The organism is Georgenia sp. H159, assembly GCF_035607575.1.
GTDB lineage: Bacteria > Actinomycetota > Actinomycetes > Actinomycetales > Actinomycetaceae > Oceanitalea.
In genome coordinates, this window is the sequence record NZ_JAYDZY010000001.1 from 1 (window position 1) to 112,279 (window position 112,279).

A 112,279-nucleotide genomic window follows, 5' to 3' on the forward strand; every position below is an offset into this window, starting at 1 on the left:
AGCCAGAGGCGCCCGCCCCAACCACCGGGGACGGGCGCCTCACCCTGCCTCTTGACAGAGAGCCACTACATATCAGATGGGTGGTGGGCCAGGGCGACGACGCGCGGGTCGGCCGGCAGGGCCCGGACTGGCAATTCCGAGGGGTGGGCCTCGCCCGCCCTTTTCCACGCGCCAGGCGGGACGCCCGGCCCCGACAAGCGACGGGCGCAGCTTCTGTGGGTCCTCTACAACCACAAGTTACGCTTCCGTAGCCTACGCTTGCGTAGGTTCGGGGCCGACCCCCGGCGTGAGGAGGCAGGACCGATGGAGGTGGTCACCACCATGGACACACTGACACCGCGACCTGGGACGAGTAGCTCGGCAGATCCCGATGAGCTCGTCCGGCTCCTCGACCCCGCGGGTCGCCGCCTCGACCACAGCCGTTACGACCGGTGGGCCGCCCGCCTGGGCCCCGCCGAGCTGCGCGAGCTCTACCGCGACATGGTCCTGGCCCGGCGCTTCGACACCGAGGCGACCGCACTGCAGCGGCACGGAGAGCTCGGGCTGTGGCCACCCAGTCTCGGGCAGGAGGCGGCGCAGGTGGGTTCCGGGCGCGCGATGCGCCCGCAGGACTTCGTCTTCCCCTCCTACCGTGAGCACGCGGTGGCCCACACGCGGGGGATGGACATGCGCGAGCTCCTCCGGGTGTTCCGCGGCATCGAGCACGGCGGCTGGGACCCCCTGGCCCACAACTTCCACCTCTACACCTTCGTCATCGGCTCCCACACGCTGCACGCCACCGGCTACGCCATGGGCATCCAGCGTGACGGCGACGTCGCGACCGGGGACGCCGACCGCGACCGCGCGGTCGTCGTCTACTTCGGCGACGGCGCCACCTCGCAGGGCGACGTCCACGAGGCGATGGTCTTCGCCGCCGTGAACAACGCGCCCGTCGTCTTCGTCTGCCAGAACAACCAGTGGGCGATCTCCGTGCCGTCCAGCGGCCAGACCACCGTCCCGCTCGCCCGCCGCGGCGCCGGCGTCGGCATCCCGTCGGTCCGCGTCGACGGCAACGACGTGCTCGCGAGCTACGCGGTGACCGCCGAGGCGCTCGAGCGCGCCCGCAGCGGCGGCGGGCCCACCCTCATCGAGGCCTTCACCTACCGGATGGGTGCCCACACGACGTCCGACGACCCCACGCGCTACCGCACGAGCGCGGAGGAGGACTACTGGCGCGACCGCGACCCGATCGACCGGCTGCGCGCCCACCTCGGTGACCAGGGCCTCGCGGACGACGCCTTCTTCGCCGAGGTCGAGGCCGCCGCCGAGGAGCTCGGCGCCGCCACGCGCGACTACTGCCGGGCGCTGACCCCGGCGGGCCCGGAGCAGATGTTCGACCACGTCTACGGCGCGCCCCACCCCCAGGTGGCCGGCGAGCGGGAGTGGTTCGCCGGCTACCGGGACTCCTTCGAGGACGCGGAGGCCGGCCGATGACCGCGACGACCACGGCGGCACCCACCCCTCTCGCCAAGGCGATCACCGCGGGCCTGCGCGCGGCGATGCGCCGCGACGAGAAGGTGCTCCTCATGGGCGAGGACATCGGCGCCCTCGGCGGCGTCTTCCGGGTGACCGACGGGCTGCAGGAGGAGTTCGGCCGCGATCGCGTCGTCGACACCCCCCTCGCCGAGTCCGGGATCATCGGGACGGCGATCGGCCTCGCCATGGCCGGCTACCGCCCCGTCTGCGAGATCCAGTTCGACGGGTTCATCTTCCCGGGCTTCGACCAGATCACCACCCAGCTGGCCAAGCTGCGCTACCGGTCGGCGGGACGGCTCCAGGTGCCGGTCGTCATCCGCGTGCCCTACGGCGGCGGGATCGGCGCGATCGAGCACCACTCCGAGTCGCCCGAGGCGCTCTTCGCCCACACCCCCGGGCTGCGCGTCGTCACGCCGGCCACCAGCGCCGACGCGTTCACCATGATCCAGCAGGCCATCGCCTCCCCGGACCCGGTGCTGTTCTTCGAGCCCAAGGCGCGGTACTGGGACCGCGCCGAGGTCGACGTCGACGCCCCGGTCGACCTCGGTGAGACCGGCGTGACCGAGGGCCTGCACGGCGCCCGGGTGGTCCGCACCGGCCGGGACGCCACGCTCGTCGGCTACGGGCCGACCGTCAAGACGCTCCTCGCCGCCGCCGAGGCCGCAGCCGCGGAGGGGCACGAGCTGGAGGTCATCGACCTGCGCTCGGTCTCGCCCCTGGACATCCCCTCCGTCGCCGAGTCCGTGCGGCGCACCGGGCGGCTCGTCGTCGCGCACGAGGCGCACACCTTCTTCGGTGCCGGTGCAGAGATCGCCGCCCGCGTCACCGAGGAGTGCTTCTACAGCCTCGAGGCCCCCGTGCTGCGCGTCGGCGGCTTCCACACGCCCTACCCGGCCTCCGCCCACGAGGACGAGTACCTGCCCGGCCTGGACCGGGTGCTCGACGCCGTCGACCGCGCCCTGGCGTACTAGCCGCGGCCCGAAGGAGAACCTGTGCCGAGCTACCAGCAGTTCAAGCTCCCGGACGTCGGTGAGGGCCTCACCGAGGCCGACATCGCCGAGTGGCACGTCGCCGTCGGCGACAGCGTCACGGTCAACCAGAACCTCGTGGAGATCGAGACCGCCAAGTCCCTCGTCGAGCTGCCCGCCCCGTGGGCGGGCGTCGTCACCCAGATCCTCGTCCGCGAGGGTGAGACGGTCCCGGTCGGCGCGCCCATCGTCGTCATCGACGTCGACCCGGACGGGCCCGCACACGACGACGGCGCCCCGGCCGCCGACTCGACGACGAGCGGTGACGTGCTCGTCGGCTACGGGACGAAGGAGGCATCGGGGGCCCGGCGGCGCCGGCGTACCTCACCGGCTTCCCCGGCACCGGCCGCGCAGGATCCCGACCCGCGACCGGCCGAGCCGGCCGCGGAGGCGTCGGGGAGCCGGTCACCCGCCCCGGCAGGTGCGCCGCTCGCCCCGCAGGAGCCCGCCCGCGTGAGCGGAGCGCGCGCAGCCGAGGCCGCTGCCGCGCGCGTCCCGGCACCACCGGCCGCCGTCGGAGCGCCGAGCCCGGGCTCGGTGACAGCGCAGCCGGGAGGCAACGGCACCGCGCGCACCAGCGCCCCCTCGCCCTCGGTGCTCGTCAAGCCCCCGGTGCGCAAGCTCGCCAAGGACCTCGGCGTCGACCTCTCCGCGGTCGCGGCGACCGGTCCCGGCGGGATCATCACCCGGGAGGACGTGCTCGCCCACACCCAGCGGTCCGGGGCCGAGGAGCTCGCCACCTACCCGGGGGACGACAACCCGTGGCTCTCCGACGGCGTCGTGTCCAGCGACGGCCGGCGGACGCGGGTGGCGGTGCGCTCGGTACGTCGCCGGACCGCCGAGGCGATGGTCAACTCGGCGTTCACCGCCCCGCACGTCACCGTCTTCCACACGGTGGACGTCACCCGCTCGATGAAGCTCGTCGAGCGGCTCAAGGGGGACCGTGCGTTCACCGACGTGCGCGTCACCCCGCTCCTGCTGGCCGCCAAGGCCCTCGTCCTGGCGGTGCGCCGCCACCCGCAGATCAACGCCTCGTGGGACGACGACGCGCAGGAGATCGTCTACAAGCACTACATCAACCTCGGCATCGCCGCGGCGACGCCCCGCGGCCTCGTGGTCCCCAACATCAAGGACGCGCACCGGCTCGACCTGCACGAGCTCGCCACCGCCATCGCGGACCTCACCGCGACGGCCCGGGAGGGCAGGACGACGCCGCAGGCGATGTCCGACGGCACCATCACGATCACCAACGTCGGGGTCTTCGGCATCGACACCGGCACGCCGATCCTCAACCCGGGCGAGTCCGCGATCCTCGCCTTCGGTGCCATCCGCAAGCAGCCGTGGGTGCACAAGGACAAGGTCAAGCCGCGGTGGGTCACCCAGCTGGCGCTGTCATTCGACCACCGCCTGGTGGACGGCGAGCTGGGCGCGCGCGTCCTCGCGGACGTCGCCCGCCTGCTCGAGAACCCCGACATGGGCCTCGTCTGGAGCTGAGCGGGAAGAAGCCCCGCGGACACGGTGCGAGCCGGCTCCCGCCGTCACCGTGTGGGGTTCAGGTCCGCTGGAGACCCGAACCCCACACGGTGTCAGCCGACCGGTCGGGGTCGGTCAGCCCAGCGTCGCCGGCAGCTCGCCCGGTCCCTCACCCAGGACGTGCTCCGCGAGGAACGCGAGGTTGACCTCGTACCAGACCTTGGCGTTCTGCGGGGTGAGGATCCAGTGGTTCTCGTCGGGGAAGTAGAGGAACCGGTGCGGGCTGCGTCCCTCGTCGTCGGCCGGGAGCCCGGACCTCGAGAGCAGCTCGTACCAGAGGCGCAGGCCCTCGCCGATCGGCACGCGGTAGTCCTTGTCCCCGTGGATGACGAGCATCGGCGTGCGGATGCTGCCCACGTGCAGGTGCGGGGAGTTGGCCAGGGCCATCTCCGGTGACATCTCCCGGCCCCAGTACCAGGCCGCGTCCGTCGTCGGGCCAAAGGAGTCCAGGGCCCACAGGCTCGCGTGGGTGACGACCGCCCGGAAGCGGTCGGTGTGCCCGGCGACCCAGTTGGCCATGTACCCGCCGAAGGAGCCGCCCATCGCGGCGGTGCGTGAGGCGTCGACGTCCTGGCGCTGCTCGACGGCGTCGGTGACGGCGATGAGGTCGGTGTAGGGGGCGCCTCCCCAGGCGCCCCAGCCGCGCTGGATGAAGTCCTGCCCGTAGCCGGTGGACAGGGCTGGGTCCGGCAGCAGCACCGCGTAGCCGCGGGCGACCATGATCCACGGGTTCCAGCGCCAGGACCACGCGTTCCACGAGCCGAGCGGCCCGCCATGGATCCACAGCAGCAATGGCGCGGGGGCGGCGGCACCGGCGCCCTCGGGCAGCGCGAGCCAGGCGCGGACCCGTGAGCCGTCCTCGGCCGTCGTCTCGACCTCGGTGAGCGTGCCCGGGAGCGCGGGGCGCTGCGCCGGGCCGCGCAGGACGGTGACCTCGGCATCGCCCTCGGACAGCGTGCCCAGGTCGATGCGCACGACCTCCGCGGGGTAGGCGTAGGAGGAGCGCAGGGCGTAGGCGGCGCTCCCGTCCGGTGCGACGACGATGTCGGTGAGCGCACCCTCGCCGGTCAGCCGGGTGACGGTGCCCCCCTCGAGCCCGACGTGGAACAGGCGGGAGCGGCCGTCGTCGTCCGCGACGACGAGCAGCCCCGAGCCGTCCGGCAGCCAGCGGACCTGAGCGGGCCAGCGGTCCCACTCGGCTGCCACGGCACGGGGCTCACCACCGGCGGTGTCGACCACCTCCAGCGACATGCGGGGGGCCCACTCTGCGGTGCTGCGCGTCTCGCGCACGTACGCGACCCGGCGGCCGTCCGGGCTGATCCGCGGTCCGGCGACCTCCGCCTCGGTGTCGTCGACGAGCACGGACTGGGAGCCGTCGGCCAGGTCGGTGCGACGCAGCTGGGTGCGCACCGAGCCGCGCGCCTCGGGGACGTTCCACGTGGAGACGACGAAGCTGCCGTCCGGGGCGAGGTCGACGTCCGCCTCGGTCAGCGCCCCGCCGGCACCCGGGGTGAGGTCGCGCAGCTCGTGGCTGCCACGCGGTGCCGTCGCGTCGTCGTCCGTCCCGACGGCGGTCCGGGCCGCGTCGAAGGACGACGCGGCGTCGTCGTCGGCGGGCTCGGCCGCGTAGATCCGCGGCAGGGCGGGGCCGAGGTCGTGGTCCCAGTACCGCACCGGGTAGCCGGTGTGGAGGATCGCGCTGACCTTCTGCTCGGTGCGGGCCTTGCGCAGCCGGTGGTCCTCGTCCGGGCTGGTCGCGGACGGCAGGCTGTTCGCCACGACGGTGACGACGGCGGCGCGGGCAGCGGCGCTGAGCCCGGAGACCCCACCCGGGTGGGCGGCCAGCAGCGTGGCCTCCCCGCCGGCCGCGGGCAGCGACCACACGGCGGGCTTGGCGTCGTCGTCGGTGCCCCGCTTGGCGACGAAGAGGAGGTCACCGTCGCCCGTGAAGGTCGGCTGCGACTCGCCCGTGGGCCCGTGCGTGAGGCGGCGGGCGGGCCGGTCACCGGCCGGGTCCACCTCCCACAGCGCGGACCGGTACCCGGTGCGATCCTCGTCGAGGGTGCTGACGGTGGTGACCAGCCGCCGCCCGTCGGGGGACAGGGCGAGGCCGCCGAGGCGGGGCAGGGCGACGTAGTCGTCGAGGTCGTGGAAGGGGGTGTGGCTCACCTGCCTGTCCTATCACGCGTCGTGGGTCCTCCCCAGCGCGACGAGCACCTTCCCCGAGGCCTGGGAGTCGCGGGCGAGGGCGAAGGCCTCCACCGCCCGCTCCGCAGGCAGCTCGTGGGTGATGACCCGCTCGATCCTCGGCTCCGCGTCGAGCAGCGACACGGCTGCGTCGATCTCGTCGCGGAAGCGGAAGGACCCGTGGACGGTCAGCTCCTTGGCGATGACCGGTGCGAGGTTGATGCCCCTCGGCTCGTCGGGGACCATCCCCAGCTGGACGTGGACGCCGGCCCGCCTGGCGGCGACGAAGGCGCTGGTGATCGAGGCGGGGACGCCGGAGCACTCGAGGACGACGTCGAAGGACTCCGCGGGCACCTCGTCCCGGGTCACGTCGATCGTGTGGTGCGCCCCCAGGGCGGCCGCCCGCTCGAGGGGCGCGGGCAGGACGTCCGTGGCCGTCACCGTGTCCGCGCCCCGGGCGAGAGCGGCCGCGACGGTGAGCAGCCCGATCGGACCGGCCCCCGTGACGAGCACCCGGCGGCCCTCGACGCCGCCCGCCACCGCGACGCCGTGCAGGCCCACCGCGAGCGGCTCGGCCAGCGCAGCACGCCGCAGCGGGAGCGAGGCGGGCAGCACCCGGACCATCGACCGGTCGACGAGGAGCAGCTCGCTCATCCCGCCCTGCGTGTGCGGCCAGGTCGACGCGCTGCCGAGATACGCGCCGCCGGGCCACAGGTGGGGGCGGTCCTCGACGCCGTGCTGCGCCTGGCCGAAGGTCGCCGGGTGGACCGCCACGGGCGTTCCCGGCGCCAGCTCGCCGTCGGGGTCGAGGTCGACGGTCCCGGAGACCTCGTGACCCGGGACGAGCGGCTCCCGCACGACGAAGGCACCGTTCGCGCCGTCGTAGTAGTAGTGCAGGTCCGACCCGCAGATGCCCGCGTAGGCGACCCGGAGACGCACCTGCCCGGCGGCCGGCACGGGGGTGGGGACCTCGGCGAGCTCGATGTCCTCCTTGCCGTTGATGACGACGGCCCTCATGGCTGCCCTCCCCGCGGGTGGCGTGCGGTCAGACGACCGCCGTCATCCCGCCGTCGACGAAGATGTTCTGGCCCGAGACGAAGCTCGACGCCGCGGAGCTGAGGAAGACCAGGGTGCCGATGAGCTCCTCGAACCTGCCCCAGCGGCCCGCGGGCGTCCGGGCTACGACCCACGCGTTGAACTCCTCGTCCTCGACGAGGGCGCGGTTGAGCTCGGTGGCGAAGTAGCCGGGGGAGATCGCGTTGACCTGAATGTTGAACCGGGCGAGGTCGGCGGCCATGCCCTTCGTGAGCATGACCAGGCCGCCCTTCGTCGCCGAGTAGGGGGCGATGGTCTGCCGCGCCAGCTGGGACTGCACCGAGCCGATGTTGACGACCTTGCCCGACCCTCGCTCGGCCATCCCGCGGGTGACCTGCTGGGAGACGTAGAAGGCGCTGCTGAGGTTGGCGGCCACGATGTCGTCCCAGTCCTGCGGGTCGAAGTCGTTGAAGGGGGCACGCCGCTGGATCCCCGCGTTGTTGACCAGGACGTCGGGCACCCCGTGCTCGGCGACGAGGGCGCCGATACCGCTCCGGACGGCGGCGGGGTCGGTGACGTCGAAGGTGACGGCGACGACCTCTGTGCCGCCACCCGCCGCGGCCACCTGCTCCCGTGCCCGAGCCAGCGCCCCGGTGTCACGGCCGTGCAGCACCACGCGCGCCCCGTGCTCGGCCAGCCCGGTCGCCAGCGCGAGCCCGAGGCCGCGCGAGGAACCGGTGACGAGCGCGAGGCGCCCGGTGAGGTCGAACAGCGACGCGGTCATCAGAAGATCGCGAAGACGGCGAAGGCGAAGACGAAGCCGACGACCGACTGCAGGGTCTGCTGGACGGTCCAGGTCTTGAGGGTGGTCTTGACGTCCATCCCCATGAGCCGGCCGACCAGCCAGAAGCCGGAGTCGTTGACGTGGCTGGCGAAGACCGAGCCGGCCGCCGTCGCAAGTGTGATTGCGACGATCTGCAGCTCACTGAAGTCCCCGGCCGCGACGGCGGGGGCCATCAGACCGGCCGCGGTGACAAGCGCAACGGTCGCCGAACCCTGGGCGACGCGCAGGATGACGGCGATGAGCCAGGCCGCGACGATCACCGGCACGCCGATGTCACCGAGCACGTCGGACAGGGCGTCGCCGATTCCCGAGAGCCGCAGGACGCCGCCGAACATGCCACCCGCCCCGGTGATGAGGATGACCGACGCGACCGGGCCGAGCGAGGAGTCGACGATCTTCTCCAGGGCGGTGCCGTTCTCGCCACGGCGGTGACCGAGGACGAACAGCGCGACGATGACCGAGATGAGTAGCGCGACGGGAGCGGTCCCGATCGCGGCAAGCACCTGGACCCAGGTCTGGGTGTCGTCCACGACCCCCGCGGAGCCGAGGAAGTCGAGCCCGGTGTTGAGGAAGATGAGGAGGAGCGGCAGGAGCAGGATGCCGACGACGGTGGCGACACTGGGTGGGTTGACCTGCGTGTCGTCGTCGACGCTGCCGAACAGGGCGGGGACGGGCAGGATGAACCGCTTTCCGACGAACGTGCCCCACAGGTAACCGGTGAGGTACCAGATGGGGAAGGCGAGGATGATCGCGACGAGCAGCACGAGGCCGATGTTGGCGTCGTAGAGCTCGGAGGCCGCGACAGGCCCCGGGTGCGGCGGCACGAAGACGTGCATGACCGAGAAGGCGGTGGCCGCGGGCAGGCCGTAGAGCAGCACGTTGTTCCCGAGCCGACGCGCGACGGCGAAGATGATCGGGAGCATGACGATGAGCCCGGCGTCGAAGAAGATCGGGAAGCCGAACGCCAGAGAGGCGAGGCCCAGGCCCAGCGGTGCTCGTTTCTCGCCGAAGATGTCGACCATCCTCTCGGACAGCACGCGTGCCCCACCGCTGTGCTCGATGAGCTTGCCGAGCATCGCGCCGAGCGCGATGAGGAGCGCGACCGAGCCGAGGGTCCCGCCGAACGCGGTGATGAGCGAGGGGACGAGCGCGGCGACGGGGATACCCGTGACGAACGCCGTCAGCAGCGAGACGAGGATGAGGGTGAGGAAGGCGTGCAGCTTGAAGACGATGACGAGGACGAGGATGAGCGCGATGGCGCCCGCCGCGATGAGAAGCAGCGGCCCTGCCCCCAGGGTCTGCGTCCACTGGTCCATGATCTCTTGGGCGTCCATGACAGTGCTCCCCCTGGTTGAGGGCTGCGGCAGCGACGCCGCAGCCGACGAAGTTCGCGTGCTCCCCGAGGGTAGTCACGACACCGGCACGACGCGCGGGGTTCTGCTGGCCGGTCCACCGGCCGTGCGACTCGCCCCGCGTGCGCTGCGGCGCAGTGGTGCGGCAGCGCTAGCGTGGAGCGCGTGGGTGCCGACGACGTGACACCGGAGCCGGAGGAGCTGCTCGCCGCGGCCGAGGGCTCCGTCGAGGTCGAGCTGGCGCGCGCCCTCTCGGCGGCGCAGCGACAGATCCACTGGCTGCGCGAGGAGCGGGACCGGTTGCGGGCCGAGCTGCTCGACGAGGGCGCCGAGCTGCCCGACGAGCCGGTCGGGGACGCGTCGCGCAGCCTGGACTCCGTCGTCGAGCGGGCCGTGCCCGAGGCGGCCCGTCGGTTGGCCCTGCGCGAGGCGGCGGGCACGGACACGTGGGAGCGCCTCACCGAGGACGTGCGGCAGATGTACCTCTCCCGCGCCCGGGCGGCCGTCGACGCCGTGGTGCCGCTGTTCGACGCGGCGATCGCCGCCATCCCCGGCCTCGGGGAGGTCCGTCGCGCCCAGCTGCGGCTGGGACTGCCACCGGAGGGTGACCTCGTCGGGCTGCTGGACCACGTGCGCGCCGAGAGCCGCGCCCGGGCCGTGCAGGAGGTGTCCGAGGAGCTGAGCGCCCGGATGAGCGACTACGAGCTCACCCGGCGGGCGGTGCAGGCCGTCGAGCTCGTGGTCGTCGAGGGCGAGCACATGGCCAACCAGCACTCCTCACCCGTCGCGGTCGAGGTGGCGGAGTGGTTCACCCGCCGCCTTCAGCAGGCGCTCGCCGAGCCGGACGTCACGCTCGGTGACGCGCTCCAGGCGGAGCGGGAGCAGGTGCTCCTCGCCGTCGCCGCCGAGCTCGGCCTCACCGGCATGGACGCGCTCGCCTGGTACTCGGAGATGAGCAACCGTCTCGACGCCGCGGACCCCGACCCGGCGCCGTAGCCGCACCGGATGCGCCCAGCCCCGGCGTGGGGTACGAACGGCGCATGCCTACCTCCACACCCGGTGCCGTCCTGCTCGACATCGACGGGACGCTCGCGGAGACCAACTACATCCACACCTTCACCTGGGCGCGCGCCTTCCGGGAGACGGGTCACCCGGTGGACGCGTGGCGCATCCACCGCCGGATCGGGATGGGTGGGGAGCTGCTCCTCGCCGAGCTGCTCGGTGACCGCCTGGAGGAGCTCGGCGCGGCCGTCAAGGAGCGCCACTCGCAGTACTACGCGCAGGCGGCCGAGGAGATCCACCGGTTCGACGGCGTGCCCGAGCTCGTCGACGCGATCAGGACGCGAGGTGCCCGCGTCGTGCTCGCGTCCTCGGCCTCGCCCGACGAGATGGCCATCCTCGAGCGTGTCCTCGGCATCTCGGACGTCGTCGACGCGATCACCTCCGCGCAGGACGTCGAGGACGCCAAGCCGGACCCCGACCTCGTCCAGACCGCCCTCGACACCGTCGACGCCACTCCCGAGCACGCCGTGTTCGTCGGGGACACCGTGTGGGACGTCAAGGCCGCAGCACGCGCGAACGTGCCGTGCGTCGGGGTGCTCACCGGTGGCATCAGCGCCGCCGAGCTCACCGAGGCAGGAGCGGTGGCCGTCTTCGAGTCGGTCGCCGAGCTGCTCAGCGACCTCGACGCCTCGCCCTTGCGCCGAGCCTGGTCCGGCGGCTGACCGGGTCCCTCAGCGCCGTGCCGGCAGCGGGACGCCCGCCGCGACGGCCGTGAGTCGCTACTTGCGGCCGCGGCGGCCGAGCAGGACGGCGACGACACCGACGACGACGACCGCGACGGCGCCCACGACGACCCAGAGGACGTCGACACCGGTGGCCGCGAGGCGGCCGTCCGTTGCCGTCGCGCCGGGTGCGACGAGGCACACGAGGACGAGCGTGCTGAACGGGACGAGCGCGAACCGCGCGCGGTGGGACATCGGGACCTCCGTCGTCGAGCCGTGGCCCGACGGTAGCAGTCAGCCGCCGGCGGCCCGGTAGCACCGGGGTCTCCTCCTCCGCCAGGACCTCGCCGCGGACATCGCCGATCTTCACGTCGCGGTCCAGGACCGCCCGGGCTGCGGTGGCACCGAGGGGGACGAGACAGGAGCCGCGTACCGGAGGGCCGCCAGGTCCCCGTCCGGAGGAACCCACTCCTGGGCGCCCGGTCGATCGGTGGCCGACCGCCCACCCTGGTGCGGCGGGGACCTGCGCGGGCTGGGCCGTACCGTGGTCGCATGCGCCGCGCTGCCACCGTGATCCTCGTCCTCATCGTCGTCCTCGTCGTCGGCGGGGTGGTGCTCGACCGGCTCATGGTCGCGCGCACGGAGGACGAGCTGCTCGCGACGGCGCGTGAGCACGTCGAGCTGGCCGACGACGCGGACGTCGTCATCGACGGCTTCCCCTTCCTCACCCAGGTGCTCGCCGGACGGCTCGCCGAGGTCCGGGGTGAGTCGACGGCACTCGTCACGGAGGGGATGGAGCTGCGTGACGTCCGGGTCACCGCCCGCGGTGTCCAACCGGAGGAGCCGTACCGCGCGGAGACGGTCGAGATCAACGCCGAGGTCCCGGTCGCCACCCTGCGCTCGGCGCTCGCTGACGCCGTCGACCTGCCCGGTGACCCCCTGAGTCTCGACGTCGCCGACGGCGTCATGCAGCTCGGCGTCGACGTCGCGGGGCTCGAGCTCACCGCCCTGGTCGACCCGGTGGTCGTGGGCGGCGCGGTCGCGCTGGAGCTCGGGGAGGTCATGGTCGCGGGAGCGAGCGTCCCGCGGCCCGTCGTCGACGCCCTCGCCGACCAGCTCGGTGACGTGCGGCTGGAGATCCCAGGCCTGCCCGACGGACTCGTGCCCACCCGGCTCGCGGTCGGCGCGGACGGGCTCGAGGTCCGGCTCGCGGGCACCGACGTCGAGCTCGGCGCCTGGATGGGGTGACGGCGCGCAACAACTCCGCTGTCGGCGCACGTCGGGTGGGTGACGTGGCGCAACAACTCCGCTGTCGGCGCAGGGGGCGGGGGGGGGTGCGCTAGCGGGCGCCGTCGTGGTCGGCGAGCTGGGCGAGGCGCGCGTTGTACGCGGCCAGCGCGGCGTCGTCGTCGCGGTCGGCCTGCCGGTCCTCGCGGCGCGCCGTGCGGTCCTCGTCCCGCGCCCACGCGATGGCCACGGCCACCGCGAGCGCGAGGGTCGGCAGCTCGCCGATGCCCCAGGTGACGGCGCCACCGACCTCCTGGTCGGCGAGTGCGTCGACCCACCACGGCAGCCCCAGCCGGCCGAAGTGGTCGGCCGCGAAGAGGGTGGTCGACTGGAGGATGGAGATCCCGAAGAACGCGTGGAAGGCCATCGTCGCGAAGAGCAGGACCAGACGCAGGGGGTAGGACGGGCGCGTGGGCCCCGGGTCGATGCCGATGAGGGCGTTGGCGAAGAGGTACCCGGCGAGGGTGAAGTGCACGACCATGAGGACGTGCCCGATGTGGACGTCCATGTTCAGCGAGAACGCGAACAGCGGTGAGTAGTAGAAGACGACCATCGAGCCGGCGAAGTTGATCGCCGCCACCCCCGGCCTGGCGAAGAACTGCGCCCACCGGGAGTGCACCAGGGCGAGCAGCCACTCGCGCGGCCCGCGCGACCCGTCGCTGCGGGCGGGCAGGGCCCGCATCGCCAGGGTGATCGGCGCCCCGACGACGAAGAACAGTGGGATGACCATGGCGAGCAGCATGTGCTGGACCATGTGCGCGCTGAACAGCACGAGGCCGTACACGGCCGGTCCGCCGGAGGTGACCCAGCCGAAGAGCACGGCGCCGGCCACCCACGACGCGGTCCGAGGCACCGACCAGTGGTCCCCCCGGCGACGCAGGCGCACCACCCAGGAGACGTAGACGGCGACCGCGGCGACCGCGGCGAGCGCGAACAGGATGTCGATCCGCCACTCGGTGAACCAGGTGGCGAACGTGGGCTCCGGGGGCGCCGGGTACCCGGTGACCTCCTGGACCGGCGTCGGCCGGGCCGGTGGCTCCTGAGGGACGGGGGGCGGGCTCGACGCCAGTGCCACCGAGACACCGATGACGGCGGCCATGAGGACCACCTCACCGAGCGCGACGCGCCAGAACAGCCCCGGACGCTCGCCGACCCGGGGGACGGTGCGGCGGCGGTGCAGCCAACCGACGACGGCCAGGGCGGCGAACGCTGCGGCCTTGACGAGCACCAGCTGGCCGTAGGGCGTGGCGAGCCCGGCGAGCGAGCCGACGCGCACCCAGCCGTTGGCCAGGCCCGAGACGCCGACCAGGGCGAAGGCCCAGCCCGCCAGCGTCGAGTAGCGCACGACGGCCGGCACGCGGTCGACACCGAGGCGGCTGCCCACGAGGCACAGCACCCCGAGCCCTCCCACCCACAGGGACATCGAGCCGATGTGGAGCCACAGCGACGAGACGGCCAGCCCGTGGTCGGCGGCGCCGGCCGCGTGGCCGGTGAGCGCGATGGGCACGAGGGAGGCCAGCGCGAGGAGGCAGGCGAGCGCGGCGCCGGTCGGGGTCGCGACCGCGACGCAGACGGTCGCGAGCAGGGCGGTGAGGAGAGCGGCGACGAGGTACGCGCGTCCGAGCGGGATGTCGGTGATGAAGTAGGCCAGCTCGCTGCCGAAGGCCGGCTCGTCGAGCCGACGGCCGGAGGTGCGCGAGTAGCTGAGCACGATGCGAAGGACGCCGGCCAGCGTCCAGACGACCGAGGCGACGGCGGCCGTGCGTGCCGCCAGGCGCCAGGCGGTTCCGTCGACGGCTACCCGGGCGCGCCGCTCGCGGCGGGTCGGCGCCGTGCGGCCCGCGGCCGGCAGCACGACCGCGCACAGCGCGAGCGCCCCGATGGTCACGGCGGCGGCGCCGTCGGCGAGCACCGTCACCACCGGGACGCCCCAGCGCACGAGGGCGCCGGGGTCGAGCACGCCGGTGGGCGCGACGGCACCGGAGAGGACCAGCCCGAGGACGAGCGCTGCTCCCGCGGCTGCCACCGCCAGCGGCACCCCGAGAGCGGGCCGGAGCAGGCGGGAGGGGGAGGTGGTCACCCCACCAGGGTAGATCCGCCGGGAGTCCTGCCGCTGTGTGGCCGGGCACCCGTTGAGGGTGGTCCCAGGCGCGGGTGGCATACTCGCGCGGGTACACGGCGCGACGCGGGTCGGGCTCCGCCGACCTGAGGACAGGGGAACGATGACCATTCCGAGCGGCGCGGGCCTGGCGCCCAGCACGGCGACGATCGAGCACGGCGACCTCCAGCGGTCCGCGGACCTCCTCGGCCGGGTCAACGAGATCTTCGGCCAGCGGGTCGTCGGGCAGGAGGCGCTGCGGACGGCGCTGGTCTCCACCCTGCTGGCCGGTGGGCACATCCTGCTGGAGTCGGTGCCGGGACTGGCCAAGACGACGGCGGCGCAGACCCTGGCGTCGTCGGTGTCGGGCTCCTTCCACCGCATCCAGTGCACGCCCGACCTCATGCCGAACGACATCGTCGGCACGCAGATCTTCAACTACGCGACGGGCCAGTTCTCCACGCAGCTCGGTCCCGTGCACGCCAACCTCGTGCTGCTCGACGAGATCAACCGGTCCAGCGCCAAGACGCAGTCCGCGATGCTCGAGGCGATGCAGGAGAAGCAGACCTCCATCGGTGGCGAGGTCTACCCGCTGCCCAGGCCGTTCATGGTGCTCGCCACGCAGAACCCCATCGAGGAGGAGGGCACCTACGTGTTGCCCGAGGCCCAGATGGACCGGTTCCTCGTCAAGGAGGTGCTCACCTACCCCACGCCCACCGAGGAGATCTCGGTCCTCGACGGGATCAGCAGCGGCGCGTTCGACGCGCCGCTGCGCAGCCGGCCGATCACGCTGGACGACGTCGTGTTCCTCCAGCACCTCTCGGGCCAGGTGTACGTCGACGCCTCGATCAAGCAGTACATCGTCGCGATCGTCAACACCACCCGCGGCGGCGGTCCCCGACCGCTGCCCAAGTTCTCCCAGCACGTGCGCGTCGGTGCGAGCCCCCGCGGCGCCATCGCGCTCATGCGGGTCGCGCAGGCCCACGCACTGCAGCAGGGGCGCACCTACGTCGTTCCCGACGACGTCAAGGCGCTGAGCCACAGCGTGCTGCGGCACCGGCTCGTGCGGACCTACGACGCCCTGGCGAACAACGTCGCCCCCGAGGCCCTGGTCGACGCCGTCTTCGCTGCCGTCCCCGCGCCGTAGGTCACGGATGTCGAGCGCCTCACGGCTGGCCAAAGTCCGGGCACGGCTGGACCTTCCCACGGTCCGGCGTGCCTCGGGCCTGCTCGACGGGCACCACCGCTCGATCTTCACCGGCCACGGTCAGGACTTCGACGACATGGTCGAGTACCACCCCGGCGACGACGTCGGGGACATCGACTGGAAGGCCTCCGCCCGCACCGGTCACCCGGTCATCCGCCGGTTCGTCCACGAGTCGAACCTCGCCATGGTGCTCGCCGTCGACACGGGACGCTCGATGGCCGCGACGGCCCCGAGCGGGGAGCGGAAGTCGGAGATCGCGCTCTTCGCCGCCGACGTCGTCGCCTACCTCGCCCGCGCGCGCGGTGACCTCGTCGGGCTCGTCGCCGGTGACTCCCGGCGCATCACCCAGGTCCCTGCCCGCGGGGGCGCGGGCCACATGGAGATGCTGCTGCGGATCCTCGAGCGTGACCTCACCCGGGAGGCGCCGTCGTCGGACCTGTCCCGGGTGCTCGACCGGATCCTCACCTCGGCCAGCCGGCGCACCCTCGTCGTGCTCATCACCGACGAGGCCCGGCCCGCGCTCACCGACGAGGACGCCCTGCGTCGCCTGCGCACCCGCCACGACATCATGGTCATCTCGGTCGCCGACGCGGTCCCGACGACGCCGGGCCTGGGCCCCGTCGCGGACGTCGAGGGCGGGCTCGTGCTCCCGCCGTTCCTCCAGCGCGACCGCCGGCTCCACGCGGCGGCCACCACCGCCGTCGCGAACCGCAAGAAGCGGGTGCGTGACATGCTGCGGCGCCGTGGCGTCGAGCACGTCGTCGCGACGAGCTCCGACGACGTCGTGGACGCGCTCATCGACCTGTTCCGGAGGCAACGACGTGTCCGGCGTTGAGTCCCTCCTGCCGCCCGAGGCCTACTCCACGTGGGTGCCGGTCGTCGGCGGCCTGCTGCTGCTCGCCGTCGCCGGGTGGTACGCCTTCGTGCTGCTCTCCACCCGTCACCCGGCCCGGCCGCGGGAGCCGGGACCGCTGTCCCGTGACGGGCGGGCGCGGTTCGAGGAGGAGGTCGACGAGGCGATCTCCTCCTACCGGCGCGGGGAGGAGGACCTCCGCGGGCTGCACCTTGAGCTGGCCCGGGTCATGCGTTCCTTCGCCTCCGAGCGGATCGGCCGTGACGTGAGCTCGTGGACGGCCGGCGAGATCGCCGACTTCGACCCGACCACCCGGCTCGGTGACCTGCTGCGCCTGTGGGAGGAGCCGTCCTTCGCGCGGCGCAGCGACGCCGAGGCCGAGACGGCCGCCCAGCGTGCCCGGGAGGTGATCCGCCAGTGGTGATGCTCATGTCCTGGCTCATCCCCGTGGTGCTGGGTCTCGTGCTCGTCGCGGCCGTCGTCGGCTGGTTCCTGCCGCGCTCGCCGCGCGAGACGCGGGAGGTGCGCTGGGTCGCCAACACCTCCTACCTCACCCGGCTGCCCACCTACCGCAGGCGGATGCGGCTCTTCCAGGTGGCACTCGGGGGGCTGGGCGTCTTCGGCCTCGTCGCGGCGCTCGGCACCTCCCTGCTGCTCGCCCGCCCGGCCGACCGGGACGTGCGCGCCGAGGTGCTCGCCACCCGGGACATCGTGCTGTGCCTCGACGTGTCGGGCTCGATGATCGAGTTCGACACCGAGATCGTGCAGACCTTCTCACGGCTCGTGGAGAGCTTCGACGGCGAGCGGATCGCCCTGTCGGTGTGGAACTCCACCTCCCGCACGGTCTTCCCGCTGACCGACGACTACGCGCTCGTCACCGAGGAGCTGGAGTCGGCCGCCCGGGCGCTCGACTTCGACCTCGACGCCCTGTTCCACTCGCCCGAGGCGCTCGACCGGCTCGAGGAGTTCGTCGCCGGCACCATGTCGCTGGACCCGAACTCGTCCTCGCTGGTGGGCGACGGGCTGGCGACCTGTGCCTACGCCTTCGACGACTCCGACACCGAGCGGTCCCGGTCGATCATCCTCGCGACGGACAACCAGGTGCTCGGGGAGCCGATCTACAGCCTCCAGGAGGCCGCCGACCTCGTCGCCGAGCGGGACATCCGCCTCTACGGCTTGTTCGCCGCCTCGGAGGAGTCCTACTCGCCGGCCAACGAGGAGGCCTACCGGCAGGTCGTCACGGGCCACGGCGGGCTCTTCTACAACGCGGACGACCCCGCGGCCGTCGACGCGATCATCGAGGACATCGCCTCCCAGCAGGCCGTCGAGCTCGACGCCGACCCCGAGGTCGTCATCACCGACCGGCCCGAGACCGTGCTGTGGATCGCCGTGGCAGGGGTCGCCGGCATCATCCTCGTGGGCTGGAGGCTGCGCTCATGATCCTGCGTCTCGCCTGGCCGCTGTGGGTCACCGCCGTCGTCCTGCTCCCGCTGCTCGTCATCTGCGTCCTCGCGGCGGTCCGGGCCCGGCGCACCGAGGACGGGTCCTTCGCGGCCTGGCTGCGGCGTGGCGGGATGGTCCTCGCGCTCGCGGTCGTCGCCCTCGCGCCCGCCGTCCCGAGCACGACGACGACGGTCGCGACCAACGTCGAGATGTTCTTCGTCGTCGACCGCACCGGGTCGATGGCCGCGGAGGACTACGACGGCGACCGGCCCCGGCTCGAGGGGGTGCGCCACGACGTCACGGCGCTCGTCGAGGCGATGCCCGGCGCGCGCTACTCCGTCATCACGTTCGACTCCCAGGCGGCGCGTCAGCTCCCCCTGACCACCGACGCGCGAGCGGTCCGGACCTGGGCGGACACCCTGGTCCAGGAGATCACCCACTACTCCGCGGGCTCGGCCATCGACCGGCCGCTGCCGGCGCTGACGGCCGCCCTCGAGGGTGCCGCTGAGCGCAACCCCGAGAACGTGCGCATCGTCTACCTCCTGTCCGACGGCGAGAACACCCGCGGTGACGGAACCGGTGAGACGGAGCCGCAGTCCTTCGCCGAGCTCGCACCCCTCGTCGACGGCGGGGCGGTGCTCGGGTACGGGACGCCGCAGGGCGGCCAGATGCGGGTCTACGACGGGACGGAGGAGACCGGGGCAGGGACCGACGCCCCGTGGATCCTCGACGAGACGCAGCCGGGCTCGCCGCCGGCGGTCTCCCGGCTCGACGAGACGCAGCTGCGTCGCGTCGCCGAGCAGCTCGGCGTCGACTACACGCACCGCACCGAGCCCTCGCCCGTCGACGGTCTGGTCGCAGGCATCGACGCCGAGACGATCGCCGCTGACGGACGCCGCGACGTGTCGGTCTACGAGGACGTGTACTGGCCGGCGGCCGCCCTCCTCGCGGCCCTGCTCGCCTGGGAGGCCTGGTACCAGGCACGGCGGTTCCCGCGCCCGTACGCCACCCGGACACGGACGGCCCGTCCCGAGGGGAGTGGGGGATGACGACCGACGAGACCGCACGCGCCGACCGACCCGAGCTGCCCGAGCACCGGCGCCGCCGCCGGCGGCTGCTGGCGTGGTCCGCGCCGGTGGTGCTGGCCTTCCTGGCCGCCGGGTCGCTCCTCCTCGGGACGTGGCTCGGCAACCTCCTGGGTACCCGCGAGTACGACGCCCTGCGCTTCCCCGACGCCGCGCGGCAGTATGAGGCGCAGCAGCGGTGGACCGGGTTCGCCGAGCAGTGGAAGGCGTGGTTCAACAGCGGGACCGCGCTCTACCGGGCCGAGGAGCACTTCCTGGCCGTCGAGGACCTGCGCGTCGCGCTCGACCGGGTCCCCGAGGCCGGCCCGCTGCCCGACGGGCCGGAGGGCAGCAAGGCGCCGGGGTCGCCCGAGTGCCGCGTGCGCACGAACCTCTCGCTCGCACTCGAGGCGATGGGCGACGTCGCCGCCACCGACGACGAGGACCCGGGTGTCGCCGAGGTCTACTACTCCGAGGCGCAGGAGGTCATCGCCCCGTGCACGACCTCCCAGGCGAACGAGGAGAGCTCGGAGCGGCAGCAGGACAAGGAGGAGGAGGCGCGCCGCGAGCAGCAGCAGCCGGACGACGCCCCGACCGACGAGCCGACGGACCAGCCCACCGACGAGCCGACGGACGAGCCCGGGGACGACCCGACGGACGGACCGACCGAGGGGCCGACCGACGAGCCGACCGACGAGCCCACCGACGAGCCCACCGACGAGCCGACCGACGAGCCCTCGGGCGACCCGCAGCGGGAGGAGCTCGAGGAGCGCAACCGGGAGGCGGAGCGCGAGCGCCAGGAGCAGCAGGAGCGCGGCGGCGGTGGGTTCGGCGGCGGTCAGAACTGGTGACGTCCACCCTGGGCTGCGGGTGACGGGCGCAGGCCACACAATGAGGTGATGCCGACAGCCAGGGAGACGACCGACGTCGTCGTCGTGGGCTCCGGGCCCAACGGCCTCGCCGCCGCGGTGACGATGGCACGCGCCGGCCTGGGTGTGGTCGTCCTCGAGGCGGAGACGACGATCGGGGGCGGCGCCCGGACGCTCGACCTCGGGCTGGCCGACGGCCTGCGGCACGACGTCTGCTCCGCGGTCCACCCCCTCGCAACCGCCAGCCCGTTCCTCGCCGAGTTCGACCTCACCGCCCGCGGTGTCAAGCTCGTCACCCCGGAGCTGTCCTACGCCCACCCGCTCGACGGCGCCCGCGGCGGCCTCGCCTGGCTCGACCTCGACCGCACCGTCGAGGGGCTCGGACCCGACGGCGCGGTGTGGCGCCGCGTCTTCGAGCCCCTGATGCGGGACGTCGACGCCGTCGTCGGGCTCTCGCTCGCGGACATGCGCCGAGTCCCCCCGCAGCTGCGCTCACCGAGCGGGCTCCGCGGCGCCGTCACCTTCGGGTCCCGCGTCCTGATCCAGGGCACGCCGCTGTGGAACCTGCCCTTCCGCGGTGAGGTCGCGCCCGCGATGCTCACCGGCGTCGCCGGTCACGCCATCTCCCCCCTTCCGGCGCTCGCGCCCGCCGGGGTGGCCCTCATGCTCGGGACGCTCGCGCACGTCGTCGGCTGGCGGATCCCCGTGGGCGGCTCACAGGCGATCACCGACGCCCTCGTCGCCGACCTCCGTGCCCACGGCGGGGAGATCCGCACCGGTGTCCGGGTGCGATCCTGGCGCGAGCTGCCGCGGGCGCGCAGCTACCTGCTCGACACCTCGCCGCGCGCGGCCGCCGAGATCTGGGGCGACCGGATGCCGGCACGGCTGGCACGGCGGCTGCGCGACGCGCCTCGGGGTGGTGGCGCGGCGAAGGTCGACTTCGTCCTCGACGGCCCGGTCCCGTGGGCCGTCCCGGAGATCGGCAAGGCGTTCACCGTCCACGTCGGGGGCACGCGCGAGCAGCTGGCGGCGGCGGAGGCGGACGTCGCGCACGGCAGGATGCCCGAGCGGCCGAGCGTCCTGCTCTCCGACCCGTCCGTCGCCGACCCCGGCCGGGAGCACGGCGGCCTGCGGCCGCTGTGGACCTACGCCCACGTGCCCGTGGGCTCGGACGTCGACATGACCGAGGCCGTCACCCGGCAGATCGAGCGCTTCGCACCCGGCTTCCGCGACCGTGTCGTGCACGCGCGGGGCATCCCCGCGTCGCGGATGATCGAGCACAACGCGGCTCTCGAGGGCGGGGACATCGCCGGCGGTGCGGTGACGATGAGGCGCGTCCTCGTCGGGCCCACCGGGCGCTGGGACCCGTACGGCCTCGGCATCCCCGGCGTGTACCTGTGCTCGTCCTCGGCACCGCCGGCACCCGGGGTCCACGGCATGAACGGCTGGCACGCCGCGCGGCGTGCGCTTCGCCGGCGCTTCGGGCTGCCGGTCCCCTCGCTCACGCCCTGAGCGACGGTGCGTCACGCCGCACCCGGTCCGTCCGACGGCCCGGGAAGCGGGCGGTGCGGGCGGGCGCCCCCTCCGGTGGGTAGGGTGCGGCGGGACCAGGAGGTGAGCAGATGAGTGGCGTTGTGCTGCTGCGCGACGTGCCCGTCGGTGAGGGACGCGTGAAGGTCGCGGCCCCGCTGTGCTCGACCGACCCCGCCGGCTTGCTGGAGGAGGCCGACCACCTCGTCGCCGCCGGCGTCGACATCGCCGAGTGGCGGGCGGACCACCTGCTCGGCGTCCACCCGGACGCGCCGGTCGGCGCCCTCCCGGCCGCGCTGCACGCTCGGCTGGGTGGCACGCCGCTGCTGCTCACCGTGCGCAGCGCCGGGGAGGGCGGCCGGGTCGACCTCACCGACGACCAGTACGCGACGGCGGTCACGACCCTCCTCCAGGACGGTGCTGGGGACGCCGTCGACGTCGAGCTCGCCCGCGGCAGCGTGCTGCCCGACCTCCTCGCCGGTGCGCGGGAGCGGGGCGTGCGGGTCCTCGTCTCGAGCCACGACGTCGTGGGGACACCTCCCGCTGCCGAGATCGTCGACCGCCTCGCCGCGATGGCGGCGACCGGCGCCGACATCGTCAAGGTCGCCGTCACGGCCCGCGGCCCGCGTGACGTGCTCGCGCTCCTCGAGGCGACGCTGACCGCGCACGACGACCTCGCCGTCCCGGTGGTCACCATGGCGATGGGACCGGCCGGTCTCGTCAGCCGACTGTGCGGCGAGGTGTTCGGCTCGGCCGTCACCTTCGGTGCCGTCGACCGGCCCTCCGCACCGGGGCAGATCGACGTCGGCAGGCTGCGTGACGTCGTCGGGCTGGTCCACGGGCACATCGCTCCCGTGGAGGGTGCGGGGTGAGCGAGGAGTTCACCGCCTACCAGGCGACGAACCCGGCCACCGCCCCCGACGTCCTCGCCCGGCTGGCCGCCGCGCGTCCCGAGCTGCGTCCGCTCGTGGCCGCGAACCCCGCCGCCCCTCGGCCGGTCGTCGAGTGGCTCGCGACGCTGGGGGACCACGGCGTGGACGCCGCGCTCGCCCGCCGCCGGCCGGCGCCGCCGACTGCCGGGCAGCAGCCGGTCGGCTACCCGCCGCCGGTCGGGTCCCCGGTCGCCCCTGCGGCGTCACCGACGGGCCCCCCGCCGGGCTCGTCCGTGCCACCTGGTCCCGGACCTCGCCCCGACGTCGGGCCGGGCCCGTACGCCGAGCCCGGCCCCCGCTCGTTCACGGCGCCCGGCTCGTACGCGGCGCCCGGCCGTCCCACGCCGGACCCGTACGCGGCGCGCGGCTCCACGCCGGACCCGTATGCCGCCCGGCCGTACGGCTGGGACGCCAACCCCTACGCGGCACCGGGCGCGTACCCGGGGGCGGGTGGCCCGGCGCCGGTGGTGGGGGACCCGCGGGACGCCTACGGCTACCGGCTCCCGGAGCCGGGCCGCCGGACGGGGCTCGTCGTCGCCATCGTCGTCGGTGCGGTGCTGCTCGTCGGCGCCCTCGTCTTCGCGGCGTCGACAATCGTCGGCTCCCTGTCGGTCGGCGGGTCCTACGGTGACGACCCCCGTCTCGACGGCCTGTGGGACGCGTGCGCGGACGGTGACGGTCAGGCCTGCGACACCCTGTACATGGAGTCACCGGCCGGGTCGGAGTACGAGGAGTTCGGCGACACCTGCGGGGGGCGCTACGAGCCTCAGCAGGTCTGGTGCGCCGAGGTCATGTAGTTACGGCTAGGGCCGCAGCCCGAGCGAGGCGATGACCGGCAGGTCCGCGGGCAGCCACGGCAGCCGACCGGCGTCGCCGGCACCGACCCAGCGCAGCTCGTCGTGGTCGAGCAGCGGACGGGGCGTCCCGCTGACGACGACGGCCAGCCACACCCGTAGCCGCAGCGCCGCCGTGATCGGCCAGTGTCCGTCGAGCGGGCCCTCGACCTCCCGGCCGAGGGCGAGCCCCACACCGAGCTCCTCGTGCAGCTCGCGGTGCAGCGCGGCGACGGGACCCTCGCCCGGCTCCACCTTGCCGCCGGGCAGCTCCCACCGGCCCGCGAGCTGGTCGGGGGCGGACCGCCGAGCGGCGAGCAGCCGACGGGGCGCCGTGACGTCGTCGACGACGGCGGCCGCGACGACGAGGCCCCCGCTCACCCGTCCGGCATCCACGGGAGGAACGCTACCCGGCGTCGCTCACTGCGCGGGTCGGGTCGGCAGGGCACGATGACGGGGTGCTGGAGACGGACGGACCGTGGGATGCGATCGTGGACCGGGTACGCCCGGGCGCGCCGCTCCCGGAGCTGGGTGTGCCCGACCTCGCGCTGTGGGCGGCGCTCGGTGCCGGGGTCCTCGTCGTGGCGGTGCCCGCGCTGTGGCGACTCCTGCGCGTGGCTGTGACGGTCGTGCACGAGCTGGGGCACGCCGTCGTCGGCGTGCTCGTCGGCCGCTCGTTCACCGGCCTGGTGCTCCGGGCGGACATGTCCGGCCACGCGGTGACGGTCGGCCGGTCCCGTGGGGCGGGGCGGGTGGCGACCACCTGGGCCGGCTACCCCGCTCCGGCGCTGGTCGGCGCCGGGCTCGTGCTCGCCGCGGCGGCGGGCTGGGCGGCTCCCGTGCTGCTCGTGGTCACCGTGCTGCTCCTCGGCGGACTGCTCCGCGCGCGCTCGGTCTACACGGTGGCGGTCCTCGTCGTCACGGTCGGTGGTGCGGGATGGCTGTGGTGGGCCGGCGCCGCGCGCGTCCAGGGCCTGGTGCTGCTCGCCGTCGGGCTGGTGCTCCTGCTCGGTGCGTGGCGGCACCTCGGGGCGGCGCTCCGGTCGCGGGACCCCGGGTCGGACCCGGCCGTCCTCGCCCGCATCACCCGGGTGCCGCGTGTCGTGTGGGTGGCGACGTTCGTCCTCGTCCTCGCGGGGGCGAGCGGGCTGGCGGTGGAGCGGATCCTGCTGCTGCTCGGCCGTTGACACCGGGGCGACGGGGCCTCATACTTGAACCGTCAACTATGAAAGGTGAGTCCGATGACCGAGCAGGGCCCCCGGTGGCTGACCCCGGTGGAGCGCGAGACGTGGCTGAGCATCTCCGAGCTCGTCACCACTCTCCCCGGTGCGCTCGACACCCGCCTCCAGCAGCACGCGGGCATCACCTTCTACGAGTACATGGTGATGGCCATGCTCTCCGAACAGCAAGACCGCACCCTCCAGCTCAGCGAGCTGGCCGAGCTCACGTCCGGCTCGCTGTCCCGGCTGTCCCACGTGCTCACGCGGCTGGAGCGGCACGGGTGGGTGGTGCGTGAGCGGTCCCCGCGCAACCCCCGTGCCCGGATCGCCACGCTCACCGCCGCCGGCCTGACGAAGGTTCAGGAGACGGCGCCGGCGCACGTCGAGGACGTCCGCGAGCTCATCTTCGACGTCATCGCCGACGACGACGTCCCCGCCCTTGCCCGGATCCTGCGGCCCGCGCTCGAGCGCATCAGGCCGCCCGGCCAGCGCCCACGGGCGGGACGCGGCGTGGGAGCCGACAGCAGCTGAGCGCCGGTTCAGCAGGCGGCGGCGGTCCCGCCGATCTGCCGCCGGTCGTCCAGGCGCCGGCCGAGCCGCAGGGCGTCGGCGGCGGCCCGCACCTGCTCGATCGCCACGTCGTCGAGCGACTGCGCGACCGTGTCGAGGAGCCGGATGCGGATGGCCTCCGACTGGCCGAGCACGGCCTCGCCCCGGGGGGTGAGGTGCACGAGGGTCGGCTTGGCGTGGGCGTTGGTCTCCGCGGGATGGTGGTGCTGGTCGAGCAGGCCCTTGCGCACGAGGCCCTCGACGGTGGCCGCCGCGGCGGCATCCGCCTGCCCGGTGAGCCGGGCGATGGTCCGGTAGTGGTCGGCCCCCTCGGAGACCGCGGTGAGCGACTGCAGCTCACCCAGGCGCAGGCCCGTGAGCTCCTCCACGCCACCGACGATGAGGCGCCGTGTCTGCTCCAGCTGCCCGGGATCGCCGTCGAGCTCCAGGATGGTCGCCATGCCTGATCCTGGTGTCGTGCTGCGAAGCGCCCGGCGGACCCGTTCGACCGTGCCGTGCTCGTCGTCGACGTCCAGGGCCACGGGAGGCATGAGTGGGGGATCGTCCTGCTGAGTGCTCACAAGTGGGTAACGGTACGGGACCGCGGTGTGTTCCACCCTCGGAGAAATCGTGCCGCGCCACGGGGGTCGGCGTCCCCGTGGCGCCCCCGCCGGACACGCCGAGGCGTGTGCCACGCCGCGCCGCGGGCCCGTGGTTTCCACACCCGGGCGGGCGGTGGCTATAGTGGGGCCCGGCAGTTCGCTGCCACGCGGGTGTAGTTCAATGGTAGAACTTCAGCTTCCCAAGCTGACGGCGCGGGTTCGATTCCCGTCACCCGCTCAGACGGCCGGTCCCGACGGGGTCCGGCCGTTCGCCACGTCGTGAGGCACAATCGCAGCGTGCTTCTCTCCGACCGCGACATCCAGGCCCAGATCGACACGGGGCGCGTGCAGCTCGACCCCTACGACCCGGCGATGATCCAGCCGGCGAGCATCGACGTCCGGCTCGACCGCTGGTTCCGCCTCTTCGACAACCACCGGTACGCGGTCATCGACCCGGCGCAGGACCAGTCCGACCTCACCCGGCTCGTCGAGGTGGAGCCCGACGAGCCGTTCGTGCTGCACCCCGGTGAGTTCGCGCTCGGCGCCACGTACGAGCTCGTCACGCTGCCCGACGACGTCGCCGCGCGCCTCGAGGGCAAGTCCTCCCTCGGCCGGCTCGGGCTGCTCACTCACTCGACCGCCGGCTTCATCGACCCCGGCTTCACCGGGCACGTCACGCTCGAGCTGTCGAACACGGCGACGCTCCCGATCACCCTGTGGCCCGGGATGAAGATCGGGCAGCTGTGCTTCTTCCGGCTCTCCAGCCCCGCCGAGCACCCCTACGGCACCGGGGCGCACGGCTCGCGCTACCAGGGCCAGCGCGGCCCGACCGCCTCCCGGTCGCACCTGAACTTCAGTCGTATCCCCCTGCGCTGATGGACACCACGCTGCCCCGCCTGGACCGTGCTCTCGCCGAGCCGCGGCACCTGCTCGTCCTCGCTGCGGAGGTGCTCCCCGAGGAGGTCGAGGCGCTGGCCGTCTCCCACTTCGACGACGCCGGCTGGACCGGTTTGGCCACCTTGCGGGTCACTGGCGAGGCGCAGCTGACCGGGCCCTGGCAGGTGGACGACGCCGTCCGCTCCGGCCTCGACCTCCCGGCGTGGGCGGTCGCCGCCATGCTGCTCCGCTGCCCGGTGCAGCGCTCGGCCCCCGTCCCCCCCGAGCTCCGGGGCATGGGCGGGCTGCTCGACGCGTTCCCCGAGGGGGAGCCGGTCGGACTGGAGCGGGTGGTGCTCGACCATCTGCTCGCCCAGGCCCGCCGCCTGGGTGGAGCCCTCCGAGTGGCCGGCACGGGAACCGTCCTCGTCCCCGACCCGGCCTCCGCCGTCGACCTCACGGTGCACACCACGGTCTGGTTGGAGCCGGAGGCGTGCGGCCGCGTGCTGGCGCCGGTCCTGCCCGGGCTGGCGCCCGTGGACGTGCCGGAGGCGTCGTCCCCCGGGGACCGCGTCGCCGTGGACGTGCACCCCCTGCGGGCGCGGGCGGCCGCGGAGCTGGACGAGGGGGAGCGGGCGTGGCTGCACGCCGAGGCCGACGCGCTCGACGACGCGGTCCTGTCCCGGCCGCAGGTGCTCGACGGGTATGCCCACGTCGCGGCCGTCCCCGGCGGTGCGCTGGAGGTCAGCGTGGCAGGTGACGAGCACACGCCCCGCGTCCTGCGGGCCCTGCCCTGGGCCCGTGGCGGCGTCATCAGCTACGAGGTGCGCTGGCGTCCGGACGACCCCGGCCTCGCCCTGGGCCCGCGGCCGCCGCTGGCGGTGCGGCGGGACCGTGAGGAGGTGCGGGGGATCGTCGAAGGTGTGGCCGCGGCGCTCCATGCGGTGGTGGGTGGCCAGATCGTGGACGACGACGCCTTCCTCGTCGCCGTCGAGAGCCTCACACCCTGACGAGGGTCGGCTACCGGAGGTGGTGCAGCCGCAGGGTGGTGCGCCGAGCCCGGCCGATGCGGGCCGCTCGGCGCGTCCACAGGCCGATGGGCCCCTCCGCGAGTGCGGCGGGGCCCGTCGGTGTGGGTCTGGTCGTCAGCGGGAGTCGCGGACGTTGTCCGCCGAGTCCTTGGCCTGCGACTGGACGTCCTGGGCAGCGCCGGTTCCCTCCTCCCGGACGTGCTGGACGCCCTCGGTGGCGGTCTCCTTGACGTCCTGGACCGCCTGCTGAGCGGGCTCCTTGAGGTGCTCGGCGGACTCCTTGGCCGCGGACTTCACCTCGTCGGTCGCCCTGGCGAGGGCGTCGCTGTTGCGCGCCTCGTCCACCAGCTCGCGCTCCTTGCGCGAGGAGGGGATGAGTCCGGCCGCGAGGAGGCCGGCGCCGAACGCGATGAGGCCGGCGGCGAGCGGGTTGCCCTCGGCCTTGGCCTTCGCGCGGTGCGGAGCGTCCTTGGCCATGTCGGTCGCCCGGTCCGCCTGGCCGCGGACCGACCCCGCGGTGTCGTGCGCCGAGCCGAAGACCTTGTCCTTGGCGCCGGAGACGGCATCGCGGACCTTGTCCTTCTGACGGTCCGCGATCTGGCTCGGGCTCATCTTGTCGCTGAGCGCGTCGACGTTCTCGCTGAGGTCGCTACGGGTGTTCTCGATGTCGCGCCGGATCGCGTCCGGATCGTTGGTGGCCATCAGTGGTCCTGTCCTTTCATTGCGTCCGGGATCTTCTTGACGGTCTGCGTGGTCCGAGGAAGGCCCTCGGCCTCCTTCATCTCCTTGCGGCCGGTGACTGCGAGCACGGCGGCCACGATGCCCCAGATGACGGCGACGATGAGCGCTGACCACCCGAGTGCTGGCTGCGCATCGCCGTCCCCGATAAGCGCGCCGAGCGCCCACCAGAGGGCGAGGGACAGGAAGAGCAGGGTGAAGTACCCGGCCAGTCCTGCGCCGCCGAACATGCCGGCCCCCTTGCCCGCTTTCGAGACGGTCTGGGAGATCTCCGCCTTGGCGAGCTCCATCTCCTGCCGCACGAGCGTGGAGAAGTCCTGGCTGATGTTGCCGATGAGCTCACCGATGCTCGCGTCCTGGGAAGGGCCGGCGTCGGTCCGCGGCGGAGCGGCGTTCGCCGGGACGGGTGGAGGACCGGCGGCCGCAGGCGGCGGACCGCCCGGCGGCGTGGAGGGTGGCACGTGAGACCCGTGTGGGTCGGGAGGTGTGGTCATCGCAGGCCGCCCGGCTGGTCGTAACCGCCCGTGGTGCCGGGGGCGCCGTACGTCCGACCGGGGGGCGGCCCCCCGGGGGCGGTGCCGGCCCCGGTGGTCCCGAGCGGGTCGCCGCCCGCGGTGCCGCCCACGGAGGTGCCGGTACCGGTGGAGGCCTGGCCGGTGCCGTACCCGCTGGCGTAGCCGCGTCCGGCGGCGAGGTCGGAGGTGTCCGGCTCGTCGTTGGCGTCCTTGAGGCTGCGGGCTACGCGCCCGACGGCGAGCCCGAGACCACCGGCGATGAGCATGAAGGTGCCCGGGTTGCGGCGGGCGTAACGCTGCACCTCGTCGAGCACCGAGGAGGGGTCCCGGTTCTCGAGCCAGCGGCCCGCGTCGTCCGCGACCTCGGAGGCCCAGCGGGCGACGTGCGTGGCGATGCCCGGCTCCTCGGTCCCCTCGGCCATCTGGTTCATCTCGGTGGAGAAGGAGCGCAGGCCGCTCGCGAGACGCTGCTGCTGCGTCCCGGCCTGCGAGGAGAGCTCGGACTGGCTCTGGCGGAGGAGGTCCTGCGCCTGGCGCTTGGCCTCACCGACCGCCCGCTGGGTCTCCTCCTTGGCGGTGCCGGCGACCTTGGAGGCCTGCTCCTTCGCGTTGCCGGCCACCTTGGACGCCTCCTCCTTGGCGGCGTCCTTGGCGCCGCCGCCCTCGGTGGGGGCGTTGGACACCGGGGCCGGGGCGCCCGTCGGCGGCGGCGTGACGGGCGGCGGCGGGCTGACCGGCGGTCGGGCGGGGGCCCCCGGTTCCTGGCCGAGCGTGCGGGGGTCTCCCGCGGGGCGGGTGAAGTCCTCAGTCATCTGGTTCAGTCCCTTCGGTGCTGATCCGGGCCCGGCTCGTCGCCGGGTCACTGGACCAGGGTGCTCCTGATCGCTTCAGCGCGCTTCTCAGAAACGTGGCGACCGGTCGGCTTGGTGGGAACCACATCGGCGGTATGCCGCCCAGAAGAGCGGAAACACACCCTTGTCCACAATCGCGTCACAAGCGCGTCGCCCCACGGTGTGAGATGCGTAGCAGTTACGGCCCCGGAGCGAGCAGCGACCCCACTCGTTGGTAGGCTGCGGGTGTCCCGTTCCGGTACGCGTCACTGCGTGCGCGGGGACGCGTCCAGCGCGGGCGGTGTGCCGGCGTGGGCTCACACGACCGTCGACATACTCGGAGCCGCCGGTGCTGCAGCTGCTGATCCTCCACCTGGTGGTGGCTGTGGTCGCGCCTGCATGCATGAAGCTGTGGGGCCGCCGGTTCTTCCTCGCGCTCGCCCTCGTCCCCGCGTCGGCGGCCGCCTGGGCGATCGCCCAGACCTCGGCAGTGCTGGCCGGTGACCACCCGGCGGTCGACGTCTCCTGGGTGCCGGCCCTGGATCTGCACCTGGCGTTCCGCCTCGACACGCTGTCGTGGCTCATGGTGCTGCTCGTCGGCGGCATCGGGTCGCTGGTGCTCGTCTACTGCGCCGCCTACTTCTCGGGGACCGCCCAGGGACTGGGACGCTTCGGCGGGGTGTTCATCGCCTTCGCCGGATCCATGCTCGGGCTGGTGACGACGGACAACACGCTGCTGCTGTACGTCTTCTGGGAGCTGACGACGATCACGTCCTTCCTGCTGATCGGTCACTACTACGACCGGCAGAACTCGCGGCGTGCCGCGATCCAGGCGCTGGTGCTCACCACCTTCGGTGGCCTCGCGATGCTCGCCGGCTTCATCGCCCTCGGCGAGACCGAGGGCGGCAGCTACTCCCTGCGTGAGCTCGTGGCGAACCCGCCGGCCGGCAGCGTGGTCTCCGCCGCGGTGGTCCTCATCCTCCTCGGCGCGGTGACGAAGTCCGCGCTGCTGCCCTTCCACTTCTGGCTCCCCGCGGCGATGGCGGCACCCACCCCGGTGAGCGCCTATCTGCACGCCGCTGCGATGGTCAAGGCCGGTGTCTACCTCGTCGCCCGGCTCGCGCCCGGCTTCGCGGACGTGCCGCTGTGGCGGTGGGCGGTGGTCGTGCTGGGCGGGGGCACGCTGCTGCTCGGTGGCTACCGCTCGCTGCGGCAGCACGACCTCAAGCTGCTCCTCGCCTTCGGTACCGTGAGCCAGCTGGGGTTCATCATCCTGCTCGTCGGGTTCGGCTCCCGGGCGGTCGCGCTCGCCGGTCTGGCGCTGCTCGGTGCGCACGCGCTGTTCAAGGCCTGCCTCTTCCTCGTCGTCGGCACCATCGACTGGTCCGTCGGCACCCGGGACCTGCGCGAGCTCACCGGCATGGCCCGTCGTATGCCACTCACCGCGGTGAGTGCGGGGCTCGCAACGGCGTCCATGGTCGGGCTGCCGGTCACGGTCGGCTACGTGGCCAAGGAGGGTGCAATCGAGGCGTTGCTCCACGTCGAGGACGGGTCCGGGACGGTCGCCCTCGTGATCGTCGTCCTCGGCTCGGTGCTCACCTTCGCCTACGGCCTGCGGTTCATGTGGGGCGCCTTCGCCTCGAAACGGGACGTCGAGCCACCGCCGGCGCAGCGCACCTCCCGGCTCATCGTCACGCCGGCCCTCATCCTCGCCGTCGGGGGCGTCGTCGTCGGCGCGTTCCCCGGCGCCACCGAGCACGTCCTCGCCCCGTACGCCGACACCTATCCCGGCGAGGCGGGCCACCTCACCCTGTGGGGCGGTTTCGGTCCCGCGCTCTACCTCACGCTGCTGGTCATCGCGGTCGGCGTCCTCCTGTTCCTCCAGCGTGAACGGGTCGAGCGCTGGCAGGACGCGCTGTGGGAGCTCGAGGGTGCCGCCGGCGCGTACCGCCGGGTCATCCGCGGCACCGAGCGCCTCGCCGCCGATGTCACGGCCTTCACCCAGCGCGGCTCGCTGCCCGCCTACCTGTCGACGATCCTCGCGGTGGCCGTCGTCCTGGGCGGCGGGTCCGCCATCGCCTACGGGGTGGTCCCGGCCGAGGTACGGCTGTGGGACAGCGGGGTCCAGGCCGCCGTCGTCGTCGTCGTCGCCGTCGCGGCCCTCCTCACGGCGCGTGCCCGTCGCCGGCTCAAGGCGGTGCTGCTCGTCGGCGTCACCGGGTACGGCGTCGCGGTCCTCTACGAGCTGCACGGCGCCCCCGACCTCGCCCTCACGCAGGTGCTCGTCGAGACGATCACGCTCGTCGTGTTCATCCTCGTCCTGCGCCGCCTGCCGGCGTACTTCTCCAACCGGCCGCTGGCCGCGTCCCGGTGGTGGCGGGCCGCCCTCGGTGCGGCCGTCGGCGTCATGGCCGCCGGCCTCGCGATGATCTCGGCCGGCTCGCGCATCCACGAACCGGTCTCCGTCGACTTCGCCGAGGAGGCCTACGAGTACGGGTACGGCCGCAACGTCGTCAACGTCACGCTGGTCGACATCCGCGCGTGGGACACGATGGGCGAGATCTCCGTCGTGCTGGCGGCGGCCACCGGCGTCGCCTCCCTCATCTTCCTCCGGGCCCGCGCCTCGAAGATCGACCGGGCCACGACGATGAGCCCCGCGCAGCAGGCGCGCGTGTGGAGCACCCCGGTCCCGGAGCGCAACGCCAGCCTCTTCCGGCGGCTCACCGAGAGCCAGGAGTCCCAGCCGAACGAGGGCCGCGGCCGCCAGTGGCTCAGTGCCGTCCCCACGCTCGCCCCGCAGCGTCGCTCGGTGATCTTCGAGGTCGGCACCCGGCTCATCTTCCACACCATGGTGGTGCTGTCCCTCTACCTGCTCTTCGCGGGGCACAACCAGCCCGGTGGTGGGTTCGCCGGTGGGCTGATCGCCGGCGTCGCGCTCACCGTCCGCTACCTCGCCGGTGGGCGCTTCGAGCTCGGGGAGGCCGCCCCCGTCCAGGCCGGCTGGCTGCTGGGCTCGGGCCTGTTCCTCTCCGCGGGTGCCGGGGCCATCCCGCTGCTGTTCGGTGGGGACGTCCTCCAGTCCGCGCTCATCGAGGCGGACCTCGGCCCCATGGGCGAGCTCAAGCTGGTGACCACCATCTTCTTCGACATCGGCGTCTACCTCGTCGTCGTCGGGCTGGTCCTCGACATCCTCCGCACGCTGGGCGCCGAGGTCGACCGCCAGGGCGAGCGGGAGGGTGACGTCGCCCCCGACGTGCCCTTCGACTCCCCGGAGGTCACCTCCGACGACGCCGCACCCGAGGCCGCACCGGCCGGCTGGCCGGGCGGTCCACGGCCCACGGACGGAGGCACGCGATGATCGACACCTCACCGAGCCTCGCGCTCGTGCTGCTCGTCGGGTTTCTCGTGGGGGCGGGGGTCTACCTCCTGCTCGAGCGCAGCCTCACGCGCGTGATCATCGGGATCTCGATGATCTCCAACGGCGTCAACGTCATGTTCCTCATCGCCGGTGGACGTGCGGGCGGGCCGCCGCTCGTCGGCTCGACGGCGCCCGAGGAGATGAGCGACCCGCTCCCGCAGGCCATGGTGCTCACCGCGATCGTCATCACGCTCGGCCTCACCGCCTTCCTGCTGTCGCTCGCCTACCGCGCCTGGCAGCTCAACGGGCACGACGAGGTCCAGGACGACCTCGAGGACCGCCGGATCGCCCGGCTGGCCGAGAGCAACGAGGTCCCGGCGCGCAGCACGGACGACGCCGGCACCACCCTCGCCGAGGAGGCGGCCCTCGCCCGTGACGAGACGTTCGTCGTGCCGGGACGCGGGACGCGGGGCCGACGCGGCCCCGGGATGGGCCTGGACGACGAGGAGCTGCGGTGAGCTTCCTCCTGCCGCTGCCCGTCCTCATCCCGCTCATCGGGGCCGGGCTCGCCCTTGCGCTCGCCCGGTACCCGCACGTCCAGCGCATCGTCACCGTCACGGCGCTGTCCGCCGTCCTCGGCATCGCCATCACCCTGCTCGTCCTCGTCAACGACGGCCCCATGGCCGTGGACATCGGCGGCTGGGCGGCGCCGGTGGGCATCGCACTGGTCGCGGACCGGCTCTCCTCGCTGCTCCTCGTCGTGTCGGTCGCCGTGACGCTCGGCGTCCTCCTCTACTCGCTGGCACAGGGCAACGCCGACGGCGACGAGGGCGCACCCGTGGCGATCTACCACCCGACGTACCTGGTCCTGTCCGCCGGCGTGTCCAACGCCTTCCTCACCGGGGACCTGTTCAACCTCTACGTCGGCTTCGAGATGCTCCTCGTCTCCAGCTTCGTGCTCATCACCCTCGGTGGGTCGCGCGAGCGGGTGCGGGCGGGGACCGTCTACGTCGTCGTCTCGATCCTCTCCTCGCTCCTGTTCCTCGCGGCGATCGCACTCGTGTACGCGGCCACCGGCACGGTCAACCTCGCCCAGCTGGCCCAGCGCATGGGTGAGATCGACCCCGGCACACAGCTGGTCCTCCAGCTCATGCTGCTCGTCGCGTTCGGGATCAAGGCCGCCGTGTTCCCCCTCCACGCGTGGCTGCCCGACTCCTACCCGACGGCGCCGGCACCGGTCACCGCGGTGTTCGCCGGCCTCCTCACCAAGGTCGGCGTCTACGGCATCATCCGCACGCAGACGCTGCTGTTCCCCGGCGGGCGGCTCGACGACCTCCTCATGGTCGTCGCGCTCGTCACCATGGTCATCGCGATCCTCGGCGCCGTCGCGCAGCAGGACATCAAGCGGCTGCTGTCCTTCACCCTGGTCAGCCACATCGGCTACATGGTGTGGGGCGTCGCGACGTCCTCGGAGGACGGCCTGTCCGCGGCGATCTTCTACGTCGTCCACCACATCACGGTGCAGACGGCCCTCTTCCTCGTCGCGGGACTCATCGAGCGCCGGGGCGGGACGACGTCCCTCGCGCGGCTCGGGTCGCTGGCGCGCGTCGCACCGCTGCTCGCCTTCCTCTACTTCCTCCCGGCGATGAACCTCGCCGGCATCCCGCCCATGTCCGGGTTCCTCGGCAAGGTGGGCCTCATCGAGGCCGGCGCTGCACGCGGTGGTGCGCTGGACTGGACTCTCATCGCCGCCTCGCTCGTCACCAGCCTCCTCACCCTCTACGCCGTGAGCAAGGCGTGGAACCAGGCGTTCTGGCAGGAGGCCCCCGACCCCCTGCCGGACACCGTGATCCCGCGGTCGATGGTGGGCCCGACGGCGGCCCTCGTGGCCATGTCGCTCGCGTTCACGTTCATCGCCGGCCCCCTGTTCGCCTACACCGACCGTGCCGCCCGCGACCTGCGCGCCCAGACTCCCTACATCAGCACGGTGCTTCCCGACGGGCACCGTGGCTCGGGCCAGTCCCCGGAGGTCACCGGCCCCGGGGGCGAGGACGTCGGGGACGTCGAGGAGCAGGAGACCGGGGAGGAGGTGCCATGAGCCGGGAGGCAGCCGAGCAACGACCGGCCGAGCAGCGTCGGAGGCGACGCCTCCGACCCCGGGCGAACTGGGGCGTGCTCCTGTGGCTCACCGTCGTGTGGGTCTTCCTCTGGGGCCAGCTCACGCTCGCGAACGTCGTCATCGGCGCGCTCGTCGCCGTCGTCACCACGACTGTCCTCGCCCTGCCGGACACGCCCTTCGACGGGCGCTTCCGCCCGTGGGGCGTCATCCTCCTGGTGGTCTACTTCCTCTGGGACGTCGTCAAGGCCTCCGTCGAGGTCGCGGCGATCGCGCTCCGGCGCGAGCCGCCCCGCGGCGCGGTCATCCGGGTCCGGCTGCGCAGCCACAACGACGTCTACCTCACGATGGTCGCGGGGATGACGACGCTCGTCCCCGGCTCCGTGGTCATCGAGGCGCACCGCATCACCGGGACCCTGTACCACCACATCCTCGACGTCGAGATGCACGGCGGCCTCGAGCGGGCCCACGAGGCCGTCCTCGAGCAGGAGGAGCGCATCCTGCGGGCCTTCGGCTCACGGGAGGAGCTGCTCGCCGCCGGGCTCGTACCGGGCAGCTCCCCCCGGGCGGGCAAGCTGCGGAGCGCCTCGGGGGACCGCGTCGAGGCCGACATGGACGCACGTCGGGAGGCCGAGTCATGAGCGTCGTCTACGTCGTCTGCTTCGTCATCCTGCTGGCCGCCGCGCTCCTCGCACTGAGCCGGATCGAGCGGGGACCGAGCATGTTCGACCGCATCATCGGGCTGGACGTCATGACCGCCGTGCTCATCGGGACGGTCACCGTCATCGCCGCCGTCACCAAGCGCAGCGACCTCGTCCCGGTGCTCGTCGCGCTGTCGATCGTCGGCTTCATCGGCTCGACCGCCATCGCCCGGTTCGCCGCCGCCGAGTCCGCCGAGGAAGGTCGCATCCTCACCAAGGAGGAGCTGGCGATGATCCTCGCCGAGCGTCAGGCGCAGGACGACGACGCGCCCGCCGTCCACGACGACGAGAGCGGTCCGGTCATCGTCTCCGTCGACGACGAGGCCGAGGACCGGGGGGAGGGCCGATGACCCTCGCACTCGACATCGTCGCCGGCACGCTGCTCATCGGCGGAGCGCTGCTCGCGTTCATCGCCGGCCTGGGCATCGTCCGGTTCCCCGACCTGCTCTCCCGGATGCACGCCGCCACCAAGCCTCAGGTGCTCGGGCTCATGCTCCTCATGGCCGGGCTGGCGGTCGAGCTGCGCAACCTCACCGTGGGGATCACGCTGGTCCTCGTCGTCGCGTTCCAGCTCGTCACCGGGCCGATCTCGGCGCACATGCTCAGCCGGGCCGGGTACCGGACCGGGAAGGTGCACCCGGAGCTGATGATCGTCGACGAGCTCACCCAGGACCTCGAGCGGGCCGAGAAGCTCGACGAGCTCGACCGGCTGGAGCTGGAGCGGCTGCACCGCGACGCCGTCGAGCGGGAGCAGCGCGAGGGTGGCGCCCCGGACCGCTAGGGTGCCGGGCTCAGCCCTTCTTCTCGACCGGACCGCCGTACCACTTGGCGGCCCCGACCTGGGCGAACTGCCGGATGATCCCGATGACCGCGCCGCTCACGGCCGCGAAGACGACGATCTCGAGCGTGCTGATGCTCGGGTCGTTGGGGTCCTCGTGCGGCGGCTCGTGCCCGGTGACCGCCTTCCACCCGACGTCGAGGACCTTGTTGGCCAGGATGCCGGCGAGGACCGCCGATCCCGTGCTGACGATCTTCCACCCGATGTCCATGTCACTCCGTCCGTAGGCTGGGTCCAACCTAGCGGCGGCCGCCGCGGGGCGCACACCCGTTCGCGGCCGCCCGGTGTGCTCCCGTGGGCGGGCGGCGGGTAGGATCGGGTGCGAACGACAGGGGAGCACCGGACGGTGCTGAGAGTGCGGCAGCGGCCGCAGACCCTCGAACCTGCTCCGGCTAGCACCGGCGAAGGAAGTCGGGACGTCTCTCCCGGGCGTGCGCCCGGGGCCCCTCCTTGCACCTGAGGAGGACCAGCATGACCACCACCCGCCGTGCCCGCGGCACGTCCGTCGCGCTCGCCGCGACACTCGCCCTGGGGGCGTGCAGCGCCACGGGGACCGGCGCGGGGGACGAGGCCGAGGACGACGTCCTGCGCGTCGTCACCCACGACTCCTTCGCCGTGAGCGAGACGCTGCTCGCCGAGTTCGAGGAGCGCACCGGCTACTCCATCGAGCACATCACCCCCGGTGACGCCGGCGCCCTGGTCAACCAGCTCGTCCTCACGCGGGACAACCCGCTGGGCGACGTCGTCTACGGCATCGACAACTCCTTCGCAGCGCGCGCCGCCGAGGAGGGAGTCCTGGACCCCTACCGCTCGCCGGACGCCGTCCAGACCGCCTTCGCGGACACGCTGACCGCGATCGACTTCGGTGACGTCTGCATCAACGTCGACCACGAGTGGTTCGCCGAGCAGGGCGTCCCCGAGCCGCAGACCTTGGAGGACCTCACCGACCCCGCCTACGCCGACCTGCTCGTCGTCACCAACCCCGCGACGTCGTCACCCGGGCTGGCCTTCCTGCTCGCGACGGTCGGCGCGTTCGGGCAGGACGGGTGGGAGGACTACTGGCGCGACCTCACCGCCAACGGCGTACGCGTCGTCGAGGGCTGGTCCGACGCCTACTACGTCGACTTCTCCGGCTCGGAGGGCGAGGGCCCCCGCCCGCTCGTCCTGTCCTACTCCTCCTCGCCGGCCGCCGAGGTCCCCGCGGACGGCTCGGCGCCGCCCACCGCGGCGCTGCTCGACACCTGCTTCCGGCAGACCGAGTACGCCGGCGTACTGACCGGTGCGCAGAACGTCGAGGGCGCGCGCGAGTTCGTCGACTTCCTCCTCTCCCCGGAGGTCCAGGCCGACATCCCCGGCCAGATGTACATGTACCCCGTCCTCGAGGGCATCGCCCTGCCGGAGGCCTGGTCGGAGCACGCGCCGGCGAGCGACGCGCCGCACGAGGTGGACCCGCAGGTGATCACCGACAACCGTGACCGGTGGATCGAGACGTGGACCGAGATCGTGGTCGGGTGAGCGCCGACGGTCCGAGGCGGCGCGGGTCGACGACGACGGCGGCCCTCGCCTGGGTGCTGGCCGCCGGGGTCCCCCTGGTCTTCCTGTCCGTCTTCTTCCTGTGGCCGGTGGCCACGATGGTGGGGCGCGGGTTCCTGCCCGGCGGCGAGGTCGACCTCGGCGGTATCGCCGAGGTCTTCGCCCGACGGCGGACGTGGCGGGTCATCGGCATCACGGTGGGCCAGTCGGTCACCGCCAGCGTCGCCGCCGTGCTGCTCGGCGTCCCCGGGGCCTACGTCCTGTACCGGTGCCGGTTCCGCGGTCGTCGGCTGGTCCGCGGCTTCATCACCGTGCCGTTCGTGCTGCCGACGGTCGTCGTCGGCGTCGCGTTCCGCTCGCTGCTCGTCGAGACGGGGCCGCTGGGCTTCCTGGGGATCGACGGGACCTTCGCCGCGGTCGTCGCCGCCCTCGTGTTCTTCAACTACGCCCTCGTCGTGCGGACCGTCGGCGCGCTGTGGGAGCGCCTGGACCCGCGGGCCGAGGAGGCGGCCCGCAGCCTCGGCGCCTCCCCGTGGCGTGCCTTCCGCACCGTCACCCTTCCTGCGCTCGCGCCGGCGATCGTCTCGGCGGGCGCGGTCGTCTTCCTCTTCTGCGCCACGTCCTTCGGGGTCGTCCTCACCATGGGCGGCCTGCGCTACGGGACCATCGAGACCGAGGTGTGGATCCAGACCACCCAGTTCCTCGACCTGCGTGCGGCGGCGGTGCTGTCGGTGCTCCAGCTCGTCGTCGTGGGTGCCGCGCTGCTGCTCGCCGCGCGTGCGCGGCGCCGGTACGACACCTCCCTGCACCTGCGGGCCGACCGGTCGGCCACCCGCCCGCTGCGGCTGCGCCGCCGCGCCGGACACCCCGGGACGGACCTCCTGCCGGCCGCCGTCACCGCCGTCGTCGTGGTCGGTCTCCTCGTGCTTCCCCTCGCCTACCTCGCCGTCGGCTCGCTGCGGGCCCCCGAGGGGTGGGGCCTGGGCAACTACCGGCGGCTGGCCACGACCGGGGGGACCAACGCGCTCACCGTCACCGTGTGGGACGCGACGCTCAACTCCCTGCGCGCGGCTGTCGACGCGACCGTCATCGCCGTCGTCGTCGGCACCCTCGTCGCGGTCGTCGTCTCCCGCCGGCCGCGGTCACCCGGGGGCCGGCGTGCACTCGGGGTCCTGGACGCCGTCTTCATGCTCCCGCTCGGGGTCTCGGCGGTGACCGTGGGCTTCGGCTTCCTCATCACCCTCGACTCCCCGCCGCTGGACCTGCGCGCGTCACCGGTCATCGTCCCGATCGCCCAGGCAGTGGTCGCGACCCCGATCGTCGTGCGCACCGTGCTGCCGGTCCTGCGGGCCGTCGACCCCCGCCTGCGCGAGGCCGCCGCGGCGCTCGGCGCAGCCCCCGCACGGGTGCTGCTCACCGTCGACGGGCCGTTCCTCGTCCGCGGGCTGGGGCTCGCGGTGGGCTTCGCCTTCGCGGTGTCCCTGGGGGAGTTCGGGGCGACGTCGTTCCTTGCGCGGCCGGACACGCCGACGCTGCCGGTGGTGATCTTCCGGCTCATCGGACGGCCGGGTGCGGAGAACTACGGGATGGCGCTCGCGGCGGCGGTCGTCCTCGCGGCCCTCACCGCGTCCGTGATGATGCTGGCCGAACGGCTCCGAGGCGACAGGATGGGCACGTGGTGAGCACGCGTGGCCTGGAGATCCGCGACCTCGTCGTCACCTACCCGGGGGGCCCGACTGCGGTGGACGGGGTGACGCTGGACGTCCCCACCGGCGAGGTCCTCGCCCTCCTCGGGCCCTCCGGCTGCGGCAAGTCCTCCCTGCTGCGGGCCGTCGCGGGCCTCGAGCCGGTCGCGGCGGGGGCGCTGCGCTGGGACGGCGCGGACGTCTCCGACCTGCCCGTCCACCGCCGCGGCTTCGGTCTGATGTTCCAGGACGGGCAGCTCTTCCCCCACCGGGACGTCACCGGCAACATCGCCTACGGGCTCGCGTCACTCACCCGTGCCGACCGTGAGCGCCGGGTGGCCGAGCTGCTCGAGCTCGTCGGCCTCACCGGGTACGGAACCCGTGCCGTGACGACCCTGTCCGGCGGCGAGCAGCAGCGGGTCGCGCTGGCTCGTTCGCTCGCTCCCCGACCGCGGCTGCTCCTGCTCGACGAGCCGCTGTCCTCGCTCGACCGGTCGCTGCGCGAGCACCTCGCCGGGGAGCTCCGCGACATCGTCCACGCGGCGGGGACCACCGCGATCTACGTGACCCACGACCACGACGAGGCGTTCACCGTCGCCTCCCGCATCGCTGTCATGTCCGGCGGGCGGATCCTCCAGGCGGACACCCCGGAACGGCTGTGGCACGCGCCGGCGAGCGAGCAGGTCGCCCGCTTCCTCGGCTACGGGCCGGTGGTCGACGCCGTCGCCGCGGGGCCCGGCGTGCGGACCCCGCTCGGCGTGGTGGAGCTCCCGGTGGTCGCCGACGGAGCCGTCCGCCTGGCCCTCGGCCCCCGGGCGCTGGTGCCCGACGCCGACGGCACCCGGCTGCCCGTGTGCGGGTGGCGGGTGCGTCGCGGTGAGCGGGAGCTCGACGTCACCCTGCCCGACGGGCAGAGCGCCGTGCTGCGCGTCCCCGGCAGTCCCGACGCCGCCGTCGCCGACACGGTGACGGTCGGCCTCGCACCGGACCAGGTCGCCGTGGTCCCGGGGGAGGCGCGGTGAACGAGGCGGTGATGATGCTGCTGCTCGTCGTCGTCCTCCTCGTGCCCGCCGTGCTGGTGGCGCGGTCGACGAGACGGCTCGGGCGGGGGCCGCGCAGGGTCGAGCGCCTCGAGCTGTGGGCCGCACCGCGCGGCTGGCGGGTGCGCGGGGCCGCTCCGGAGATGGTGGGCCGCTGGCAGGTCCCGCCCTTCACCGCGGGCGAGCGGCGCGTCGAGGACGCCGTCGTCGGTGAGCACCGCGGCCGGGAGGCGACGTCACTGCGACTGGAGACCGCCGAGCCCCGGCACGTCGTCCACATGTTCACCGTCGCCCTGGACGTGACGCTGCCGGTGGTCCAGGTGATGACGGACGGCGAACCGGCGGACGCGCTCGGCGCTCCCGGTGGCGGGTGGCTGCGCGAGCGCGCCCCGGCGGGCCTGTCCCTGCGGGTGGAGCGCGGCGTCCTCGTCGGGTGGCTCCCCGGCGAGCCCCTCCTCACCGAGCTCGACCGCTACCTCGACGTCCTCGTGGACGTCGCGGAGCGCCTGGAGCGGCTCGGCGGCTGACCGGCCCGGTCGCGCACGTGCCCGGCCGCATCGGTCAGGATGGGGCCATGACCGAGCACACGCCGAGCGACGAGATCGACCCCGACGCCTCCGCCGACACCGCGCGGACTCCCGCTGCCGGTGACGTCACGGCGGACTGGAACCCGCGGGGACCGTCCGTGCGTCGCGACCCGCTCGCGGCGTACGACGGGATGCGGTCCTACTGCCCTGTCGCCCGCGGCGTGAGCGGCGCCTGGACGCTGTTCGCGCACGCCGACGTCACCGGCGCGGCACGCGACAGCCAGACCTACTCCAACGCCGTCTCGCGCTACCTGCAGGTGCCCAACGGCCTGGACGGTCCCACCCACACCTCCTACCGCGCCCTCGTGGACCGCTACTTCACCCGCGAGCGGATGACCGCCGTCGAGCCCGTCGTGCAGCGTGTGGCCCGCGAGCTCGTGGCGGAGCTGGACGTCCCCGGGCGCATCGACGCGGTCGCCGTCGGCTCCCGCTTCGCGGTGCGCGCGCAGTGCGCCTGGCTCGGGTGGCCCGCGGACCTCGAGGACGAGCTGCTGCGGTGGATGGCGGACAACCACGCCGCCACCCGGTCCCGTGACCGGGCCCGCACGGCGCAGGTCGCCGAGCGTTTCGACGCGATCATCCGGTCCCTCACCGCGGCGCGTCGCGTGGCCGGTGAGCACGCGCCCGACGACGTCACCACCGAGCTGGTGCGGGACCGGGTGGAGGGGCGGGAGCTCACCGACGAGGAGATCGTCTCCATCCTGCGCAACTGGACCGGTGGGGACCTGGGGTCGATGGCCCTGTGCACGGGTGTGGTCCTCACCTACCTCGCCGACCACCCTGACCTCCAGGACCGGCTGCGCGCAGGCGTGTCCGACCGGGAGCTCGACGCGGTCCTCGACGAGATCCTGCGGATCGACGACCCGTTCGTCGCGAACCGCCGCGTCACCACCGAGCCCGTCAGGGTCGGCGGCCGGCAGCTGGCGGCCGGCGACACGGTCTTCCTCAACTGGACCTCCGCCAACCGGGACCCGAAGGTGTTCGGCGACCCCGACGCGTTCGACCCGGTCGGCAACGCGCCGTACAACCTCGTGTGGGGTGCGGGGAAGCACGTGTGCCCCGGGCGTCCGCTCGCGACGCTCGAGCTGCGGGCGCTGACCCGTGCCGTCCTCGACGCGACGGCCGTGGTCGAGCCCGACCCGGGCCGGCCACGGCAGCGTGGGCTGCCCCCGGTCGGGGGCTTCTCGGCGGCGCCGTTGCGGCTGGGCTGAGCCCGCCCGCCGCAGGACCCGTCACGGAGGAACCGCGGGCTCCTCGGTGCGCCCGCAACGCACGCCGGACCGAACCCTGCCAGGCTGGGGCACGACCGACGAAGGGAGACGTGGTGCTGGGACTACCCGACGGCGTGCGCGTGCTGCTGTTCGATCTCGACGGCGTGCTGACCGAGACAGCGAGCCTCCACACCCGCGCGTGGAAGGAGACCTTCGACGCGTTCCTCCGCGGCCACTCCGAACGCACGGGCGAGCCCTACGTCCCCTTCGACCCGGTGGCGGACTACGCCGCGTACGTCGACGGCAAGCGCCGGATCGACGGTGTGCGGGACTTCCTCGGCAGTCGCGACATCACCCTGCCGTACGGCAGCCACACCGACAGCCCGGAGCGGGAGACCCTCAACGGCATCGGCAACCGGAAGAACGAACGCGTCCTCACGCTGATGACCGACGAGGGGGTCGCGGTCTTCCCCGGATCGCTCCGCTACCTCGAGGCGGCTCGTGCGCAGGGGCTGCCCTGCGCCGTCGTCTCCTCCAGCGCGAACGCTGCACTCGTGCTGGACGTCACCGGCCTCGAGTCGCAGGTCGACGTGCTCGTCGACGGCTCGCTGGCCCACGCCCTCGACCTGCCCGGCAAGCCGGCCCCGGACACGTTCCTCGAGGCCACCCGCAGGCTCGGGGTCAGCCCGCGGGAAGCTGCCGTCTTCGAGGACGCCCTCGCCGGGGTCGCCGCGGGGCGCGCCGGCGGCTTCGGCCACGTCGTCGGGGTCGACCGGCTCGGGCAGGCGGACGCGCTCCGGGAGCACGGTGCCGACGTCGTCGTCGCCGACCTCGAGGACTTGCTGTGACCGGACCGACCCTGCCGGTCGAGCCGTGGTGCCTGCGGGAGCGTGGCCTCGACCTGGCGACGCTCGGGCAGGTGGAGTCGCTGTTCGCGCTGTCCAACGGCCACCTCGGGCTGCGGGGGAACCTCGACGAGGGAGAGCCCGCCGCCCAGCGCGGGAGCTACCTCTCGGGCTTCTTCGAGCACCACCCGCTGCCCTACGCGGAGGGCGGCTACGGCTACCCGGAGTCCGGTCAGACGATCGTCAACGTCACCAACGGCCAGCTCATCCGCCTCCTCGTCGACGACGAGCCCTTCGACATGCGCTACGGCGAGGTGCTCGACCACGAACGGGTGCTCGACCTGCGCGACGGCACGCTGCGGCGACGCACCGAGTGGGTCTCCCCGGCCGGCCGGCAGGTCGTCGTGCGCTCGACGCGGCTGGTGTCCTTCACCCACCGGTCGGTGGCCGCCGTCGAGTACGAGGTCGAGCCGGTGGACGGCCCGATCCGGGTCATCGTCCAGTCCCAGCTCGTTGCCGAGGAGGAGGCCCCCGAGGTCGACGACGACGACCCGCGGGTGGCGGCGGCCTTGGAGGACCCGCTGGTCCCCGTGGGGCAGGACGTCGAGGACGGCGGCGCGATCCTCCTGCACCGGACCCGCATGAGCGGGCTGCTCGTGGGCGCCGGCACCGACCACGACATCGAGTGCCCCAACCAGTACGACGTCGAGCACGAGGCACGCGAGAGCTGGGCGCGCACCACCGTGGTGACGGTCCTGGAGCCGGGGCAGACGCTGCGCATCGTCAAGTACATCGGCTACGGCTGGTCCGCGGCGCGGAGCGTGGACGCCGTGCGCGACCAGGTGGCCGCCGCGCTCACCAGCGCCCGGTACGCCGGCTGGGACAGCCTGTGCCGCGACCAGACGCGGTACCTCGAGAACTTCTGGAGCTCGGCCGACGTCGAGGTCGACGGCGACCCCATCCTCCAGCAGGCGGTGCGCTTCGGGCTGTTCCACGTCCTCCAGGCCGGTGCCCGCGCCGAGCGGCGGGCGATCGGTGCCAAGGGCCTCACCGGTACCGGGTACAACGGGCACACGTTCTGGGACATCGAGGGCTTCGTCGTGCCCGTGCTCGTCATGACGGCGCCGGACGCCGCCGCCGACGCCCTGCGCTGGCGGGCCTCCACCCTCGACCTGGCCAGGGCTCGTGCTCGGACCCTCGGGCTGGCCGGCGCCGCCTTTCCGTGGCGGACGATCAACGGGGAGGAGACGTCGGCCTACTGGCCGGCGGGGACCGCGGCCTTCCACGTCAACGCCGACATCGCCCGGGCATTCGAGTACTACCGGCTGACGACCGGGGACCACACCCTGGAACGTGAGTGCGGTGCCGCGGTGCTCATCGAGACGGCCCGGCTGTGGATGTCGCTCGGGCACCACGACCGCGGCGGGGTCTGGCACGTCCAGGGGGTGACCGGGCCGGACGAGTACACGGCCGTCGTCGACTGCAACGTCTTCACCAACCTCATGGCGGCGCGCAACCTGCGTGCCGCCGACCAGGCGTGCGCCCGCAACCCCGACATCGCCGACTCCTACGGGGTCACGGACGACGAGCGCGCGGCGTGGTGCGCCGCCGGGACCGCCGTCCACGTTCCCTACGACGAGGAGCTGGGCGTCCATCCCCAGTGCGGCGGGTTCACGGTGTACGGCGAGTGGGACTTCGAGCAGAACAGCCAGTACCCGCTCATGCTCCACGCGCCCTACTTCCAGCTCTACCGCAAGCAGGTGGTCAAGCAGGCCGACCTCGTGCTCGCGATGCACTGGTGCAGCGAGGAGTTCACCGCGAAGGAGAAGGCCTGGAACCTCGACTACTACGAGCGGCGCACCGTGCGCGACTCCTCGCTCTCGGCGTGCACCCAGGCGGTGCTGTGCGCGGAGGTCGGGCACCTCGACCTCGCCCACGCCTACCTCCACGAGGCGGCGCTGGTGGACCTGCGCAACCTCCAGGGCAACACCAACCAGGGCGTGCACATGGCCTCGCTCGCCGGGGCGTGGACGGCGCTCGTCGACGGGTTCGGCGGGATGCGGGAGGTCGACGGCCAGCTGCGGATCGCCCCCGCGCTCCCCGGGTCCGTCGACCGGCTGTCGTTCCGGGTGCTGTGGTGGGGGATGGCTCTTCAGGTGGAGGCCACCCACACCGACGTCACGTGCCGGCTGCTCGGCGAGAACGGGGCGGAGCTGGTGCTGCGGCTCTACGACGAGGAGGTCGTGCTGCGGGCCGACGAGCCCGTCACCCGCCCGATGCGCGACCCCGAGCCGCTGCTGCCCGCCCCGCCGCAGCCTCCCGGGCGGGCGCCGCGGCCGCCCGGCCGGGGCCCGCTGACCTTCGCCCCGAGCGCCGAGTGATGCCCGGGGAGGAGGCGGCCGCCGCCGCGATGACCGCGGCCGGCCTGGACCACACGATCACCCGGCACGGGCGGGTCGGCAGCCTCGCGGAGGCGGCCGCGGCCCGCGGCGTGGAGCCGGCGGCGGTCATCAAGACCATCGTCGTGCGCCGGCGCGAGGACGACTACCTCTTCGTCCTCGTCCCGGGCGACCGAGCCATCTCCTGGCCCAAGCTGCGGGCACTGCTCGGGGTGAGCCGGCTGTCCATGCCGGACGCCGCGACGGCGAAGGAGGTCACCGGGTACGAGCGCGGCACCATCACCCCTTTCGGGGCGGTGCGCGCGTGGCCCGTCATCGCCGACACGCGTGTGCAGGGGACGGTCTCCATCGGCGCCGGCGCGCACGGCGTCGCCGCGACCGTCGACGGCGCGCAGCTCGTCCGGGCGCTCGACGCCCAGGTCGCCGACGTCACCGACCCGGCCTGACCGGCTCGTCTCGGCGGATCGCCAGCGCCGTCCCAGCCACCCGGCCACCACCCGGGTCCCGCTCCGGCAGGGCGATAACCCACCCGGCGGGGAAGCAGCGGTGGGATGCTGGAAGCCCGTGATCGGAGGAGCGATGTCGCTCGAGGTCCTGAGCCCACGGGAGTGCCGCCTCCTCCTGGAGGAGGTGCCCGTCGGCTGGCTCGCCCACTGCGCGGACCGTGGCGTGCACATGGTGCCGGTGAACTTCGCCGTGCACGGCTCGGAGATCGTCGTCCGCAGCGCCTACGGGGGCTCGCTCGGCGCCGTCGTCGCCGGACGCCTCATGACGTTCGGAGCGGGCTCCTTCGACCCGGCGACACGGACAGGGTGGTCGGTCACGGTCACCGGCACGGCGCACCTCCTCGGCGACGAGCTGGTGAACCCGGGACTGCCTGCCGCGGACGTGTGGGCCGGTGCCATCCGGACCGTGGCCATCGGCGTGCCGATGACCACGGTGAGCGGCCGCCGGGTGCACGCGCAGACGCCCCCTCGCTGAGGGCGGCGCGCGCTACTGGAGGAGGGTGCGGTCGTCCAGCTCCGCGCCCTTGACCTGCTCGAAGGCCTTGAGGAGGTCCCGGACCGTCGCCCGCTGCTTGCGCTCCCCGGCGACGTCGACGACGACCTTGCCCTCGTGCATCATGATGAGGCGCGAGCCGACCCGCAGGGCCTGCTCCATGTTGTGGGTGACCATGAGCGTCGTGAGGTGGTGCCGCTCGACGGCCTCGGTCGTCAGCCGGGTGATGAGCTCGGCGCGCTGGGGGTCCAGGGCGGCGGTGTGCTCGTCCAGGAGCAAGATCTTGGGCTCGCTGAAGGTCGCCATGAGCAGCGACAGCGCCTGGCGCTGACCACCGGAGAGCAGCCCGACCTTCATCTTCAGCCGGTTCTCCAGGCCCAGCTCGAGCGACGCGAGCTCGGTCCGGAAGAAGTCGCGCTTCGCCTTGGTCACCCCCAGGCGCAGCCCGCGCGGCTTGCCGCGGGAGTAGGCGATCGCGAGGTTCTCCTCGATCGTCATGTCCGGTGCGGTCCCGGCGAGCGGGTCCTGGAACACCCGGCCGACGTGGGCAGCGCGCCGGTGGTCGGGCAGCCGCGTGACGTCCTCGCCGTCGACGACAACCCTGCCGGTGTCCGGCGAGAGCTTGCCGGCGACGACGTTGAGCATCGTCGACTTGCCCGCGCCGTTGGAGCCGATGACGGTGGTGAACTCACCGGGGGCGAGCCGCAGCGAGATCGCCTGCAGGGCGAGCCGCTCGTTGACCGTGCCGGCGAAGAAGGTCTTGCTCACGGAGTCGAGCTCGAGCACCTCACGCACCTCCCGTCGTCGAGGACGTCGCCGCGGTACGCCGCAGCGAGCGCAGCGCGCTGACCCGCCGGAAGACGCCCCACTTCGGCAACACGAGGGCGACGACGACGAGCACGGCCGAGATGAGCTTCATGTCGTTCGGGTCCAGGCCCGCCTGGAGGGCGACCTGGATGGTCACCCGGTAGAGGATCGAGCCGAGCACGACGGCCAGGGTGGAGATGAGGATGACGCGCGAGCCGAACACCGCCTGCCCGAGGATCACCGAGGCGAGGCCGGCGATGATGAGCCCGATCCCCATCGAGATGTCGGCGAAGCCCTGGTACTGCGCGATCAGCGCACCCGCCAGCCCGACGAGCCCGTTGGACAGCGCCAGCCCGAGGATCTTCGTCCGGTCGGTGTTGACGCCGAAGCTGCGGATCATCTCCTCGTTGTCGCCGGTCGCCTGCAGGGCGAGCCCGGTGTCGGTGTGGAGGAACCAGTCCAGCACCACCTTGACGACCAGTGCCAGTGCCCCGAAGATCGCGATCGACACCGCCCCGCCGAGCAGCCCGTTGTCCCGCAGCGGCGTCAGCAGGGTGTCCTCACGCAGCAGCGGCACGTTCGCGCCGCCCATGATCCGCAGGTTGACCGAGTACAGACCGATCTGGGTGAGGATGCCCGCGAGCAGCGGGTTGATCCCTCCCTTGGTGTGGAGCAGCCCGGTGATGACCCCGGCGGCAAGCCCTGCCACGCCACCGGCGAGCGTGGCGAGGGCAGGGTGGGTCCCCGCGGTGATGAGGATCGCGGCCGTCGCGGCGCCGGTCGTGAAGCTGCCGTCGACGGTGAGGTCCGGGAAGTTGAGGATCCGGAAGGTCAGGTAGACCCCCAGCGCCATCACCGCGTAGATGAGGCCGAGCTCGACTGCTCCGATCATGACGGCGGCTGCGTTACTCGATGACCGTGTCGGCGCGGTCCAGCAGCTCGGCGGGGACCTCGACGCCCATCCGCTCGGCGGCGGCCGGGTTGACGATCAGCATGAGCTCGGTCTGCGTCTCGATGGGCATCTCCGCCGGGTCGGCGCCCTCCTCGAGCACCCGCACCGCCATCTCACCGGTCTGGTAGCCGAGCTGCTCGTAGTCGATGCCGTAGGTGGCGATCGCGCCGCGCTCGACCGTGTCGCCCTCGGCGCCGATGACCGGCAGGGACTTGGACTCGGCAACCTGGAGGAGCGACTCGAGGGCCGAGACCACGGTGTTGTCGGTCGGGACGTAGAAGGCGTCGACGTCCAGGGAGTCGGCGGCCTGCTGGACCTCACCGGAGTTCGTCACGGTGGCGACCTCGATGGTGACGCCCAGTGCCTCGGCCGCCTCGCGGGCGAGCTCGACCTGGATCTCGGAGTTCACCTCGCCCGAGGAGTACACGATCCCGACAGTCTCGGCTTCGGGGGCGATCTCCTCGAGGAGGGCGAGCTGCTCCTCCACCGGGTTGAGGTCGCTCGTCCCGGTGAGGTTGCCGCCGGGTGCCTCCCAGCTGTCGACGAGGCCCGCCTCGAGCGGGTCGGTGACGGCGGTGATGAGGATCGGCACGTCGGTGATGGCCTGCGCCGTCGCCTGTGCCGTCGGGGTCGCGATGGCGAGGATGAGGTCGTGGTCGGCCGTGGCGAAGGTGTTCGCGATGGAGGTCGCGGTGGCCTGGTCGCCCTGGGCGTTCTGCTCGTCGTACTCCGCCTCGAGGCCCGCGTCCGCGAGGGCGGCCTTGAAGCCGTCGAGTGCCGCGTCGAGCGAGGGGTGGGAGACGATCTGGGTGACACCGATCGAGTAGCTCTGGGCGTCGTCGCCGGAGCCGGCCGTGGCGTCGTCCGCGCCACCGCCGTCGGTGTCGCCGCACGCCGTGAGGACGAGGGCGGAGGCGGCGAGGGCACCGGCCAGCCGGAGGGATGAGCGCTTCATTGGGGGTCCTTCCTACAGGCGCACGTCGCGAGAGTCCGAGGGTACTGGACTCGTCCGCCAGTCGGGCGCGACATCTCAGCGCCTGGCCGGGCCCCGGCCTCGCACGAGGCGGCCCTCCCCGGCCGGTGACGGTAGGTTTCTCGTCATGGTCGCGTACAGGTACCTCGGCAACAGCGGGCTCAAGATCTCCGAGATCGTCTACGGGAACTGGCTGACGCACGGCTCCCAGGTGGAGAACGACGTCGCGGTGCGGTGCGTCCACGCCGCGCTCGACGCCGGCATCTCCAGCTTCGACACCGCCGACGTCTACGCCAACACCCGGGCGGAGGAGGTGCTGGCCGACGCCCTCACCGGGGTGCCACGCCACGAGCTGGAGATCTTCACCAAGGTCTACTGGCCGATCGGCCGCAAGGGGCCGAACGACTCGGGGCTCTCCCGCAAGCACATCCGCGAGGGCATCGACGGGTCGCTGCGCCGACTGCGCACCGACTACGTCGACCTCTATCAGGCACACCGCTACGACGTGGAGACGCCGCTCGAGGAGACGATGCAGGCCTTCGCCGACATCGTGCGCCAGGGCAAGGCGCTGTACATCGGCGTCTCGGAGTGGCCGGCCGACAAGCTGCGCGAGGGCCACGCGATGGCCCGCGAGCTGGGGTTCCAGCTCGTCTCCAACCAGCCGAAGTACTCGATGCTGTGGCGCGTCATTGAGGGCGAGATCGTGCCCGCCTCCCGGGAGCTCGGCATCGGCCAGATCGTCTTCTCGCCGGTGGCGCAGGGCATCCTCACCGGCAAGTACCTGCCGGGCCAGGCCGTCCCGGAGGGCTCGCGGGCGGCGGACACGAAGGGCGGCGCGCGGATGATCGACCGCGACGTGCACGACGACGCCCTGCTCACCCGTGTCCAGGAGCTGCGGCCCGTGGCCGAGGAGCTCGGGCTGTCGATGGCGCAGCTGGCGGTGGCGTGGGTGCTCCAGAACGACAACGTCTCCGCGGCGATCATCGGGGCCTCCCGCCCCGAGCAGGTCGAGGAGAACGTCGCCGCCTCCGGCGTGGAGCTGCCGGCCGAGGTGCTTTCCCGCATCGACGAGATCCTCGGCGACTCCGTCGTCCGTGACCCGTCGCTGACGAACGTCCCGGCGGGCCGGCCGAGCTAGCCGCGGACTCCCAGGGACGCGGGCCGGCCCGAGGGGCACCGGTCCCGGAGCGCCGGGGCCGGGGTCACTCGACGACGACGTCGGCGCGCTCCAGGAGGTCGGCGGGGATCTCCACGCCCATCCGCTCGGCGGCGGCCGGGTTGACGATGAGCACGAGGTCCGCGAAGGTCTCGATGGGCATCTCGGCCGGGTCGGCGCCGTCCTGGAGGATCCGCAGCGCCATCTGCCCGGTCTGGTAGCCGAGCTTCTCGTAGTCGACGCCGTAGGTCGCGATCGCACCGCGCTCGACGCTCTCACCGTCGGCCGTGACGAGCGGGACCGACCGTTCCTCGGCCACCTGGAGCAGGGACTCGAAGGCCGCGACGACGGTGTTGTCGGTCGGCATGAAGTAGGCGTCGACGTCCAGGGAGGCGGCGGCCTGCTGCACCTCGCTGGAGTTCGTCACCGCGGCGACCTCGATCTCGACGCCGAGGGAGTCCGCGGCCTCACGGGCGAGCTCCACCTGGATCTCCGAGTTCACCTCGCCCGAGCTGTAGACGATGCCGACCGTCTCGATGTCGGGGGCGAGCTCGACGAGGAGGCCGAGCTGGTCCTCCACCGGGTTGAGGTCGCTCGTGCCGGTGAGGTTGCCGCCGGGGGACTCCCAGCTGTCGACGAGCCCCGCCTCCTGCGGCTCCGTCACGGCCGTGATGAGGATCGGGGTGTCGGTGACCGCCTGCGCGGTGGCCTGCGCCGTCGGCGTGGCGATGGCCAGGATGAGATCGTGGCCCGCCCCGGCGAAGGTGGTGGCGATGGAGGTCGCCGTCGCCTGGTCGCCGCTGGCGTTCTGCTCGTCGTAGTCGACGTCGAGGCCCGCGTCGGCCAGGGCTGCCTTGAACCCCTCGCGGGAGGCGTCGAGGGACGGGTGCGCGGCGATCTGCGTGATACCGATCGAGTAGGTCCGCTCCTCGTCGGTGCCCTCACCGGTGGCGCCGTCCCCGTTCCCGCACGCCGCGAGCACGAGGGTGGAGGCAGCCAGGGCGGTTCCGGCGAGCCGGAGGGATGAGCGCGTCATCGGGGTCCTTCCTACAGGCGCACGTCGGATCGTGCCGAGGTTACTAAACCCGCCGGCCCGCCGAGGCCGGTGTCCCACCGGCTCGGCGACCGGCGGGGGGTGGACCCCGTGACCCGTCGTGCGGGACGATCCGGGCATGCCGATCGAGCCGGACACCAAGGACTGGACCTGGGTGCTGCACCGCCCCTGCCCCGAGTGCGGGACGGACGCGACCGCCCACTCACCGGCGACCCTCCCCGACGTCCTGCGCGACGCCGTCGTGCGCTGGGAGGCGGTGCTGCGCCGGCCGGACGCCGCCCGCAGGCCCGACGACTCGACGTGGTCGCCGCTGGAGTACGCGGCACACGTACGCGACGTCTGCGAGGTCTTCCGGGGGCGCCTGGAGCTCATGCTCGCCGAGGACGACCCGACCTTCGCCGACTGGGACCAGGACGCCGCCGCCGTCGCCGGCCGGTACGCCGAGCAGGACGCGGGGAGCGTCGCGGAGGCACTGGCCGCGAACGCCCGCGCCGTGGCGGACGCCTTCGCCGCCGTGCCGCAGGACCGGTGGGAGCGGGGCGGGCTGCGGAGCAACGGCTCGGTGTTCACCGTGCGGACGCTGAGCCAGTACTTCGCCCACGACGTCCTCCACCACCTGCACGACGTCGGAGGCTGAGCTACGCCCGCACGAGCAGCACGACGACGTTGACCACCGCGATGGCCATTGCCGCGTAGAACGGCGTGCGTCCCGGACGGCCGAGGGAGACGACGGCGAGCGCGCCCGCCGCGAGCAGGACGCTCCACGCCCACGGCGGGACGGCACCTCCCGGGCCGAGGACGCCGGTGGCCGTGCCCGCGAGGAGCACGACGACGGCGAGCACCCCGGACGCCCGTGCGCCGAGCCGGTGCGGCAGGCCCCGCACGCCGGTGACGGCGTCCTCCGCCAGGTCCGGGAGCACGTTGACGACGTGCGCGCCGGCCCCGAGCAGCGCACCGACGGCGAGCATCCACCACGGCGGCAGCGCGGGGGGTGAGAGCGCCAGCCACGGGACGGCGGGGAGCGTGCCGAAGGCGACCACGTAGGGCAGCCACGACAGCACCGTCGACTTGGCCCCGAGGTTGTAGGCCCACCCCGCGGCGACGACGACGAGGTGGGCGAGCGCCGCACGCCACCCCAGCGCCAGGGACAGCGCCGCGCAGGCGACCACGGCGCCGGCCAGTGCGGCCGTCACCACCCGGGTGGCCAGCTGCCCGGTGGCCAGCGGCTTGTCCGTGCGTCCCACGGCGCGGTCCCGCCCGGCGTCCAGCAGGTCGTTCGACCACCCGATGGTGAGCTGGCCGCAGAGCACGGCGAGGCCGACCAGGAGAACCCGTGCCGCAGCGAGCCCCGCCTCGACGCCCAGCAGCACCGCCAGCCCGGTGACGACCACGGTCGGTGCCGCGTGGGAGGCCCGCGCGAGGGCGAGGAGGGTGCGCACCCGTGGAGGCTAGCGCGGGCCGGTTCCAGCGCGGCGTGCCGGTGCTGCCCGTAGTCTCGGGAAGATGACCGACCTCCTCGCCGTCGAGCCGGTGCTGCCCGCGCACCGCTACAGCCAGGAGGAGCTCACCGACGCTCTTGTCGACATCATCGGTCTGGACGAGCGCGGGGAGCGTCTCATCCGCCGTATCCACGCGGGCTGCGGTGTCGACACCCGCCACATCGCGCTGCCGCTCGAGCGCTACGCCGCTCTCGTCGACTTCGGGCTGGCGAACGACGCGTTCATCGCCGCCGCGGTCGAGCTCGGTGCGCAGGCCCTCACCGCGGCCCTCGACAACGCCGGGGTGCGGCCGGAGGAGCTGGACCTCGTCGTCTCGACGACCATCACCGGGCTGGCCGTGCCGTCCCTGGAGGCGCGCATCGCCGAACGGGTGGGGCTCCGGTCCGACGTCGTGCGCGTGCCGATGTTCGGGCTCGGCTGCATGGCCGGTGCGGCCGGCACGGCCCGGCTCCACGACCTCCTCGCCGGCCGTCCCGGGGACGTCGGGGCCCTCGTCAGCGTCGAGCTGTGCTCCCTCACCGTGCAGCGGGGTGACTCCTCGGGCGCGAACCTCGTCGCGAGCGGCCTGTTCGGTGACGGTGCCGGCGCCGTGGTCGCCGTGGGCCGCGAGCACCCGCGTGCGTCGTCGGACGACGGCGCGGCCCCGCGCGTCGTCGCGACCACGAGCCGGCTCTACGCCGGCACCGAGGCGGCCATGGGCTGGGACGTGCGGTCCAGCGGTCTGCGCATCGTCCTCGGCGCCGAGGTCCCCGACCTGGTCCGGGACAACGTGGGCACGGACGTCGCGGCCTTCCTCGCGCGGCACGGCCTCACCCTCGCCGACATCGACTGGTGGGTGTGCCACCCCGGTGGCCCCAAGGTCATCGACTCGCTCGCGGGGACGCTCGGCCTGCCCCTCGAGGCGCTCGCGGTCACCACCGAGTCGCTGCGGACCGTCGGGAACCTGTCCTCGGCCTCCGTGCTGCACATCCTGCGCACCGTCCTGGACGCCGGGCCCGCCCCCGGCACCCACGGGCTCATGATGGCCATGGGGCCCGGCTTCAGTCTCGAGCTCGTCCTGCTGGAGGCGTGATGACGTCACAGACCCTGTTCACCGTCCTCGTCGCGGCGGTCGCCCTGGAGCGGCTCGCCGAGCTCGTCGTCGCCCGGCGGAACGCGCGGTGGGCGTTCGCGCGCGGCGGCCGGGAGACGGGCGCGGGCCACTACCCCGTCATGGTCGTGCTCCACACCGGGCTGCTCGTCGGCTGCCTCACCGAGGCGTGGCTGGCCGACCGACCGTTCGTGCCGGCCCTCGGCTGGACGATGCTCGCGCTCGCCCTCGGCTCCCAGGCGCTGCGGTGGTGGTGCATCGCCACGCTCGGCCCGCGGTGGAACACGCGGGTCATCGTCGTCCCCGGCCTGCCGCTTGTCGCCCGTGGCCCCTACCGGTGGTTGAGCCACCCCAACTACGTCGCCGTCGTCGTCGAGGGCTTCGCCCTCCCGCTCGTGCACTCGGCATGGTTGACAGCCCTCGTCTTCACCGTCGCCAACGCGGCCCTGCTCAGCGTGCGGATCCGGACCGAGAACCGGGCGCTCGCGGGTGCCGTGCCGCCGGGGCCCTGACCGTGGACCTCGTCGTCGCAGGGGGCGGGCCGGCCGGGCTCGCGACCGCGCTGCACGCCGTCGCCGCCGGGCTCACGGTGGTCGTCCGGGACCCGCGAGCCGGTGTGGTCGACAAGGCCTGCGGGGAGGGCGTCATGCCCGCCGGCGTCGCGCACCTCGAGGCGCTCGGGGTGCGTCCCGCCGGCCGGGAGCTCGTGGGCATCCGCTACTGCGCCCCCGGCCGTCAGGCGCAGACCTCCTTCCGCGGCCGGCCGGGCCGGGGCGTGCGCCGCACGGAGCTGCACCGCGCGCTGCGGGAGGCCGTCCTGGCGGCGGGCGTGCCCATCGAGGCGCGGCGGGTCGGGGAGGTCGAGCAGCAGCCCGGGGGCGTCGTCGTCGACGGCGTCCCTGCCGGCCACGTCGTCGTCGCCGACGGCCTCCACTCGCCGCTGCGGCGCTCGCTCGGGCTCGACGTCCCGGCCCGCGGACCCGTGCGCTACGGCCTGCGCCGCCACGTCCGGCTGGCTCCGTGGACCGACTACGTGGAGGTCCACTGGGCGCGCCACAGCGAGGCCTACGTGACGCCCGTCGCGGACGACGAGGTCGGCGTCGCGATCCTCACCTCGCGCCGCGGCCCCTACGACGAGCAGCTCGCCGAGTTCCCCGAGCTGCTCGCCCGGCTGGCAGGTGCGGAGCCCGCCTCCGGCGTCCGGGGTGCCGGCCCGCTGCGCCAGCAGTCCCGCCGGCGGGTGGAGGGCCGGGCGGTCCTCGTCGGGGACGCCTCCGGCTACGTCGACGCGCTCACGGGGGAGGGGATCAGCCTGGCCCTCGCGCAGGCGCAGGCCGCGGTCGCCCACATCACTGCCGGCGACCTCGCGGGCTACGAGCGCTCCTGGCGGCAGATCGTGCGCCGCCACCGCCTGCTCACCCGGGCGCTGCTGGCCGTCGGCGGCTCTCCGACGCGGCCGCTGCTCGTCCCGGCGGCGCAGCGCCTGCCGCGGGTCTTCGCGGCCGCCGTCAACGCCGCCGGCGGCTGAGGGTGCGCGGTCACCTTGGCTGCGTCCCCGCTGTCGGTGACGCCGCCTGTGCCGTCGTCGAGGGCGCGGGTGGGGCGGGCTCGTCGTCGCCGCCGACCACCGCCACGAGCACGGCGACCACGGAGGCCAGCACCGCCAGCGTCACCGTGATGACGAGCATCGCGCGGTAGTACGCGCGCTCCTCGTGCTCCTCCACGTCGCTCACCTCCGGGGGTCACAGTAGCCGCGCACCCGGCCTGCCTCAGGGCACCGTCCCCAGTGGCCACCGTTCCCCGGTGGCGCTGTCGATGAGTGCCGCGCGGGAGGCGGTGACGTCGAGGGGCAGGACGGCGTAGGCGACGTCGGTGACCACGGGCAGGTCCGCGAGCCGCACCCGGGGTGCCACGCTGACGTGCGGCACCCACCGGCCGGGCACGTAGTGCCGGTGGAGGTCGGCCCCGCTCGCCGTCACGGCGTCCACGACGTCCCGCTGCCGCCGGACGAGCTCAGCGGAGGGCGCCGGGACCAGCCAGACACGTCCACGCGGGGCGGTGGCCACGGCGGACAGGTGGAGGGGCAGCGGCCCACCGTCCGGCAGCGCGGTGACCGCGGTGCGCACGGCGGTCACGTCGAAGGACCGCAGCACCGCGTAGGAGAGGTGGGGCGCGTGGAGCCCGTGCGTGTGGGACACCATGCTCGGCACGCCGGCGTCCTCCACCCGTCGCCACAGGCCGCGCACTGCGCGCTCGTCCGCGGGCGTGAGGAGGAGGCAGACGGCGAGGGCCATGGTCGCCCCAGTGTGGGTCCGGCGCGGCCGGGACGCATGCCGCGTCCTTGTGCCCCGCGGGCCCGTGCAGTAAGGAGGGGGCATGACCCTCACCACGCGCCGCCTCTTCGGCCCCGGCCCCACCAACGTCTACCCCGAGGCGACCGCCGGGCTGGCGGCGCCGCTGCTCGGCCACCTCGACCCGGCCTTCATCCGGCTCATGGACGAGACGTGCGTCATGCTCCGCGAGGTCTGGCAGACGCAGAACCCCCGCACGCTCCCGCTGTCCGCCACGGGCTCGGCCGGCATGGAGGCGGCCTTCGTCAACACGGTCGAGGAGGGCGACGTCGTCGTCGTGGCGGTCAACGGCCTGTTCGGTGAGCGGATGTGCGAGGTGGCTCGCCGGAACGGGGCCGAGGTCGTCCGGGTGGAGCACGAGTGGGGCGAGCCGGTCGACCCCGAGCGGGTCGCGGCCGCCCACCCGAGCCCCAAGGTCATCGCGGCCGTCCACGCCGAGACCTCCACGGGCGTGCGTTCGGACATCGCCGCGCTCGGGGAGCTCAAGGGCGAGGCCCTGCTGGTCGTCGACGCCGTGACCTCCATCGGCGGCATCGAGCTGCGCGCCGACGAGTGGGGCGTCGACATCGGCTACGCCGGCACACAGAAGTGCCTCGGCGTCCCACCGGGCCTGGCGCCCTTCACGATCAGCGAGCGGGCCTTCGCCCGCCGGGTCGAGACGCCGCGCTCCTGGTACCTCGACCTGGGGCTCCTCGGCGGTTACGTCGGAGGCGCCACCGGCGCGCAGCGCACCTACCACCACACCGCGCCGACGGCGATGGTCGCCAGCCTCCACGCGGGCCTGCGCCGGATCCTCGACGAGGGACTGCCCGCCGTGTGGGAGCGGCACGCGAGGGCCGGCCGCCGGCTGCAGGAGGGCCTGCAGGAGCTGGGGCTGGAGCTCTTCGCGGCGGAGGGGTACCGGCTTCCCGAGCTCACCACCGTTCGCGTCCCCGACGGCGTGGACTCGACGGCCGTGCGCGCCGAGCTGCTCGAGCGGTACGACATCGAGATCGGGGCGGGCGTCGGGCCGTACGCGGGGTCGGTGTGGCGGATCGGGCTCATGGGTCCCAACGCGGACGACTCCTCCGTCACGCTCGTGCTCGGCGCACTCAGGGACGTCCTGGGCCGCTGACTGCGCGTGCGGGACGTCCGGTTCTCGGCTGGAATGGGTGGCGATGAGCACCCCCCTCGAGCAGTACGCCCTCCTGTCCGACCTCCGTACCGGGCCCCTCGTCTCCCGGGACGGGAGCATCGACTGGCTCTGCCTCCCGCGGTTCGACTCCCCGGCGGTGTTCTGTGCCCTGCTCGGTGACGAGGATGACGGTCGCTGGCTCCTGCGGGCCGTCGACGGGGAGGTCGTCGAGCGGCGGTACCTGCCCCAGACCTTCGTGCTGGAGACCACCTGGCAGACCCCGACAGGAAGGGCCCGGGTCACCGACTTCCTTCCGCCGAGCACCAGCCAGGGGGACCTCGTCCGGCGTGTCGAGTGCCTCGACGGGGAGGTGACCGTCGAGCACGACCTGCGCCTGCGTTTCGACTACGCGCGTGCCACGCCGTGGACGCGGCGCATCGAGCGCGAGGACGGCACGACCGCGCTGCTCTCACTGGCAGGCCCGGACGGCATCCTCGTCACCGGGCCGATGCTCCACTGGCCGGACGGGTCGGAAGAAGACGACGACGTCCGGGACCGGTCCCCGGAGGACGCGGACGCCTCCTCCGCGCAGCCCGGCGCCCACCGGGACGGTCAGGGTGAGGGGGGACGTGCACCACGGCTGGCGGGCACCTTCGTGCTCCGCGAGGGCGAGTCCCTCGACTGGGACCTCACCTGGTTCCCGTCCTACGAGGAGCCGCCCGAGCCGCCGGACGCGGACCAGGCGCTGGCCGAGGCGATCGAGTTCTGGTCCGACTGGGCCTCCGCGCTGGAGGTGCACACCGACCACCGACCGGTCGTGCTGCGCTCCCTGCTCGTGCTGCGCGCCCTCACCCACATCGACACCGGAGGAATCGTCGCGGCCCCCACCGCGTCGCTCCCGGAGGACTTCGGCGGGGTGCGCAACTGGGACTACCGCTACACCTGGCTGCGGGACGCGGCCTTCACCATCGAGGTGGCGCTCAGCCACGGCCTCACGAGGGGGGCGTCGCTGTGGCGGGACTGGCTGCTGCGCGCCGTCGCGGGCGACGCCGACGACATCAAGATCATGTACGGCCTCGGTGGCGAGCGTGAGCTCACCGAGCTCGAGCTGGACCACCTCGCCGGCTACGAGGCTTCGCGCCCGGTGCGGATCGGCAACGGCGCAGCCGACCAGTACCAGGCGGACGTCGTCGGTGAGGTGATGATCGCCCTCCACGAGCTCCGGGCGGCCGGCGTCCCGGAGGACGAGTACAGCTGGGGGCTGCAGAAGAGCCTCCTGCAGTACTGCGAGGTCAACCTCGAGCGCAAGGACCACGGCATCTGGGAGATGCGCGGTGACCCGCACTACTTCACCCACGGCCGGGCCATGATGTGGGCGGCGTTCGACCGTGGTGTCCGCGCGGTCGAGGAGCACGGCCACGACGGACCGGTCGAGCGGTGGCGCGAGCTGCGCGCCCAGCTGGAGGAGGAGATCGAGGAGCACGGCTTCGACGCGGAGCTGGGCTCCTACACCCAGACCTACGACACCACGGAGGTCGACGCCTCGCTGCTGCAGCTCCCGCACACGGGGTACCTCGCCTACGACGACCCCCGCATGCTCGGCACCGTGGCGCGCATCGAGCAGGACCTCGTCGACGAGCACGGACTGGTCCACCGCTACCGCACCGAGGCGGGCATGGACGGGCTGGAGGGGGAGGAGTACCCCTTCCTCCTGTGCGCCTTCTGGCTGGTCGAGCAGTACGCGCACAGCAACCGGGTGGAGGAGGCGCAGCAGCTGATGGACCAGCTCGTCGGCTATGCCAGCGACCTCGGACTGCTGGCCGAGGAGTACGACCCGACGGCGGGGAGGCTCGCGGGCAACTTCCCGCAGGCCTTCAGCCACCTCGGCCTCATCCGTGCCGCCGACGCGATCCGGGCCGCGACGGACTAGGGGGCAGGGAACCACTCCGCGACCCAGTGCCGGACCGCGCGGTCGAAGACGTCGTCGTCGTGCCGGGCCCACAGCCAGGCCTGGAGGTCACCACCCGCCGCGCGGTCCATCTCCCGGCGGCATGCGGCGGTGTCGGTGACGGCCCGGTGCAGCATCGCCTCGGCCTCGTCGGCGTCCCGGTAGACGAACGGGTAGCTCGGCGGGACGATCGCCCAGACCCACGGGCGGTCGGGGAACACCCCGACCGCGCCCGCGACGAGCGCCTCGACGTACTCCAGGCCGTAGGACTCCTCCCACGCGGTCGCGAGGAACGCCGTCGTGCGGGAGAGGTGCTCCCAGTAGGTCTGGCGGCTCGCCGTCAGTGGGCCGACCCACGACCAGTCGTGCCGGGACAGCGCCATCGCGCCCTCGCTCACCAGGTGCGCCTCCACCAGCCGGGCCTCGACGCGGATCGGGGTGCGGGCGGCGACCCGCTCCACCACCCGGAGGAAGAGCTCGGGCCGCTTGCGCTCCGCCAGGGAGATCGCCGGGTAGAGGACGACGGGCACCGGCGGCTCCCGGCGCGGCTGCGCGTGCTCGAGCCGCACGCCGAGGTTGACCCACGCGGTGCGGGTCCGCTCGTACAGGTGCGGGGCCGTCCAGGCGGCCACCGTCTCGCGGACCTCCGTGGCCGTGCGCTCGGAGTTGCAGAAGGTGGGGAAGAGCGCGCAGGACAGGGCGAGGGAGGACAGCTCGACGGGGTGGTCGTACATCGAGGGGTGCCACCAGACGAAGTTCATCAACCTCGGCTCGGGGTCGTGCCGGTGCAGCGTGTGCCACAGCGACGGTGAGTCGAGCACGTCCATGTTGACGACGACGGCGCCCCGCACCTCCTCCAGCGGCACGACCGTGAAGCCCTGGCCCTCGCGGGCCTGCTCACCGACGACCTGGCTGCCGGGGAAGACCCGCAGCAGCCGCCGTACGAGGGTGGCGCCCGCGTCGTGACCCCCGACGCGACCGTCGTCGGTGATCTCGGTGCCGCTCAGGCGGACGGCCACGGTCATCACGGCTCACCTGCCCGGGACCGGGACGTCCTCGGTCAGCTCGAGGAGGTCCAGGTCGACGGTGTCCAGGGCCTCGCCGAGCTCGTCCGGCGGGGGCGGGACCTCCTCCAGCGCGGCGCCCTCGTCGGTCAGCGACCGGCCGATCCGCATGCCGTAGAAGGACCGGAGGACGAAGTACGTCGCCGCGGCGAAGAAGACGCCGGCGAGGACGAGGACCAGGGTGCGGTGCCCCTGCGCCGCGAGCGAGACGGCCAGCTCGACGGCGAGCAGCCCGAACAGGGTGGTGAACTTGATGACCGGGTTGAGCGCGACCGAGGACGTGTCCTTGTACGGGTCGCCGACGGTGTCCCCGACGACCGTCGCGTCGTGCAGGGCGGTGCCCTTGGCGTGCAGGTCGACCTCGACGATCTTCTTCGCGTTGTCCCAGGCGCCGCCGGCGTTGGCCATGAAGATCGCCTGGTAGAGCCCGAAGACGGCGATGGAGATGAGGTAGCCGATGAAGAAGTAGGGCTCGAGGAAGGCGAAGGAGAGGGTGGCGAAGAAGACGCCGAGGAACATGGTGAGCATGCCCTTCTGCGCGTACTGGGTGCAGATCTCCACCACCCTGCGGGAGTCCTCGTTGCTGGCGCGGGTGGCACCGGGCTCCAGCCGGATGGTCTGGCGGATGAACTCCAGCGCCCGGTAGGCGCCGGTGGTCACGGCCTGGATCGAGGCCCCGGTGAACCAGAAGATGACGGCCCCGCCCGCGACGAGCCCGAGGAGGAACGGTGGGTGCAGCAGCGAGAGGTTGCCCAGCCCCGTGGTGAGGCCGTCGGTGAGCGCCATGATGATGGAGAAGATCATCGTCGTGGCGCCGATGACGGCGGTGCCGATGAGCACCGGCTTGGCCGTCGCCTTGAAGGTGTTGCCGGCGCCGTCGTTCTCCTCGAGCATCTCCTTGGCCCGTTCCCAGCGGACGACGACGCCGAGGTCGCGCCGGATCTCCTCCTCCACACCGGGCAGGTCCTCGATCATGGACAGCTCGTAGACGCTCTGGGCGTTGTCGGTGACCGGCCCGTAGGAGTCCACGGCGATCGTCACGGGGCCGAGGGACAGGAGGCCGAAGGCGACGAGACCGAAGGCGAACACGGCCGGCGCCACCATGTGGGCGGCCAGGCCCTGCTCCGCCACGAGGTAGGCGCCGCCCATGAGTCCGACCACCGTCATCCCCAGCCAGTATGCGGAGAAGTTCCCGGCCACCAGCCCGGAGAGGATGTTGAGCGAGGCCCCACCCTGCCGCGAGCTCTTGACGACCTCGCGGACGTGGCGGGAGCGGGTCGAGGTGAAGACGCGGACGATGTCGGGGATGAGCGCACCGGCGAAGGTGCCGAGCGAGACGATGAGGGCGAGCTGCCACCACAGCGCACCGGCGCCGAGCGGGGCGAGGACCACCCAGCTGATCGCGAACGTCGCGGTGATGGAGAGCACCGAGGTGAGCCGCACGAGCGAGGTGAGCGGTCGCTCGAAGTCGAACCGGTCCGTGTGGGAGTACCGCGCTCGCACGGCCGCGTCGTTGAGGAGGTAGCTCAGCGCGGAGGTGAGGATCATCGTGATCCGCACCGCGAAGATCCACACGAGGAGGGCGGCCTGCATCCCCGGCTCCGTGACGGCCAGGAGGACGAAGGTGACGAGCGCGACACCGGTGACGCCGTAGGTCTCGAAGCCGTCGGCACTGGGTCCGACGGAGTCGCCGGCGTTGTCGCCGGTGCAGTCCGCGATGACACCGGGGTTGCGGGCGTCGTCCTCCTTGATCCGGAAGGCGATCTTCATGAGGTCGGAGCCGATGTCGGCGATCTTGGTGAAGATGCCACCGGCGATCCGCAGGGCAGCCGCGCCGAGCGACTCACCGATGGCGAAGCCGATGAAGCACGCCCCCGCGATGTCGCGAGGCAGGAGGAGGAGGATGACGAGCATCATCATGAGCTCGAGGCTGATGAGCACCATGCCGATCGACATGCCGGACATCATGGGGATGCGGTGCACCGGCAGCGGGCGCCCGCCGAGCGCGGCGAAGGCGGTGCGGGAGTTCGCCAGGGTGTTGACCCGGATCCCGAACCAGGCCACGGAGTACGAGCCGGCCATCCCGACGAGGCTGAAGGCGACGACGACGGCGACCCTGCCCCACGCCAGGTCCGCCAGCACCCCGAAGTAGACGATGATGACGGTGGCGATGAAGCTCCACAGCAGCAGCAGGAACCTGCCCTGCTGGACGAGGTAGGCCTTGCACGTGTCGTAGATGAGCGCGGCGACCTGCCCCATCGAGGGGTGGTCGGGCAGGCGGCGCAGTTGCAGGTAGACGACCGCGCCGAAGGCCATGCCCATGGCGCAGACGACGAGTCCGACCGCGAGGAGCGTGGTCCCGGCCATCCCACCGAGCACTGTCGTCGACGCGAGCTCCGGCAGGACGAGGTCGATCTCCCCGCGGCTCTCACCGGAGGCGTGGGCCGCCGCCGGGACCAGCACCGTCAGGAGGAGCGCCGCGACCGCGGTCAGGACGGTGGCACGGAGTACTGGGCGTCGGTTCCCGTTCATGGCAGACCTCGTCACCTCGGACCGACGGCGAGGTCGCCACTGCTGTGCGACGACTCTGCCGCTGTCGTCCCACGGTAGATCCGCGCGCGGCGCCCGCTCAGTGACCAAGGGCCCGGGTCGAGGAGTCCGCCGGGATGCGGGTCCGGTGATGGCTTCGCAGACTTGGACGGGCCCCACCACGCAGCAGCGAAGGAGAGACCTGTGGCTTCCGACGACGCCGACACCACCCGGACCGACCAGCTGACGTTCCAGAACCCGGTCACCCGCTACCCGGAGGTCACCCCGCCCGAGCAGACCCAGGAGGAGCCGGGTCTGCAGGCGGAGATCACGCCGCAGCCGGACATCGGGGAGTTCTCCTACCGGGGCACCGGCCGGCTCGAGGGTCGCAGGGCGCTGATCACCGGTGGCGACTCCGGCATCGGGGCAGCGGTCGCCGTCGCCTTCGCCCGGGAGGGGGCCGACGTCGCCATCAACTACCTGCCCGCCGAGGAGGAGGACGCGGCGAAGGTGGCCCGCATCATCACCGAGTCCGGGCGCCGCGCGCTGCAGCTGCCGGGCGACCTCACCGACCCGGCGGTGTGCCGCGAGATCGTCGAGCGCGCCGTCGCGGAGCTGGGCGGGTTGGACATCCTCGTCAACAACGCCGCCAAGCAGATCGCCAACGACAGTCTCGAGGAGACCCCCGACGAGCAGATCGTCGAGACCTTCCACGCGAACGTGCTCGCGATGTTCCGGGTGACCAAGGCCGCCGTCACGCACCTGCCGGCGGGCTCGACGATCATCAACACGACCTCGGTGCAGGCATACCAGCCGTCCCCGCCGCTGCTCGACTACGCCTCCACCAAGGCGGCGATCAACAACTTCTCCAAGGGGCTCGCCCAGGAGCTGGCTCCCCGGGGCATCCGGGTCAACGCCGTCGCGCCGGGCCCGTTCTGGACCCCGCTGCAGCCCTCGCACGGCCAGCCGACGGAGGACCTGCCCGAGTTCGGCAAGGCGACCCCGCTGGGACGCGCCGGCCAGCCCACCGAGTGTGCCCCGGCCTACGTGTTCCTCGCCTCGCCGGAGTCCAGCTACGTCGTCGGGGAGACGCTCGCCGTCACCGGCGGCTCGCCCACCCCGTGACTCCCCGGCGGCCCGCTGCACGGCGATGAGCGCACCCGACCTCGACGTCGCGCCCTGGACGGTGCGGGAGCCCCGCGTCGACCCGGACACGTTCGGTGCCGCGGAGGCGATCTTCAGCGTCTCCAACGGCTACGTCGGCATCCGCGGCACCCTGGACGAGGTCGACCCGCGCGTCGAGCGCGGCACCTTCCTCTCCGGGGTCTTCGAGACGCACCCGCTGGTCTACCCCGAGGGGGGTTACGGGCATCCCCGGGATGGACAGTCGATCGTCGCGGTGCCCGACGGCACGCCGGTGCAGCTGGTCGTCGACGGCGCCCCGCTCGACGTCCGGCAGGTGCGTGCCGAGCTCCACGAGCGGGTGCTCGACCTGCGCACCGGGACACTGGACCGGCTGATGCGGTGGCGGGCGCCCTCGGGGACGATGCTCGAGCTGCGCTCCCGCCGGCTGGTCTCGTTGACCGAGCGGTCGGTGTGCGCGATCAGCTACGAGGTGCGCGCGCTGGACGGGCCCGCCCACGTCGTCGTGCGCTCCGAGCTCGCGCTCGGCGTCCGTCCACCCGAGGTCGAGAGCGACGACCCCCGGGTCGCCGAGGCGCTGGACCGTCCCTTCGCGGTGCTCGCCTGCCACGCCGGGCCGACCGGCGGGACGCTGGCGGTGCGGACCAGACGCAGCGGGATCACGGTGGGCGCCTCCGTGGAGCACGACGTCGACGGCGCGACGGCGGTGGAGACCGAGAGCGAGGAGGACCGGGTGGTCACCACCGCCGTCGCCTCGCTCGACGCGGGCGGGTCCCTCACGCTCACCAAGACCCTCGGCTACACCTGGTCGCTGGACGCCACGGCCGACACGATGGTGGAGCGTGCCGTCGCCGTGGTGCGGTCGGGACGCGACGGCGGCTGGGAGCGGCTCCTCGGCGACCAGCGACGGGTCCTCGAGGAGTTCTGGTCGCGGGCCGACGTCGAGGTCGACGGCGACGACGAGCTGCAGCAGGCACTGCGGTACAACCTCTTCCAGCTCTTCTGCGCGTCCGCACAGATCAGCGGCGCACCGACCGGCGCGAAGGGGCTGACCGGCGCCGGGTACAACGGCCACACCTTCTGGGACATCGAGGGCTTCGTCCTGCCGCTCCTCACGCTGCTCGCTCCCGAGTCCGCCGCGCGGATGCTGCGCTGGCGGGCGTCGACCCTCGACGCGGCACGAGCGCGGGCCGACGTGCTGGGGTGGCTGGGCGCGACCTTCGCCTGGCGCACGATCGACGGTCAGGAGACGTCCGCGTACTGGCCGGCGAGCACCGCGGCCGTGCACGTCAACGCGGACGTCTCACGCGCCTTCTGGCTGTGGTCCAACGTCACCGGGCAGAGCCTGGACACCCTCGGTGGACGGGAGGTGCTCGTCGAGACCGCGCGGCTGTGGATGTCGATCGGGCACGAGGACGCCGACGGCGGTTGGCACCTGTTCGGAGTCACCGGGCCGGACGAGTACACGGGCGTCGTCGACGACAACGTCTTCACCAACCTCATGGCCCGGCGCAACCTCATCCGGGCCGCTGACGCGTGCGACTCCGCCCCCGAGGCCGCCCGCGCCATGGGGGTCACCGACGACGAGCTGGCGGCGTGGCGTGCGGCCGCCGACGCCGTCCACGTCCCGTGGGACGCGCACCGCGGCGTGCACCCCGCGAACGAGAACTTCACGGCGTACCGGGAGTGGCGCTTCGCCGACAAGACCGACTCCTACCCTGTGGAGGAGCACCAGCACTACGCCAAGTTCTACCGCCGCCAGGTCGTCAAGCAGGCCGACCTCGTCCTGGCGCTGTGGTGGTGCCGCGAGGACTTCACAGACGAGGAGGTCGCCGCGGACCTGGAGTACTACGAGGCCCGCACCGTGCGTGACTCCTCCCTGTCGGCAGCGGCGCAGGCAGTCGTCTGCGCGCAGGCTCAGCATCCGGACCTCGCCCTGCGCTACCTGCGGGAGGCCGCGCTCGTGGACCTGCGCGACGTCCAGGACGACACTGCCGAGGGCCTGCACCTCGCCTCCATCGCCGGTTCCTGGCTCGGTCTGGTCGCGGGACTCGGCGGTCTCCGTGAGGACGGCGACCTCCTCGAGCTCGCACCGCTCCTTCCCACCGGGATCACCCGGACGAGCTACCACGTGACCTGGCGGGGTGCGCTACTCCGGGTGGAGACGACGCGCGCGGGCACCGTGCTGACGCTGCTCGACGGCACCGGGCCCGTCGCCGTCGTCGTCGACGGCGCCCGGGTGGACGTCGGCACCGAGGCGGTCCGGGTGCCGCTGCGCGACCCGGCACCGCTGCGCGCCGAGCCCACGCAGCCCGAGGGGTGCGAGCCGCGGACCTGAGCCCGGTCGGCGGCGGGAGATACTGGGCGGGCAATGTCCCCACCGTCCTCACCTCGTCCAGCCCTGCCGCGGGAGATCTGGGTGCTCGCCGGGGCGGCGCTGCTCATCGCCCTCGGGTACGGACTGGTCGCGCCGGTCCTGCCGCAGTTCGCCCGCTCCTTCGACGTCTCCGTCGCCGCCGCCGCGTTCGTCGTCAGCGCGTTCTCGGTGTGCCGCCTGCTGTTCGCCCCCGCCGGCGGCGCGCTCGTCACCCGCCTCGGGGAGCGACGCATCTACCTCGCGGGGCTGCTCGTCGTGGCGGCCTCGAGCGTCGCCACGGCACTCGCGCAGAGCTACGGCCAGCTCATCGTCCTCCGCGGGCTCGGCGGCATCGGCTCCACGATGTTCACCGTCTCGGCCATGGGCCTCATCGTGAGGCTCGCGCCACCGACGGCGCGAGGGCGGGCCTCCTCGCTCTACGCGACGGCCTTCCTCGTCGGCAACATCGGGGGACCGGTCATCGGAGGGCTGCTCGCCGAGCTCGGGCTCCGGGTGCCGTTCTTCGTCTACGCCGGTGCCTTGCTGCTCGCCGCCGGCGTCGTGTGGCGGCTGCTCCCGGACGCGGGCGCGCGACCGGTCCGTGGCCGCGACGACGAGAGTCCCCCGATGCAGCTGGCCGAGGCACTGCGCGACAGCGCCTTCCGTGCGGCGCTCGTCTCCGGCTTCGCCAACGGCTGGTCGAACTTCGGGGTGCGGGTGGCGCTGCTGCCGCTGTTCGCGGCCGCGGCGCTCGACGCGGGGCCCTGGGCAGCGGGAGCCGCGCTCGCCGTCTTCGCCGTCGGGAACGCGCTGGCGCTGAACGTCGCCGGGCGCCAGGCCGACGTCCGCGGTCGGCGGCCCCTCGTCATGGCGGGACTGCTCGTCAACGGCGTCTTCACCGCGGCCCTCGGGCTCTCGGGGAACATCGTGGTGGTGCTCGTCGTCTCGGCCCTCGCCGGCATGGGGGCGGGTCTGCTCAACCCGGCCCAGCAGGCGACGGTCGCGGACGTCGTCGGCAACGACCGCAGCGGGGGCAAGGTGCTCGCCGGCTTCCAAATGGCCCAGGACGCCGGAGCGATCCTCGGCCCGGTCCTCGCCGGCGCGCTCGCGGACACGTTCGGCTTCGGTGTCGCCTTCGGGGTCTCGGGCGTCATCACGCTCCTGGCCGGTGGGGCCTGGCTCGTCGCCCGGGAGACGCTCGCCGACGGCCGTAGCGCGTGACGTCAGACGCTCTCGTGACGTGCCCGGGCCACGGCCTCGGCCACCGAGCGGCGCCCCGTGCACACGAGCAGGATCTGCGCCGCCGGGAGCAGGCACCGCGTCCCGCCCTGCCCGACCGTGACGTCCACGTCGCTGGCCTCGAGCCGGTAACCGGCCAGGTCGACGCCGAACCGGGCGAGCCTGTCGCGTGACTCCTCGACGACGACCGCGACCCGCTCCGGCGGTGACACGGGCGGCAGGCCGAGGGCGTCGGTGATGTCGAGCCCGTGGATGACGTCGTGGGCAAGTGAGCCGACGGGGCCACCCCCGGGCGGTGTCCACGCGTGGTCGATGTTGGCCCACAGGCTCGCGAGGACTCCCTCCCGCCCCAGCTCGGCGAGGTCCTCCCTGGCGATCCGGTCGAGGGCGCGGTCGACCGTGCACCGCGCCCGGAGGAGCTCGCGTCCGAGCCGGGTGGCCGTCACCCGGAACGGCATGGTGAGGTGTGCGGCGACGTGCCCGACGGTCCAGCCGCGGCACAGCGACGGGGACTGCCACTGCGTCTCGGTGAGGTCGGTGAGGAGCTGCGCCATCGCGGTGCGCTGGGCGCGCGTGTGCGCCATGAGCGCCGCAGGTGACTTCACCTGGAGGCCGGGCATGGGTGTCTCCTTCGGGGGCGTCGACCAGCACCCGTACCGACCGGGGACGAGGGCGATTCTCATCGCCCCGCCGCGAAGTCCCTCGGGTGTCGATGACGGTGCCCGCATCAGGTCGAGGCACTGCCCGATGACGGTGCGGCGGATGTGGCACGAGTCGTCCGGTGGGCGACTGCACGGGGTGTCGGGGCCACTGAGGCGGTGCACGTGCCGGAGAACACCCCCGGGTACGTCGAGGCGGCGGAGGACACCGAGCTGGTCAGGCTCTCGGTGCCGGGGCCGTGAGCACCCGGACCTACGGGGCCACGGGGTACTCGCCGACCACCAGGGTGAGGACGGCCAGTCCGTCCACCGTGCCGGTGACCCCCGGGAGGTCGGCGCTGTCGGGGACGTCCTCCCGGTCGAGCGCGACGACGACCCGGAAGGCGTTGTAGTCGTCGGTGCACCCGTCGCCCCCGCGCATGTCCTCCGCCCGCGTGACGTCGACCGTGCCGGCGCCGTCGTGGTCGACGTCCCTCACCCATCCCGGGCAGCTGCCGGACTGGCCCGAGGAGTAGAGGGCCACGACCTGCTCCGCGAAGTCGACGTCTCCGAGCTCGCCGAACACGCCGGCCTCGAGGGGTGTGCCCTCACGCCTCGGGAGGTCCGCGGGGACGTTCTCCTCCCACAGGGCTCGCGCGGTGGCGTCGTCGTAGGCGATCTCGAGGACCGCGAACGCGTCCTCCTCGAGGCCGGGGCGCCACCCCTCGACCTTCGCGAGGGTCTGGACGGACGGGCCGAGCGTCGGCCACGAGCAGCCGGTGAGGAGCAGCAGGCCGGTCAGCAGGATGATCGTCGTGCGGGTCGCTCGCATCGGTGCCTCCTCGCTGTGGGTCGAGCGTACGCGCCCGTGCGCGCACCGTGCTGCGACCCGGAGATCGCTTGCGGCTGACGGCGCGGGACACCCACCGTCGGCTGTGCGCGGCGCGGGACGCGACCGCGGACGACGACTGCTGACGGCTGTGCGCGGCGCGGGCACCGGCGTAGCGTCCTCCTGGTCCCGACCCATGTGACCGAGGAGGCGCCGTGCGCGGAGCTGCCGTCGTCGTCGGAGGCGGCATCGCCGGCCTCGCGGTCGCTCGTGGACTCCTGTCCGCGGGATGGGCGGTGGAGGTGCGCGAGCGCTCGGCCGCCCACCCCACCAGCGGGACCGCCCTGGGCATGTGGCCCGAGGCGATGCTCGCGCTCGACCGGCTCGGGGCCGGCGAGACGGTCCGGGCCGCGTCCGTCGAGCAGCGCGGTGGACGCATCCTGCGCCCCGACGGCCGGGAGATCGCCCGCATCTCCACCCGCCGCGGCGCCCGTCTCGTCTCGCGGCCCCACCTGCTCACGGCCCTTCGCGGGGGCCTGCCACCCGGGACGCTGCGGTGGGACACGCCCGTCCGGGATGCGCGCGAGCTGCGCGGCGTGGACCTCGTCGTCGCTGCCGACGGCGTCCACAGCACGGTCCGCACCGCCCTGTTCGGAGTCGCGCCCCGTCCGCTGGGGACCGTCGCCTTCCGTGGGACGGTGCCGGGTGAGGTCGGCGGTGTCACCGAGACGTGGGGGCGCTCACGCCTCTTCGGGATCACGCCGCAGCACGGCGGCAGGACCAACTGGTTCGCCGCCGTCCGTTCGTCCGTCCTCACCGAGCTCGGCCGGGATGCCGGCGAGGTCGCCGTGCTGCGGGCGCTCTACGGGAGCTGGCACCGCGAGGTCCGGGCCGTGCTCGACGCGCTCGACGGCGAGGCCGTCGACGAGCGCCGCCTCCTCGACCTGCCCCCGCTCACGTCCTACGTGAGCGGCAACGTCGCCCTCGTCGGTGACGCCGCGCACGCCATGGCGCCCAACCTCGGGCGAGGCGCGTGCGAGAGCCTGCTCGACGCCGTCGCCCTGACGGAGGCGGTCGCCGACGCCACCGACCTGCCCGCCGCGCTGCACCGGTACGACGTGCGGCGCCGGCGGTCCGCGAACCGGACCGTCCGCCTCGCTCGCCTCCTCAACCGGATGAGCACCGTCGAACGCCTCGCCCCGGCGCGTGACGTCGTCGTCTCCACGGGCGCCCGGCTCGGCTGACGCGCACCCACAGTGCCCACGGTGGTGGCGTGCCCTGCTGGCACACTGCCGTCATGGCCCTGCCCGCGCCCCTGCGGCCCCTGGCGAGCGCAGCGACGTTGCGCTGTGGGGTCCACCTCGTCGTCGGCGGCGTCGTGGCCGCTGCCTACGGGCTGCTCGCCACGGGCTTCGCGCAGATGTACCGCGACCCGCAGATCTCGGTGCCGGTGGTCACCGCGCTCGTCGTCGTCACGGCCGGGATCGTCCTCCTGCCCCCGTTCCTCCACCCGGTCCGGCTGCTCGAGGCCACCGCGGCCAGGACCCTGCTCGACGTCGACCTCCCGCAGGACCCGGGACGTGGAGTGGGCGCCACCGCACGCGGCGCGGCGTGGTTCGTGCTCCACCTGGCGGCCGGTACCGTCGCGACGCTCGCGCTCCTCGTCGCGATCCCGCTCGCCGTCAGCCTCGTCGCCTGGCACCTGGGCGCGACGCGGCTGGACGGCGCCCTCGGCCCGCTCATCGACGTGCCCGCGGTGCTCGCGGTCGTGCTGGCGGCTCTCCTCGTGCTCGTGCCGCCCTACGTCATGTGGGGACTGCGCGCACTGCTCCGAGCCTGCGCCGCTCCCTTGCTCGGCCCGTCACCCCGGGAGCGGATCGCCCGCCTCGAGGCGGACAAGCGCGAGCTCGCCGCTCGCAACGCCCTCGCCCGCGACCTCCACGACAGCGTGGGCCACGCACTCACCGTGACGACCCTCCAGGCCGCGGCGGCGCAGCGCGCCCTGGACCGCGACCCCGAGTTCGTCCGGTCCGCGCTCGCGGCGATCGCCGCGACCGGCCGGGGCGCCGTCGCCGAGCTCGACAGGGTGCTGGGCGCACTGCGGACGGAAGGACCGCCGCCACCCTCCGCGGCGGCTGCCCGGGACCGCACCCTGGACGACGTCCCCGCACTCGTCGAGGAGGTACGGGCCGCCGGCGTCGAGATCTCCGTGCTCCCCGCGGACGTCCCGGACGCCGTCCCGGGCACCGTGTCGCGCGCGGCGTACGCGATCCTGCGTGAGGGGCTGACCAACGCGCTGCGCCACGGGGCGGGACCCGTCGAGATCGCCGTGGCGCAGGAGGCGGACGGGCTCTCGCTCGGCGTCACCAACGCGCTCGCCGGTGAGACCCGAGGCCGGACGGGCCGGGGCCTGACCGGCATGCGTGAGCGAGCAGAGGTGCTCGGTGGCTCGTTGACGTGGGACGACGAGGACGGGTGGTGGCGCCTTCGTGGTCACCTCCCGCTGGAACCGTCATGACGGTGCGGGTACTCCTCGTCGACGACGAGGCGCTGGTGCGCAGCGGCCTGCGGGTCATCGTCGACGGCGAGCCCGACCTCGAGGTGGTCGGCGAGGTCGCCGACGGTGCGGACGTCCCGCACGCCGTCGCCGCGACCCGGCCCGACGTCGTCCTCATGGACGTCCGCATGCCGGGGCTCGACGGCATCTCGGCCACCCGCGCCCTGCTCACCCGGTCGGACCGGGCGGGCACGCGCCCGCCGCGGGTCCTCGTCGTCACCACCTTCGAGAACGACGACTACGTGCTCGAGGCGCTGCGGGCAGGGGCCGCGGGCTTCGTGCTCAAGCGGTCCCACCCCGACCAGCTGCTCCACGCGATCCGGATCGTCGCCCGTGGTGACGCCCTGCTCTTCCCCGACGCGCTGCGCCGGCTGGTCGCCGCGGCGCCGGGCCGCACCGGTGACGACCGCGTCGGACGGGCCGGGCTCACCGCGCGTGAGGCGGAGGTCCTGCGGCTCATGGCGGCCGGCCGCTCGAACTCCGAGATCGGGGCCGAGCTCTTCCTGGGCCGCGAGACGGTCAAGACCCACGTCGGGAACCTCCTCGCCAAGCTCGGCGTCCGCGACCGCACCCAGGCCGTCGTGCTGGCCTACGAGTCGGGATTCGTCCGGCCCGGGCGGGGCTGAGGCGGCGCTCCCTCGCCCGGGGGAGTGCCGACGGGCGCGTTCCCCCCGGCAGGGGATCCGCGGCTGCTCGACGGCGAGCACCGTGGAGGGATGCGCACCACCATCACAGCCGCCCTGTACTGGACCCTCGTCGCTCTCGGCTCCCTGGCCGTGGTCGTCGCGGGGGTCGACCTCGCCGTTGCCGACCGGCACCCCGTCCCCGAGCACACCCTCGCGGGGGTGCTGCCGCGGTCGGTCTTCCTCGTCGTCGTCGCGGGGCTCGCCCTCGTCCTCGCCGCCACCGCCGCGCTCATGGCGGATGCCGACCGGGAGAGGGCCACAGCCGCACGACGTGTGCTCATCGTCCCCGGTGCCGTCGCCGCGGTTACCGCCGTGCTGCTGACCCTCAGCACGGAGCTCCTCGCGCTCATCGGCTACCTGCCACTCCTCCTCGTCCTCGCGCCGTTCGACGACGAGATCCGGGGGAGTCTGGTCGCCGCGCTCGACGTCGGGGTCCTGGTCGAGGCGCTCGTCGTCCTCGGCGTCCTGCTGTGGGGCGGTGCGGTGCGCCAGTACCTCCGCGGCCGGCCCGTCCGGGTCCCCGCCTGGGCGCGTCCCGAGGCAGCGGCGCGCTGGGGCCGCGCCGCCGTCGTCGTCGCCGTCGTCCCGCCCGTCGCCTACGCCCTCACGCGCTACACCTGGATGGTCCACCCGCTCGGCTTCGACCGCGCCGACTGGGAGGTGGCACGCAGCTCCGGGCAGCTGCTCGCCGGGGTCTGGCTCGGCACCTTCGCGCTGATCGGGGCCGTGCTCACGCTCGGACTGGTTCAGCGGTGGGGCGAGGTCTTCCCGCGGTGGGTGCCCAGGCTGGCCGGTCGGCCGGTCCCGGTGGCCGCAGCGGTGGTCCCTGCGGGGCTCGTCGCGGCCGTGCTCGTCCCCGCCGGTCTCTCGATGATCCGCCAGGTGCTCGGCGAGGCCGCCCAAATCGACGCCATCGCCGACTGGGCCGCCTTCGGACCGACCTTCCTGTGGCCGCTGTGGGGTGTGGCCCTGGCGGTGGCGGCCCTGGGGTACGCGCTGCGCCGTCGAGGCGAGCATGTGGCCACGAGTCCCTCCGAGACGCTCCCCGGCTAGCGGCGCGCCGTTCAGCCGTCCGTCCGGTCACGCAACCACTGCCGGAGCAGCGCGGTGAACCTCTCCGGCTGCTCCAGGCTCGGCAGGTGGGCGACGTCCTCCCACGTCATCGCCGGGGTATCCGGGATCTCGGCGGCGACCCGGGCCGCAGCGTCGGTCGTCGTCTCGAGGTCGTGCCCGCCCACGAGCAGGAGAGTCGGGGCCAGCACCTCGCCGGGCCGTTCCAGGGCCGGCGGGTCGAGCTCGAGCTCCTCGAGGTCGCCGAGCATCTCGGCCACCTCGAACGCACGCCGCTGCATGCGTCTGACGTCCTCGGCGACGCCGGCGTGCAGGAAGAGCACCGCCGGACGCGCGCCCGCGGTCAGGTCGTAGGCGATGCCGGACCTCGTGACGGGCACGGGTGCCCTCCTTCGGCGGTGGTGGGGTGTGCATCGAACCGTCTCCCCGGACCTCCCGGCAAGTGCCGGCCACGCGGCCACCCACGGATAGCCTGCACGCCATGCCAGACACGCCGGCTGCCGAGGTCGACGTCGGTGAGGACCTCGTCCGGCGGCTGCTCGTGGACCAGCACCCCGACCTCGCCCGCCTGCCGCTCCGGCCGAAGAGCAACGGCTGGGACAACACGGTGTGGCGACTCGGTGACCACCTGGCCGTGCGGCTCCCGCGTCGGACCGTCGCGGCGCGGCTCGTCGAGAAGGAGCAGCGGTGGCTCCCGACCCTCGCCGAGCGGGTGGGCGCGGTGTCGGACGTCGTGCTCCCCGTGCCCGTCCGGGTCGGGCGGCCGGCGGCCGGGTACCCGTGGCCGTGGTCCGTCGTCCCCTGGGTCGCCGGCCGGTCCGCCGCGACCGTCGCACCCGCGGCCCGCACCGGACTCGCCGACGCGGTCGCCGTCGTCGTCCGCGCCCTCCACGTGCCCGCCCCGCCCGACGCACCGGACAACCCGGTGCGCTCCATGCCGCTGGCCGGCAGGGACGACGCCGTGCGGGGACGGCTCGCGGCGGCGAGCCTGCCACGCCGGGACGAGGTGGGTGCGCTGTGGGGCGAGCTGTCCACCACCTCCCCCTGGGAAGGACCGGCGACGTGGATCCACGGGGACCTGCACCCGCACAACCTCGTCGTCGACGACGACGGCGCGCTGGCGGCGGTCATCGACTTCGGGGACCTCACCGCCGGTGACCCGGCCACCGACCTCGCCACCGCCTGGATGACGTTCGACGCCGTCGGACGGGCGCGGTTCCGCACCCTGCTCGCGAACCGTTACGACGAGGCGACGTGGCGGCGCGCCAAGGGCTGGGCGTTGAGCATCGCCACCGCCATGGTCGTGATGTCCGACGACGACGAGGTCATCCGCGCCATCGGGCGACACACCCTCGACGAGGTGCTCGGCGACGAGTGAGCCCGGGACTCGACGCCGGGTGTGATCTGCGTCACGATAGGGTCATGGATGACAACGTGTACCGCGTGACGGAGATCGTCGGCACCTCCTCGGAGGGTGTCGACCAGGCGATTCGCAACGGCGTCGAGCGAGCGTCGCAGAGCCTGAGGAACCTCGACTGGTTCGAGGTGACCGAGATCAGGGGACACATCGAGGAGGGTGCGGTCCGGCACGTGCAGGTCGGTCTCAAGGTCGGGTTCCGCCTCGAGGAGTAGCTCGCGGGCAGCGCGGTCGATGATGTTCCGGCGTGGGCGAGGTCCATAGGCGTGCCCATCACCACTGACCGGAAAGGTGCGCACCATGGCACGGATCGTCTCGACGCTGTTCATCTCGGCCGACGGAGTGGCCGAGGTGGATCCCGACTGGCACTTCCCGTACTTCGACGAGCACATGGGGCGTGCGGTCGACGAGGACTACAGCGGCTGCGACGTCCTGCTCCTCGGTCGCGAGACGTACGACAGCTTCGCCGGGGCGTGGCCCGAGCGCGAGACCGCGGGCGAGGAGGACGCGTCGTTCGCCAAGCAGCTCGGTGACACGCGCAAGGTCGTCGTCTCACGTCAGCCCCTCGAGTTCTCCTGGCGGAACTCCGAGCTGCTCGAGGGCGAGCTCGTCCCCGCCGTCACGGCGCTCGGGGCGGACCGGGGCATCTCGAAGGTGCTCATCCCGGGATCGATCTCCGTGGTCCAGCAGCTGCTCCACGCCGGCCTGGTCGACGAGCTGCACCTGCTCGTCCACCCGGTCGCCGCACGCAAGGGCCGCAGGCTGTTCGACGACGGCGCGACGCCCTACCACCTCCAGGTGCTGTCGACCGAGGTGTTCCCGACGGGTGTCATCCGGGTGGTCTACGCGCCGACGAGCGCGCCGGGCACGGTCGGCTACGACGACGCCAAGGACCACCTGCCGGCCGACGTCTAGGGCGGACGAGCGGACGGGGCCGTCGGCCCGACGTCCTCAGGCCTTCCGCAGGCGATGTGCGCGGTCATACCATGGCGTCCGTGGGCCCGTGCCCATCGGAGGGCCGCGGCCACCTCAACTGAGAGGGGAAGCGGCGATGCGCTCCTCGACAGGTCAGACGACCACATCCCATCTCGTAGCCGCCACCGTCGTCGTGCTTCTCGGCGCGGTCGGCATGACGGGCACGGCTCACGCCAAGGGCGGCGAGATCGGCGGCTCGGGTCGCGAGTACTTCCTCAACGACGCCCTGTCCGGCACGGCCAACCACCACCTCTTCTTCGGACGGCCGGGCGACCGCGCGTACTCGGGTGACTGGGACGGCGACGGTGTCGACTCCCTCGCGGTGCGCCGTGGGAACCAGTACTACCTCCACGACTCCCACTCGGGCGGTCCGGCGGATCACACCGTCGCGTACGGGCGCGCGGATGACGAGGTCCTCGTCGGTGACTGGGACGGCGACGGTATGGACACCCTCGCCGTGCGCCGCGGGAACCTCTACCTGGTGAGCAACAGCCTGAGCGGTGGCAGCGCCGACCACACGTTCGCCTACGGCACCGCCAACGACGTCACCCTGGTGGGGGACTGGGACGGCGACGGCATGGACTCCCTCGCCGTGCGGCGCGGCAACCACTACTACGTGTCGAACGCGACCAGCTCCGGACCCGCCGAGCACGTCCTGGCCTACGGGCACGTCTCCGACAGGGTCCTCGTCGGCGACTGGGACGGGGACTCCGACGACTCCCTGGCGGTGCGCCGCGGTGCGCTCTACCTGTTCAAGGACACGCTGGGCGGCGGGCCGGCCGACCGTCAGGCCGTGTTCGGCCGGGAGGGCGATGCGGTCTTCGTCGGGGACTGGGACGGTGACACGGTCGACACCCTCGGTGTGCGGCGTGGCACCTGCCCGGCCCTCGGGACGACCTCGAACCAGGCCTCCGGGAGCAACCCGCTGCGCAACCTCAGCACCGTCACCGGCGACTCGATGAGGGTCGGCAGCGCGGCGTGCTACGAGCGGGTGGTGCTCGAGTTCAACGGTGCGGGCCCGGTCCCCGGCTGGCAGGCGGCCTATGTCGACCTCGTCCGCAACGAGGAGACGGGGGAGGGGGTCCACCCGCCGTTCACCGGAGGGGCCTTCATCCACATCCACTACGCCGCGTGGGAGACGGGGGAGCCCGCGGGGGAGCCGCCGTTTTCCGGGCCGCGGCGCATCGTGCCGGACGGCTTCCGTGCACTCCGCGAGGCCCGCCTGCTCGGCGGGTTCGAGGGGATCAGTGACATCGGCATCGGGCTCGACCAGGTCCGGCCCTACCGCGTGACGTGGCTGCGGGACCCGGTGCGGATGGTGGTGGACATCTACACGGGGTAGCGCGCGGTCCCCTCGCGGGCGCTCGCGCCGTTCGGGCGACGACGCGCTGGTGCCCGCGAGGCCCTCGCCCCGGGCGGCGGGCGTACGCGTCCACGCCTGCCGTACCGTTCCTCGACGTCGCCCGTCGGTGAGAGCATCCGGCGTCACCACATCCCCGATGGAGGAGTCGCCATGGTCAGCTTCCGAACCACGCTCTGGGCGGCCGGAGGCAACAACGTCGGCATCGTCGTGCCCGAGGAGATCGTTCTCGGGTTCGGCCGCGGCAAGCGCGTCCCCGTCGTCGTCACCATCGACGGCGGGTACACCTACCGCACCACGATCGCCTCGATGGGGGGCCGGTTCCTCATCTCGTTCAACGCCCAGACCCGCGCCGCCACCGGTCGCGCCGCCGGTGACGAGGTCGAGGTGACCCTCGAGGTCGACGACGCACCCCGCACCGTCGACCCGCCCGCGGAGCTGGCCGCGGCACTCGACGCGAGCCCGGTGGCGGCTGCTGCCTGGGCGCGCCTGTCCTACAGCAAGCAGCGTGCCCACGCGGAGGCCGTCGACGGGGCCAAGCACGAGGACACGCGGGCGCGCCGCGTGCAGAGCGTGATCGCCAGCCTGTCCGAGACCACGTGAGCGACGGACGAGCGGGTCGTGCCCGACCGCTGGTCGACGTCGCGGGAATAATCCGACGCCTGTGAGGTTGAGCCCAGTAGACTCAACTCTGGCCCCCTCGGTTTGACATCGAGCCGACGGGACGCAGACTTGAGTGCGGACGACTCAAGGGCCGGAAGTTTCCGACCCGCGTACAGGACAGGAGAACCCACATGGCACGAGCGGTCGGAATTGACCTGGGCACCACGAACTCGGTGGTCGCCGTCCTCGAGGGTGGAGAGCCCACCGTCATCGCGAACGCCGAGGGTGCACGCACGACGCCGTCGGTCGTCGCCTTCAGCAAGTCCGGCGAGGTCCTCGTCGGCGAGGTCGCCAAGCGGCAGGCCGTCACCAACGTCGACCGGACGATCACCTCGGTCAAGCGCCACATGGGCACCGACTGGTCGACGCAGATCGACGACAAGTCCTACACCGCGCAGGAGATCTCCGCGCGGGTGCTGGGCAAGCTCAAGCGCGACGCCGAGGAGTACCTCGGCGAGCCGGTGACCGACGCCGTCGTCACCGTCCCCGCCTACTTCAACGACGCCGAGCGTCAGGCCACGAAGGACGCCGGCCAGATCGCCGGTCTCAACGTGCTCCGCATCATCAACGAGCCGACTGCCGCAGCGCTGGCCTACGGCCTCGAGCGCGGCAAGGAGGACGAGCTCATCCTCGTCTTCGACCTCGGCGGTGGGACCTTCGACGTCTCCCTGCTGGAGATCGGCAAGGACGACGACGACTTCTCCACCATTCAGGTGCGCGCCACCAACGGTGACAACCGCCTCGGTGGTGACGACTGGGACCAGAAGATCGTCGACTGGCTGGTCACCCAGGTGAAGAACAAGGACGGCATCGACCTGTCCAAGGACAAGATCGCCCTCCAGCGCCTCCGCGAGGCCGCCGAGCAGGCGAAGAAGGAGCTGTCCTCCACGACGAGCACCAACATCTCGCTGCAGTACCTCTCGATGAGCGAGAACGGCCCCATCCACGTGGACGAGAAGCTCACCCGGGCGCAGTTCCAGGAGATGACCAAGGACCTCCTGGACCGCACCAAGGCGCCGTTCCAGGCCGTCATCAACGACGCCGGGATCAAGGTCGCCGACATCGACCACGTCGTCCTCGTCGGTGGGTCGACCCGCATGCCGGCCGTCACCGAGCTGGTCAAGGAGCTGACCGGTGGCAAGGAGCCGAACAAGGGCGTCAACCCGGACGAGGTCGTCGCCGTCGGCGCCGCCCTGCAGGCTGGCGTCATCCGCGGTGACCGCAAGGACGTCCTGCTCATCGACGTCACCCCGCTGTCCCTCGGCATCGAGACCAAGGGCGGTGTGATGACCAAGCTCATCGAGCGCAACACCGCGATCCCGACCAAGCGGTCCGAGGTCTTCTCCACGGCCGAGGACAACCAGCCCAGCGTGCTCATCCAGGTGTTCCAGGGTGAGCGGGAGTTCGCCCGGGACAACAAGCCGCTGGGGACCTTCGAGCTCACCGGCATCGCACCGGCGCCCCGCGGTATGCCGCAGATCGAGGTCACCTTCGACATCGACGCGAACGGCATCGTCCACGTGTCCGCCAAGGACCGCGGCACGGGCAAGGAGCAGTCGATGACGATCACCGGAGGGTCCGCCCTGCCCAAGGACGAGATCGACCGGATGGTCAAGGAGGCCGAGGCGCACGCCGAGGAGGACAAGAAGCGTCGCGAGGAGGCGGAGACCCGCAACACCGCCGAGCAGCTCGTCTACTCCACGGAGAAGCTGCTCACGGACAACGCGGACAAGCTCCCCGAGGACGTCTCCAGCGAGGTGCGCACCGCCGTCGACGACCTGAAGAAGGCCCTCGAGGGCGACGACATCGCTGAGGTCAGCGCGAAGCAGCAGGCCCTCGTCACCGCCTCCCAGAAGATCGGCGAGGCGCTGTACGCCAACCCGCAGGAGGGCGCCCCGCAGGGCGCGGCCGACGCCGGTGAGACGGCGTCCGGCACGGACGAGGACGTCGTCGACGCCGAGATCGTGGATGAGGACGAGAACAAGTGACCGCTGAGAACACTCCCGACGACAGGGCACAGGCCCCGCCCGAGGGCGCGTACGAGCAGCCGGTGGTCCGGGACAAGCGCCGCATCGACCCCGAGACGGGCAAGGTGCGCGAGGCCGCCGACGACCCGCAGGACACCGAGGCGTCCGGTGACCCGGACGGTGCCGCGGCACCCGGGGCGCTGGCAGCCGCCAAGGCCGAGGCCGCCGAGCTCAGCGACCAGCTGAGCCGGCGCAACGCCGACCTGTACAACCTCCAGCAGGAGTACAACGGCTACGTGCGCCGGTCCAAGGCGGCCGCGGGTGAGCAGCGGGCGGCCGGGCAGGCCGAGGTCGTCGAGGCCCTCCTCGGCATCCTCGACGAGATCGACCTCGCCCGTCAGCACGGTGACCTCAGCGGACCGGTGGGCGCGATCGCCGAGAAGTTCGAGGGGATCCTCGCCCAGCGCTTCGGCGTCGAGCGATTCGGCGAGCCCGGGGAGGCGTTCGACCCCGAGCTCCACGACGCGCTCATGAGCACGCCGGACCCCGAGGCGACGTCGACGACGATCGCCCAGGTGATGCAGCCCGGCTACCGGATGGGTGACAGGGTGCTGCGCGCGGCTCGTGTCGCGGCGACCAACCCGCAGTAGCAGCACGACGCCGGCCGCGGCCCCCGGGGCCGCGGCCGGCGTCAGCACCGGAGCCGCAGCAACGACAACGGATGGAGGTGAGGCGCGGTGACAGGGCAGGACTGGATCGAGAAGGACTTCTACAAGACTCTCGGCGTCTCCAAGGACGCCGACGACGCGACGATCAAGAAGGCGTACCGCAAGCTCGCCCGTGACCTCCACCCGGACCGCAACCCCGGGGACGCCTCCTCCGAGAGCCGCTTCAAGGACGTCGGCGAGGCCTACGCGGTCCTCTCCGACCCCGAGCAGCGCAAGCAGTACGACGCCATCCGGGCGATGGCCGGCGGCGGTGCGCGGTTCTCCGCGGGCAGCGGAGGCCAGCCCGGCGGCGCCGGCTTCGAGGACCTGTTCAACGGGATGTTCGGCGGAGCCGGGCCCCGCACGCGGACCTCGACGGCGGGTGGCGGCGGCTTCGAGGACATCCTCCAGGACATGTTCTCCGGCGGCGGCGGCTTCAGCTCCCGCAGGGCGGGGCAGCGCGGCGGGGACATCGTCACCAGTGCGACGTTGCCCTTCCGCAACGCCGTCGAGGGGTCCACCGTCCAGCTCACGACGAACGGGCGCTCGATGAACGTCCGTATCCCGGCCGGTGTCAGCGACGGACAGAAGATCCGCCTGCGCGGCAAGGGCCAGCCGGGCCGCGGCGGCGGGGAGCCCGGCGACATGGTCGTCACGGTCCACGTCGAGCCGCACCCCGTCTTCACCATGGAGGGCCGCGACCTCCGGCTGACCGTGCCGGTGACCTTCTCCGAGGCGGCCCTCGGCGCGACGATCGACGTGCCGACCCTCTCGGGTGAGACGGTGCGGGTCAAGGTGCCGGCAGGGACGCCGTCGGGACGGACCCTGCGGGTCAAGGGCCGTGGCGTGGTCACCCCGAAGGGCGACGGCGACCTGCTCGTCACCATCCAGGTGGCCGTGCCGTCGCACCTCCCACCGGACGCGAAGAAGGCCGTCGAGGCCTTCGCGGAGGCGACCAAGGGGGAGGACCCGCGCGCGGACCTCAGGGGCCGGGCGAGCCGCTGACGACTGACACACAGGCGAGGAGCGGGCGATGGCGGGACCGATCGACGACGACGCACCCATCTACGTCATCTCCGTGGCGGCGGAGCTCGCGGGGATGCACCCCCAGACGCTGCGCCAGTACGACCGGCTGGGGATCGTCACCCCCCAGCGCGCCCGTGGGCGGGGCCGGCGCTACTCGCGCCGGGACGTCGAGTCGCTCCGCGAGGTGCAGCGGCTCTCCCAGGACGAGGGCATCAACCTCGCCGGGATCCGGCGCATCATCGAGCTGGAGCGCGAGCTCGACCGCGCCCGTGACGAGCTCGGGCGGCTGCGCGCCGTCACGACCGCGCGCGTCTTCGCCGCGAGCGCCTCGGGTGAGGTCAGCGAGCTGCCGCAGGGGCGGCGTGCCCGCCGCTCGGGCGGCGCCCTGGTCATCTGGCGCCCGACGTACCGCGGCTGACGCCGACGGGTCACACTGGGAGCTGTGACCGACGACATCCTGCGTGAGCTCCACGCGGTCGGCGCCGCGCTGGGCCGCGCGCCCGAGCCGGTGCCCGAGGCCGACCCGTGGGAGGAACCGGACCCCCTCGACGTCCGCGCCCCCGTGACCGTCATCTTCCCCGGCCCGCCCAACCTGTGGGTGCGCCTCCACGAGGACGGCGAGGACGCCGTCCACCTCGACACCTCCGTGACCTTCGACGTCCCCCGGGCGCACACGCTGGCCGTCGTGCGTGCCCTGCTGTCGCGGGAGGGTGCCTACCGCCAGGCTCCGAGGGGCCTGTTCGGGCGGATCTCCGCGCGGTTCGGTCTCGAGTTCTTCGAGGAGCTGGCCGTCGTCGTGCCCGGAGCCACCTACACCCAGACCGTCCCGTGGGTGCCGACCAGCCCGCTGAACGGATGGCTGGCCGGGCTGCCCAGGCGTTCCTGACGTCCGGACCTGGCATGCTGGGACCACCGCGCAGCCGAAGCGACAAGGAGCCGACATGAGCACCACCGACGGCGGGACCGGACCCGACGAGCCGCGCTACGGGCGCCGTCTGCCTGACGGCTCACAGCCCAGCGCGTCGACGCCGTCGTCCGGACAGCCCGATCCGTATCAGCAGGGCGGCTACGGGCAGCAGGGCGGCTACGGGCAGCAGGGCGGCTACGGCCAGCAGGGCGGCTACGGCCAGCAGGGTGGCTACGGCCAGCAGGGTGGCTACGGGCAGCAGGGTGGCTATGGCCAGCCTCCGTACGCGCAGCAGGCCGGCTACGGCCAGGGCGGGTACGGCTACGGCGGCGCCCCGAGCGGGCCGCCGCCCAAGCGCACGGGGCCCGTCGTCCTCATCGTGGTCTCCGCGATCCTCATGATCGCCGCCCCGATCATCGGCTTCCTCATCGGCATCGGCTCGGCGGTCGGATCGGTCGAAGGGCTGGCCGACAGCGTGTCGATCTCCAACGGCGGCTCGGCGGACCTCCCGGCCGACTCGGAGCGGGTCGTCTACTTCAACGACTCCTCGGTCGCCGGCAGCTCCGTCGCCTGCAGCGTCACCGGGCCCGGGGGTCAGGAGGTCCAGACGAGCCCCGCGACCTTCGGGCTGGACATTCCCGACGACGTCGCCGTGGGCGTCGCCTTCCAGACCGACGAGGCGGGGTCGTACACCGTCGACTGCGACCTCCCCTCGGGGGCCGGCTCCGGCCTGACAATCGGCCCGCCCTTCGACGCTGCCGACCTCATGGACGCCGGCGTCGCCGTGCTCATCGGCCTGGCCGTGGGCTTCCTCGCCTTCATCGCCCTGATCATCGGGATCGTGTGGCTGGTCCGGGTGAACAAGCGCATCCGCACCGGCCAGTACTGACGCCGCGGACGAGTGAGCCGGCCCCCGCACGCGCAGGGGCCGGCTCGGTCGTCTCCCGGCGGGTCAGGAGGTCCCGAGGCGCTGCCAGAGGAACTCGTAGGCCAGCGCCTGCATGAACGCGGCCTGGGCGTTGGTCGCCGCCCCGCCGTGCCCGCCCTCGATGTTCTCGTAGTACGTGACGTCCTTCCCGGCCTCGGACATCAGCGCCATCATCTTGCGCGCGTGGCCGGGGTGGACGCGGTCGTCCCGCGTGGAGGTCGTGAACAGCACCGGAGGGTGCTCGTCTGCCGCGTCGAAGCGGTGGTAGGCGGAGAAGGTCCTGATGAACTCCCACTGCTCGGGGTCGTCGGGGTCACCGTACTCGGCCATCCAGGACGCCCCGGCCAGCAGGTGGCTGTAGCGCCTCATGTCGAGCAGCGGCACCTGGCACACGATCGCGCCGAAGAGCTCGGGGTAGCCCGTGACCATGTTGCCCATGAGCAGGCCGCCGTTCGAGCCGCCCTGGGCACCCAGGTGCGCCGCATCGGTCACCCCGCGCGCGATGAGGTCACGGGCGACGGCAGCGAAGTCCTCGTAGGCGCGGTGGCGCTTCTCCCTGAGGGCCGCCTGGTGCCAGCGGGGTCCGTACTCACCACCCCCACGGATGTTCGCGAGGACGTAGGCGCCGCCGCGCGCGAGCCAGGCGCGTCCCACGGCCGCCGAGTACGTCGGCAGCCGCGGGATCTCGAAGCCTCCGTAGCCGGAGAGCAGCGTCGGCAGCGGCCGCACCTCCTCGTTGTCGGCAGCGGGCACCGGCGAGACCTGGAAGTACGGGACTCGCGTGCCGTCGTCGGACGTGGCGAAGTGCTGCTCGACGGTCAGGCCCTCGGCGTCGAAGAAGGCGGGCAGCATCTTGAGCGGCTCGAGGTCGACGACCTCCCCTGCGTCGTCCAGGGACAGCCGGGCGAGGGTCGTCGGGATGGTGAAGCCGGTGACGGTGAACCACAGGTCGTCGGACTCGTCGGGATCCACGGCACCGACCGCGATGGTCGTCAGCTCGGGCACCTGCCAGCCGGCCCCACCGGACTGTGCACCGGCGCCGAGCGGCCGGCGCTGCCAGGGCCCGTCCCCCGTGGGCGGGGTGACGGCCTCGAGCCGGTTGGCGACGTCGTCGAGGATGTTGAGGACGAGGTGGTGCCGCGTCCACGACGCCCCGACCAGCGCCGTCGTCTCGGTCGGCGTGTAGAGCACCTCGAAGTCGCGCTGCCCGGCGAGGAAGTCCGCGAACCGGATGGCGATCAGCGCACCGCCCGGCAGGGTGCGGCCGCCGACCACCCAGTCCTCGCGCAGCTCGACGGTCAGCCACTCGCGGTGGACGTCCGGCTCGGCGGAGCGGGGGACGTCGATCCGGGTGAGCTCCCCGCCGTCGAGCAGGTAGGTGTCCGAGTCGTAGAACGCGCGCGCCCGCCACACGAAGTCCCGCTCGAAGCCGGGGGTGAAGTCGTGCCCGGCGCCGATGGACATGTCGGTGTGCTCGCCGGCGAAGACCTCCGGGGCGTCCGCGAGCTCGGTCCCCCGCTCCCAGCGGCGTACGGTGCGTGGGTAGCCGGACGTCGTCATCGACCCCTCGCCGACGTCGGTGTAGGCGTAGACGACGTCACCGGAGGTGTCGGCCCAGCGCAGGGCGCCCTTGGACTCCTCCCGGATGAAGCCGCCCTCGACGAACGTCCTGGTGGTGAGGTCGAACTCGCGGGTGACGTCGGCGTCGGCGCCACCACGTGACAGCGCGACGAGCGCCCTCTCGTAGCGCGGGCGCAGCACCTGCGCGCCGTGCCACACCCAGTTGACGCCCTCCTCGGCGGCGAGCGCGTCGACGTCCAGGAGCACCTCCCACTCCGGGTCCTCGCTGCGGTAGGAGTCCCACGTGGTGCGGCGCCACAGCCCGCGCTCGTGCTCCGCGTCGGTCCAGAAGTTGTAGAGGTGGTCACCGCGCTGGACGACGGCGGGGATCTTCTCGGTGGAGTCGAGGACCTCGAGGATCTCCTCGCGCATCCGGCTGAAACGGTCGGTCTCCAGGGTGGCGACGGCCCGCTCGTTGTGGCCGCGCACCCAGTCCAGCGCCTCGGTGCCCTCGACGTCCTCGAGCCAGGCGTGGGGGTCGGTGGGGGAAGTCGTCATGGGGACATCCCATCACGCGCGGCGGCCGGGCCCCCCGCAGGGGACCCGGCCGCCGGTGAGGTCACTCGTTGCCGATGCGCTTGTCAGCGGCGTCGCGACCCTGGTCGATCTTGTCGGCGTGCTTGCCACCGGTCTTGTCGTCCGCGAAGTCGGACGCGCGGTCGAGGGCGTCGTCGCTGTGCTGCTCGCCCTTCTCGCCACCGAGGGCGTCCTTGGCCTTGTCAGCAATACCCATGGTCCGTCCTTTCGTCTCACCGCCGGTCGCGGCTCGTACGTGAACCTTGCGCCCGCCACGCGCGGCCCGCAACGGGAGTCGGGCACGGGCGCCGGTGGCGGAGCGTCACGCGGCCCTGGCACCCGCGCGGCTCGATAGCCTCGACCGATGACCGAGATCCACGAGCTGAGCGCCCTCGACCTTGCCGCCGCCGTCCGCTCCGGCGAGGTCGGCCCCGACGACGTCGTCGAGCACACCCTGGACCGTGCCGAGCGTCTCGGCCCCGCCGTCGGCGCGTTCGCGCACCTCACCCCGGAGCTCGCCCGGGAGCAGGCGGCGGACGCCACCGGGCGGTTGCGGGAGGGCGGTGAGCTGCCGCCGTTCCTCGGGGTCCCCGTGCCGGTCAAGGACCTCACAATGGTCGCCGGGCAGCCCTTCGAGGCCGGGAGCGCCGCCTTCCGGGGGTACGTCGCACCCGCCGACGACGGCGTCACCATCCGGTTGCGCGAGGCCGGGACCCTCATGGTCGGCAAGACGACGACGCCGGAGCTCGGCCTGCCGCCCTACACCGAGCCCGACGTCGCCCCGCCGGCGCGCACCCCGTGGGACCCGCGCCGGAGCGCCGGCGGCTCATCGGGCGGTGCCGCGGCCGCCGTCGCCGCGGGCATCGTCCCCGCTGCGCACGGCAGTGACGGGGGTGGCTCGATCCGCATCCCGGCCAGCGCGTGCGGGCTGGTGGGGCTCAAGCCGAGCCGGGGGAGGGTCTCCAAGGGGCCGCTCGGGGTCGACGGTGCCGGGCTCACGGTCGACGGGGTGGTCACCCGCACGGTCCGGGACACCGCCGCCTTCCTCGACGTGCTGTCCCGGCCCTGGCCCGGGGACCACTACCGGCTTGCCGGGCCGCGCGACACGTTCCTCGCGGCCTGTGACCGCCCACCGCAGCAGCTACAGGTCGGGGTGCTGACCCAGCCGGTCAACGTCCACGAGGCGCCGATCCACCCGAGCTCGCTGGCTGCCGTCGACCGCGCCGTGCGGCTCCTGGAGGCCATGGGCCACGAGGTGACGACGACGCAGGTTCCCTTTAGCCCCGAGGAGTGGGACAGCTTCGCGCCGCTGTGGTCGGTCGGCGCGCTCTCGGTCCCCATCGCCCCCGACCGGGAGGAGCTCCTCGTGCCGCTCACCCGCGCGATGCGCGAGCGTGGCCGGTCGTTCTCCGGGCTCGACTACGCCACGGCGGTCAGTGCCGTCCAGCAGCTCGCCCGGAAGGCCGCGGCGGTCTGGGCCGACCTCGACGTCGTGCTCACCCCGGCGCTCGCGACCCCGCCGCCCTTCATCGGGCAGATGCGCAACGACGAGGACCCGGTCGCCGACTTCGAAGCGCAGAAGGCGTTCACCCCGTGGACCAGCCCGTGGAACATGCTCGGGGCCCCGGCGATCGCGGTGCCGCTCCACCGCGCCGAGGTCGACGGCGTCGTGCTGCCCGTCGGCGTGCAGCTGGGTGCCACGAGGACGGGTGAGGAGGAGCTGCTCCTCGGCCTCGCGGCCGCCCTCGAGGAGGCCGACCCGTGGCCAACCGCGCCCGTCGAGCCGGCGTGACCTGGGCCCCGTGACGCGACCCCGTCAGTCGGGCGGCTCGGTGGGCGGCGCTGTCGGCGGCTCGGTGGGCGGCCGTCCGGGGGGCTCCGGCTCACGGGGTGGCGCGGACGGTGGCGCCGTCGGCGGCTCTCCCGGGGGCAGGGGCCCTGGCTCGGCGGGTGGCACGGGCGGCCCTCCCGGGCCGGGACCGGGTGGCGGAGGCTGGGTCGACATGGCCATGACTCCTTCGATCGGTGGTCGTGCCGTCGAGCCTGCGCCCGATCGCCGTGGCTCGCATCCCGCGGAGACGAGTGACGCGGTGCGTCGATGGACTTGAGCGGAATAGACTCAACTCTGCGGCGTTGAACTCGGCAGAACCGTGAACTCACCCGGAGGTGTCTTGATGGACAAGCTGACGACCAAGTCGCAGGAGGCGATCGCCTCGGCGATGCGAGCGGCCGCGACGGCCGGCAACCCCCAGCTCGAGCCCGTGCACGTGCTCGTCGCGCTCCTCGAGCAGCCCGGAGGCGTGGCGCCCGCACTGGTCGACGCCGTCGGCGCCGACCGCGCTGCGATCACCCGCCGTGCGCAGGCCGCCGTGGCGGCCCTGCCCGGCGCATCCGGCTCCTCCGTCGCCCAGCCCTCGCCGTCGCGGCCCATGATGACCGTCATCACCCAGGCGGGTGAGGAGGCCGGCGGCCTGGGCGACCAGTTCGTCTCCACCGAGCACCTCCTCATGGCGCTCGCGCGCTCCGAGGGCACCGCCGGCCAGATCCTGCGGGACGTCGGCGCCGACCGGGACGCCCTGCTCACCGCCCTGCCCGCCGTCCGTGGCTCGGGGACGGTGACCAGCCAGGACCCCGAGGGCACCTACAACGCCCTGGAGAAGTACGGTCAGGACCTCACCGCCGCCGCCCGCGAGGGCCGGCTCGACCCCGTCATCGGCCGCGACTCCGAGATCCGGCGCGTCGTCCAGGTGCTGTCCCGGCGGACGAAGAACAACCCCGTGCTCATCGGTGAGCCCGGCGTCGGCAAGACCGCCGTCGTCGAGGGCCTGGCTCAGCGCATCGTCAACGGAGACGTCCCGGAGTCGCTGCGCGACAAGCGCCTCATCGCCCTGGACCTCGCCTCCATGGTGGCCGGCGCGAAGTACCGCGGTGAGTTCGAGGAGCGGCTCAAGGCCGTCCTCCAGGAGATCAAGGACTCCGACGGCGAGGTCGTCACCTTCATCGACGAGCTCCACACCGTCGTCGGTGCGGGCGCGGGCGAGGGCGCGATGGACGCCGGCAACATGCTCAAGCCGATGCTCGCCCGCGGTGAGCTGCGCATGGTCGGCGCGACGACCCTCGACGAGTTCCGCGAGCACATCGAGAAGGACCCGGCGCTGGAGCGCCGCTTCCAGCAGGTCTTCGTCGGTGAGCCGTCCGTGGACGACACCGTGGCGATCCTGCGCGGGATCGCCCCGAAGTACGAGGCGCACCACCAGGTGACCATCTCCGACGGCGCGCTCGTCGCCGCCGCAACGCTCTCCGACCGGTACATCAGCGGCCGCCAGCTCCCGGACAAGGCCATCGACCTCGTCGACGAGGCCGCGTCGCGGCTGCGGATGGAGCTGGACTCCTCACCCGAGGAGGTCGACGTCCTGCGCCGTGCCGTGGACCGGCTGAAGATGGAGGAGGCCTACCTCGTCGAGTCCGCCGACGACGACGACCCGGCCACCCAGGACCGCCTCGAGCGGCTCCGCGCCGAGCTCGCCGACCGCTCCGAGGAGCTCGCCGCCCTCACCTCCCGCTGGGAGGCGGAGAAGGCGGGCCACAACCGCATCGGTGACCTCAAGCAGCGCCTCGACGCGCTGCGCACCGAGGCGGACCGCGCCGAGCGCGAGGGCAGGTACGAGGACGCGGGACGGCTGCGCTACGGCGACATACCGACGGTGGAGCGCGAGATCCGGGAGGCCGAGGCGGCCGAGGCGGACCAGCCCGCGGAGGGCCCGATGATCGCCGACCGCGTCTCCGCGGACGAGGTGGCCGAGGTGGTCGCCGCGTGGACCGGTATCCCGACGGGGCGGCTGCTCGAGGGGGAGACCGACAAGCTGCTCCGGATGGAGGACGTCCTGGGTGAGCGGCTCGTCGGCCAGCGGCGCGCGGTGCGTTCGGTGTCCGACGCCGTGCGGCGCTCGCGGGCCGGCCTGTCCGACCCCGACCGCCCCACCGGCTCCTTCCTGTTCCTCGGCCCCACCGGCGTCGGCAAGACCGAGCTGGCCAAGTCGCTGGCCGACTTCCTCTTCGACGACGAGCGCGCGATCGTGCGCATCGACATGAGCGAGTACTCCGAGAAGCACTCGGTCGCCCGGCTCGTCGGTGCCCCTCCGGGGTACGTCGGCTACGAGGAGGGCGGGCAGCTCACCGAGGCGGTGCGGCGGCGGCCCTACTCCGTCGTGCTGCTGGACGAGGTGGAGAAGGCCCACCCGGAGGTCTTCGACATCCTGCTCCAGGTGCTCGACGACGGTCGGCTCACGGACGGTCAGGGCCGCACGGTCGACTTCCGCAACGTCATCCTCGTGCTCACGTCCAACCTCGGCTCCCAGTTCCTCGTCGACCAGACGATGTCCGACGAGGGCAAGCACGAGGCCGTGATGAGCGCGGTGCGCACGGCCTTCAAGCCCGAGTTCCTCAACCGCCTCGACGACATCGTCATCTTCGACGCGCTCAGCCTCGAGGAGCTCAGCTCGATCGTCGAGCTGCAGGTCGCGCGGCTTCGCGAGCGCCTCGCGGAGCGCCGGATCAACCTCGAGCTCACCCCGGCCGCCGCCGAGTGGCTGGCCTTCGAGGGCTACGACCCGGCCTACGGCGCGCGCCCGCTGCGCCGCCTCATCCAGCGCGAGATCGGCGACGAGCTCGCCAGGCTCATGCTCGGCGGTCAGGTGACCGACGGTGCGACCGTCTCGGTCGACCGCGGCCCCGCGGGCGGCCTCGTCCTGACGTCCGAGGCTGCTGTCAGCGCCCCCAGCGCCGTCTGACCCCGCAACAACTCCGCTCTCGCCGCAACCCCCTCGTGGCGAGAGCGGACTACTTTCGCGTCCTGTGGGAAGCCCGTTCGTGCACAGGTGGCACCCTGGGGGCATGAGTGCCTTCGCCGAGCTCGCCCTGCCCGACTTCCCGCACGCCGTCGCCGTCACCGACGCGACGGGCGTGCGGCTGACGCACGGGGAGGCGACCCGGTCCTTCCGCTGGGCCTCGGTCACCAAGCTGCTCACCTCGACCGCGACGCTCGTCGCGGTCTCCCGGCACCTCGTCGACCTCGACGACGCCGCCGGCCCGGAGGGGGCGACGGTGCGGCACCTGCTCGCCCACGCCTCGGGTGTGGCACTGGACTCCGGGGACTCGTTGAGCGCGCCGGGCCGCCGCCGGATCTACAGCAACCACGGCATCGAGCTGGTTGCGAGGCACGTCGAGGAGGCCACGGGCACCGACTTCGCCTCCTGGCTGGAGGACACCGTGCTCGTCCCGCTGGGGCTGAGCAGCGTCCTCCTCGAGGGCTCGCCGGCGCACGGTGCGGTCGGCACCGTCGAGGACCTCGCCGCCTTCGGGCGCGAGCTGCTCGCCCCCACGGTCCTCGACCCCCACCTCGTCGCCGAGGCCACCAGCGTCCAGTTCCCGGGACTGCCCGGAGTGCTGCCCGGGTTCGGTCGCCAGGACCCCAACGACTGGGGACTGGCCTTCGAGATCCGCGGACAGAAGTCGCCGCACTGGACGGGCAGCGGCAACTCCCCGGGCACCTTCGGGCACTTCGGCCAGTCCGGCAGCTTCCTGTGGGTCGACCGGGAGGCCGGCCTGGCGGCCGCCTTCCTCGGTGCCGAGCGTTTCGGGGAGTGGGCCGCCGAGCTGTGGCCGCGCCTCTCCGACGCCGTCCTCGCCGACCTGCGCTGAACCGACGCTCGCTACCCTGCTGCCATGCCTTCCGCGCCTGACTCCCCGGTGGTCGGTCTCGTGCTCAGCGGCGGAGGGGCACGCTCGAGCTTCCAGATGGGCGCCCTGCGCTACCTCTACGACGAGGTCGGGATCGCGCCGTCGGTCATCACCGGGACGTCCGCCGGCTCCATCCTCGGCGCCGTCCTCGCGCAGTCCGGCGACCACCGCGGTCAGCGGACGTCGCTCGCCGACCTCGAGCGGCTGTGGGGCGAGATGACCAGCTCCGCCGATATGTTCGAGGAGCTGCCGTGGTTCACCCGGCTGCGAGAGCGCGGCCCGGTGTGGATCGAGGCGCTCGAGCGTCGCAAGCGGCGCCAGGGCACCCTGGGCCGTTCCTTCAAGCGGGTCGCCGACCTTCGGCACGGCATCTCCGCGGCCGCGGAGCGGGCCGTCCGCAACGACGACGACGCCCCCCAGGAGCCCTCCGCGTCACCCGACGCCGCCGTGCCGTTCGACGCCGCCGCCGTCACCGCGCCGCCGACACGGCTCACACCCGACGACGACGGCGGCACGGATGCCTCGGCCGACGGAGCCGTCGCCGCCGGCGCAGGCCGGGCACCCGAGGGCCGGGCCGCACGCCGCCGCACGGCCACCGCAGAGGTTCTCGAGCGCACCGCGGCCCCGCGCGAGGCCACCGCCAAGGAGGAGTCCGCGTGGGGCACCACCCGGCTCCTGGAGTCGATCGAGATCCTCAAGACCGTCGGCCGCGTGAGCACCGACCTCGAGACGATCGTCCACGGCGCCCAGCAGGAACGGTCGATGTTCCGCCCCGGTCCGATCGTCGACCGGCTGCTCGACCCGGAGGTCTTCGACCCCGCCGCCGTGGCGCGCTCGGGCGTCCGGCTGCGCATCGCCGTCGTCGCCCTGGAGAGCGGGGAGCTGCGGTACGTCACCGAGGCGGGCGACCTCGTCGACCGGGAGAACCGCCCGCTCGAGGGGGAACGGCGGGTGGACCTCACCGAGGCGGTGCGCGCGTCCTGCGCGATCCCGACGGTCTTCCCGCCGGTGCGGCTGGGGGAGGAGAACTACGTCGACGGCGGTGTGCGCGAATCGCTGCCGGCCGAGATCGCCACCGACCACCTCGGCGTCGACACGTGCTACGCCGTCGTCGCCGGCCCCTCGGGGGTCTCCCGGGAGGAGTCCTTCGACGGCAGGGACATGCTCTCCGTCGTCATGCGCACGACGACGGCCATCATGACCGACGAGCTGCAGCGGGACGAGGTGGCGCAGGCCAAGGCGGCGGGCGCCGTCGTCATCGAGCCGGAGTTCGACGTCCACGACACCCTGACGATCGAGCCGGGGCTCGTCGCGATCGCCATGGACTACGGCTACCTGCGCGCCGCGGAGACCGTGCTCGGGTCGACGGCGGAGGAGCGGGCCGTCACCCGCGAGCTCGTCCTGCTGCGGCGCCGGATCTGGCACGCGGAGGAGGAGGCCCTCGCGCCGGAGGCGGAGCTGGGCGACGCCCGGCGGCTGGAGGTCGTCACCGGGATCACCGGCCTGAAGTTCGAGCTGCGCGACCTCCTGCGCCGAGTGCCGGAGGGCCGGTTGCCCCCCGGCGCCGAGCAGTGGTGGCGCACCTGGGAGCACCACACCTTCGACATCCCCGTCACCCCGACGTGGGTGCCGGCGCGGGCCGAGCGCTAGCCGAGGTCGACGACGACGGGCACGTGGTCGCTGGCGCCCTTGCCCTTGCGCTCGTCCCGGTCGATGTGCGCCCCGCTCACCCGGGCGGCGAGCGCGGGCGAGCCGAGCACGAGGTCGATCCGCATGCCCTCGTTCCGGGGGAAGCGCAGCCGCTGGTAGTCCCAGTAGGTGTAGGCGCCGGGGGTGTGCTCGCGGGTGACGTCTGAGAAGCCCGCCTCGGTGAGGGCGGCCAGCGCCTCCCGCTCGGCGGGGGACACGTGGGTCGCCCCCGCGAAGGCGGCGATGTCCCACACGTCCTCGTCACGCGGGGCGATGTTCCAGTCCCCGACGAGTGCGATCGGCGCGTCGGCGTCGGCGGCCAGCCATCCCTCGGCCGCGGTGCGCAGCCCCGCCAGCCAGTCGAGCTTGTACTGGTAGTGCGGGTTGTCCAGCTCTCGACCGTTGGGGACGTACAGGCTCCACACCCGCACGCCGTCGACCGTCGCACCCAGCGCCCGTGCCTCCGCCGCAGCCGGCTCACCCCACGTCGGCATCCCGGGGAACCCGACCTCGACGTCGCTCACCGGCAGCCGGGAGACGACCGCGACACCGTTCCACTGGCTCAGGCCGTGGTGGACGACGTCGTACCCCGCGGCGTGGAAGGCCTCCTCCGGGAACTGGTCGTCCCGGCACTTGGTCTCCTGGAGCGCGAGGACGTCCGTCCCTGACCGTTCGAGGAAGTCGACGACCCGGCCGACCCGGGTCCGGATGGAGTTGACGTTCCAGGTGGCCAGGCGCATGACCGCGAGGCTACCTGCCGCCGCGCACCGGTAGCCTGCTGCCGTGACCTCCCCCAACGACTCCCTGCGCAGCGGCCTGGCCCAGCACGTCCGCGACCTCGCCGTGATCCGCGGTGAGGTGACCCTCGCCAGCGGGCGCACGTCCGACCACTACGTCGACATGCGCCGGGTGACCCTCCACCACGCCGCCGCGCCGCTCGTCGGGCACGTCATGCTCGACCTCCTCGAGGAGGCCGGCCTCGGTCCGGACGAGGTCGACGCCGTCGGTGGGCTGACGATGGGCGCCGACCCGGTCGCCACGGCGATCCTGCACGCCGCTGCCGCGCGCGGGCTCACGGTCGACGCCTTCGTCGTGCGCAAGGAGGCCAAGGCCCACGGCCTGCAGCGGCGGGTCGAGGGGCCCGACGTCGCCGGCCGCCGCGTCGTCGCCGTCGAGGACACCTCCACGACGGGCGGCAGCCTGCTGACCGCGATCGAGGCGCTGCGCGAGGCGGGCGCCGAGGTGGTCGGTGCCGCCGTCGTCGTCGACCGTGACACCGGAGCGCGCGAACGGATCGAGCAGGCCGGGGTGCGGTACATCGCCGCCCTCGGCGTCGACGACCTGGGGCTGCGCTGATCGGCGGGTCGGCACGGTGGACCTGTGACAGGGTTGTCACGTGGAGATCCTGACCGTCGTGCTCATCGTGCTGGCGGTGCTGCTCGTCGCCGTCGTCGGCTGGGCGATCGCGACCTACAACGGCCTCGTCAGGCTGCGGAACCTGGTCCAGGAGGCGTGGCGGCAGATCGACGTCGAGCTGCACCGGCGCCACGCCCTGGTCCCCAACCTCGTGGAGACCGTCAAGGGCTACGCGAGCCAGGAGCGCGAGGTGTTCGAGGAGGTCACCCGCGCCCGGGCGGCCGCCGCGACCGGCGGGCTGGGGCCGAACGAGCAGGCGCAGAGCGAGAACGCGCTCAGTGGCGCGCTCAGCCGCCTGTTCGCGGTCGCCGAGAACTACCCGGAGCTGCGCTCCTCGGAGAACTTCGCCGACCTCCAGGCCGAGCTGACGAACACCGAGGACCGCATCGCTGCCGGACGCCGGTTCTACAACGCCAACGTGCGCGAGCTCAACACCAGGGTCGAGACCTTCCCGCCCAACCTCATCGCCGGCATGTTCTCCTTCCGCCGGGCCGAGTACTTCGAGGCGAACGACCCCGCCGTGCGGGCCGTCCCCTCGGTCCACTTCGCCCACGGCGAGGTGCCGGCCGCCGAGCCCCAGCCCGACGGCGGTCCCTCCTTCGGGGGTCAGCGCGGGGGCTACGACCCCCGCCGCGACGCCTGAGGTGCCCGAGCCCGACGACCCGGGTCCCGGCGACCGCGCGCCCGAGCACGCTCCCGAGCCCGTCGGCGTCGGCCCGTGGCCGGGCGGTCCGGAGAGCTGGCCCGACGACCCCCGGCTCGACCCGCGGCTGCTCGCGGAGGGGGACCGGCGCAACGTCCTCGACGAGTACCGCTACTGGCGTCTCGAGGCCATCGTGGCGGACCTCGACACCCGGCGGCACCCGCTGCACGTGGCGATCGAGAACCTCGGCCACGACTTCAACATCGGCTCGGTCGTGCGCACCGCGAACGCGTACGCCGTCGCCGCCGTCCACATCGTCGGCCGTCGTCGCTGGAACCGGCGTGGCGCGATGGTCACCGACCGCTACCAGCACCTGCACCACCACGCGGACGTCGCCGGGCTGGCGGCGTGGGCGGACCGGGAGGGGCTGCCCGTCATCGGGATCGACAACGTCCCAGGGTCGCTGCCGATCGAGCACCGGCCGCTGCCCGCGCGGGTGGTCATGCTCTTCGGTCAGGAGTCCGGAGGGCTGTCGGACGAGGCGCGCGCCGCCTGCACGCAGATCCTCCACATCACGCAGTACGGGTCGACGCGGTCGCTCAACGTCGGCGCCGCGGCAGCCGTCGCGATGCACTCGTGGGCACTCCAGCACGCCCACGGGGGGTGACTGGGGTCCTACCTGCCCTCCGGCGCGGCATGACACAATTGGGGCGTTCAATCGTCGACTAACCAGGAGGCCCGCGTGCCCATCGCAACGCCCGAGTCCTACAACGAGATGCTCGACAGGGCCAAGGCGGGCAAGTTCGCCTACCCGGCCATCAACATCACCTCGTCGCAGACCGTGACCGCCGCGATCCGCGGCTTCGCCGAGGCCGAGAGTGACGGCATCATCCAGGTCTCCGTCGGTGGTGGCGAGTACGCCTCCGGGTCCACCATCAAGGACAGGGTCACCGGTACCCGTGCGCTGGCCGCCTACGCCCACGAGGTCGCCAAGAACTACGGCGTGACCATCGCCCTGCACACCGACCACTGCGTCAAGGAGAACCTCGACTCCTGGGTCAAGCCGCTGCTGGCGATGGAGGCCGAGGAGGTCGCCGCCGGCAAGAACCCGATGTTCCAGTCGCACATGTACGACGGCTCCACCGTCCCGCTGGAGGAGAACCTCGTCATCTCCGAGGAGCTGCTCGAGCTCTCCCAGAAGGCCCGCACGATCCTGGAGATCGAGGTCGGCGTCGTCGGTGGCGAGGAGGACGGCCACGAGGCCGAGATCAACGAGAAGCTCTACACGACCCCCGAGGACGGCCTCGCCACCGTGCGCGCGCTCGGTGCCGGTGAGAAGGGCCGGTACCTCACCGCCCTGACCTTCGGCAACGTCCACGGCGTCTACAAGCCGGGTGCGGTCAAGCTCCGTCCCGAGATCCTCGGTGAGATCCAGCGCGTCGTCGGCCAGGAGATCGGCAAGGACATGCCGTTCGACCTCGTCTTCCACGGTGGCTCCGGCTCGACGGCGGAGGAGATCGCCCTCGCCGTCGACAACGGTGTCATCAAGATGAACGTCGACACCGACACCCAGTACGCCTTCACCCGCCCCGTCGTCGAGCACATGTTCAAGAACTACGACGGCGTGCTCAAGATCGACGGCGACGTCGGCAACAAGAAGGCCTACGACCCCCGCGCCTGGGGCAAGGCCGCGGAGGCCGGCATGGCCGCCCGCGTCGTCGAGGCCTGCCAGCAGCTGCGCTCGGCCGGCACGAAGATGGCCTGAGGACGCTGAGACGGCACGGGGCCCGGCGGATCACCGCCGGGCCCCGCGCTCGTCTCAGGCGGCGTCGTCGTCGTCACCGTCGGTGGGCTCGGGGAAGCCGGGGTCCTCGTCGACGATCGAGACGACGTCACCCAGCCGGGTGATGTCCAGCAGGAAGCGCACGACGTCGGGCGGCTTGATCATCGTCAGCGGCCCGGGGGTGCGGTGCGCGAGCCGGGCGAGCAGCGCGACGCCCGAGGAGTCCATGAAGGTCACGTGGCGCGCGTCGATCTCGACGGGGTTCCGTGAGGCCTCCGCCTCCGCGACGGCCTCGGTCAGCTCGCTGCTCAGCGCAACGTCGATCTCCCCTGACAGGACGAGTCGCGTGCGACCCTGTGCCACCATGACGGAGGCGGTGCCGGCGTCGTGGCCCTTGCCGGTCGGTGTGGATCGGTCGTCGCGCACAGCATCTCCTTCGTGTCCCCCGGCGGTGGCTCGCGCCGGAACGTCCTGCACGGCATCCTAGGAGACTCAGGACGATCGGAGAGACACATGACCGACCCGGTTCGCGGTGTGCCCGCGACGACGGCGGTCCCGACCCCATTTCCCGGTGATCTCCACCAGGCCAGGCCGCGGCCTGAGAACGACGCGCCGCCCGCGGCGCTCACCGTGCGCTCCGACCAGCTGCTGGAGGCGCTCCCCGACCCGACCTACGTCGTCGACGTCGACCTGCGCGACGATCCGCTGGCCTGCCGGGTGGTGTGGGTCAGCGACGCGCTGGCCGACGCCACCGGTTACTCCGTCCCCGAGCTGCGGGACCTCGCGCCGGACCTCGTCACCACCGCGGGTGACTCCACCGCCCTGCGGGAGGCCCTGCGTGCCGGCCTGGCGGTCGCCGTCGTCCGACTGGTCCCACGCCAGGACGGCTCCAGCTTCCGGGCGACCGTGTCCTTCAGCCCGCTGGGTCCGGGCGCCGACGGTCTGACCCGCTGGCTGGTGACCGTCCGCGACGCCACCGAGGAGCTCGCGTCGGCCGTCCTCGCCGAGGAGCGGGCGGCCGTGGAGGAGCGCGCGCGCCGCGGTCTGAGCCTGGTCGCGCGGGTCTCGGACATCCTGGCCGACGTCGACTCCTCCACCGCCCTCGTCGAGATCTCCGCCCTCCTCGTCCGGCGCATCGTGCCGTGGGCCGCCTTCTACGCCGACGGGACGCGGCTCGAGCGGATCACCGACCTCGCCGGCATCAGCTACCACAGCCGGGACCTGCGCCGTCACGCGAAGCAGTGGCCCGGCGTCGCCGACCCCGTGCGGGACCTGCTCCTCGAGACCCGTATGCAGACCGTCGTCGTCGACCTCGACAGGGACGCCGCCCCAGACACGCTCACCGCCGAGCTGCTCGAGCTCGTCGCGGCGGACGGTGCCGCGCCGGACGGCGGCCCGCTGTGGCTGCTGCCGGTGCTCGGCAGGAAGGGTGTGCTCGCCGTCATGGCCGTGCACCCGCCCGCCGCGAGCGACGACCGCGCCATGCCCGCCGGGGAGCTGACGACCGTGCTCGAGCTCGTCGCGCGGCGCGTGGGCATGGCGATGGACAACCTGCAGCTCTACGACCGGGAGCACCGTCTCGCCGAGACGCTGCAGCGCGCCATGCTGCCCGAGCAGAGCCACGTCGAGGGTGTGGACGTGTGGAGCTACTACTCCCCGAGCTCGGAGCACGCGCAGGTCGGCGGTGACTGGTACGACGTGCTCGACATGAGGGACGGCGAGGTCGGTGTCGTGGTCGGGGACGTCGTCGGCCACGACGTCGAGGCGGCCGCGGCCATGGGGCAGCTCCGCTCGGTCGTGCGCGCCTACGCCGCCGAGTTCGTCGAGCCGGGGAAGGTGCTCGGCAGGGTGGACCGGCTGGTGGCGAGCATGCGGATCGCACGCCCTGCGTCCTTCGTGTACGCCACGCTCAAGCCGCGCGCCGACGACGAGGTGTGGGACCTCGCCTACTCCCGCGCCGGGCACCTGCCCATCGTCCACGTGCGGAACGGGCGGGCGCAGCAGCTCGACGGCGCGAACGGCCCGCTCGTCGGCTTCGGCGGCCGGCCCCGGCACTCGGGCCACGCCGTCGTCAACCCCGGCGACGTCCTCGTGTTCTACACCGACGGCCTCGTTGAGCGCCGGGACAGGTCGATGCGCGACGGCGTGGCAGCGCTCGTCGAGGCAGCCGCGCAGATCGACGCCCCCGACGCGGCAGGGATCGGCGAGGAGCTCCTCCAGCGGCTGGCCGACGCGCCGGAGGACGACATCGCGCTCGTCGTCGTCCGCGTGCCTGACCCGTCGGCCGACCCGACGCACGCGTGGTCGGGCCCGCGTGAGCGTCGCTGGCAGATGCCGATGGACCCGCAGACCATCGCCAGGGCCCGGCACGCCGTCCTGCGGGCGTGCGAGGCGTGGGGCCTGGAGGACACCGCGGCGGCCGAGCTGGTGGCCTCGGAGCTCGTCGCGAACGCCGTCATGCACGGGTGGGGGAGGGTCGACCTGCGGCTGCGTGACACGGGGGACGGCCTGCGCATCGAGGTCGAGGACGCCAACCCGAGCCCTCCGGTGGTGCGCGAGGGTCGCGTCGGGCGCGTCGGAGGCTTCGGCCTGCACATCATCGCCCGGCTCGCCGAGTGGGGCTGGCGCCCCACCCCGGCCGGCAAGGTGGTCTGGGCGCGCGTGCGCGGCAAGGAGCCCTGGTCGGACCGCGACGGCGGCTGAGCGGCGCCCGCACCCGGCGGACGGCCGCGGTCAGGACGCCTTGCGCTCGCAGCGGTGGTCGGCGTCGATCCGGAAGCTGCCGAGGGCCCCGCAGATCTCCAGGACGAACAGCTCACGGTCGTCGCAGCCCCGGAGCACCGCAGCGCCGCCCCGCTTCGCGGCCGCGTCGGCGAGGGAGATGAGGAAGGCGGCCCCGGTGGAGTCCATGAACGTCACGTCGCACATGTCGATGACGAGCAGCTGACGCCGCAGACCGCTGACGCGGGCGGTGACCTCGGGGAACTGCGCCCGTTCGGCGAGGTCGAGATCACCGCTGATCGTCACCGTCGTCGTGGTCGATGACGCCGCGATCTCGATCATGCTGCTCCCTCTGCCGCGACAGCGCCTCGTGGCGCGCGCGGGTGCCCGGTCGGTTTCCTCGACAAGCGTAGGGGGGTGACCGGAGGGGTGCACCCCGAACCGCCGGGCCGAGCCGGGGTTCGGTAACCTGAGCCGGGAGCCGATCGGCGCCTGACTCAAGTGGAGGGATCGAACATGCCAGCCGTCGTCGTCGTCGGAGCCCAGTGGGGCGACGAGGGCAAGGGGAAGGCCACCGACCAGCTCAGCTCCCAGGTCGACTACGTCGTGAAGTTCAACGGCGGCAACAACGCGGGGCACACGGTCGTCGTCGGTGACGAGAAGTACGCGCTCCACCTGCTGCCGTCGGGCATCCTGTCGCCCGGGTGCACACCCGTGATCGGCAACGGCGTGGTCATCGACCTCGAGGTGCTCTTCGAGGAGCTCGAGGGCCTCGACGCGCGCGGCGTGGACGTCTCGCGGCTCCTCGTCTCGGCCGGGGCGCACATCATCCCGCCCTACAACCGCACCCTGGACAAGGTGACCGAGCGCTTCCTCGGCAAGCGCCAGATCGGCACGACCGGTCGCGGCATCGGTCCCACCTACGCGGACAAGATGGCCCGGGTCGGCATCCGCGTGCAGGACCTCTTCGACGAGAAGATCCTGCGCCAGAAGGTCGAGGGCGCGCTCGTCCAGAAGAACCAGCTGCTGGTCAAGGTCTACAACCGGCGCGCGGTCGACGTCGACGAGATCACCGACGAGCTGCTCACCTACGCCGAGCGACTGCGACCGATGGTCGCCGACACCTCCCTGGTCCTCAACCAGGCGCTCGACGCCGGACGGACGGTCGTCTTCGAGGCGGGCCAGGCCGCCATGCTCGACGTCGACCACGGCACCTACCCGTTCGTCACGTCGTCCTCGGCGACCGCCGGCGGCGCGTGCACGGGCAGCGGCATCGGGCCCACCCGCATCGACCGCGTCGTCGGGGTGGTCAAGGCCTACACCACGCGCGTGGGCGAGGGCCCCTTCCCGACCGAGCTGGACGACGAGTTCGGGGAGCGGCTGCGCACCGTCGGCGGGGAGTACGGCACGACGACGGGGCGCCCCCGCCGGTGCGGCTGGTACGACGCCGTGGTCGCGCGGTTCGCGGGACGCGTCAACGGGCTCACCGACTTCGTCCTCACCAAGCTCGACGTCCTCACCGGGCTGGAGCGGATCCCGGTGTGCGTGGCCTACGACGTCGACGGCCGGCGGATGGAGGAGATGCCGCCGAACCAGAGCGACTTCCACCACGCCCTTCCGGTCTACGAGGAGCTCGAGGGGTGGAGCGAGGACATCACCGGTGCCCGGGAGTTCGCGGACCTGCCGCCGGCGGCACAGCGCTACGTGCTCGCCCTGGAGGAGCTGTCGGGGACGCGGATCTCCTCCATCGGCGTGGGGCCGGACCGGGCCGCGACGATCGTGCGGCACTCCCTGCTGGACTGAGCTGTCGCCGGGTCCGGCCCGATGGTCCTTTAAGTACGGATTAACCCGTGGTTATGCTGGCGGGACACACCGACCGAGAGGACGCCCCATGGCCGTCGACGAGATCCAGATCCAGTCCCGCCCAGGCGCCGGAGGGTGCGCGTGCGGAGGTCACGACGACGCCGCTCCCGTGCTCGACGTCCGCCAGATCCCGCACGCGATCCGGCACGCCACCGTGTTCGGTGCGCTGACCGCGATCGCCCCGGGGTTCGCCCTGGACCTGGTGGCGCCGCACAACCCCGTGCCCCTGCTCGCGCAGATCGAGGAGCGTCACCCCGGGGCGTTCTCGGTCAGCTACCTCGTCGAGGGCCCGGAGGACTGGACCGTGCGGCTCACCCGGCAGCCCGTCTGACCCGGCACGGCTCGGGCGGAGCCGCCCACAGACGCCAGGGGCCCGTCGTGCACAGCACGACGGGCCCCTGGCGTCCTGCGGAGGGTCAGCGCTGCTGGCCCTCGTCCTGCTCGTCCGGGTTCTGAGGCTGGGCCGGCGGCTCGAACGGCGACCCCTCCGGGCGGTCGACGGGAGCGTCCGCGGCCGCGGTGGTGAACGGCGCGGGCGCGGCGGGCGGCTGCTGGCCGGGGTAGCCCGGGCCGGGGTCCGCGGGCACCTGGTCGGCCTGGCCGAAACCGCCGACCGGCTGGCCGGCACCGGGCTGGCCGGTGTACCCGGGGCCGCCGTAGGGGGCTGTCCCGGCGCTCTGGCCGCCGCGCTTCTTGCGGCTGATGAGGTAGATGAGCGCGGCGATCGCGAGGAGGGCGACGACGCCCAGGACGACCCAGACGGCGGTGGAGACGCCGCCGGCGCCCCCGCCGCTGCCCGCGGCGTAGCCGGTGGCGCTGCCGCCGGTGGCGAAGGCCTCGATGCCGCTCCAGGTGACGGTGTTGCCGTCGATCTCGCCGTCGGCCTCGATGACCTCACCGGGGAACGTCACCGAGATGCTCACCTGGGGCTCCATGCCGGCCGGCATGTCCTCCATGCCGCTCGTGTCGCCCATGCCGGTCTCGTCGCCGTCGAAGGAGAAGACGAAGGTGTCGTCGACCTTCTCGATGCTCATGCCCTCACCGGTCATGGTGTCGAGCGGGGCGCCGGTCGCCGCGATGCGGCAGCCGAGGTTCCCCTCGTCGTCCTCGATCTCCTCGACCGTGAAGTCGACGTCCTCCGGGGTGTCACCGATCTCGGACTCCAGGTCGGAGCAGTCGAGGTCCTCGCGGGTCGCCATGCCGGTGAGGTCGCCGACCTCCATCGACACGTCGACGGTCTCGTCCTCGGTGATGGTCAGGCCCATGTCGAGCCGGAAGCACCCGGCGAGCACGAGCAGGAGGGGAAGGAGGAGGAGCGCCGAGACGCCGCGACGGACGCGGGAGCGGCGGGAGACATGTGTTCGCATGCGGGCACCTTATCGCCCGGCCCGTGCCCGATCCCGCGCCCGGACACCCTCCCGGATGGGGACAACTCCCCGCCCGTCCTGCCCCGTGAACCGTCGCGGCTCCCGACGGCGACGGTCGGTAGGCTGTCGAGACGTGAAGATCCTCGTCGTCGGCTCCGGCGCACGCGAGCACGCGATCGCCCGCGCCCTCACCACCGACACCACCTCCCACGAGGTCCTCGTCGCCCCGGGAAACCCCGGGACGGCCCGGATCGCGGCCAACGTCCCCGTCGACCCGCTGGACCCGCGGGCCGTGGCGGCGCTCGCCGTCCAGCACGAGGTCGACCTCGTCGTCGTCGGCCCGGAGGCGCCGCTCGTCGCCGGAGTCGCCGACGCTGTCCGGGCCGCCGGGGTGCCGTGCTTCGGCCCGGACGCCGCGGCCGCCCGCCTCGAGGGCTCCAAGGCCTTCGCCAAGGACGTCATGGCCAGCGCCGAGGTCCCGACGGCGATGGCCTACGTGTGCACGACCCTCGAGGAGGTCGCCGAGGCGCTGGACGCCTTCGGCGCCCCGTACGTCGTCAAGGACGACGGGCTGGCCGCCGGCAAGGGCGTCGTCGTCACCGAGGACCGGGAGGCGGCGCTCGACCACGCCCGCGCCTGCCTCTCCCGCGCGGCCACGCCCGGCGGCGACCGGCCCGCCGTCGTCATCGAGGAGTTCCTCGACGGGCCCGAGGTCTCCGTCTTCTGCGTGTGCGACGGCACCGACGCGGTCGCCCTCGCCCCGGCCCAGGACTTCAAGCGGCTCGGGGACGGGGACGCCGGCCCGAACACCGGTGGCATGGGTGCGTACAGCCCCCTGCCGTGGGCGCCGGAGGGACTCGTCGAGGAGGTCATGGAGCGCGTCGCCCGGCCGGTCGTGCGCGAGATGGCCCGCCGCGGCACCCCCTTCACCGGCGTGCTCTACGTCGGTCTCGCGCTCACCTCCCGCGGCCTGCGGGTCATCGAGTTCAACGCCCGCTTCGGCGACCCCGAGACGCAGGTCGTCCTCGCCCGGCTGGCCTCCTCCCTCGCCCAGCTCCTGCACGCCGCGGCGACCGGGAGGCTCGCCGACGTCCCGCCGCCGCGCTGGCGGGAGGAGTCCGCCGTCACGGTCGTCCTCGCCTCGCACGGCTACCCGGGCGTCCCCCGCTCCGGGGACCTCGTCGAGGGCGTGGCCGCCGCCGAGGAGCTGCCGGGCGTCCACGTCCTGCAGGCGGGCTGCGCCACCGACACCGACGGCGCCCTGGTGAGTGCCGGCGGGCGGGTGCTGTCCGTCGTCGGGGTCGGGGCAGACCAGGAGGAGGCGCGCACGCGCGCCTACGCGGGGATCGAGCAGATCACCCTGGCCGGCTCCCAGCACCGGACCGACATCGCCCAGGTGAGGGCATGACGACGACGGCCCCGGCCCTGGCCGGCTGGGACCACGCCTACTCGGGCAAGGTCCGCGACCTCTACCGTCCCAGCGCGCCCCACCCGCTGGGCGACGTCGTCCTCGTGGTCGCGTCGGACCGCATCAGCGCGTTCGACCACGTCCTGCCGACCCCCATCCCCGGCAAGGGGGAGGTGCTCACCCGGCTCAGCCTGTGGTGGTTCGACCAGCTCGCCGACCTCGTCCCGAACCACGTCGTCTCCCTCGACGTGCCGGCGGAGGTGTCCGGCCGGGCGATGGTCTGCCGTCGCCTGGAGATGTTCCCGGTCGAGTGCGTCGCCCGCGGCTACCTCACCGGCTCCGGCCTGGTGGAGTACCGCGCCGGCCAGGCGGTGTGCGGCGTGCCGCTCCCGCCGGGGCTCGGGGAGGCCTCCCGGCTGCCGGAGCCGATCTTCACCCCGGCGCGCAAGGCCGAGCTCGGTGACCACGACGAGAACATCGCCTTCGCGGCCGTCGTCGAGCAGCTCGGTGAGGCGCGTGCCGCCGAGCTGCGCGACCTCACCCTGACGATCTACTCCCGCGCCGCCGAGGTCGCGGCACGCAGCGGGATCATCGTCGCCGACACCAAGCTGGAGTTCGGGCTCGGGCACGACGGCGGTGTCGTCCTGGGCGACGAGGTCCTCACCCCCGACTCCTCACGCTTCTGGCCGGCCGACGGGTACGCACCCGGGCACGTCCAGCCGAGCTTCGACAAGCAGTTCGTCCGTGACTGGCTCGCCGCCCCCGAGTCAGGCTGGGACCGGTCGAGCTCTCCGCCGCCGCTGCCCCCCGAGGTCGTCGAGCGGACGCGCGAGCGGTACCTCGAGGCGGCGGTGCGCCTCATCGGCTGAGACGCCAGGCACTCACCCGGCCGGGACCGTCGATCCGTGCGAGACTGTGAGGGCAGGCACACGACAGCGCGACGAGTTCGCGACGGAATACTGAAGGCGCGAACGTATGGCTACACACGTGACCACCCCCCGCCCCACGCCGTCCAGCGGCTCCCCGCGAGAGCGGCAGGTCAGTGACTTCACCGCCCTGACCAAGCGGGTCCAGGACGCCGGCCTGATGCGACGGGCCTACGGCTACTACTGGACCAAGCTCATCGGCTCGCTCGTCCTGGGCGTCGGGCTCGCCGTGGTGTTCGTGCTCATCGGCAACACGTGGTGGCAGATGGTGACGGCGGTGGTCCTCGCGCTGCTCATGACGCAGATCGCCTTCCTCGGCCACGACGCCGCCCACCGCCAGATCTTCGTGTCGGGTAAGTGGAACGAGTGGATCTCGCTCATTGTCATCAACCTCTTCGTGGGCATGGGCCAGGGCTGGTGGCAGCGCAAGCACACCAAGCACCACGCCGCCCCGAACACGCTCCACAAGGACCCGGACATCGACCCCGGCGTGCTCGCCTTCACCGCGCACGCGGTCGAGCAGCGCAAGACGCCGCTCACCCGGTGGCTCGCCAGGAAGCAGGGCTTCTTCTTCTACCCGCTGCTGCTGCTCGAGGGCGTCAACCTCCACGTCCAGGGCATCAAGCGGGCGGTCAGCCGTGAGCGCCTCAAGCGCCGGTGGGTGGAGCTCGGATTCATCCTGGTGCGGCTCATCAGCTTCGTCGCCCTCGTCTTCATCGTCCTCTCGCCGGGCAAGGCGCTCGCCTTCATCGGCGTCCAGCTCGCCGTGTTCGGCCTCTACATGGGACTGTCCTTCGCGCCCAACCACATCGGCATGCCGATCGTGCCCCCGGACGTGAAGATCGACTTCCTGCGGCGCCAGGTCCTCATGAGTCGGAACATCTCCGGCGGGCGCACCGTGGACACCTTCATGGGCGGGCTCAACTTCCAGGTGGAGCACCACCTGTTCCCGTCCATGGCGCGGCCCAACCTGCGCAAGGTCGCGCCCCTCGTGCGCGAGTACTGCCAGGACCTGGGTGTCCGCTACACCGAGACGACGCTCGTGCAGTCCTACCGGGCGGTCTACCAGTACCTCAACAGGGTGGGTCGCGGCGGTCTCGACGTGTGGGCGTGCCCCCTGGCGGCCCAGTACCGGGTCTGACCCGACGGCGGGGGTAGACTCGTCGGCGGCCTTCCAACCCCCGAGCAGGAGTCACCATGGGACGAATCGTCGTCGACGTCATGCCCAAGCCCGAGATCCTCGACCCCCAGGGCAAGGCTGTCGCGGGTGCGCTGCCCCGGCTCGGCCTCAGCGGGTTCGTCTCGGTCCGGCAGGGCAAGCGTTTCGAGCTGGAGGTCGACGGGGAGGTCGACGACGCAGCGCTCCAGCAGGCCCGTCAGGCCGCCGAGACGCTCCTGTCGAACCCGGTCATCGAAAACGTCGTGCGGGTGGCTGCCCTCGACGACTCCGGGAGCCTGTGATGCACCGCCTCGACGTCCCCGAGCCCCAGCCGCGCGTCGACGGCGCGCGCATCGGCGTCGTCACCTTCCCCGGCTCGCTCGACGAGCGGGACGCGCAGCGCGCCGTCCGGCTGGCCGGCGCCGAGCCGGTGCCGCTGTGGCACGCCGACGAGGACCTCAGGGGCGTCGACGCGGTCATCCTGCCGGGCGGCTTCTCCTACGGTGACTATCTGCGCTGCGGTGCCATCGCCCGCTTCGCCCCCGTGATGAGCGCCGTCGTCGCCGGGGCCCAGGGCGGCCTGCCGGTGCTCGGCATCTGCAACGGCTTCCAGATCCTGTGCGAGGCGCACCTGCTGCCCGGCGCGCTCATCCGCAACGAGGCCCAGCGCTTCGTCTGCCGGGACCAGCAGCTGCGGGTGGAGAACAACGACACCGCCTGGACGACCGGCTACTCCGTCGGCCAGTTGATCACCATCCCGTTGAAGAACGGCGAGGGCGGCTTCGTGGCCGACGAGCGCACGCTCGCCGAGCTGGAGGGCGAGGGCCGCGTCGTCCTGCGCTACGAGGGGCCCAACCCCAACGGCTCGCTCAACGGCATCGCCGCGATCTGCAACGAGGCCGGGAACGTCGTCGGGCTGATGCCGCACCCGGAGCACGCCGTCGAGCCGGGGTTCGGCCCCGACTCGCCCACCGGCACGGGCACCGACGGGCTGGCGATGTTCACCTCGGTGCTCGGCGTCCTCGTCGCGGCCTGACCCTCGACGCGGCCCGGGCGCCGCGACCCGGGGGACGCAGCAGGGGAGTCCGGACGAGGGCACTCCGCGCCGGGGCGCGCGTCCCGCCTCAGCCCAGCACGTCGTCGAGCGCGACGTGCTCCAGACCGTGCGCCTCGGCCACGGGCGCGGAGACGAGAGCGCCGTCGTGCGTGGCCAGTCCGAGAGCCAGGGCGCGGTCGGCGCGCATCGCCCCCTGCCACCCGTGGTCCGCGAGGGCGAGCGCGTAGGGCACGGTGACGTTGGTCAGCGCGTACGTCGAGGTGTTCGACACGGCTCCCGGCATGTTGCTCACGCAGTAGAAGAGTGAGTCGTGGACGCGGTAGGTCGGGTCGGAGTGCGTCGTGGGGCGGGAGTCCTCGAAGCAGCCGCCCTGGTCGACGGAGATGTCGACGACGACGGAGCCCGGCTTCATCGTCGCGACCTGGTCGTTGGTCACCAGGCGGGGCGTGCGGGCCCCCGGCAGCAGCACCGCGCCGATGACGAGGTCGGCCTCGGCCACCGCACGCTGGATCTCGTAGGCGTTCGACATCACCGTCTGGCAGCGGCCGCGGTAGAGGAGGTCGGCCTGCCGGAGGCGGCTCACGTCGCGGTCCATGAGGACGACGTCGGCGTGCATTCCCACGGCCATGGCGGCGGCGTTCATGCCGGCCACGCCCGCGCCGATGACGACGACGCGTGCCGAGTAGACGCCGGACACGCCGCCGAGCAGCACCCCGCGTCCGCCCTGGGCGCTCATCAGGGTGTGCGCCCCCACCTGGGGGGCGAGCCGCCCGGCGATCTCGCTCATCGGCGCGAGCAGCGGTAGGGACCGGTCGGGCAGCTCGACGGTCTCGTAGGCGACCGCGGTGACACTGCGCCGCAGGAGCTCCTCGGTGAGCTGCTTGTCCGCCGCCAGGTGGAGGTAGGTGAACAGTGTCTGGCCCTCGCGCAGGTGGCCGTACTCGCCGGGCACCGGCTCCTTGACCTTGAGCACGAGCTCGCCGAAGTCCCAGGTGGCGGCGGCGTCCGGGAGGACCGTGGCACCGGCCGCGGCGAAGTCCTCGTCGGTGATCGACGCGGAGATCCCGGCGCCGGCCTCGACGGCGACGTCGTGCCCGTGCCGGACGAGCTCGTTGACCCCGGACGGTGTGATGGCCACCCGGCCCTCGGAGTCCATGACCTCCCGCGGCGCTGCGATTCTCATGCGGGCATCCTCCCAGGTGTTCGCTGCCCCGCGTGGGCGTTGCCGGCGACGCCGGTGGCCGACTTGTCCACAACACCCGTCCACAAGGTTGTGCACATACGCACAGGGAGCGCCCTGAGCCTGTGGACGCGTGGTGAGGCGGCGCACGCTCCACGGCGCTGGCGAATATGAGATGGTTGGAGCGACAACTGAAGACGCCATCGATTCGCGGCGGGAGAGTCCCGCGCCAGCGGGCGCCGAAGGAGCAACCTCCCCGGGAAACTCTCAGGCCCCTATACCGCCGCGGCGAGGCACCTCTGGAAAGCAGCCACCAGGCTCACCGACGGTGAAATCCGGGACTCCCGGCGAAAACTCTCAGGTCACATGACAGAGCGGGGAACGGCCCCTGCTCGTGCGCCCACAGGCGCGACCGATCCGAGGAGTTCGCTTGGCTGCCTCCACCGACGTTCCCGCGCGCGTCCCCGCGCGCCCCGCACCACGCGGCACGCGCGCCGTGCCGCGCATGCGCCACCGCCTCGGCGTCATGGCCATCATCGCCTCCGCGACCGCGATGGGGCTGGCCGGCGTCTTCGGCCGGATGTCCACCCCACCCGGGGCCGTCATCGGAGAGGCCCTCACCCTCGGCCGGATGACGGTCGGGGCCCTCGGGATGGTCCTCGTCCTGGCGCTCGGGCGGCGCCTGGGCGCGGTCCGCCGCACCCGCCTGTCCTGGTCCGTGGTGCTCGGCGGCGTGTTCCTCGGGCTCTCGCTCGCCACCTACCTCTCCGCGACCGTCCTCACCGATCTTGCCCGAGCCGTCGCGCTGCACTACCTCGGGCCCGTGGTCGCGACAGTGCTCGCCCGCGTCCTCCTCAAGGAGCGCGCGAGCCCCACCGAGCTCGTCTCCGTGGCCGTCAGCTTCACCGGGATGGTTCTCGCCGCCGGTCTCATCGACGCCGGACCGGCGATCGGCAACGAGCAGCAGCTGCAGGGGGACGTGCTGGCCGCCGTCTCGGGCGTGCTCTACGGCGCGGCGCTGCTGTGCTACCGCTACCGCTCCGACATGCCCGCCGACGTCCGCAGCTTCTGGAACTTCGCCTTCGGCTCGCTCGGCGCGGCGGGGATGGTCGCGGTCACCCGCCCCGACCTCTCCGGCATGACGACGGCGAACTGGATGTGGGCCGTCGCCTTCTTCCTGGTGTGCGGGCTGCTGGCCCTGGGCCTGCTCGTCCTCGCGGGCAAGCACCTGCGTGCCGTCGAGCTCTCCGCGCTGTCCTACTGGGAGGTCGTCGTCGCGATGCTGCTCGGTGCGGCGGTCTTCGGCGAGGGCATCTCTCCGCTCGCCGCTGCCGGGGCGGTGCTCATCATCGTCGGCGCGGCGATCGCCGTCGGGGCCTCCCACCGCCGGGTGGCGCGGCTGCCCCGCGCCCCGGCGACCGCCCGGTGAGGTGCGGAGCGGCGTAGGTGCCCCACGCGGCGCGGCGTCCGCTCACGCGCGGGGTGTCACCGAGCCGGAGAAGTGGAGCTTGCCGGATCTCGGGTGACGCCCGGTGTAGCGCACGCCCTCGCCGGCGGTGTCGACACTGAGCGCGACCCGACCGGGGAGCAGCACGGGCTTGGCGAACTCCACGTCCCAGGTGAAGGCGTCCCCGCGGAAGCGGGCCACCTGCGCCAGCGCGCGAGAGGCGGTGTACATGCCGTGCGCGATGGGGCGGGGGAACCCGAAGACCTTGGCCCCGACCCGCGAGACGTGGATCGGGTTGCGGTCCCCGGAGACCTCGGCGTAGCGCTTGCCGGTGTCCGCCCCGAGCGACCACAGGGCGACGACGTCGCCCGCGCCGTCCTCCGCCCGCTCCTCGAGGGACGCGGGCGCGGAGTCCGTGATCGCGCTCGGGAGCCGGGTACCGCGCGCGAGGTAGGTCGAGGTCCCCTCCCACACCGTCTGCCCGCCCGCACCGACCGTGACGGTGAGGTCGACCAGCGTGCCCTTCCGGTGCGCGCGTGCGTCGCCGGCCTGCGCCCGCGCGGTGAGCTCCTCCCCGAGCAGCACCGGGCGGTGCTGCTCGACGCGGTTCGCGATGTGCACCATGCCGAGCACCGGCAGTGGGAAGTCGGGACGCACCATGAGCGCCATCGCCAGCGGGAAGACGAGCACGTGGACGTAGCCGGCGGGCAGCTCGTCGGTGCCGGGCTCGCCGAGCAGCTCCTGGTAGGCCGACAGGGTGGCGGCGTCGGCCCGCAGGCCGTCGGCCACGTACGCGACCTCCGGCAGGCGGTCACGGGCGGCGCCGCGGCTCATGGTGGTCCGGGCCGTGGCGGCCAGTGCCCGGCTGTAGAGCGAGCCCAGGCTCGGGACCTCGTCCAGCCGCTGCTCGCGCATCACTGGCCCACCATGTTCTGGCCGCACACCCGCAGCGTCTGGCCGTTGACGCCACCGGCCTGCGGGGAGGCGAGGAACGCGATGGCCTCGGCGACGTCCACCGGCTGCCCGCCCTGCTGGAGGGAGTTCACCCGGCGCGCGATCTGCCGCGGCATGGGCGGGATCCTCGCGGTCATGTCGGTCTCGATGAAGCCGGGTGCCACCGCGTTGGCCGTGGCCCCGGCGGCGGCGACGACCGGTGCCAGCGCGCGGGTCATCCCGATGATCCCCGCCTTGGCGGTCGCGTAGTTCGTCTGCCCCCGGTTCCCGGCGATCCCGGACGTCGAGGCGAGGGAGATGATCCGCCCGCCCGCACCGAGCTCGTCGGTGAACGTCTCGTTCATCCGCAGCGGCGCGAGGATGTTGACCGCGAGGAGGTCGTTCCAGCGGTCCTCGGTCATGTTGGCGAGCAGCTTGTCCCGCAGGATGCCCGCGTTGTGGACGACGACGTCGAGCCGCCCGTAGCGCTCGCGGACGTGCTCGAGGATCCGCTCGGCAGCGTCCTCCGCGGTGATGTCGAGCTGCAGGGCGCTGCCACGGACCTCGTTCATCACGCGGCTGAGCGAGTCGCCGGCCGCGGGGACATCGACCCCGACGACGCGCGCGCCGTCACGTGCCAGCACTCGGACGATCGCCGCGCCGATGCCGCGGGCCGCACCGGTCACGACGGCGACCCTCCCGGTCAGCGGGCGGGTCCAGTCGGCCGGCACCTCGCCGTCGGCGGTGAGCACCTGGAGGAGCTGGCCGTCGACGAAGGCCGACCGCGCCGAGAGGAAGA

The 112,279-nt window shown here is 73.1% G+C and carries 110 protein-coding genes, 1 tRNA gene and 2 riboswitches (1 of these 113 cut by a window edge); of the genes, 78 read left to right on the top strand and 33 right to left on the bottom strand.

The window, feature by feature from the left end; all coding sequences use genetic code 11:
• The first annotated feature begins 321 nt into the window (after positions 1–321).
• Genes pdhA through VR894_RS00015 form a run of 3 tightly spaced genes read left to right on the top strand, consistent with a single transcriptional unit; the run spans position 322 to position 4,037 of the window.
• A complete protein-coding gene (pdhA, locus tag VR894_RS00005) occupies positions 322–1,473 on the top strand; it encodes a pyruvate dehydrogenase (acetyl-transferring) E1 component subunit alpha (RefSeq protein WP_324649246.1) in 1,152 nt (383 codons plus the stop codon).
• Positions 1,470–2,486: an alpha-ketoacid dehydrogenase subunit beta gene (locus VR894_RS00010; protein ID WP_324649247.1), complete on the top strand. Its 1,017-nt coding sequence runs from the start codon at positions 1,470–1,472 to the stop codon at positions 2,484–2,486. Before pdhA ends, VR894_RS00010 begins: the two co-directional genes overlap by 4 nt.
• A gap of 21 nt (positions 2,487–2,507) precedes the next feature.
• Positions 2,508–4,037 (top strand): dihydrolipoamide acetyltransferase family protein, encoded by a 1,530-nt coding sequence (locus tag VR894_RS00015; RefSeq protein WP_324649248.1) that lies wholly within the window; start codon positions 2,508–2,510, stop codon positions 4,035–4,037.
• A gap of 114 nt (positions 4,038–4,151) precedes the next feature.
• Here VR894_RS00015 and VR894_RS00020 read toward each other — a convergent pair whose 3' ends face one another.
• The 4 genes from VR894_RS00020 to VR894_RS00035 are packed head-to-tail and all read right to left on the bottom strand — an operon-like array spanning position 4,152 to position 9,458.
• Entirely contained in the window at positions 4,152–6,245 is a 2,094-nt protein-coding gene (locus tag VR894_RS00020; protein WP_324649249.1) for a S9 family peptidase, read from the bottom strand.
• Positions 6,246–6,257: 12 nt separating this feature from the next.
• On the bottom strand, positions 6,258–7,280 hold the full coding sequence (locus VR894_RS00025) for an L-idonate 5-dehydrogenase (RefSeq protein WP_324649250.1): 1,023 nt from the start codon (positions 7,278–7,280) through the stop codon (positions 6,258–6,260).
• A 28-nt stretch (positions 7,281–7,308) separates the two neighbouring features.
• Positions 7,309–8,082: an SDR family oxidoreductase gene (locus tag VR894_RS00030; RefSeq protein WP_324649251.1), complete on the bottom strand. Its 774-nt coding sequence runs from the start codon at positions 8,080–8,082 to the stop codon at positions 7,309–7,311.
• The gene (locus VR894_RS00035; RefSeq protein ID WP_324650024.1) at positions 8,082–9,458 is read right to left on the bottom strand and encodes a GntP family permease; all 1,377 of its coding nucleotides are present in this window, start codon (positions 9,456–9,458) and stop codon (positions 8,082–8,084) included. The genes VR894_RS00030 and VR894_RS00035 overlap by 1 nt, the downstream gene beginning before the upstream one ends.
• Positions 9,459–9,659: 201 nt before the next feature.
• Here VR894_RS00035 and VR894_RS00040 point away from each other — a divergent pair, with 201 nt between their 5' ends.
• Together VR894_RS00040 and VR894_RS00045 are read left to right on the top strand one after the other, a co-directional pair.
• The gene (locus VR894_RS00040) at positions 9,660–10,490 is read left to right on the top strand and encodes a hypothetical protein (protein WP_324649252.1); all 831 of its coding nucleotides are present in this window, start codon (positions 9,660–9,662) and stop codon (positions 10,488–10,490) included.
• A 44-nt stretch (positions 10,491–10,534) separates the two neighbouring features.
• A complete protein-coding gene (locus VR894_RS00045; RefSeq protein ID WP_324649253.1) occupies positions 10,535–11,218 on the top strand; it encodes an HAD family hydrolase in 684 nt (227 codons plus the stop codon).
• 57 nt (positions 11,219–11,275) lie between these two features.
• Here the strand turns inward: VR894_RS00045 and VR894_RS00050 are convergent, their stop codons facing one another.
• The gene (locus tag VR894_RS00050; RefSeq protein ID WP_324649254.1) at positions 11,276–11,473 is read right to left on the bottom strand and encodes a hypothetical protein; all 198 of its coding nucleotides are present in this window, start codon (positions 11,471–11,473) and stop codon (positions 11,276–11,278) included.
• A 297-nt stretch (positions 11,474–11,770) separates the two neighbouring features.
• On the opposite strand from VR894_RS00050, the gene VR894_RS00055 reads away from it, so the two are divergent.
• Positions 11,771–12,466, top strand: a complete 696-nt coding sequence (locus VR894_RS00055; protein WP_324649255.1) for a DUF2993 domain-containing protein — start codon at positions 11,771–11,773, stop codon at positions 12,464–12,466.
• A gap of 91 nt (positions 12,467–12,557) precedes the next feature.
• Here VR894_RS00055 and VR894_RS00060 read toward each other — a convergent pair whose 3' ends face one another.
• On the bottom strand, positions 12,558–14,585 hold the full coding sequence (locus tag VR894_RS00060) for a bifunctional copper resistance protein CopD/cytochrome c oxidase assembly protein (RefSeq protein WP_324649256.1): 2,028 nt from the start codon (positions 14,583–14,585) through the stop codon (positions 12,558–12,560).
• A 142-nt stretch (positions 14,586–14,727) separates the two neighbouring features.
• On the opposite strand from VR894_RS00060, the gene VR894_RS00065 reads away from it, so the two are divergent.
• From VR894_RS00065 to VR894_RS00105, 9 genes are all read left to right on the top strand, one after another.
• Complete coding sequence (locus VR894_RS00065; protein WP_324649257.1) at positions 14,728–15,750, top strand: MoxR family ATPase; 1,023 nt, start codon at positions 14,728–14,730, stop codon at positions 15,748–15,750.
• Between the two features lie 7 nt (positions 15,751–15,757).
• Positions 15,758–16,645 (top strand): DUF58 domain-containing protein, encoded by an 888-nt coding sequence (locus VR894_RS00070; RefSeq protein ID WP_324649258.1) that lies wholly within the window; start codon positions 15,758–15,760, stop codon positions 16,643–16,645.
• The gene (locus VR894_RS00075; RefSeq protein ID WP_324649259.1) at positions 16,632–17,087 is read left to right on the top strand and encodes a hypothetical protein; all 456 of its coding nucleotides are present in this window, start codon (positions 16,632–16,634) and stop codon (positions 17,085–17,087) included. Before VR894_RS00070 ends, VR894_RS00075 begins: the two co-directional genes overlap by 14 nt.
• Before the next feature lie 5 nt (positions 17,088–17,092).
• The gene (locus VR894_RS00080) at positions 17,093–18,103 is read left to right on the top strand and encodes a VWA domain-containing protein (RefSeq protein ID WP_324649260.1); all 1,011 of its coding nucleotides are present in this window, start codon (positions 17,093–17,095) and stop codon (positions 18,101–18,103) included.
• On the top strand, positions 18,100–19,155 hold the full coding sequence (locus tag VR894_RS00085) for a vWA domain-containing protein (RefSeq protein WP_324649261.1): 1,056 nt from the start codon (positions 18,100–18,102) through the stop codon (positions 19,153–19,155). Before VR894_RS00080 ends, VR894_RS00085 begins: the two co-directional genes overlap by 4 nt.
• Positions 19,152–20,021 (top strand): PT domain-containing protein, encoded by an 870-nt coding sequence (locus VR894_RS00090; RefSeq protein ID WP_324649262.1) that lies wholly within the window; start codon positions 19,152–19,154, stop codon positions 20,019–20,021. Before VR894_RS00085 ends, VR894_RS00090 begins: the two co-directional genes overlap by 4 nt.
• Before the next feature lie 48 nt (positions 20,022–20,069).
• Positions 20,070–21,551 carry an NAD(P)/FAD-dependent oxidoreductase gene (locus tag VR894_RS00095; RefSeq protein WP_324649263.1) on the top strand — a complete coding sequence of 494 codons (1,482 nt, stop codon included), beginning with the start codon at positions 20,070–20,072 and terminating at the stop codon, positions 21,549–21,551.
• A gap of 110 nt (positions 21,552–21,661) precedes the next feature.
• Positions 21,662–22,441 (top strand): type I 3-dehydroquinate dehydratase, encoded by a 780-nt coding sequence (gene aroD / locus VR894_RS00100; RefSeq protein WP_324649264.1) that lies wholly within the window; start codon positions 21,662–21,664, stop codon positions 22,439–22,441.
• A complete protein-coding gene (locus VR894_RS00105) occupies positions 22,438–23,298 on the top strand; it encodes a hypothetical protein (protein ID WP_324649265.1) in 861 nt (286 codons plus the stop codon). Before aroD ends, VR894_RS00105 begins: the two co-directional genes overlap by 4 nt.
• Positions 23,299–23,304: 6 nt before the next feature.
• Here VR894_RS00105 and VR894_RS00110 read toward each other — a convergent pair whose 3' ends face one another.
• Positions 23,305–23,730, bottom strand: a complete 426-nt coding sequence (locus VR894_RS00110) for a (deoxy)nucleoside triphosphate pyrophosphohydrolase (protein ID WP_324649266.1) — start codon at positions 23,728–23,730, stop codon at positions 23,305–23,307.
• A gap of 62 nt (positions 23,731–23,792) precedes the next feature.
• Between VR894_RS00110 and VR894_RS00115 the strand changes: the two genes are divergently transcribed.
• The gene (locus VR894_RS00115; protein WP_324649267.1) at positions 23,793–24,521 is read left to right on the top strand and encodes a M50 family metallopeptidase; all 729 of its coding nucleotides are present in this window, start codon (positions 23,793–23,795) and stop codon (positions 24,519–24,521) included.
• A gap of 54 nt (positions 24,522–24,575) precedes the next feature.
• Complete coding sequence (locus VR894_RS00120; protein WP_324649268.1) at positions 24,576–25,085, top strand: MarR family winged helix-turn-helix transcriptional regulator; 510 nt, start codon at positions 24,576–24,578, stop codon at positions 25,083–25,085.
• Between the two features lie 8 nt (positions 25,086–25,093).
• Here the strand turns inward: VR894_RS00120 and VR894_RS00125 are convergent, their stop codons facing one another.
• Complete coding sequence (locus tag VR894_RS00125) at positions 25,094–25,684, bottom strand: hypothetical protein (RefSeq protein ID WP_324649269.1); 591 nt, start codon at positions 25,682–25,684, stop codon at positions 25,094–25,096.
• Positions 25,685–25,872: 188 nt separating this feature from the next.
• On the opposite strand from VR894_RS00125, the gene VR894_RS00130 reads away from it, so the two are divergent.
• The 3 genes from VR894_RS00130 to VR894_RS00140 all read left to right on the top strand — a co-directional run bounded on the left by VR894_RS00130 (position 25,873) and on the right by VR894_RS00140 (position 27,591).
• Positions 25,873–25,943 (top strand) — tRNA-Gly (locus VR894_RS00130).
• 59 nt (positions 25,944–26,002) lie between these two features.
• Positions 26,003–26,581 (top strand): dCTP deaminase, encoded by a 579-nt coding sequence (gene dcd, locus VR894_RS00135; protein ID WP_324649270.1) that lies wholly within the window; start codon positions 26,003–26,005, stop codon positions 26,579–26,581.
• Positions 26,581–27,591, top strand: coding sequence for a hypothetical protein (locus VR894_RS00140; protein WP_324649271.1), 1,011 nt, complete (start codon positions 26,581–26,583; stop codon positions 27,589–27,591). The genes dcd and VR894_RS00140 overlap by 1 nt, the downstream gene beginning before the upstream one ends.
• 135 nt (positions 27,592–27,726) lie before the next feature.
• On the opposite strand, the gene VR894_RS00145 is transcribed toward VR894_RS00140, so the two are convergent.
• From VR894_RS00145 to VR894_RS00155, 3 genes are read right to left on the bottom strand one after another with little or no spacing between them, the layout of a single operon-like run.
• Positions 27,727–28,314: a DUF3618 domain-containing protein gene (locus VR894_RS00145; protein WP_324649272.1), complete on the bottom strand. Its 588-nt coding sequence runs from the start codon at positions 28,312–28,314 to the stop codon at positions 27,727–27,729.
• Entirely contained in the window at positions 28,314–28,811 is a 498-nt protein-coding gene (locus VR894_RS00150) for a phage holin family protein (RefSeq protein WP_416380781.1), read from the bottom strand. Before VR894_RS00150 ends, VR894_RS00145 begins: the two co-directional genes overlap by 1 nt.
• 29 nt (positions 28,812–28,840) lie before the next feature.
• On the bottom strand, positions 28,841–29,677 hold the full coding sequence (locus VR894_RS00155; protein ID WP_324649273.1) for a hypothetical protein: 837 nt from the start codon (positions 29,675–29,677) through the stop codon (positions 28,841–28,843).
• Positions 29,678–30,044: 367 nt separating this feature from the next.
• Between VR894_RS00155 and VR894_RS00160 the strand changes: the two genes are divergently transcribed.
• Genes VR894_RS00160 through mnhG form a run of 6 tightly spaced genes read left to right on the top strand, consistent with a single transcriptional unit; the run spans position 30,045 to position 36,651 of the window.
• On the top strand, positions 30,045–33,053 hold the full coding sequence (locus VR894_RS00160) for a Na+/H+ antiporter subunit A (RefSeq protein WP_324649274.1): 3,009 nt from the start codon (positions 30,045–30,047) through the stop codon (positions 33,051–33,053).
• Positions 33,050–33,571, top strand: a complete 522-nt coding sequence (locus VR894_RS00165) for a Na(+)/H(+) antiporter subunit C (protein ID WP_324649275.1) — start codon at positions 33,050–33,052, stop codon at positions 33,569–33,571. Before VR894_RS00160 ends, VR894_RS00165 begins: the two co-directional genes overlap by 4 nt.
• The gene (locus VR894_RS00170) at positions 33,568–35,151 is read left to right on the top strand and encodes a Na+/H+ antiporter subunit D (protein ID WP_324649276.1); all 1,584 of its coding nucleotides are present in this window, start codon (positions 33,568–33,570) and stop codon (positions 35,149–35,151) included. Before VR894_RS00165 ends, VR894_RS00170 begins: the two co-directional genes overlap by 4 nt.
• The gene (locus tag VR894_RS00175) at positions 35,148–35,810 is read left to right on the top strand and encodes a Na+/H+ antiporter subunit E (RefSeq protein WP_324649277.1); all 663 of its coding nucleotides are present in this window, start codon (positions 35,148–35,150) and stop codon (positions 35,808–35,810) included. The genes VR894_RS00170 and VR894_RS00175 overlap by 4 nt, the downstream gene beginning before the upstream one ends.
• On the top strand, positions 35,807–36,220 hold the full coding sequence (locus VR894_RS00180; RefSeq protein ID WP_324649278.1) for a monovalent cation/H+ antiporter complex subunit F: 414 nt from the start codon (positions 35,807–35,809) through the stop codon (positions 36,218–36,220). Before VR894_RS00175 ends, VR894_RS00180 begins: the two co-directional genes overlap by 4 nt.
• Positions 36,217–36,651, top strand: a complete 435-nt coding sequence (gene mnhG / locus VR894_RS00185; protein ID WP_324649279.1) for a monovalent cation/H(+) antiporter subunit G — start codon at positions 36,217–36,219, stop codon at positions 36,649–36,651. The genes VR894_RS00180 and mnhG overlap by 4 nt, the downstream gene beginning before the upstream one ends.
• Before the next feature lie 10 nt (positions 36,652–36,661).
• Here mnhG and VR894_RS00190 read toward each other — a convergent pair whose 3' ends face one another.
• On the bottom strand, positions 36,662–36,919 hold the full coding sequence (locus VR894_RS00190) for a DUF4235 domain-containing protein (protein ID WP_324649280.1): 258 nt from the start codon (positions 36,917–36,919) through the stop codon (positions 36,662–36,664).
• 109 nt (positions 36,920–37,028) lie between these two features.
• Positions 37,029–37,135: riboswitch (TPP riboswitch) on the top strand.
• A 44-nt stretch (positions 37,136–37,179) separates the two neighbouring features.
• Between VR894_RS00190 and VR894_RS00195 the strand changes: the two genes are divergently transcribed.
• The 9 genes from VR894_RS00195 (at position 37,180) to VR894_RS00235 (ending at position 46,989) form a co-directional block, all read left to right on the top strand.
• Positions 37,180–38,223: a thiamine ABC transporter substrate-binding protein gene (locus VR894_RS00195; protein ID WP_324649281.1), complete on the top strand. Its 1,044-nt coding sequence runs from the start codon at positions 37,180–37,182 to the stop codon at positions 38,221–38,223.
• Positions 38,220–39,923, top strand: a complete 1,704-nt coding sequence (locus VR894_RS00200; protein WP_324649282.1) for an iron ABC transporter permease — start codon at positions 38,220–38,222, stop codon at positions 39,921–39,923. Before VR894_RS00195 ends, VR894_RS00200 begins: the two co-directional genes overlap by 4 nt.
• On the top strand, positions 39,917–40,948 hold the full coding sequence (locus tag VR894_RS00205; RefSeq protein ID WP_416380782.1) for an ABC transporter ATP-binding protein: 1,032 nt from the start codon (positions 39,917–39,919) through the stop codon (positions 40,946–40,948). Before VR894_RS00200 ends, VR894_RS00205 begins: the two co-directional genes overlap by 7 nt.
• Positions 40,945–41,493, top strand: coding sequence for a hypothetical protein (locus tag VR894_RS00210; RefSeq protein ID WP_324649283.1), 549 nt, complete (start codon positions 40,945–40,947; stop codon positions 41,491–41,493). Before VR894_RS00205 ends, VR894_RS00210 begins: the two co-directional genes overlap by 4 nt.
• A 47-nt stretch (positions 41,494–41,540) precedes the next feature.
• On the top strand, positions 41,541–42,764 hold the full coding sequence (locus VR894_RS00215) for a cytochrome P450 (RefSeq protein ID WP_324649284.1): 1,224 nt from the start codon (positions 41,541–41,543) through the stop codon (positions 42,762–42,764).
• A gap of 113 nt (positions 42,765–42,877) precedes the next feature.
• A complete protein-coding gene (locus VR894_RS00220) occupies positions 42,878–43,612 on the top strand; it encodes a beta-phosphoglucomutase family hydrolase (RefSeq protein WP_324649285.1) in 735 nt (244 codons plus the stop codon).
• Positions 43,609–45,990 (top strand): glycoside hydrolase family 65 protein, encoded by a 2,382-nt coding sequence (locus VR894_RS00225; RefSeq protein WP_324649286.1) that lies wholly within the window; start codon positions 43,609–43,611, stop codon positions 45,988–45,990. Before VR894_RS00220 ends, VR894_RS00225 begins: the two co-directional genes overlap by 4 nt.
• Positions 45,990–46,454, top strand: coding sequence for a YbaK/EbsC family protein (locus tag VR894_RS00230; RefSeq protein ID WP_324649287.1), 465 nt, complete (start codon positions 45,990–45,992; stop codon positions 46,452–46,454). Before VR894_RS00225 ends, VR894_RS00230 begins: the two co-directional genes overlap by 1 nt.
• 133 nt (positions 46,455–46,587) lie before the next feature.
• The gene (locus tag VR894_RS00235) at positions 46,588–46,989 is read left to right on the top strand and encodes a pyridoxamine 5'-phosphate oxidase family protein (RefSeq protein WP_324649288.1); all 402 of its coding nucleotides are present in this window, start codon (positions 46,588–46,590) and stop codon (positions 46,987–46,989) included.
• A 12-nt stretch (positions 46,990–47,001) separates the two neighbouring features.
• On the opposite strand, the gene VR894_RS00240 is transcribed toward VR894_RS00235, so the two are convergent.
• The 3 genes from VR894_RS00240 to VR894_RS00250 are packed head-to-tail and all read right to left on the bottom strand — an operon-like array spanning position 47,002 to position 49,721.
• The gene (locus VR894_RS00240) at positions 47,002–47,793 is read right to left on the bottom strand and encodes an ABC transporter ATP-binding protein (protein ID WP_324649289.1); all 792 of its coding nucleotides are present in this window, start codon (positions 47,791–47,793) and stop codon (positions 47,002–47,004) included.
• A gap of 1 nt (position 47,794) precedes the next feature.
• On the bottom strand, positions 47,795–48,706 hold the full coding sequence (locus VR894_RS00245) for an ABC transporter permease (protein ID WP_324649290.1): 912 nt from the start codon (positions 48,704–48,706) through the stop codon (positions 47,795–47,797).
• Between the two features lie 13 nt (positions 48,707–48,719).
• A complete protein-coding gene (locus VR894_RS00250) occupies positions 48,720–49,721 on the bottom strand; it encodes an ABC transporter substrate-binding protein (RefSeq protein ID WP_324649291.1) in 1,002 nt (333 codons plus the stop codon).
• A 145-nt stretch (positions 49,722–49,866) separates the two neighbouring features.
• Here VR894_RS00250 and VR894_RS00255 point away from each other — a divergent pair, with 145 nt between their 5' ends.
• On the top strand, positions 49,867–50,877 hold the full coding sequence (locus VR894_RS00255; protein ID WP_324649292.1) for an aldo/keto reductase family protein: 1,011 nt from the start codon (positions 49,867–49,869) through the stop codon (positions 50,875–50,877).
• Between the two features lie 64 nt (positions 50,878–50,941).
• On the opposite strand, the gene VR894_RS00260 is transcribed toward VR894_RS00255, so the two are convergent.
• Positions 50,942–51,931 carry an ABC transporter substrate-binding protein gene (locus tag VR894_RS00260; RefSeq protein ID WP_324649293.1) on the bottom strand — a complete coding sequence of 330 codons (990 nt, stop codon included), beginning with the start codon at positions 51,929–51,931 and terminating at the stop codon, positions 50,942–50,944.
• A gap of 136 nt (positions 51,932–52,067) precedes the next feature.
• On the opposite strand from VR894_RS00260, the gene VR894_RS00265 reads away from it, so the two are divergent.
• Positions 52,068–52,586, top strand: a complete 519-nt coding sequence (locus VR894_RS00265; RefSeq protein WP_324649294.1) for a DinB family protein — start codon at positions 52,068–52,070, stop codon at positions 52,584–52,586.
• Position 52,587: 1 nt separating this feature from the next.
• Here VR894_RS00265 and VR894_RS00270 read toward each other — a convergent pair whose 3' ends face one another.
• Positions 52,588–53,388: a UbiA family prenyltransferase gene (locus tag VR894_RS00270; protein ID WP_324649295.1), complete on the bottom strand. Its 801-nt coding sequence runs from the start codon at positions 53,386–53,388 to the stop codon at positions 52,588–52,590.
• A gap of 64 nt (positions 53,389–53,452) precedes the next feature.
• Between VR894_RS00270 and VR894_RS19080 the strand changes: the two genes are divergently transcribed.
• From VR894_RS19080 to VR894_RS00290, 3 genes are read left to right on the top strand one after another with little or no spacing between them, the layout of a single operon-like run.
• The gene (locus VR894_RS19080; protein ID WP_416380783.1) at positions 53,453–54,520 is read left to right on the top strand and encodes a type III polyketide synthase; all 1,068 of its coding nucleotides are present in this window, start codon (positions 53,453–53,455) and stop codon (positions 54,518–54,520) included.
• On the top strand, positions 54,520–55,050 hold the full coding sequence (locus tag VR894_RS00285; RefSeq protein WP_324649296.1) for an isoprenylcysteine carboxyl methyltransferase family protein: 531 nt from the start codon (positions 54,520–54,522) through the stop codon (positions 55,048–55,050). Before VR894_RS19080 ends, VR894_RS00285 begins: the two co-directional genes overlap by 1 nt.
• 2 nt (positions 55,051–55,052) lie before the next feature.
• Complete coding sequence (locus VR894_RS00290) at positions 55,053–56,066, top strand: NAD(P)/FAD-dependent oxidoreductase (protein ID WP_324649297.1); 1,014 nt, start codon at positions 55,053–55,055, stop codon at positions 56,064–56,066.
• Between the two features lie 10 nt (positions 56,067–56,076).
• Here the strand turns inward: VR894_RS00290 and VR894_RS00295 are convergent, their stop codons facing one another.
• Both VR894_RS00295 and VR894_RS00300 read right to left on the bottom strand, forming a co-directional pair.
• A complete protein-coding gene (locus tag VR894_RS00295) occupies positions 56,077–56,271 on the bottom strand; it encodes a hypothetical protein (protein WP_324649298.1) in 195 nt (64 codons plus the stop codon).
• Positions 56,272–56,307: 36 nt separating this feature from the next.
• Complete coding sequence (locus VR894_RS00300; RefSeq protein ID WP_324649299.1) at positions 56,308–56,832, bottom strand: 2'-5' RNA ligase family protein; 525 nt, start codon at positions 56,830–56,832, stop codon at positions 56,308–56,310.
• Between the two features lie 82 nt (positions 56,833–56,914).
• On the opposite strand from VR894_RS00300, the gene VR894_RS00305 reads away from it, so the two are divergent.
• A complete protein-coding gene (locus VR894_RS00305; protein ID WP_324649300.1) occupies positions 56,915–58,003 on the top strand; it encodes an alanine--glyoxylate aminotransferase family protein in 1,089 nt (362 codons plus the stop codon).
• 28 nt (positions 58,004–58,031) lie between these two features.
• The gene (locus VR894_RS00310) at positions 58,032–59,933 is read left to right on the top strand and encodes a glycoside hydrolase family 15 protein (protein ID WP_324650028.1); all 1,902 of its coding nucleotides are present in this window, start codon (positions 58,032–58,034) and stop codon (positions 59,931–59,933) included.
• Here the strand turns inward: VR894_RS00310 and VR894_RS00315 are convergent.
• Entirely contained in the window at positions 59,930–60,976 is a 1,047-nt protein-coding gene (locus VR894_RS00315) for a glycosyltransferase family 1 protein (RefSeq protein ID WP_324649301.1), read from the bottom strand. The two genes, VR894_RS00310 and VR894_RS00315, sit on opposite strands and share 4 nt — an antisense overlap.
• Positions 60,977–60,982: 6 nt before the next feature.
• Positions 60,983–63,547 carry a sodium-translocating pyrophosphatase gene (locus VR894_RS00320; protein WP_324649302.1) on the bottom strand — a complete coding sequence of 855 codons (2,565 nt, stop codon included), beginning with the start codon at positions 63,545–63,547 and terminating at the stop codon, positions 60,983–60,985.
• A 201-nt stretch (positions 63,548–63,748) separates the two neighbouring features.
• Between VR894_RS00320 and VR894_RS00325 the strand changes: the two genes are divergently transcribed.
• From VR894_RS00325 to VR894_RS00335, 3 genes are read left to right on the top strand one after another with little or no spacing between them, the layout of a single operon-like run.
• Positions 63,749–64,669 carry an SDR family oxidoreductase gene (locus VR894_RS00325; protein WP_324649303.1) on the top strand — a complete coding sequence of 307 codons (921 nt, stop codon included), beginning with the start codon at positions 63,749–63,751 and terminating at the stop codon, positions 64,667–64,669.
• Positions 64,670–64,694: 25 nt separating this feature from the next.
• Positions 64,695–67,025: a glycoside hydrolase family 65 protein gene (locus VR894_RS00330; protein ID WP_324649304.1), complete on the top strand. Its 2,331-nt coding sequence runs from the start codon at positions 64,695–64,697 to the stop codon at positions 67,023–67,025.
• Between the two features lie 33 nt (positions 67,026–67,058).
• Complete coding sequence (locus VR894_RS00335; RefSeq protein ID WP_324649305.1) at positions 67,059–68,264, top strand: MFS transporter; 1,206 nt, start codon at positions 67,059–67,061, stop codon at positions 68,262–68,264.
• A gap of 2 nt (positions 68,265–68,266) precedes the next feature.
• Here the strand turns inward: VR894_RS00335 and VR894_RS00340 are convergent, their stop codons facing one another.
• Entirely contained in the window at positions 68,267–68,902 is a 636-nt protein-coding gene (locus VR894_RS00340; protein ID WP_324649306.1) for a maleylpyruvate isomerase family mycothiol-dependent enzyme, read from the bottom strand.
• Between the two features lie 144 nt (positions 68,903–69,046).
• Between VR894_RS00340 and VR894_RS00345 the strand changes: the two genes are divergently transcribed.
• The gene (locus tag VR894_RS00345; protein ID WP_324649307.1) at positions 69,047–69,184 is read left to right on the top strand and encodes a hypothetical protein; all 138 of its coding nucleotides are present in this window, start codon (positions 69,047–69,049) and stop codon (positions 69,182–69,184) included.
• Positions 69,185–69,194: 10 nt separating this feature from the next.
• Here the strand turns inward: VR894_RS00345 and VR894_RS00350 are convergent, their stop codons facing one another.
• Positions 69,195–69,752 carry a hypothetical protein gene (locus tag VR894_RS00350; RefSeq protein ID WP_324649308.1) on the bottom strand — a complete coding sequence of 186 codons (558 nt, stop codon included), beginning with the start codon at positions 69,750–69,752 and terminating at the stop codon, positions 69,195–69,197.
• A 212-nt stretch (positions 69,753–69,964) separates the two neighbouring features.
• On the opposite strand from VR894_RS00350, the gene VR894_RS00355 reads away from it, so the two are divergent.
• The 4 genes from VR894_RS00355 to VR894_RS00370 all read left to right on the top strand — a co-directional run bounded on the left by VR894_RS00355 (position 69,965) and on the right by VR894_RS00370 (position 74,045).
• On the top strand, positions 69,965–70,993 hold the full coding sequence (locus VR894_RS00355; protein ID WP_324649309.1) for an FAD-dependent monooxygenase: 1,029 nt from the start codon (positions 69,965–69,967) through the stop codon (positions 70,991–70,993).
• A gap of 53 nt (positions 70,994–71,046) precedes the next feature.
• The gene (locus VR894_RS00360) at positions 71,047–72,267 is read left to right on the top strand and encodes a sensor histidine kinase (protein ID WP_324649310.1); all 1,221 of its coding nucleotides are present in this window, start codon (positions 71,047–71,049) and stop codon (positions 72,265–72,267) included.
• Complete coding sequence (locus tag VR894_RS00365; RefSeq protein ID WP_324649311.1) at positions 72,264–72,932, top strand: response regulator transcription factor; 669 nt, start codon at positions 72,264–72,266, stop codon at positions 72,930–72,932. Before VR894_RS00360 ends, VR894_RS00365 begins: the two co-directional genes overlap by 4 nt.
• Positions 72,933–73,022: 90 nt before the next feature.
• Positions 73,023–74,045 carry a hypothetical protein gene (locus VR894_RS00370; RefSeq protein WP_324649312.1) on the top strand — a complete coding sequence of 341 codons (1,023 nt, stop codon included), beginning with the start codon at positions 73,023–73,025 and terminating at the stop codon, positions 74,043–74,045.
• Between the two features lie 11 nt (positions 74,046–74,056).
• Here VR894_RS00370 and VR894_RS00375 read toward each other — a convergent pair whose 3' ends face one another.
• Positions 74,057–74,443 carry a hypothetical protein gene (locus VR894_RS00375; protein ID WP_324649313.1) on the bottom strand — a complete coding sequence of 129 codons (387 nt, stop codon included), beginning with the start codon at positions 74,441–74,443 and terminating at the stop codon, positions 74,057–74,059.
• A 101-nt stretch (positions 74,444–74,544) separates the two neighbouring features.
• Between VR894_RS00375 and VR894_RS00380 the strand changes: the two genes are divergently transcribed.
• The 11 genes from VR894_RS00380 to VR894_RS00430 all read left to right on the top strand — a co-directional run bounded on the left by VR894_RS00380 (position 74,545) and on the right by VR894_RS00430 (position 83,974).
• Positions 74,545–75,441 carry an aminoglycoside phosphotransferase family protein gene (locus VR894_RS00380; protein WP_324649314.1) on the top strand — a complete coding sequence of 299 codons (897 nt, stop codon included), beginning with the start codon at positions 74,545–74,547 and terminating at the stop codon, positions 75,439–75,441.
• A 44-nt stretch (positions 75,442–75,485) separates the two neighbouring features.
• Entirely contained in the window at positions 75,486–75,695 is a 210-nt protein-coding gene (locus VR894_RS00385; RefSeq protein WP_324649315.1) for a dodecin, read from the top strand.
• A gap of 85 nt (positions 75,696–75,780) precedes the next feature.
• On the top strand, positions 75,781–76,395 hold the full coding sequence (locus VR894_RS00390) for a dihydrofolate reductase family protein (RefSeq protein WP_324649316.1): 615 nt from the start codon (positions 75,781–75,783) through the stop codon (positions 76,393–76,395).
• Positions 76,396–76,609: 214 nt separating this feature from the next.
• Positions 76,610–77,797 (top strand): hypothetical protein, encoded by a 1,188-nt coding sequence (locus VR894_RS00395; protein WP_324649317.1) that lies wholly within the window; start codon positions 76,610–76,612, stop codon positions 77,795–77,797.
• 171 nt (positions 77,798–77,968) lie between these two features.
• Positions 77,969–78,418, top strand: a complete 450-nt coding sequence (locus VR894_RS00400) for a YdeI/OmpD-associated family protein (protein ID WP_324649318.1) — start codon at positions 77,969–77,971, stop codon at positions 78,416–78,418.
• 191 nt (positions 78,419–78,609) lie between these two features.
• Positions 78,610–80,466, top strand: coding sequence for a molecular chaperone DnaK (dnaK, locus tag VR894_RS00405; RefSeq protein ID WP_324649319.1), 1,857 nt, complete (start codon positions 78,610–78,612; stop codon positions 80,464–80,466).
• Positions 80,463–81,095 (top strand): nucleotide exchange factor GrpE, encoded by a 633-nt coding sequence (locus VR894_RS00410; RefSeq protein WP_324649320.1) that lies wholly within the window; start codon positions 80,463–80,465, stop codon positions 81,093–81,095. Before dnaK ends, VR894_RS00410 begins: the two co-directional genes overlap by 4 nt.
• Before the next feature lie 87 nt (positions 81,096–81,182).
• Complete coding sequence (locus VR894_RS00415) at positions 81,183–82,157, top strand: DnaJ C-terminal domain-containing protein (RefSeq protein ID WP_324649321.1); 975 nt, start codon at positions 81,183–81,185, stop codon at positions 82,155–82,157.
• Positions 82,158–82,185: 28 nt separating this feature from the next.
• Positions 82,186–82,596, top strand: a complete 411-nt coding sequence (locus VR894_RS00420; protein WP_324649322.1) for a heat shock protein transcriptional repressor HspR — start codon at positions 82,186–82,188, stop codon at positions 82,594–82,596.
• A 24-nt stretch (positions 82,597–82,620) separates the two neighbouring features.
• Positions 82,621–83,064 carry a hypothetical protein gene (locus tag VR894_RS00425; RefSeq protein ID WP_324649323.1) on the top strand — a complete coding sequence of 148 codons (444 nt, stop codon included), beginning with the start codon at positions 82,621–82,623 and terminating at the stop codon, positions 83,062–83,064.
• 55 nt (positions 83,065–83,119) lie between these two features.
• The gene (locus VR894_RS00430) at positions 83,120–83,974 is read left to right on the top strand and encodes a hypothetical protein (RefSeq protein WP_324649324.1); all 855 of its coding nucleotides are present in this window, start codon (positions 83,120–83,122) and stop codon (positions 83,972–83,974) included.
• Between the two features lie 63 nt (positions 83,975–84,037).
• On the opposite strand, the gene VR894_RS00435 is transcribed toward VR894_RS00430, so the two are convergent.
• The gene (locus VR894_RS00435; RefSeq protein WP_324649325.1) at positions 84,038–86,131 is read right to left on the bottom strand and encodes a prolyl oligopeptidase family serine peptidase; all 2,094 of its coding nucleotides are present in this window, start codon (positions 86,129–86,131) and stop codon (positions 84,038–84,040) included.
• Between the two features lie 61 nt (positions 86,132–86,192).
• The gene (locus tag VR894_RS00440; RefSeq protein ID WP_324649326.1) at positions 86,193–86,366 is read right to left on the bottom strand and encodes an antitoxin; all 174 of its coding nucleotides are present in this window, start codon (positions 86,364–86,366) and stop codon (positions 86,193–86,195) included.
• A gap of 147 nt (positions 86,367–86,513) precedes the next feature.
• Between VR894_RS00440 and VR894_RS00445 the strand changes: the two genes are divergently transcribed.
• The 4 genes from VR894_RS00445 to VR894_RS00460 all read left to right on the top strand — a co-directional run bounded on the left by VR894_RS00445 (position 86,514) and on the right by VR894_RS00460 (position 93,538).
• Positions 86,514–87,941, top strand: coding sequence for an amidase (locus tag VR894_RS00445; protein ID WP_324649327.1), 1,428 nt, complete (start codon positions 86,514–86,516; stop codon positions 87,939–87,941).
• A gap of 382 nt (positions 87,942–88,323) precedes the next feature.
• Positions 88,324–90,939, top strand: a complete 2,616-nt coding sequence (clpB, locus tag VR894_RS00450; protein ID WP_324649328.1) for an ATP-dependent chaperone ClpB — start codon at positions 88,324–88,326, stop codon at positions 90,937–90,939.
• Between the two features lie 103 nt (positions 90,940–91,042).
• A complete protein-coding gene (locus VR894_RS00455; RefSeq protein ID WP_324649329.1) occupies positions 91,043–91,849 on the top strand; it encodes a serine hydrolase domain-containing protein in 807 nt (268 codons plus the stop codon).
• 24 nt (positions 91,850–91,873) lie between these two features.
• Positions 91,874–93,538: a patatin-like phospholipase family protein gene (locus tag VR894_RS00460; protein ID WP_324649330.1), complete on the top strand. Its 1,665-nt coding sequence runs from the start codon at positions 91,874–91,876 to the stop codon at positions 93,536–93,538.
• Here VR894_RS00460 and VR894_RS00465 read toward each other — a convergent pair.
• Positions 93,535–94,317: an exodeoxyribonuclease III gene (locus VR894_RS00465; protein ID WP_324649331.1), complete on the bottom strand. Its 783-nt coding sequence runs from the start codon at positions 94,315–94,317 to the stop codon at positions 93,535–93,537. The genes VR894_RS00460 and VR894_RS00465 overlap by 4 nt on opposite strands.
• A gap of 43 nt (positions 94,318–94,360) precedes the next feature.
• On the opposite strand from VR894_RS00465, the gene pyrE reads away from it, so the two are divergent.
• The 4 genes from pyrE (at position 94,361) to fbaA (ending at position 97,401) form a co-directional block, all read left to right on the top strand.
• On the top strand, positions 94,361–94,933 hold the full coding sequence (pyrE, locus tag VR894_RS00470) for an orotate phosphoribosyltransferase (RefSeq protein ID WP_324649332.1): 573 nt from the start codon (positions 94,361–94,363) through the stop codon (positions 94,931–94,933).
• 40 nt (positions 94,934–94,973) lie between these two features.
• Entirely contained in the window at positions 94,974–95,636 is a 663-nt protein-coding gene (locus tag VR894_RS00475) for a LemA family protein (protein WP_324649333.1), read from the top strand.
• Position 95,637: 1 nt separating this feature from the next.
• Positions 95,638–96,303, top strand: coding sequence for an RNA methyltransferase (locus VR894_RS00480; protein ID WP_324649334.1), 666 nt, complete (start codon positions 95,638–95,640; stop codon positions 96,301–96,303).
• A 75-nt stretch (positions 96,304–96,378) separates the two neighbouring features.
• Positions 96,379–97,401 carry a class II fructose-bisphosphate aldolase gene (gene fbaA / locus VR894_RS00485; protein WP_324649335.1) on the top strand — a complete coding sequence of 341 codons (1,023 nt, stop codon included), beginning with the start codon at positions 96,379–96,381 and terminating at the stop codon, positions 97,399–97,401.
• Between the two features lie 54 nt (positions 97,402–97,455).
• Here the strand turns inward: fbaA and VR894_RS00490 are convergent, their stop codons facing one another.
• Positions 97,456–97,845, bottom strand: a complete 390-nt coding sequence (locus tag VR894_RS00490) for an STAS domain-containing protein (protein ID WP_324649336.1) — start codon at positions 97,843–97,845, stop codon at positions 97,456–97,458.
• Positions 97,846–97,932: 87 nt separating this feature from the next.
• On the opposite strand from VR894_RS00490, the gene VR894_RS00495 reads away from it, so the two are divergent.
• Positions 97,933–100,122, top strand: coding sequence for a SpoIIE family protein phosphatase (locus VR894_RS00495; protein WP_324649337.1), 2,190 nt, complete (start codon positions 97,933–97,935; stop codon positions 100,120–100,122).
• 30 nt (positions 100,123–100,152) lie between these two features.
• On the opposite strand, the gene VR894_RS00500 is transcribed toward VR894_RS00495, so the two are convergent.
• Complete coding sequence (locus tag VR894_RS00500) at positions 100,153–100,482, bottom strand: STAS domain-containing protein (RefSeq protein ID WP_324649338.1); 330 nt, start codon at positions 100,480–100,482, stop codon at positions 100,153–100,155.
• Positions 100,483–100,656: 174 nt separating this feature from the next.
• On the opposite strand from VR894_RS00500, the gene VR894_RS00505 reads away from it, so the two are divergent.
• Both VR894_RS00505 and VR894_RS00510 read left to right on the top strand, forming a co-directional pair.
• A complete protein-coding gene (locus tag VR894_RS00505) occupies positions 100,657–101,943 on the top strand; it encodes an adenylosuccinate synthase (protein ID WP_324649339.1) in 1,287 nt (428 codons plus the stop codon).
• A gap of 88 nt (positions 101,944–102,031) precedes the next feature.
• Positions 102,032–102,334, top strand: coding sequence for a DUF2249 domain-containing protein (locus VR894_RS00510; RefSeq protein WP_324649340.1), 303 nt, complete (start codon positions 102,032–102,034; stop codon positions 102,332–102,334).
• 85 nt (positions 102,335–102,419) lie between these two features.
• On the opposite strand, the gene VR894_RS00515 is transcribed toward VR894_RS00510, so the two are convergent.
• A complete protein-coding gene (locus tag VR894_RS00515; protein WP_324649341.1) occupies positions 102,420–103,370 on the bottom strand; it encodes an LppM family (lipo)protein in 951 nt (316 codons plus the stop codon).
• Positions 103,371–103,503: 133 nt separating this feature from the next.
• On the opposite strand from VR894_RS00515, the gene purD reads away from it, so the two are divergent.
• From purD to purQ, 5 genes are all read left to right on the top strand, one after another.
• Positions 103,504–104,778, top strand: coding sequence for a phosphoribosylamine--glycine ligase (gene purD, locus VR894_RS00520; RefSeq protein WP_324649342.1), 1,275 nt, complete (start codon positions 103,504–103,506; stop codon positions 104,776–104,778).
• A complete protein-coding gene (locus tag VR894_RS00525) occupies positions 104,775–105,647 on the top strand; it encodes a phosphoribosylaminoimidazolesuccinocarboxamide synthase (RefSeq protein WP_324649343.1) in 873 nt (290 codons plus the stop codon). The genes purD and VR894_RS00525 overlap by 4 nt, the downstream gene beginning before the upstream one ends.
• A gap of 118 nt (positions 105,648–105,765) precedes the next feature.
• Positions 105,766–106,845 (top strand): acyl-CoA desaturase, encoded by a 1,080-nt coding sequence (locus tag VR894_RS00530; RefSeq protein ID WP_324649344.1) that lies wholly within the window; start codon positions 105,766–105,768, stop codon positions 106,843–106,845.
• A gap of 56 nt (positions 106,846–106,901) precedes the next feature.
• Positions 106,902–107,165: a phosphoribosylformylglycinamidine synthase subunit PurS gene (gene purS, locus VR894_RS00535; RefSeq protein ID WP_324649345.1), complete on the top strand. Its 264-nt coding sequence runs from the start codon at positions 106,902–106,904 to the stop codon at positions 107,163–107,165.
• Positions 107,165–107,899 carry a phosphoribosylformylglycinamidine synthase subunit PurQ gene (gene purQ / locus VR894_RS00540; protein ID WP_324649346.1) on the top strand — a complete coding sequence of 245 codons (735 nt, stop codon included), beginning with the start codon at positions 107,165–107,167 and terminating at the stop codon, positions 107,897–107,899. Before purS ends, purQ begins: the two co-directional genes overlap by 1 nt.
• Before the next feature lie 88 nt (positions 107,900–107,987).
• Here the strand turns inward: purQ and ald are convergent, their stop codons facing one another.
• On the bottom strand, positions 107,988–109,103 hold the full coding sequence (ald, locus tag VR894_RS00545; protein WP_324649347.1) for an alanine dehydrogenase: 1,116 nt from the start codon (positions 109,101–109,103) through the stop codon (positions 107,988–107,990).
• Between the two features lie 201 nt (positions 109,104–109,304).
• Positions 109,305–109,393: riboswitch (glycine riboswitch) on the top strand.
• 137 nt (positions 109,394–109,530) lie between these two features.
• Here ald and VR894_RS00550 point away from each other — a divergent pair.
• The gene (locus VR894_RS00550; RefSeq protein WP_324649348.1) at positions 109,531–110,529 is read left to right on the top strand and encodes a DMT family transporter; all 999 of its coding nucleotides are present in this window, start codon (positions 109,531–109,533) and stop codon (positions 110,527–110,529) included.
• 42 nt (positions 110,530–110,571) lie between these two features.
• Here VR894_RS00550 and VR894_RS00555 read toward each other — a convergent pair whose 3' ends face one another.
• Positions 110,572–111,462 carry a MaoC/PaaZ C-terminal domain-containing protein gene (locus tag VR894_RS00555; RefSeq protein ID WP_324649349.1) on the bottom strand — a complete coding sequence of 297 codons (891 nt, stop codon included), beginning with the start codon at positions 111,460–111,462 and terminating at the stop codon, positions 110,572–110,574.
• Positions 111,462–112,279 carry the 3' portion of a 3-oxoacyl-ACP reductase gene (locus VR894_RS00560; RefSeq protein WP_324649350.1) on the bottom strand. 541 nt of this gene lie beyond the right edge of the window, so the window shows 818 of its 1,359 coding nt (coding positions 542–1,359); the start codon falls outside the window, past its right edge; the stop codon is at positions 111,462–111,464. The genes VR894_RS00555 and VR894_RS00560 overlap by 1 nt, the downstream gene beginning before the upstream one ends.

Coding starts and splice junctions, on each gene's coding strand:
- pdhA (WP_324649246.1), top strand. CDS start 322: ATGGACACACTGACACCGCGACCTGGGACGAGTAGCTCGGCAGATCCC.
- VR894_RS00010 (WP_324649247.1), top strand. CDS start 1,470: ATGACCGCGACGACCACGGCGGCACCCACCCCTCTCGCCAAGGCGATC.
- VR894_RS00025 (WP_324649250.1), bottom strand. CDS start 7,280: ATGAGGGCCGTCGTCATCAACGGCAAGGAGGACATCGAGCTCGCCGAG.
- VR894_RS00030 (WP_324649251.1), bottom strand. CDS start 8,082: ATGACCGCGTCGCTGTTCGACCTCACCGGGCGCCTCGCGCTCGTCACC.
- VR894_RS00035 (WP_324650024.1), bottom strand. CDS start 9,458: ATGGACCAGTGGACGCAGACCCTGGGGGCAGGGCCGCTGCTTCTCATC.
- VR894_RS00045 (WP_324649253.1), top strand. CDS start 10,535: ATGCCTACCTCCACACCCGGTGCCGTCCTGCTCGACATCGACGGGACG.
- VR894_RS00050 (WP_324649254.1), bottom strand. CDS start 11,473: ATGTCCCACCGCGCGCGGTTCGCGCTCGTCCCGTTCAGCACGCTCGTC.
- VR894_RS00055 (WP_324649255.1), top strand. CDS start 11,771: ATGCGCCGCGCTGCCACCGTGATCCTCGTCCTCATCGTCGTCCTCGTC.
- VR894_RS00065 (WP_324649257.1), top strand. CDS start 14,728: ATGACCATTCCGAGCGGCGCGGGCCTGGCGCCCAGCACGGCGACGATC.
- VR894_RS00070 (WP_324649258.1), top strand. CDS start 15,758: ATGTCGAGCGCCTCACGGCTGGCCAAAGTCCGGGCACGGCTGGACCTT.
- VR894_RS00080 (WP_324649260.1), top strand. CDS start 17,093: ATGTCCTGGCTCATCCCCGTGGTGCTGGGTCTCGTGCTCGTCGCGGCC.
- VR894_RS00085 (WP_324649261.1), top strand. CDS start 18,100: ATGATCCTGCGTCTCGCCTGGCCGCTGTGGGTCACCGCCGTCGTCCTG.
- VR894_RS00090 (WP_324649262.1), top strand. CDS start 19,152: ATGACGACCGACGAGACCGCACGCGCCGACCGACCCGAGCTGCCCGAG.
- VR894_RS00095 (WP_324649263.1), top strand. CDS start 20,070: ATGCCGACAGCCAGGGAGACGACCGACGTCGTCGTCGTGGGCTCCGGG.
- aroD (WP_324649264.1), top strand. CDS start 21,662: ATGAGTGGCGTTGTGCTGCTGCGCGACGTGCCCGTCGGTGAGGGACGC.
- VR894_RS00120 (WP_324649268.1), top strand. CDS start 24,576: ATGACCGAGCAGGGCCCCCGGTGGCTGACCCCGGTGGAGCGCGAGACG.
- VR894_RS00140 (WP_324649271.1), top strand. CDS start 26,581: ATGGACACCACGCTGCCCCGCCTGGACCGTGCTCTCGCCGAGCCGCGG.
- VR894_RS00145 (WP_324649272.1), bottom strand. CDS start 28,314: ATGGCCACCAACGATCCGGACGCGATCCGGCGCGACATCGAGAACACC.
- VR894_RS00155 (WP_324649273.1), bottom strand. CDS start 29,677: ATGACTGAGGACTTCACCCGCCCCGCGGGAGACCCCCGCACGCTCGGC.
- VR894_RS00165 (WP_324649275.1), top strand. CDS start 33,050: ATGATCGACACCTCACCGAGCCTCGCGCTCGTGCTGCTCGTCGGGTTT.
- VR894_RS00175 (WP_324649277.1), top strand. CDS start 35,148: ATGAGCCGGGAGGCAGCCGAGCAACGACCGGCCGAGCAGCGTCGGAGG.
- VR894_RS00180 (WP_324649278.1), top strand. CDS start 35,807: ATGAGCGTCGTCTACGTCGTCTGCTTCGTCATCCTGCTGGCCGCCGCG.
- mnhG (WP_324649279.1), top strand. CDS start 36,217: ATGACCCTCGCACTCGACATCGTCGCCGGCACGCTGCTCATCGGCGGA.
- VR894_RS00190 (WP_324649280.1), bottom strand. CDS start 36,919: ATGGACATCGGGTGGAAGATCGTCAGCACGGGATCGGCGGTCCTCGCC.
- VR894_RS00195 (WP_324649281.1), top strand. CDS start 37,180: ATGACCACCACCCGCCGTGCCCGCGGCACGTCCGTCGCGCTCGCCGCG.
- VR894_RS00215 (WP_324649284.1), top strand. CDS start 41,541: ATGACCGAGCACACGCCGAGCGACGAGATCGACCCCGACGCCTCCGCC.
- VR894_RS00230 (WP_324649287.1), top strand. CDS start 45,990: ATGCCCGGGGAGGAGGCGGCCGCCGCCGCGATGACCGCGGCCGGCCTG.
- VR894_RS00235 (WP_324649288.1), top strand. CDS start 46,588: ATGTCGCTCGAGGTCCTGAGCCCACGGGAGTGCCGCCTCCTCCTGGAG.
- VR894_RS00245 (WP_324649290.1), bottom strand. CDS start 48,706: ATGATCGGAGCAGTCGAGCTCGGCCTCATCTACGCGGTGATGGCGCTG.
- VR894_RS00250 (WP_324649291.1), bottom strand. CDS start 49,721: ATGAAGCGCTCATCCCTCCGGCTGGCCGGTGCCCTCGCCGCCTCCGCC.
- VR894_RS00255 (WP_324649292.1), top strand. CDS start 49,867: ATGGTCGCGTACAGGTACCTCGGCAACAGCGGGCTCAAGATCTCCGAG.
- VR894_RS00260 (WP_324649293.1), bottom strand. CDS start 51,931: ATGACGCGCTCATCCCTCCGGCTCGCCGGAACCGCCCTGGCTGCCTCC.
- VR894_RS00265 (WP_324649294.1), top strand. CDS start 52,068: ATGCCGATCGAGCCGGACACCAAGGACTGGACCTGGGTGCTGCACCGC.
- VR894_RS19080 (WP_416380783.1), top strand. CDS start 53,453: ATGACCGACCTCCTCGCCGTCGAGCCGGTGCTGCCCGCGCACCGCTAC.
- VR894_RS00285 (WP_324649296.1), top strand. CDS start 54,520: ATGACGTCACAGACCCTGTTCACCGTCCTCGTCGCGGCGGTCGCCCTG.
- VR894_RS00300 (WP_324649299.1), bottom strand. CDS start 56,832: ATGGCCCTCGCCGTCTGCCTCCTCCTCACGCCCGCGGACGAGCGCGCA.
- VR894_RS00305 (WP_324649300.1), top strand. CDS start 56,915: ATGACCCTCACCACGCGCCGCCTCTTCGGCCCCGGCCCCACCAACGTC.
- VR894_RS00315 (WP_324649301.1), bottom strand. CDS start 60,976: ATGACCGTGGCCGTCCGCCTGAGCGGCACCGAGATCACCGACGACGGT.
- VR894_RS00320 (WP_324649302.1), bottom strand. CDS start 63,547: ATGAACGGGAACCGACGCCCAGTACTCCGTGCCACCGTCCTGACCGCG.
- VR894_RS00330 (WP_324649304.1), top strand. CDS start 64,695: ATGAGCGCACCCGACCTCGACGTCGCGCCCTGGACGGTGCGGGAGCCC.
- VR894_RS00335 (WP_324649305.1), top strand. CDS start 67,059: ATGTCCCCACCGTCCTCACCTCGTCCAGCCCTGCCGCGGGAGATCTGG.
- VR894_RS00340 (WP_324649306.1), bottom strand. CDS start 68,902: ATGCCCGGCCTCCAGGTGAAGTCACCTGCGGCGCTCATGGCGCACACG.
- VR894_RS00350 (WP_324649308.1), bottom strand. CDS start 69,752: ATGCGAGCGACCCGCACGACGATCATCCTGCTGACCGGCCTGCTGCTC.
- VR894_RS00360 (WP_324649310.1), top strand. CDS start 71,047: ATGGCCCTGCCCGCGCCCCTGCGGCCCCTGGCGAGCGCAGCGACGTTG.
- VR894_RS00365 (WP_324649311.1), top strand. CDS start 72,264: ATGACGGTGCGGGTACTCCTCGTCGACGACGAGGCGCTGGTGCGCAGC.
- VR894_RS00370 (WP_324649312.1), top strand. CDS start 73,023: ATGCGCACCACCATCACAGCCGCCCTGTACTGGACCCTCGTCGCTCTC.
- VR894_RS00380 (WP_324649314.1), top strand. CDS start 74,545: ATGCCAGACACGCCGGCTGCCGAGGTCGACGTCGGTGAGGACCTCGTC.
- VR894_RS00385 (WP_324649315.1), top strand. CDS start 75,486: ATGGATGACAACGTGTACCGCGTGACGGAGATCGTCGGCACCTCCTCG.
- VR894_RS00390 (WP_324649316.1), top strand. CDS start 75,781: ATGGCACGGATCGTCTCGACGCTGTTCATCTCGGCCGACGGAGTGGCC.
- VR894_RS00395 (WP_324649317.1), top strand. CDS start 76,610: ATGACGGGCACGGCTCACGCCAAGGGCGGCGAGATCGGCGGCTCGGGT.
- VR894_RS00400 (WP_324649318.1), top strand. CDS start 77,969: ATGGTCAGCTTCCGAACCACGCTCTGGGCGGCCGGAGGCAACAACGTC.
- dnaK (WP_324649319.1), top strand. CDS start 78,610: ATGGCACGAGCGGTCGGAATTGACCTGGGCACCACGAACTCGGTGGTC.
- VR894_RS00420 (WP_324649322.1), top strand. CDS start 82,186: ATGGCGGGACCGATCGACGACGACGCACCCATCTACGTCATCTCCGTG.
- VR894_RS00430 (WP_324649324.1), top strand. CDS start 83,120: ATGAGCACCACCGACGGCGGGACCGGACCCGACGAGCCGCGCTACGGG.
- VR894_RS00435 (WP_324649325.1), bottom strand. CDS start 86,131: ATGACGACTTCCCCCACCGACCCCCACGCCTGGCTCGAGGACGTCGAG.
- VR894_RS00440 (WP_324649326.1), bottom strand. CDS start 86,366: ATGGGTATTGCTGACAAGGCCAAGGACGCCCTCGGTGGCGAGAAGGGC.
- VR894_RS00445 (WP_324649327.1), top strand. CDS start 86,514: ATGACCGAGATCCACGAGCTGAGCGCCCTCGACCTTGCCGCCGCCGTC.
- clpB (WP_324649328.1), top strand. CDS start 88,324: ATGGACAAGCTGACGACCAAGTCGCAGGAGGCGATCGCCTCGGCGATG.
- VR894_RS00455 (WP_324649329.1), top strand. CDS start 91,043: ATGAGTGCCTTCGCCGAGCTCGCCCTGCCCGACTTCCCGCACGCCGTC.
- VR894_RS00460 (WP_324649330.1), top strand. CDS start 91,874: ATGCCTTCCGCGCCTGACTCCCCGGTGGTCGGTCTCGTGCTCAGCGGC.
- VR894_RS00465 (WP_324649331.1), bottom strand. CDS start 94,317: ATGCGCCTGGCCACCTGGAACGTCAACTCCATCCGGACCCGGGTCGGC.
- VR894_RS00495 (WP_324649337.1), top strand. CDS start 97,933: ATGACCGACCCGGTTCGCGGTGTGCCCGCGACGACGGCGGTCCCGACC.
- VR894_RS00500 (WP_324649338.1), bottom strand. CDS start 100,482: ATGATCGAGATCGCGGCGTCATCGACCACGACGACGGTGACGATCAGC.
- VR894_RS00505 (WP_324649339.1), top strand. CDS start 100,657: ATGCCAGCCGTCGTCGTCGTCGGAGCCCAGTGGGGCGACGAGGGCAAG.
- VR894_RS00510 (WP_324649340.1), top strand. CDS start 102,032: ATGGCCGTCGACGAGATCCAGATCCAGTCCCGCCCAGGCGCCGGAGGG.
- VR894_RS00515 (WP_324649341.1), bottom strand. CDS start 103,370: ATGCGAACACATGTCTCCCGCCGCTCCCGCGTCCGTCGCGGCGTCTCG.
- VR894_RS00525 (WP_324649343.1), top strand. CDS start 104,775: ATGACGACGACGGCCCCGGCCCTGGCCGGCTGGGACCACGCCTACTCG.
- purS (WP_324649345.1), top strand. CDS start 106,902: ATGGGACGAATCGTCGTCGACGTCATGCCCAAGCCCGAGATCCTCGAC.
- purQ (WP_324649346.1), top strand. CDS start 107,165: ATGCACCGCCTCGACGTCCCCGAGCCCCAGCCGCGCGTCGACGGCGCG.
- ald (WP_324649347.1), bottom strand. CDS start 109,103: ATGAGAATCGCAGCGCCGCGGGAGGTCATGGACTCCGAGGGCCGGGTG.
- VR894_RS00555 (WP_324649349.1), bottom strand. CDS start 111,462: ATGCGCGAGCAGCGGCTGGACGAGGTCCCGAGCCTGGGCTCGCTCTAC.